The following is a 115343-nucleotide window of genomic DNA, read 5'->3' as shown; positions in this document are numbered from 1 at the left end:
CAACATCACTTTTAAAAGCCACAGCATACGCAGCAAACTCAAATTTATTTTCAGTTTTTATAACAGCCCCATAAGTTCTATCGGCTCGCTTACCATCTTCATCAAGCTGAAAAAGCTCGTTTTTATCGATAAACTCCAAAGCCTCATCAAGCGTCTTAAATCGCTGTTTAAACTCAGCATTTGTAGTATCTAAAATTTGCTCCTCCCAACGCACTTGCCAAGCATTTAACAAAAGTCCTATCTCATGCATGCCGTCTAGTAAAGCAATATAAAACTTATCTAAAATTTGCTCATCTTTTGCCATCTTTATAAGCTCTGCATGGCTTTGCTCATAAAATTTACGCACAAACTCATACATCGCTCTTTTAGTGTTTAAAATTTCAGCTTCATTTCGCCCAAGCTTTTTTAGCTCATTTTCAAGCGGATCAACCTTTAAATCAACGATACGACCAGCCAAAGCTATACGCTCTGAATTACTACCATTTAAAGCACAAATTTTTAATGCTTCTTTTATAATGTCAGAGTTTAAGTTTTTATAAATTTCATTTATCTTTGTCTTTTTTTTAGTTACAAGCTCATTAAGTCTTTTAAAATTATTCATAAAATTTCCTTTTTAAAAGTCTATATTTTATCATAAATTTATATTTTCAAAGCAAATTTATAGTAAAATATATCTATAAAAAGGAGGTTTAATGGTATTTTTGAGGCTTTTTGTAATTTTCATTACTTTTTCACTAATAAGTCTTATTGGCATACTTTGCATGTATGTAGATATGAAAATTTTTGGACTTACTTACATAACAGAAGAGTCAGTAACTGAGATAATGCAAGAGCTTATGGTTTTTATAGTTTGCATTTTATATGCCTGTAGTATAAAAAACACCAAAGAATTTTTACGGATAAATATCCTAGTTTTTGGCTTTTTTACAGCAATACTTATAAGAGAGTTTGACTTTGTCTTTGATAAAATTTCACATGGCAGCTGGGTTTGGGCGGCTGTTTTGGCTAGCATTATGGCGATAGCACTTGCTTTTAAAGAGCCAAAACGACTAGCGCGCGAACTTGATGAGTATATGCAAACAAAGGCATTTTTACTAATGCTTTTTGGGCTTTGTTTGGTTTTGGTTTTTGGACGAGTTTTTGGGACAGGGTCATTTTGGGCGGTTATTTTACCAAGTAGCGAAATTTCAGTTGTAAAAAACATAGTTCAAGAAGGTATAGAGTTCTTAGGCTATACGATGTGCCTTATCTCGGCAATAGTATTTAATACAAAAAATTTAAATTTTAAAGGAAAAAAATGAAAGATCTAAGTGGCTTTGGTGAACCGCGCATAAAAGTTGTGGCACTTCCAAAAGATACAAATAGTGCTGGCAACATCTTTGGCGGATGGATAATGAGCCAGATTGATCTTGCTGGCGCAAACGCGGCAAGAGAGTTAGCGCCTGAGCGAGTAGTAACGATCTCAATGGAGCAAATTATATTTAAACAGCCAGTTTTTATAGGGGATGTAATAAGTTGCTATGCAAAGATACTATCTGTAGGTACAACTTCGATAAAAATACAGATAGAAGTAACGGCTTTAAGGCTAAATGCTGAAGGCTTTCGCGAATGCCTACATGTTACAAGCGCTATCGCAACTTTTGTGAGCGTAACAAAAGATGGGATTAAAAAACCAATCGATCTTGAGATAAAACGCTTACACGGCTTTTAAAAACTTAAATTTGCCAGCTTTTGCTGGCAAGATAAAGTGCGCTAACTATCGTTTTCTTCCTCACTCTTTGCAGAGATAAATCCAACAAGTCCCACAAATAAAAAGCCACCGATAATATTACCAAGCGTTACTGGAACTAAGTTTTTAACCAAAAAATTTGTAATATTTAGCTCATAAAGCAAATTTGCATTTATTTTTAAAAGCTCGCTCAATGCTTCAATACTTCCAACCTTGACTAACAAATCAGCCTTTGCAAGCAATGCCTCGGTGATGATAAACATATTTGCCACGCAGTGCTCCATAGAGCATGCTACAAATGCGGCTACCATCCATAAAATAGTAAAAAATTTACCCGCTATATCCTTTTGCATATTTGCTGACCAAACTGCCATACACACAAAGATATTGCAAAATATCCCACGCAAAAAGAGTTCTACAAACGATAGCGTAACTTTATCTGTGCCAATAGTTACAAAAGTTTTTAGTATCGTTGCGTTAAATTTTTGTGGCAACCCAGAGTAATAATACATATAAGCCACCATAACGCTACCAACAAAGTTAAACACCCAAATAATAGACAAATATCTAAACACGGCTATCCAGCCTATCTTAGAGTCATAAGCACCAACACCAGATATAACAGAGCCAGTAAAAAGATGTCCGCCATAAAATACAACCATCATCAAACCGCAAGAAAACGCAAGTCCTCCGATAAAATTTGACATCCCAATGCTTAGAGTTTGTGCCATACCAACGGTTGAGTGTGCCCAAAATATATCACCCATAGCAATAGCTCCCCCAGCCATTATAGACATTATGATAACAGCTTTTAGTGGGGCTTGCGCCTTTTTTGTCATATTTAAAACAAGTGCTTTAGCATTTTCTTGTGGAGTTAGCATCTAGGCTTTCCTTTTTGTAGGAGATTTGGGTTTTATGGTAGCTAAAAAGTATTGAAATTTATATAAAAATAAAGGGGCAAAATGCCCCTTTATTAAGTTTTAACCATACATTAGGTTTGGAAGCCAGAGTGAAATTTCTGGGATATAAGTTATTAGTAAAAGTCCGATAAATAGCGTTAGAGTCCATGGTAGGCATGAGATGATGACATCTTTTAGCTTCATGCCAGTTAGGCCACTTGCGACAAATAAATTTAGCCCCACAGGTGGCGTGATCATGCCAATCTCCATATTTACAATAAGAATGATACCAAAGTGAATCGGATCAATTCCTAGCATCGTAGCTATAGGTAAAAGTAGCGGCACCATAATCATCACAACCGATGATGGCTCCATAAACTGACCCATGATGAAAAGCAAGATATTTACAAGCACCAAGAATGTGATCTTGCCGATATTTGCACTTAGCATCGCGTCTGCTATGGCTTGTGGGATCTGCTCGCTCGTTAGCAAATATGCAAAAACAACGGCATTTGTGATGATGAAAAATATCATCGCAGTTGTCATGGCTGATTCAAGGCAGATATTCCATAGATCTTTAAATTTTATATCTTTATAGACAAAAAGTGAAATCACAAGCGCATATACAGCACTTGCAGCTGCTGCTTCTGTTGGGGTAAAAATTCCGCCGTAAATTCCGCCGATAACCACAACTATGATAAGTAGCGCCCAAAATGCCTTGCCAAATTTCTTGATACGCTCACTCACGGGCTCTGGCTCGGTAGCTTTAAAGCCAAGCCTTTTTGCACCGATATAAGTTTGTGCTAGCATCATACCGCCAAGTAAAATTCCGGGCACAACACCAGCCATAAATAACTTACCAATACTAACCTCAGCTGTAACTCCATACACGATCATAACAACCGATGGTGGAATGAGAATTCCCAAAGATCCAGCAGTCGTGATGCCACCCACAGCGTAAGTCGCAGGATAGCCTGCCTCTTTGATCGCTACAAACATTATCGATCCGATCGCTACAACAGTTGCTGGCGAGCTACCTGAAACCGCAGCAAAAATTATACAAGCAAAGATCGCCGACATCGGAAGTCCACCCGGCAAATGCCCCACCATAGACTTAGCAAAGTCGATGATGCGACGAGCTGAGCCACCCTTACTTAGTAAATTTCCAGCTAAGATAAACATCGGTATCGCCATAAGCGAGAATTTGTTTATGCCGTCAAATATCAGCTGTGGGATCGCCGCAAGCTCCAAATCCGTAAAAAGAAACATCGTAAGAACAGTGCTTGCACCAAGAGAAATGGCCACTGGCACGCCGATAAGCATGAGCCCAAACAGCGATATAAATAAAAATGCTATCGTCATTTTAGCTCCTTATTTTTTATCAACTGAGTCGTGTATCGTCTCAGCTTCTGCATTGATGATGACTTTCTCCGCTGGAGTTTTTGCTACTTCAAAAATTTTCTCTCCAGCTCTATAGCTAGCACCCAAAAATGCCACTGGAAGCACCAGCATCGGTATCCACTGAGGTATGCCAAGATCCACACTCATAAAGTCAAGCTCGTGCATAACCATAAGATACTGAACGCCATAAACTACTATAAATAGCAAAAATGCCGTAGTTAAAATGTGTGAGAAAATAACATAAGCCTTTGCGATCGGAGCTGGAAATTTCTCGATCAAAATAGTAACACTTATGTGAATTCCACGCTTAAATCCATATGCTGCAGCAAAAAATGCCGACCAGATGAAAAGGTAATTTACCGCCTCTCCAGCCCAAGCAAAACCGCTGTTAAAAATATAACGCATTACGACATTGACAAAAGCAAGGAGAGTCCCCGCCGCTATGCCTACAACCGCGATCGTTTTATTAACCGAGGCGATGCCGACATCTAAAATTTCAAAAAACCTTTTCATCGTAAGTTCTTACTTGGCGTTAATAGTTTTTTCGATCAAATCTTTACCGATTACGTCATAAAATTTAGGATATACACCCTCCATGGCCTTAGACCAAGCCTCTTTTTGGGCTTCATCAAGCTTGATAATCTCTAACTTTTTGCCATCAGCGATGTATTTTTCTAGCTGAGCGATGACATGAGCGTCCTCTTTTGCTGTCTCTTCACGCTCAAAAACAGTAGCCTCTGTAAGTGCCTGAGTTACATGCTTTTTAAGCTCATCTGGCAAGCCCTTCCAAAATTTTTCACTAACAACAACCAAATAGCCCAAATATCCGTGGTTTGAAAGCGTTAAAGATGTTTGAACCTCATGAAATTTTGTGTTATAGAAGTTTGATAGTGGGTTTTCAGTCGCATCAACTACGCCTTGTTGAAGTGCGCTATAAACCTCTGAGAATGGCAATACTTGCGGATTTCCACCAACTGCTTTCATTTGCTCCTCTAGCACTTTTGAGCTTTGAATTCTAAATTTTTGCCCTTTTGCATCGTCTGGAACTACAACTGGTTTTTTGCTTGAGCTAAAGTGTTTAAAACCAGCATCCCAGTAATCAAGTGCAACAAAGCCCTTTTTTGTTACTAAGTCTTTCAAAGCTGCGCCAACTTCGCCATCTTGAACCTTATGAAGGTGTGCCTCATCTTTAAAGATAAATGGTAGGTCAAATAGTTGAAACTGTGGAACGATCGGTGTAAATTTTGAAAAGCTTGGAGCTGCCATTTGGACATTGCCTAACTTTAACGCACCAAATACACGATCATCATCAACTAGCTGAGCAGATGGGAAAACCTGCACCTTGATCTTGCCATCACTTAGCTTCTCAACGCGCTTTGCAAAAAAGTCAGCCGCTTTGCCCTTTGGCGTAGAAGCCGCAACAACATGCGCAAATTTTATAGTATGAACTTTGTCTGCTGCAAGACTTGTCAAAGCAACAACACAGCTTAATAAAGTAGCACCTAAAATTTTCATTTTATCTCCTTTGATGTTTTTGGTTTCAAGGGTTATTATAAAATTTTTTTCTGGCTATTTTTTGTATTTGATACTTTTAGTAACAAATTTTATTTGAAAGTGAGTAAAAAAGTAACATTTTTAAAAACTACTGTTAAATTTGAAAAATTTTAAGGCTGATTTTTTATTTTATTTAAATTAGATATAAATTGTAAGTATAGAAATTTTCGGTTTTTTTACAAGTTCAAGCAAATATTTATAGCCATTTTGCTAAAATCACAAAAATTTAAGGTATAAAAATGTCAAATAACTACGATATTATCGTCGTTGGCGGTGGTCATGCAGGTATAGAAGCCTGCCTAGCAAGTGCTAGAATGGGACTAAAAACGATGCTTATAACAATACTAGCCGAACAAATCGGCGCTGCTAGCTGCAACCCAGCCATCGGAGGTCTTGCCAAAGGTCATCTTGTTAAAGAGATAGATGCGCTTGGAGGGCAAATGGGGCTTACAACTGATGCAGTTGGGATACAGTTTCGCGTACTAAATGAGAGCAAAGGGCCTGCTGTGCGTGGTAGCCGTGCGCAAATTGATATGGATAGATATAGAATTTATATGCGCAATGTGCTTTTAAATACACCAAATTTAGAGATAACTCAAGAGATGGCAACTGAAATTTTAACTAAAAATGGCGAAATTTCAGGCGTAAAGACAAATCTTGGCAATGAATATGAATGCAAAAAGCTCATCATAACAACAGGAACATTTCTAAACGGCCTTATCCATGTTGGTTTTAACAAAATAGAAGCTGGGCGCGTTGGTGAGCTAAGTTCTAAAAATTTAAGCACCTCGCTTGCAAATTTAGGGCTGAAGATGGGGCGATTAAAAACTGGGACTTGCCCGCGCATAGACGCTAAAAGTATAGATTTTAGCGTGCTTGAAATTCAAGATGGCGATAAGGATGCAGTGCCTTTTAGTTTCCGTACTAAAACTTTTAACCCAACGCAACTTCCTTGCTATATCGCTTATACAAATGAATTTACACACGAAACCATACGCTCAAATTTTGACAAAGCTCCGCTATTTACGGGGCAAATAGAGGGCGTGGGGCCAAGGTATTGTCCTAGCATAGAAGATAAGATAAATCGCTTTGGCGACCGTGATCGCCACCATCTTTTTGTAGAGCCACAAACACTTGAAGCGACTGAATACTACATAAATGGCTTTTCAACAAGTCTTCCTTATGATGTTCAAATTCAGATGATACGCTCGGTGCGCGGCTTTGAAAATGCTCGCATAGTGCGCCATGGCTACGCGATAGAGTATGATTATGTAGAGCCAACGGAACTTAAGCATACTCTTGAGACAAAGCAAATTTCAGGGCTTTATCTAGCTGGTCAGATAAATGGCACGACTGGCTATGAAGAGGCTGGAGCACAAGGACTTATGGCTGGTATAAACGCAGCACTTAGTACTCAAGGTAAAGAAGCACTCATACTTCGCAGAGATGAAGCTTATATCGGTGTTTTAATCGATGATCTTGTTACAAAAGGCACAAAAGAGCCATATCGTATGTTTACAAGCCGCGCAGAGTATCGCTTGCTACTTCGCGAAGACAATGCAGTGCTAAGACTTGGCGAATACGGGCATGAGCTTGGGCTGCTTGATAGTGAAACATTTAATGAAATTTTACAAATCAAACAAAATTTAAAAGCTGGGCTTGAACTTTTAAACACAAAAGAGATAACACCATCAAAGGAAAATTTAGCCTTTTTATCAAGCCTTGATGAGGATATTATCAGCGAAAAAGCAACCTTACAAAAGATAGTAGCCAGAAAAAGCTTTACACTTGAAAAGCTACAAAAATTAGATGAATTGTTTATCGATATGGATAAAGTAAGCTTGGAACAAATTTTAGTTGAGTGCAAATATCAGCACTATATCGGCGAGCAAAAGTCTCAGATCGAGCGAATGAAAGATATGATGAGCGTGAAAATACCAGCTGGTTTTACATTTCGTGGCATAAGCGGGCTTAGTAATGAAGTGGTCGAAAAGCTTGAGAAATTTGCTCCGCCAACACTTTTTGCAGCAAGTGAAATTTCAGGCATAACGCCAGCAGCTGTGGATATTTTACATATTTATATAAAGATGTGGCACGCAAACCACAAAAGCTAAATTTGTGCCTAGTTTTAGGTACAAATTAGTGAGAAACTTTTAGCGTTATTACACCAAGTATTATTAATGCAACACCGATGTATTTACCAAGACTTGCAGTATCACCAAACAAGAAAACACCCACCAAAAATGTTCCAGCCGCACCCACGCTAGTCCAGACGGCATAGGCTGTACCCATAGGAATTTCACGCTGTGCTAAAAATAGCAAATATCCGCTTGCCGCCATAAACGCCACTGCCACTGCTGTGCCGATGATCGCCTTGCCATCTTGTTGGGCTAGCTTTAGCCCAAGTGGCCAACCGATCTCCATTATCCCAGCGACAATCAGATAAATCCAAGCCATATTTTGCCTTTTGATCATAAATTTTGAATTTGGCTAGCAAATTTATTGAAATTTGCCAAAAATAAATTAGCGTTTCGACAAATACCGAAACGCTCAAATTTGAATAAATTAAAGCTCTTTTATGCGAAGATAGCTGTTTAGCGCGCCTATATACGCCTTTGCGCTTGCCATCATCGTATCGATGTCTAGTCCGTGACCCATAACTGCATGTGAGCCCTCAAATTCGACCTTAACATCAACTTTTGCCAGAGCATCTTTGCCCTGTGAAACAGCCGTAACTTTATAATCTTTTAGCACACCGCTAATACCGCTAATGCGGTCAATAACCTTAAATATAGCGTCCGCCGTGCCATTGCCAAGCGCTGAGTCGCTTGTGATTTGGTCGTTAAATTTAATACTCATCGATGCACTAGCTAGCTTACCTCCGCTACTTTGCAATAAACCTACAATCTCGTAAGCCTGAGGTATGCGCGTTATCTCCTCTGCCACAAGCGCACGGATGTCATCATCAAAGACCTCTTTTTTATTATCTGCAAGCTCTTTAAATTTCTCAAACGCCGTGTTTAGTGCGCTATCGTCAAGGTTAAATCCAAGATGAGCTAACTTATCCTTAAAGGCGTGGCGACCGCTGTGCTTGCCAAGAACAAGCGAATTTTTCTCAAGTCCGATACTTTTGGCACTTATGATCTCGTAAGTCTCTTTATGTTTTAGCACGCCGTCTTGGTGGATACCACTCTCATGCGCAAATGCATTTTTCCCCACGATAGCTTTGTTTGGCTGTGGTTCGATACCTGTGATGTTTGCGATAAGGCGCGAGCTAGGGTAAATTTCTTTTGCTATGATATCAGTATAAAGTGGAGCAAATATATCCTTGCGAGTTTTTATAGCCATCACTATCTCTTCAAGCGCGGCATTACCAGCTCTCTCGCCAATACCATTTATCGTGCACTCAACCTGTCTTGCTCCAGCCAGTATGCAAGATAGTGAATTTGCTGTAGCAAGACCAAGATCATTGTGATTGTGAACTGAAAGTACCGCTCTGCCGTCTATAAATTTTACCATTTCAGAGACCATCAAAGCAAGCTCTGTTGGCAAGCGATATCCAACCGTATCGGGCAAATTTATAGTCTTTGCGCCAGCTTGTATCACAGCTTCACAAATTTCTTTCATAAATACTATGTCACTTCTGCCAGCATCTTCGCAACTAAACTCAACATCTTCACAAAATGTCTTGGCAAATTTTACCGCCTCAACAGCACGACGCACAACCTCATCTGGCTTCATCTTTAGCTTATACTCCATGTGAATCGGACTTGTAGCTATAAATGTATGAATTCGCTTAAATTTTGCAGGAGCAAGAGCCTCGCCAGCTGCTTTTATGTCACGCTCAACAGCACGAGCAAGTGAGCAAACACGGATGCTTGATGCTTGTTTTGCGATCTGATTTACCGCGTCAAAATCGCCCGGGCTAGCTGCTGCAAATCCAGCCTCCATCACATCCACGCCAAGCCTTTCAAGCTGAAGTGCGATCTGTAGCTTTTCAGCTGTATTCATCGACGCTCCGGGACTTTGCTCGCCATCACGAAGTGTTGTGTCAAATATTATAATTTTATTATTATCCATTTTTATTCCTTGGTATTATATTTTGTTTTGTTTTGAAATTTGATTATGAGATTAGATAGAAAATTTGCTACTTGCGTAGCAGCAGTAGAGAGTTTTTGATTTTAATTTGTGGTAAAAATTTCATTGATTTTGCAACACCAACACTCATGAACTCTCCTTTTTAAAATTTTTAAAAAACATTATAGTGGCTCTGATTATACCATAAAAAACATAAATACTCATGACGATAATTGCACTTTCTAGCGGATATAGATAAAGCATAGAAAAGGCTATAACCAAACCAACCAAAATTCTCATCACATGAGCTTGCTCTAGATTTATCTTTTTAAAGCTTGGATAACGGATATTGCTTACCATAAGCACTGCCAAAACGCACTGCATAAATATATATATCCACTCAAAACCCTTAAGATCGTAATTAACATACATACCAACATAAAGCGCACTAACTATCGCAGCAGTGGGTATAGGAAGCCCTATAAATACATTTGGTTCATATGTGCCAGTAGTTACATTAAAACGAGCCAAACGAATAGCACCAAAAACGACAAACATAGCGCTTACAAGAACTCCGAATCTGCCATAATGTTGTCCGATAGCAAGATAAAAAAGTATGGCTGGTGCGACTCCAAAAGCAACTAAATCAGCCAAACTATCAAACTCTACCCCAAATTTTGAAGTAGTTTTTGTAAGCCTAGCCACTCTACCATCAAGTCCATCCAAAATAAGAGATAATATAATCCAAATAATCGCCTTTTCATAATCACCTTTAATGCTAGCTATAACGCTAACAATGCCTAAAAATGCACTAGAAGCTGTGAAAAGATTTGGCAAAATATACATTAATTGCGGTTTTTGATTATTCATTTACTACTACCTTTTCTAAATATCCAAGCGTACTAAGGCTACGAATTTTCTCGCCTACACTAACACAAATTTTGCTCTCAAGTGGTAAAAATAACACAATCTTACCGCTTCCAAGAAAACCCAACTCATCACCTTTTACAAAACTAGGAACATTTTGAACTTCAAGACTACGAGAAAGCTCTCCAGCGACAAGTCGCATTGCAAATTTTAAACCGTTATTTTGAAAAAAGTATATTGCTTTTTCGTTTAAGGCTGATGAAATTTTCATATATGAGCACAAAAACAGACCATGTCTTTGTCTTAAAGTAACTTGCTGGGCGGAAAATGGAGCATAAACCACACCAACTCCACACAAAGACTTTAAGATGGTAAGTTTTGTATATTGCTTACCTTCAAGCTCAGCCTTTGAAATTTCTAAAATTTTTCCATCAATGGGAGCTAAAATTTGTGTTTCATCTGCTGATTTTATGCTATTTTTTCGCTCCCTAAAAAAGATAACACAAGCTATAAAAATAAATACAAAAAAACACTCATATATATCAAAATTTAAAGATACAAGCATTAGTATAAGTGTTATGATGATATACTTGTAGCCGTATTTTGATATATATTGCATTACTAGCCCTTAGTCTCCTGAGCAACTTCATCTTTTGGCTCTTTTTGGCTATTTTTATCATCATCTTCAACAAGCCTACTTTCAAGCCCATTTTCTTGCTCAAAATTTCTAATAATCTCACGCACCTTATCGCCCTCGATAGTTTCGCTCTCATAAAGTGCACTTACCATATTTTCAATAGCCCCGCTATATGTTTTTAGTGTTTCTAAAACTGCTTCGTAACGCTCTTTTAGCATCTCTTTTACCGTATCATCAACCATTTGCGCAGTTTTATCGCTATAATCTTTAATAGTTTGACCACCAAGGAAATTGCTACGCTGCTTTTCAAGCACCATAAGCCCTGCAACTTCACTCATGCCATACATACTAATCATAGACTTAAATATATCAGTCGCACGCTCAAGGTCATTGCTAGCACCGGTTGAAATTTCTTTTATAAAGACTTCTTCAGCTGCTCTTCCGCCAAGTAAAACATCAACTTCAGCGATAAGCTCATGTTTTTGCATTAAAAATTTATTCTCTTCTGGACGATTTAGCGTATATCCAAGTGCTGCTAAGCCACGTGGAACAACCGAAACCTTTGTAACTCGTTTTGCGCCTTTAGTAACCTCTGCTATAAGTGCATGTCCGCTTTCATGATAGGTAACAATGCGTTTTTCTTTTTCATTTACGCAGCGTGATTTTTTCTCAAGTCCAGCGATAGAGCGCTCCACAGCCTCTATAAGATCAGCTTGCTCGACCTCTGGTTTTGAACTTCTACCAGCCAAAAGGGCTGCTTCGTTTATGATATTTTGAAGATCTGCACCAGCTAGACCTGTTGTAAGCCTTCCAATCTCGTCAAGATCAACATTTTTTGAAATTTTTACATCTTTCATGTGGACTTTTAATATATCTATCCTGCCCTTAAAATCTGGCTTATCTACTAGAACTTGGCGGTCAAAACGACCAGGCCTTAAAAGTGCAGCATCAAGTACTTCTGGGCGGTTTGTAGCCGCTATAACGATAACTGGAAGTTTATCCGCACCAAAGCCATCCATCTCAGAAAGTAGCTGGTTAAGAGTTTGTTCACGCTCATCATTTCCACCCATAGGGCCAGAATTTCTACTCTTTCCGATAGCATCTATCTCATCTATAAAAACTATGGCTGGGCTCTCTTTTTTTGCACTTTCAAAAAGATCACGAACACGGCTTGCACCAACACCCACAAACATCTCTATAAAACTTGAAGCTGACATAGAAAAAAACGGTACATCAGCCTCGCCAGCCACAGCTCTTGCAAGCAGAGTCTTACCAGTACCAGGAGGTCCTACTAGCAAAATTCCTTTTGGAATTTTCGCACCGAGACGAAGGTATTTATCAGGATTTTTAAGATAATCAACTATCTCTACAACTTCCTCTTTTGCCTCCTCAACACCAGCAACATCATCAAATTTTACAGTTGGTTTCTCTGAGTTTATGAGCTTTTTTGCACTTCCGATACCAAGAATGCCTCCACCCATATTTTTTTGCATACGACTAGCAAGAAACATCCAAATTCCAAAAAATATAAAAACAGGCAACACCCATGAAAACATTAATTCCGCAAGCCAATTTGTATCATTGTATGCCTTATATTCAACACCTACACTATCAAGAAGTGGAATAAAGGTAGGGTCTGAATGAATACGCCTTGTTATGTATATATTCTGGTTTGTTCCTAAAGCGCGTATAGTTCCATCTGAAATTTCAACCTTTGCAATCTGCTTACTAGAAACCATTGCCTTTAGCTCTGAATATGAGACATTTTTAGTAGAATTTGAACTACTATCAATTCCCATATTACCGATACTGTCACTAGTTAAGCTTCTAAAAACTAAAACTATAACAATAGCAAAAATAGCAAAGATGAATATTGGATTTTTATTAAAAAATCCACCACCATTGCCATTGTTTTTATTTTGAGAATTCTGATTCATTGTTTTCCTTAAAATTTACTTTTTAAAGACAAAACTAACCCAATCATTCACCTGTTTTTTCTCAACAAGCTCAAGGTCAGCAAAGTCTGCAAGTATCCGCTCTTCATATTTTTGTAAGATACCTGAAAGTAGTAAGTATGCACCATTTTTTAAAATATTTTTTAAATCTTTTTTTAGCATAAAAATAACATCTGCTATGATATTTGCTACAACAATGTCATATTTTTGTTCCAAATTTGAGATAGAGCCAGTCCAAATTTTATCTAACTGTACTTTGTTTAAAAGAGCATTTTGCTGGCTACTTTGTGTCGCAAGCTCATCTGTGTCGCAAGCTTGCACGATACAGCCAAGCTTTGCCAACGCTATACTTAAAATCCCACTTCCACACCCAACATCTAGTGCAAGATCGCCACTTTTAGCATATTTTTGCAAAAAGAGCAAACAAGAGCTAGTGCTTTCATGATGTCCTGAGCCAAACGCTAAAGCTGGATCTATAACAATGTTTTCTAAATTATCATCTTGAGCTTCCCAGCTTGGACGAATATAAAATTTTCCTAAAGCAACTGGCTTTACACCACTTTTATACTCATTTATCCAGTCTTTGTTATCTTTTTGAAGTATCTGAGTTTTTAAGTCGTTTAAAGCACCAAAATGCGACGAGAGTTTTGCAACATACTCACAAACCCCCCACTCTATCTGACTTAGATCTTCCTCGTCTCGTACAAGTATTTTGCCATCTTTTTCCTCTACGCAAGTAATACCAAACGAGAACAGAAGCTCCAAAATTTCATCATAAAAATTAGAACTCTTTATACTCAGTTCGTAAAATTTATCCCTCATTAGCCAAGAACATCTTCAAGTTTTTCTTTTAAAACTTGCGGTGTAAATGGCTTAACTATATAGTTATTTACTCCAGCTTTTAAAGCCGTAATAACCTCGGCCTTACCACCCTCAGTTGTAACCATAATGATAGGCATATCTGCATATTTTGACTCTGCGCGTACTTTCTTCACAAGCTCAAGTCCGTTCATCTCTGGCATATTCCAGTCAGTTACAAGCACTTGCACATCTGGATGTTGTCCTAGCAAAGCCCAAGCCTCAACACCATGTTCAGCTTCTAAGACTTCTTCATGCCCAAGCCTTTGTAGTGTGTTTTTAATAATTCTTCTCATAGTTGAGCTATCATCTACAACCAAAATTTTCACAATCATATCCTTTGTAAGAAAAAATTACTATATTCTAGCAAATTTTATATTGATTAAAGCTTTAAAATTTATAAAAGTGATTTAAAAGCTCTTTTTAAGTCGATTTTACCTTCATAAAATGCCTTACCAACAATAACACCGCCTATCTCACTACTGTTTTTTAATTCTAAAACATCTTCAAAAGAGCTTACACCACCACTTGCTATCGTCTCAACACCACTTGCTCTTGCTATTTGAAGCGTAAAATCTAAATTTACCCCACCAAGCATCCCATCTTTGCTAATATCTGTGCAAATTATTGCCCTTACTCCAGCGTTAGCAAATTCTCTAGCAAGATCAACCGCAGGCATATCACTCACATCAGCCCAGCCCTCAGTCGCCACATAGCCGTTTTTTGCGTCAATACCAACAACTATAGGATAAGCCTTTGCCATTTCTCGCACAAAATTTGGATATTTAAGCGCCACAGAGCCCAAAATAACACGACTAACCCCCATATCAAGATATCTATTTATGCGACCTTCATCTCTTATGCCACCACCAACTTGCACCTGCAAATTTGTTGAACTTACTATCTTTTTTATAACCTCAAAATTTATAACATCTCCAGCAAATGCACCATCAAGATCAACTACATGAAGCCATTTTGCGCCCATTTGCTCAAACTCTTTTGCTAGCTCCCAAGGCCTATCTGAATATACTTTTGCAGTAGCCATATCGCCCTTACTTAGTCTTACTGCTTTACCATCTTTTAAATCTATAGCAGGGAAAATTTCCATCAAAGATCCTTAAAGTTCTCTAAAATTTTAAGTCCAGTATCGTGACTTTTTTCAGGGTGAGGCTGAAAGCCAAAAACATTATCCTTTGCAACAGCAGAGACAAAGTTGTAGCCATATTCGCTAACTCCAAGCACAACATCATCATCACAAACAGCATGAAAACTATGCACAAAGTAAAAATACTCGCTATCTTTTAAATCTTTATTTATCGCGGTTTGTTTTTTAAAATTTATCGTATTCCAACCGACATGAGGAACCTTAAGTGGAGTTATAAATTTATCATTTTGAAATTTTACAACCTTGCCACTTATTAGCCCAAGTCCAGCACTAAAGCCAAATTCATCGCTCTGATCAAAAAGTAGCTGCATACCAAGACAAATTCCCAAAAAAGGCTTTGAGCTAGCGACAAAATCCTTTATGGCTTCGTCTAAATTTGTAGTTTTTAGCCTTTGCATTGCCTCTGAAAACGCGCCAACTCCAGGCAAAATAAGTTTATCATAGCTCTTTAGTTTGTCCGCATCACTAACAAGTGTAGTTTTAGCGCCTATCTTTTCAAAAGCATTCTTAACGCTTTGTATATTGCCAGCACCATAGTCGATGATAGCTATCATTTAATAACCTGCTTTTTTACACTAAATAGATAAACGCTAAGAGCTATCATAAGCATCGAAACGCCGCCTATTAGATATATCGCATTTATTATATTTTCAGGAGCAGTGATGGCAAATTTAAAGACAAGCATAAGTGCCTCAATCGCAAGTGCAATGATGATAGAGCCAATAAATCGTACCATCGTCTTATATAGCAAGGTATCTTCATTATGACCTCGCCCTATAACCTCTTCTTCAAATATAGTCTTAACCAAGTCAAATATAGCAAGCGCTAGCGTAAGGATAATAGTCGATGCAAAAACCTCTTCAATATCTATATGATGGATACTTTTTGAAAGAAAACTCTTGACCGCATAGCCAAACAAAAAAGCACAGATTATAAAAAGTGCACTACAAAATAAAGTATATATAAATTTTAAAAATTTGCCAAAATAGTTTTCAATAACACCAGTATCAACCATCTTTAGCAAATTGACAAGCGAAATATCAATACAAGCTATATATAAAAGCTCATTTTTATCATTAAATATCGGCATACTTGCGGTAACACATAGTGTGCCATTTAAATTTGAAGGATATGGATCGCTTAAAACTGGCGTTTTTTCGCGCATTACACGGTAATAATAGGCATTGTTTATATGACTTTTTGTTTCGCACCCACTGTTTGATGGATTTACACTTATGCTATCGCCTATTTGAACTCCATTTTTATCAAGTATATAGTAAGCATCAAAGCTTGGAATTTCTTGTGTTATCTTCTCAAAACCCTCTTTAATGCTTTGAACCGAAACACCGGGCAGATGGTTTGGTAAATTTCGCTCAAAAAGGTAGAAAATGTAAGCTCTTGCTTTATATCGTATCTCACTAAAGCGTTGTATATCTTTTATGACCAAATTTTATCCTTTTTTTAGTTATTTAACGCATGGTTAAACTCAGGCACTATATTTTTAAGTGCAGCTGAAATTTGAGCATTTTCAAGAGTTAAAAGCTCTTTGATTTGGGTATTTAAAAGCTCTAAATCATATGGATCTGAGCGTGTTACAAATATGCTTTCAAACTTTGTCTTTGCGTCATCAGGATTAATAAGCAGCTCCTCATACAGCTTCTCACCTGTTCTAAGTCCTACAAATTCTATCCCAAGATGCTCTTTTTTAGAGAGTATAAGCATCTTTTTAGCAAGATCAACTATCTTTATCGGCTCACCCATATCAAGCACAAAAAGCTCACCTCCATTTGCGATAGAAGCAGCCTGCAAAACAAGCTGGCAAGCCTCACTTGTTAGCATAAAATAGCGCGTAATATCAGGATGTGTAACACTTAGTGGTTTATTTTTAGCTATCTGCTCTTTAAATTTTGGTATAACTGAACCAGATGAACCAAGTACATTTCCAAATCGAACACAAACTATCTCACATACGCCTTGCTGGTTTGAATTTAGCGCATAAAGTTCGCAAACACGCTTTGTTGTGCCCATTATGTTTGTTGGGCGAACAGCCTTATCTGAGCTTATCATCACAACTTTTTTTACACCATAGTGTTTTGATAGATCTATAACATGTTTTGTGCCCATGATATTATTTTCAACGGCTGAGCGTGGGTTTAGCTCACAAAGAGGAACATGTTTATAAGCAGCTGCATGTAAAACTATCTCTGGTTTAAACTCATCAAAAACAGCCTTTAGTTCATCAAAATTTATGATATTTACTAGCTTACTAACAGTTCTTACATCTTTTGTATCTTCTCCTATTTTATAAAGATTATACTCGCTGTGATCAACCATTATAAGCTGTTTTACACCAAACTTTAAACACTGCTTGCAAATTTCACTTCCAATACTTCCGCCTGCACCAGTTACGAGCGCGACTTTATCTTTTAAGAAATTTGCGATAATTTGAGGATCTAAATCTTTTGGTTTTCGCGCTAAAAGATCCTCGATAGATATATCTTTTATAGGCTCATTTTCAACAAGCGAAAACATCTTTACATCGCGAATTCCATAACTTGTAAGCTCATCAAAGATAACTTGCAAATCATCTTGATTTAGCGCAAGTGCTATGATAGCGGTTTTTACATTATAATCTTTAATAATGGCTGGAATTTCAGCCTTATCCTGCACCAAAAAGCCGTCGCAGTAAGTACCGATAAGATCGTGCCTGCCATCAAAAACGCCCACCGCATAAAAGTCAAGATACCCCTGTCTTAGTCCGTTTAAAACATGTATAGCCTTTGTTGTTGCGCCAAAAACGATACACGGTTCGCCCTTGTGTGGCTTGGTTGAAAAGTCAAGAAACATTCGCTTTGAAATTCTTAAAGCTCCTACCATAAGACAAGAGATCAAAAGATCTATTGAGATAACGCTTTGTGGATATGGATTTAAATAATCTTGCACTATGAAATATATCACGCTAAAAAGCACGGTCGCGCAAATGTGTGCTAGGAAAATTTTTCGCGCCTCATTTAGTCCAAAAAATCTCCAAGGCACCTTATAAATTTTAAAAATCCACATAAAAACAAGCTTAAAAACAACCAAAAGCCCCATCGTAACAAAAAGCCCATTATAAAAAATTTCGGGGATATTTCCATTAAATCTAAGCAGATATGCAAAATATATAGATGCTATAAATATCAAAATATCAGCAAGGACAAAAAACACTAAACGCTTTAGTTTAGTCGCCTTAAATACCGCCTGAAGGTCGCTCATCAAACGCTCTCTTTTACAATTTTTATAACTCGCTCTTGCGTTTTTTCATCCAAACAAGAGCCGCTCGGCAAGCAAATTCCACGCTCAAACAAATTCTCACTTGTGCCATTAATTACGCTTAAAACACCTTTAAATACAGGCTGCATATGCATCGGCTTCCACAGCGGACGGCTCTCGATATTTTGCTTTGCTAGGGCATCGATAACTTTTAGATGCATGCCTTTTTCTTTAAAAACACCAGTTGTTAGCCAGCGGTTACCGCGAGAATTTTCAAGCTCTGGCATAAACTCCAAAACATCGCCAAGCTCACGCTCATAAATTTCAAAAACGGCTCGTTTGGCTAAAACTCGGCTTTCTAAGACCTCCATTTGTGCCACGCCGACCGCGCCTAAAATGTTGCTAAGGCGGTAGTTGTAGCCATAGTCTTTATGCTCGTAGTGAAGTAGTGGCTCGCGAGCTTGGGTGCTGTAAAAACGCGCTTTTTCGACTAGCTCAGGCTCTCCGACTAGCATACCGCCACCGCTTGTTGTGATGATCTTGTTGCCGTTAAAGCTATAAACGCCAAGTCGTCCAAATGTCCCAAGTGCCTTGCCATCGTAAAATCCACCAAGTGCCTCAGCCGCATCTTCAACAAGTTCGATGTTATTTTCTTGGCAAATTTCGCAAATTTCACGCATCTTTGATGCCTGTCCGTAAAGATGTGTTAAAACCAGTGCTTTTGGCTTTTTCGGGGCTGATTTTATCGCTTTTTTAAGCAGTTCTGGGCTTAAATTCCAGCTCTCATCACAGTCGATAAAAATAGGCGTTGCCTTCTCATAAAGTATCGGATTTACCGATGCTGCAAATGTAAAACTAGACGCCAAAACCACATCACCCTGCCCCACGCCTAAAACGCGAAGTGCTAGGTGTAGTCCAGCCGTGCCAGAGCTAAGTGCCAAGGCATCAGTTGCGCTAGTGTAGTCTTTTATACTTTTTTCAAATTTATTCACATATTCGCCAAGCGGAGCAATGTAGTTGCTTTTAAAAACTTCTGCGATATACTCTTGCTCTCGCCCACTCATATTTGGCGGAGATAAAAAAACCCTATCCATATTATTTCCTTATGCAAATTTGTGTGAATTTTAGCACTTAATATTTAAAGTTAAATTATTTTTTCAAATTTTAGCGATTTGTGGTGAAAATTTAGGATTTTTTAGCGATTTCGTCTTTTATAAGATCGTCTATTTTACTTAGCTCTTCGTAGTTTGATTTGCTCTGCTGTATGGCTTCATCAAATTTAAAACCAAGCATTACGATGCGATATAAATTCGGCTTATTTTTACGCCAGTTATAAAGTGTAGCGACATCTATGTCAAGATGATACGCCATATCCCGCTTAGTTTTTTTCAAGAGCTTCCTTTTTAAAATTTCAAAGCTATTTTATAAATTTTATTCTGATAAACTAACATTTGAATTATTTTATGTTTTATTATATTTTTATTGAATATTTCAATGTTTTTTAATTTTAAGTAGCTTATAATATGTAAAAATTTATATTAAGGAGAATTTATGAAAAAGATTAGGTTTATAGTATTTGTCTGTATAGTGTTTGCTTTCTCTGGGTGCTTTTCGCAACCTATGTTTTACGCCACTGCATTACATAAGGAAGCTGTTGGTGTTACGATAGCTAGAAGCACACCTTATAACTGCACTGTTTTGGGCGAGATAGAAGGTAGAAGCGATACCGAGCTTGGTGCTATGGGTGCAAATTTACAAACTTTAAGGGATAGTGCAATAAATGATGCGAAAAATACGGCTTCGCAAGTTGTTGGTGCAAATAAGCGAATAATGCTTAGAGTGTTTAATGAGATGGCGATTTGTATGCAAGGAAATAGACCTGTGAATTGCACGGAGCGCGAGATAGGATTTATACGCTCATATAGACTTAACGCACAGGTCTTTGACTGCGGTCAAAAATAGTTAAAATTGTGTGGCATAAGCTATACAATTTTCTAGCTCTTAACCCTAGCCGGCACTCCATACGCCGTTATGCTATCTGGCAAATCTCGCACAACTACGCTACCGGCACCGATAGTGCAGTCCTTGCCGATACTTACGCCTTGAATGACGCTTGAGCCAATGCCGATGTGCGTTCTGGCTCCTACTTTTACTTTCCCAGCAAGGGCTGTGTTTGGGCTGATGTGAGCAAACTCGCCCACCACACACTCATGCTCAATTATCGCGCCCGTATTGATGATAGCACCGCGTTTTATCACGGCTTTTGCGTTTATCACGGCATTTGGCATGATAACCACACCGCGTTCCATCACGGCACTTGGGCTTAAAACCACACTTTTATGAATCAAGCTCACCACGCTAAATCCAGCACTTTCAACCTTGTTTTGCAAAATTTCACGAGTTTTGTTATCCCCAACGGCGATAAATATATCGGCTTTTGGTAGTTCTTGGCTAAATTTCATATCGCTTTTATCATCTAAAAAAACTATCTCGCTATACCCCAAAGTTTTGGCGATATCAGCCACCACAAGACCGTGTCCGCTAGCTCCGTAAATGTAAATTTTACTCATATTTTTCCTAATTAAAGCCGTTAAATTTCTCAGTCGTTGCCATGCCATCTTTGCTAACGCCATCTTTTTTGATGACCTTTTTTATGGTTAAAAGGGCGATTTTGACATCAAGTGCAAGGCTTAAATTTTTGGCATACAAAGCGTCATATTCAAATTTCTTAGCCCAACTTATCGCGTTTCTGCCATTTACCTGTGCGAGTCCAGTGATGCCCGGACGCACATCATGGCGTTTGGCTTGCTCAGTACTGTAAAGCGATAGATACTCAGGCAAAAGCGGTCTTGGGCCTATGAAGCTCATGTCGCCTTTTAACACATTAAAAAGCTGTGGAAGCTCATCAAGGCTAAGGCCGCGAAGCTTTTTGCCAAACTCGCCAAGCCTTAGCTCATCAGATAAAAGTTCGCCATTTTTATCACGCTCATCACTCATCGATTTAAACTTATAAATTTTAAAAATTTTGCCGTGTAAGCCGGGGCGAGACTGCGTAAAAATCGGATCGGTTTTAAGCTTAAGCCTTATCAAAATCCAAAGGATTATCATAATCGGCAATGTTAGACCTATCAAAAACAAAGCACCAAAAAAGTCCAAAAATCGCTTAAAAAATGCCCTATACATCGATAAATTTCCTATAAATTTCTATATATTTTTTAGCCACAACCCTCTCATCAAACTCACTCACAGCCATCTCTCGCCCATTTTCGCCAAGCCTTTTAGCCATGATCTCATCATCTAGTAAAATTTGCACTTTTTTGGCTAGATCTTGTGAGTTTTTAACCTCACACAGTAGCCCATTTATGCCGTTTTTTACCGCTTCATTGCACCCGCTTACATCACTTGCTACGACCGCTTTTGCCATACTCATAGCCTCTAAAATCGTCCTTGGAAAGCCCTCTTTATAGCTTGGCAAAACCAGCATATAACTAGCCTTTAAAAGCTCCGCCACATCATCTCTTGCGCCAAGATATCGGACATTGCCACTTGTTAGAAATTTGATATCAGCCGTGGAGCTGTTGCCATCAAAACCCTCACCAACATAGACAAACTCGCAGTCCGTGCGATCTTTTAAAATTTGTGCCGCTTCATAAAACTCACGCACACCCTTATGCCACATCGCACGAGCTATCATCAAAACTATCTTTTTTTCACCTAAATTTGCTGATGTTACCTTGTTTGGATCAAATTTTGCGGTATTTACACCCACGCTTTTTATCTTAAAAATTTTCTCTTTTTTTATCAAATTTTTGCTTTCAAAATAGCTTGGATCGCTATCATTTACAAACACGCAACCATCGCTTAAATTTAGAGCAATTTTATATAAATTTTCAATACCAAACCGCACGATTTTAGTCTTTAAATCATTATCGATGTAAAAGCTGCCAAGCCCTTCGACTAAATTTATCACGCGTTTTATGCCTGCTTTTTTGGCGGCAAATGTGCCAAAGACATTTGACTTGTGAGCTGAGGTTTGAAGCAAGTCAAGGTCTAGACTTTTTAAAATTTCAGTTAGTTTTTGGCTATTTTTTAGCACCACAAGCGGATTTAAACTCGCCCTATCAAGCTCATAAGTAACGACATTAAACTCACTTTTTAACCGCTTAATAAAATAGCCCTGCGGACAGATCGCAAAAACCTCGTGTCCAAGCCTTTTAAGCTCAAGCATAATCGGACTTCTAAAAAAATAAATGCTCATATCAGCGTGAGATAAAAATCCAATCCTAGCCATGCTTTAAAAACTTTCTTTGAAATTTCGCTGATATTCGCCCAAGGTGGTTCGCCAAGACGAAACGATAATTTGTATCGTTTCTTTGTTGGCTCATATCAGCGTGAGATAAAAATCCAATCCTAGCCATATTTTACCTTTTTAACCTAAAAATTTTCGCCTCTTTTTCCAAAATAACTGGCTCAAAAAGGCTCTCATCAAAACGCTCAAGCACAAAAAGCTGGATAAAAGCACTATTAAACATCTCCTCATCAAGTACCAAAAAACGACCATAATCACGCATAAATATCAGATAAATTTTTGAGCTTTCATCGATAAAAAATGAATTTACCTCAAGCTCATTTTTGTCATTATATTTGGTTTCAAAAAAAGTATTTATGTTAATCTTTGAACTACCAATCTTTATACTTTTCATATCATTTGCCACACTTACACCGCTTGCAAGCATTATGCCATCGCTATTTTGTTGAAAATAATTAGTTGCAAAAAATAAGGGCTCAGCCCATCTTTGACCAGTTTTTAAATCAAGCCTACTAAACTGCAAGATAGTAGGAAAGATACTCATCATTCGATCAGGTAAATAATAATAAATTTCTCTACTTTTTGCTGGCAAAGCAAGAGATTTATCGCTCAAACTAGCTATAAATGTATCAACATCGCTTGTATTTGCATCTTTCATCATCTGGCTTAAATTTTCACTAAATTTTTCTCTAAAACCTCGCTCAGTGTACTCAACCTCCATGCGAGCCATATTTGCCGAAGACACAAGTGGGCTAGCCAAAGCAAAACTGACAGCATAATTATCCCTACCAAGGTGCTTGCCACCATCAATAAGCGTCTTTACATCACTATAATATCGTATCGGATAGCCATAGTCCCACCAAGCAAGCACATAGTCTTGGCGATCGGCTTTTTGCTTTAGCTGTTCTAAAATTTTAACCTCTTTTTGGTAAAAAACTGGAGAAATTTTGTAGCTATAAATATGCAAGCAAACTGGATAAAGTGCAAGCAAATTTATCAAAACAAAAGCACTATTGTAAAATTTTGAGCTAAGCTTTAGCCTGTCAAGAACAAAAACTAAAGCGTACCCAAAGCCAAGAGCCATCACTGGCACTGCATAAATAGTAAATCTAAGCCCACCTTTAAGCGCTAAAAATCCAAGTAAAAGCATTCCAAAAGATAGTACAAACGAGCGAAATTTAAAGCTTAAAAGCACTATGCCTATCAGCGAGATGATAAAAACAGGCACGCTACCGCTTATGCGTTCGCAAAATAGCACAATATCAACGATGCCAGACTCTTGGATAGTTTGATTGACATTAAAAAATTTAAAGCTAAGCCCACCAAGCTCACTAACATCTCTAAAAATGTAAAATTTTAGTTGAAAGATAATTGGATTTAGTCCGCCACCAACTGCAAAAATCACAAAAGCAGCAGCCAAAACGGCAAGAGAAATTTTAAGATTTAAAAGTGCTGGTTTTAGCAAAAAAAGCAAATAAATAGCCAAAATAAGAGCAAATTTTAGCTCCAAAGCTATGTTGCTAATAGCAATTAACATAAGCGATATAAGTGCGTAGTTTAGGGGTTTTTTACGCTCAAAAATAAGCGTGTAAAGCACCAAAAGACCTATCGTTACACTAAGGAGTGAAAATGCACTGGCATACCACCACATATAAACAAACGCAGCTACAGGAGCTATGATAAGGCTTAAAACATGTCCTTTTTGAACAACTCTTATCACTCCCCACACCACAAAAACAGCAAGAGTAATGATAAGCATATCTGTATCATAATATCCCGCCATCGTGCGGTTATAGTAGCTATTTGCTACACCTGCAAGCAGTGCCGCAGCAAATCCAGCCTTTGGCAAAGAGTATTGTGCTGCTATAAGCACGACAGGGATAACAACAAGTGAAGAGAAAAAGACACTCATATAAAGCATAGCACTCTCTATGCTAACGCCAAGAAATTTTATAACCCAAGTAGTAAGTGTGGAAAGCGGCATACCATAGTAGCTAAGGTCATTTTCTTGATGAAAGCCAGCTAGCATATCACGCGCACCCTCGGCAAACGCGTAGCCATCGTTTGTACTTATCATTAGCTCGCCATTATGCAAAAACTGCTCTATCCCGCTCGCCCAGCTAATCCAATAAAGCCTTACCACAACACTAAAAATAAAGGCGATAAGGATAAATGCGCCCGTCTGTTTATCTATAAATTTTTCACTTTTCATTAATTCTCCAAATATCTCATAAGCTCATCTGCTATTTTTTTGCCGTCAAAATCCTTAGCTCTCTCATAAGCTATGCTTTCATATTTTTGCCGTATTTCTGGGCTTTGTAAGACTTTTATCATCGCTTCTCGCATGGCATTTTCATCGTCCACTGGAACTAAAATTCCATACCGATCATCGCCCAAAAGCTCCCTTGCTCCAGTTTGATGATCGGTTGATATTAGAGTTTTTTTGCATGCCAAAGCTTCGATTAGTACATTTGAAAAGCCTTCAAACCTTGACGCACAGACAAAAGCACTGGAGTTTGCAATGTGTCGAAATGGGTTTTTATCCGTTTTAAGTAGTTTAACACGCTCGCTAACTCCAAGCTCTTTTATCAGGTTTTCAAGCTCGTTTTGCAAAGGTCCTTTTCCTAAAATTCCAAGTGTTGCGCGAGTATCGTTTATCTTTGCTATGGCACGGATTAACATGGCTTGATTTTTACCGCTGTCAAGACGACCAATATTTATAAAAAATGGTCTAAACTCGCCATCTAAAGGCTCATTTTTAAGCTTATTTATAGCCTCTAAATTTAAGGCGTTATAAAGCACTTTTGTTTTATCTTTTGGAGTGGCAAAATTTTGCGTTAGATCATCAGCGTTACCCTGTGCGTTAGCTAAGATAAAATCTGCCTTTGGATAGAGCCAGCGCGTTAAAATGCGATTAACAAAACCACTTACTCCATACTTATAGATCCTGCTAGGACAGCTTCCTTCTTGGATAACAAAGTTGCCTTTTAGTCCTAAAATTCTAGCCATTAACGCGATATAACAAGGACGATTCATCACAACAAAGTGTGTATCTATGCCAAGTTGTTCGGATAGTTTTTTATACTTTAATGTTAGTAGCGGCAAAGCAAAAAGTAAGCGTAAATTTTTACTCATGCTACTTTCATAAGGATCGCTATTTTCGATAAAATGCACCTTAACTTCGCTTGGCAAATCATACGCTATAACCTCACTCATTAACACCAAATGCACCTGGTAGTTTTGGACCAAAAATGGCAATAAATTTGAGATCACACGCTCTGCACCACCAGGACCCATCGAATACAAAAATACACTTAATTTTTTCATTTTTTCATAACCCTATCTATAAATTTATCCCATTTTGCCATTATTTTTTCTTGCGAAAATTCGCTAGCATCACGCTTTGCCTGCTCACCTATCTTACTTTGCAAAGCACTATCTTGTAAAATTTCAGTAAGCATACTAGCCAGCTCATCATCATTTCCATTTTCAAAAAGTACACCATTTATACCATTTTTTATAAGCTCAAGCCCACCAACAGTATCGCTTGAAACTCTCACACATCCAAAATTCCCCGCTTCAATTAATACATTTGAAAGCCCTTCACTTCTTGAGCTTATAACAAAAATTTTTGCTCTTTGATAAAGCGGTGCAATATCGCTAACATGCCCTAAAAACTGCACATCAAGCCCTAAGTCTTTAGTCATATCCTTTAACTCTTTAGCCAAGCTTCCATCGCCAGCTATTTGCACTTTCCAGCCTAAAAGCAAACCTTTATCAATCTTTGCAAGTGCTTTAAAATAAATATCATATCCCTTTACTGCCTCAAGCCTACCTACGCTTAAAATGATATTTTCTTTTTCTAAATTTTGCCCTGATTTTAGAGCAAATGGATTATGTAAAATTTCACGATTTTTTACAAAACTATAATACTCAAAGTCGCTTTTACTAAGAACACTAAGTCCACTCACACGGCGATAAGCCATATCGCGGATAAGACGAAATTTAGGGCTTACAAGATACTCATTTGCATGATGTTCGGTAGCTATATGTTTAAAATTTAGTCCTAAATTTGCCGCCACACATACGACATTTGTCCAGTCTATAAAGCTTATTATCAAATCAGGCTTTAGCTCTTTAAACAGCGCTCGTATCTTAGCCACTTTTTTAATCTTAGATAAAATTTTACCGCCATCATATGTGCTTAGATGATGAAAATTTATACTTTTATCAAATTCATAAAAGCCCATATCACGCTCTAAAACAGCTATATGAATCTCATTTTTAAGCCCAAGATGAGAGCTAAGTGAAGCCAAAACCCGCTCCGCTCCGCCATTTGCAAGGTTTGCTATAACAAACAAAACTCTCACACCACATCCTTTTTGACGCCAGTCACAGCCAAAAGCTCAAGCCAGTCAGCATAAATTTTATCCATCTCAAACTCACCAAGTCTTAGTCTTGCATTTTTACAAATTTGCTCGCATTTTTGCTCATCTTTTATAAGCTGTAAAAGCTCTGCACTCATTTGCTTTACATCATCAATCTCACACAAAATCCCGTCAAACTCATGCTTTATAAGCTCGCACGCACCGCTTGTTTTTGTAGAAATTCGCACACAATCATAAAATATAGCCTCTATAAGCGTGTTGCCAAGACCCTCTATTTTTGATGTAGAAAGCAAAAATTTTGCCCTTGCATAAAGCTCGCCAATATTAGAAACATTACCCAAAAACTCTACATCTGCGCCAAGCTCTTGTGATAGATTTTGTAACTCTTGCAAACACTTTCCATCTCCCGCAACAACGAATTTATAGCCACTTTGGCTCAAATTTGAAGCTATTTTTACAAACATCGCGCAGTTTTTAAGCTCTATTAAGCGACCAACAAAAAGCACTAAATTCTCTTTTTTTATCTCTAAATTTTGAGGCTTTTGGCTAAAAAATGGGTTGTAAATCACCTTTATATTTTTGCAAAATTTTTTGTAGTGATTAAGGTCTGCTTTTGTAAGAACACTAAGTGCGCTTGATAGGGGATACATAAGGCGTTTAAGCCAGTCAAAAATGGCAGCTTTTGGCATCATGTAACTTGTGTGCTCGCTAATTATCACGGGCGTTTTTAGCCCTATACTTGCACCAAGAACGAGCAAATTTGTACTATCTAAAAAGGAGATAATAGCGTCAAATTTAGCATCTTTTATGATTTTTCTTAGCTCTAAAATTTTACCAACTCTTTTTTTAAAATTTCCCACCATCCCAAGCTCGTTTGCACCGTGATTTAAACACTTTAGCTTTACCTTATCATCTAGTTTATAAAATGGTTCTTCATTATCGAATTTTACCAAACAAACATCATGATCTTGGCTAAATTTTGAAGCTAAAAGCGCACAAACTCGCTCCGCTCCACCCATTCTAAGCGTAGATATGACAAATAAAACTTTCATATCCCAAACCTTTGCTTTATCTTTACTCTAAAGCCAGAAAGCCATGATAATGCGCTATTTGGAAGCATAAAAAGAGCTAGTAAAACAAGTGCCTCTTTATTAAATTTCATCCTTAGGCTTTTTATCAAGCAGCTAAACGAAAGAGCGTAATCTCCGCCCATTTTTGCATAATACGCAGCCATTTTATACTGCAACGCCAAAAACTCAGGTGCATGAACGCTTGCTATCTCTTTTGTCAAATTTACCGTCTTTAAATAAGCATGAGCAACCTTAAGTGCGTGTTTTGTAGCATTTTTAGTAGCACTATCAGCGCGCTCTATCCTATAAAGATAGAGTGGTTTTTTAAGATAATACACTCTTCCCTCAAAAAAGCGAATATAAAGCTCGTTTTCGCCACCAAAACTACGCTCATCAAAACGAAAATCCTCAATAAATTTTCGTGAAAAAAGCTTAAAAAACTCGCCAGTTATACGCCCACAGTGATAATCAACCTTACTCATCGTGCCATCTTTTTTATATGGGCTTTGTCCTGAAATTTGCTGCGTACAAATACCATTTATCTCTACTAAACAATCAGCAAAAACGCACTCATAGCCTTGCTTTAAAATTTGCATACACTCACTTATAGCACTATTAGAAAAAAACTCATCATCATCATCAAGCAAGCATATAAACTCGCCTTTAGCATTATCAAAGCCGTTATTTTTATTGCCATTTGGGCTTTTTGCGTGTATAGTATTTTTTACAAATGTTACCCTTGCGTCATTAAAATCAGAGCAAATTTTAGCTGCAACATCGCCATCTCCATCATCAGTAACTATGATCTGTAAATTTTCATAATCTTGTAAAATAGCTGAGTTTAGAGCTTTTTTTAGCAGTTGGGGGCGGTTAAAAGTAGCTATAACTATACTTACAAGTGGCTTCATACTTTTGCCTTAAAAACTCGCTCATAACCCCTAAAATAGCAGTCAAAACGAGAATAAAAAAGAAATTTTAAACTATCTATACGAGCTTTTAAGCTTGGTTTATATGCACTTACGCTTCGTTCAGATTCGATATTTGAGTCAGTTGGACCTATTTTAGGATGTGAAAAAATATCACAAAAATACATCTTTAAACCATTCTCTCCAAGCAAAAAGTCCCAGTGATCACTTACGCAAAGTGTGTGTTTTTGGGTGCTTAGTAAAGACTCTGCACTCTGTCTTGTTACAACATAAGCAGCAGTGCTCCAAATGGCTGTTCGTGAGTAGGCAGGTATGCAAAATAGGCTTGTGTCTTTATCTTGTAGTAAAATTTTATCGCTAGCTAAAATTTTCTTTGCAAAAAGGCTAAAACGACCCTCAAACCAGTCCTGACAGCCGCAGTGAAGTATCGCATTTTCAGGCATTTTACTTGCCATTTCAAAAGCTAGCTTCACACACTCATCATTACCTATAATATCATCTTCAATGATAAGCCCAAGCTTTGCCCCACTTTTTAAAAATTCCTCGTAAGCCTTCATGTGTGAAAGTGTGCAGCCAACCTCGCCAGGGCTAAGCAACTTGCCATGTTTTTGCAAAGACGGTCTTGCTAGTGAAAAATACTCTTTTACAAGCATGCTTCGTCCATCAACAGCATTTATTAGGTTAAATTTATCATAGCTAGCAAAACGCTCTTTTAGTGTTTGTCTACGCAACTCATCGCTTGCGAGCGAGATCAAAAAAACTGGGTAGTCCATCAAATTTTCCTTTTTATCTTAGCAAGCATTTTTTTAACCACAATACCTTGTTCAAAGCGGTTAAATATCAAAAAAAGATTTAAAACATAACCAAGAGCCAAAAGCCCCATACAAACTAGCAAAAACTCAGTCCAACTAGTTATACTAATAAAATTTCTTAACATCAAAAACAATGCGCAAATAATAACAAAAAGGGCTAAATTTTTAAAATAAACCCCATAAAATGTCGTAAGTTTTACCTCCAAATTTAGTGCTGCATTTATAAGGTCAAAACCCAAAATTCTCATACTATAAAGTACTGCACCAGACACAACCATACCATAAATCCCATAATCTGTAAATTTTAATACCAAAATTTGCACCAAAACCGTGCTAAAGCCAAGTATAGTGTGCGCAATAGCTGGACGAGAAAGCTTATTTGTCGTGCCATCAAGGTTAAAAAGTGCATACACATAACTTATAAATATAACTGGCACAAGAGAGATCATGCTAAGGTTGTAAATAAGCGCGATCTCATCAGCGCTCTTAAATGGTAACCAAAGTGTATAAAACTCACGCCCAAATGCCACGAAAACCGCAGCTGGTGCACTCATAACATAAGCCACAACCTTCATCGCAAATTTTGCCTCAGCAACAAGCGCAGTAATGTTACCTTTTGAATAAAGCTCAACAAATTTTGGTGCAAAGATACTACTAAGCTGGACACAAAAGCTCTCTAAAATGATAGGCGCGGCTTTAGCGACAGACAAAACACCTGTTAAATTTGCACCAAGAAAGATATTGCATATAAACAGATCCATGCCTGTTAGAAGTATGTTATTTAAAGCATTTAAACTGTTCCAAATACCTGAACTTAAAAGCTCTTTTATCATCTTAAATTTGAAATTTTTTAGTGAAAATTTAAGTTCTGGAGTAATGCGAGAGCTCATATATATCGTGCTAAAAAGTACAAAAAAGCTAGATATAAGGGCTGCGATGGCAATGTATGCTATCATGGGTTTAAAAAAGTAAAACAAAAACACTATGATAGTAGCAAGTAACGCGCTTGAGATGGCATTGCGTATACTTAGCAAGTAAAGCTTGTTTCGCACAAAAGCACAAACTGTGATAACGCCGTTAAAAAGTCCTACACAAAAATTTATAAAATAAAATATAAAGGTAAGCGCAACATCGTATTTTAAGTGCTCTGACACATTTAAAAAAAAGTCCAAATTTAAAATAAAAATAGCACTTAAAACAACAATAAGTATTGAAAAAAAGATATTTACAACAAGAACTGATGAGTAGTATGCGTTGGCTTTTGGCTTATCGTCTTTATGCCATTCAAGCGCTACAAATCTCCCACTAACAGAGTTTATCGCAACTGTAATGACCGCAGCATATGTCACGATAGCGTTGCTAAGTCCGACAAAGCCGTAAGCTTCGTTGCCAAGCGATTTTAAGATAAATGGCGTAAGGACAAAATTTATACCCATCGAGACTATAAAAACCACGATAGAGCTTATTAAATTTATAATCAATCAAAGCCTCGCATCAGCATTTGGATATATATTTTTTATATCATAAACAAGTGTATTTTTAAACTCAAGCAACCTAAACTCATCATGCGCAACAGCTATAACAACACAAGCATATTCACTAGGCTCATAGCTTTTTAAAAGCTTTATGCCATATTCATGTAAAACCTCGATCTCATCAGCCAAAGGATCACTTACATCAACAACACAGCCAAACTCCAAAAGCTCATTTACAGCGTCTATCACACGGGAGTTGCGTATATCTGGGCAGTTTTCTTTAAATGTTATCCCAAGCACAAGCACCTTTGCTCCACTTACTTGCACATCACGCTTTATCATCAGTTTTACAACCTCAGAAGCTACATGCCGCCCCATGTTTTCATTAATACGACGGCTAGCTAGTATCATCTCAGGGTAGTGCCCTACCTCTTGCGCCTTGTGGATAAGATAGTAAGGATCTACACCTATACAATGGCCACCAACAAGTCCAGGCTTAAATTTTAAAAAATTCCACTTTGTTCCAGCCGCAGCCAAAACTTCGTTTGTGTCTATATTTAGCCTTGCAAATATCATCGCAAGCTCGTTTATAAAGGCTATATTTATATCGCGCTGAGTGTTTTCTATCACCTTTGCAGCCTCTGCGACCTTTATAGAGCTTGCCTTGTAAGTTCCAGCTGTAATGATAGAGCCATAAATTTTATCCACGATGTTAGCAGTTTTTGGTGTTGAGCCGCTTGTGATTTTTTTGATTTTAGTTACAGTATGCTCTTTATCACCTGGATTTATACGCTCTGGAGAGTAGCCGCAGAAAAAATCCTCATTAAATTTTAGCCCATTTTCTTCCAAAACAGGCACACAAATTTCCTCTGTCACACCCGGATAAACAGTGCTTTCATAAACCACTATATCGCCCTTTTTAAGCACTTTTGATACACTCATGCTTGCATTTATGAGTGGGTGTAAATTTGGGCGTTTACTTTTATCTATGGGTGTTGGAACGGTAATGACAAAAAAATTTGCATCTTTGATATCATCAAGACTCGTGCTAAAGTTTATCCCATTTTTAATAGCCTCAATAACTTGCTCCTTCTCAAGCTCTAAAGTGCGATCTATTCCGTTTTTAAGCTCACTAACTCGCTGTTTGTTTATATCAAAACCTACAACTTTATACTTTTTGCTAAAAGCTATAGCAAGAGGAAGTCCAACATAGCCAAGACCTACAACTGCGATATTTGTGTTTTTCACTTAAATTTTTCTCTCCCACTCAAGTGCGGTTTTAACAATCAAATCAAGATCGTCAAATTTTGGTGTCCAGTCAGTTAAATTTCGTAATTTTGTTGAATTTGCGATAAGTATCGCTGGATCCCCATCTCTTCTTGGCTGATTTTCTACATTAAAGTTTACTCCACTAACACGCTTTGCAACATCAATAACCTCTTTAACAGAAAAACCCCTGCCATATCCTACATTAAAAATTTCACTTTTATTTTCACAAATGTAGTTTAGTGCTGAAATATGAGCATTTGCAAGGTCGCACACATGGATATAGTCACGCACACAAGTGCCATCTTTAGTAGCGTAATCATCTCCATAAATTCCCATTTTCTCACGCTTTTTAAGCGCTGTTTGAACGGCTACTTTTATAAGATGTGTCGCATTTGGATAGTTTTGCCCAATAGTTCCATCAATGCTTGCTCCAGCGACATTAAAGTAACGAAGTATGGCAAATCTAAAATTTTCATTTGCCGTGGCATAATCACGAATGATTTGCTCACTCATGAGCTTTGAGTGTCCGTATGGATTTATCGGAGCGGTTTTGCTGTTTTCATCGACGCTTGGCACATCTGGCTCACCATAGACCGCAGCAGTTGAGCTAAAGATAAATTTATTTACTCCATATTTATAACAAAAACCAAGTACTCTAGCAACATTTGCGGTATTATTTAGATAGTATTTTATAGGATTTTGCGTACTTTCAAAAACCTCTATAAATGCTGCAAAATGGATAATCGCATCAAATTTTCCACTTCTAAAAACCTCGCTTAAATCATCCTCAAGGCTTATATTTATAAAATTAAACTTACCAAAATTTTTAAGTGTATCAAGCGCTTTTTGGCTCCCTTTGCTAAAGTTATCAATAACAGTGATATTATGCTCTCCGCTTTCTAAAAGCGATTTTACCACATGACTACCGATATATCCAGCGCCCCCTGTTACTAAAATATTCATCTTTGCCTTCCTTTAAAATTTTTGTAATTTTAGCAGATATTTTATAAATTAATGTATAGTTTGCAAAAATTAAAAATTATTTTTTAATCTAAAAAAATTATTTTTCTAGCCAAAGCCCTACTATATCGCAAGAATTTTTAAAAATAAATTTTTTCTTTGTTTAGTGTTGATTTACATCAATTAAAATTCAGTTAAATTATACTATCATTGACGCAAAATTTATAAAGGAGGTATTTTGAAAATCGTAGACGAAGCTAAAAAGCAACCTGGTTTCTTAGCCATTTTAATACTTATCATAAGTGTTGGCGTTGTTTTGGGTCACGGTATTTATACATTCGTATATGCAAAAGGTTTTTCATATATGAGCGATGATCCCGCAGCCTGTAAAAACTGCCATGTTATGAACCAAGTCTATGAGAGCTGGGAACGAGGCGGACACCAACATGTTGCGACCTGTAACGACTGTCATGTCCCGCATGATTTCATAGGCAAGTGGCTTATGAAGGCTGAAAGTGGTTTTGGTCACAGTTACGCCTTTACAGCAAAGGACAACCCCGTTGCATTTACTGCAAATGCTAAAAGTAAACGAGTTATTCAAAACAATTGTATAGAGTGCCACGGTGATTACGCAGCGCCGTCAGTACACGCTAAGCAAGCAGGTGGCTCGGATGCCCAAAATGAATCCCTAAGTTGTGTCTCTTGCCATAGACAAGTGGGACACGCACATAACTACTAATAACAAAAAGGAGTAATCATGAAAAACAAACTATTGTATAGTATCGTTTTTATCTTAGCAGTCGTTGCGGGTGCAGGTTTATTTGCACTTTTTACAGATATTAGCGATAAGAAACATCAGGAGCGCCACTACCCGTTAATGCTCGCCAAAAACGATGAGTTAAAGCCAGACATCCGTGAGTGGGGTAAAAATTTCCCAAGTCAATACGACGCAACAGTTGCTATGAAAGACATCACTTTTGAAACACCATTTGCTGGTTCACTACCATACTCAAAACTTATCAGATGGCCAGCTGCTACAGTTTTCTGGCAAGGCTATGCGTTTGCAGTTGATTATAACAGACCGCGCCTTCACTTTTATACACAAATTGATCAGATTGAAACAAAAAGAAATGATAAAGAGTACTTAAATGCTCATGGTTTGCCAAATTTCAAGGGTCAACCAGGCTTTTGTGTAAACTGTCACACAGGTCATCTAACAGCTATCATGAACGATCCTGACTATACTCAACTACACGATAAAAGCACTCGCACTAAGTCATTTGACCTAGAGATGGGTTTCTTTGCGGCTGACAAAGAAAAAGGAGAATTTAAAAAAGAAGCATGGACTAAGATGAACTCTATCCCATACTTTGATGTTATGAAAATGGTTGAAGCAAAACATGGCAAAGACGATTTTGGTGGCTCACACCTTGGTTCAGCATGTGCTGACTGTCACCACCCAGAAGATATGAGTCTTCGTGTTACACGCCCTGGCTTTGTTAATGCAATGGTTAAGCGTGGATATGAGGCTGATGTAAAACAAGGTATCAAAGCTACACGCGCTCAAATGAGAGATTATGTATGTATGCAATGCCATGTTGAGTACTATCCTGGCTTAGATGCTGACCTTGTTTTCCCATGGACAAAATGGACAAAAGATGAGCCATTTAAGATAGAGATGTTTGATGAGTACTATGATGAAGTTCATGATAATGGAAAATTTGCAGCTGACTATCGCCATAAGCAAACTGATGCTAAGATGATTAAAATGCAACACCCAGAAGCTGAGCTACACTCAACAAGTGTTCACGCTAGAAGTGGTGTAACTTGTGTTGATTGTCACATGCCATATAAGCGCGAAGGTGCTACTAAAGTTACAAATCACACTATCCAAACACCATATGCTGATATCACAGCAGCTTGTAAAACTTGCCATATGCAAAGCGAAGATGAGCTAAAAGATAGAATTTCATTTATCCAAAATCGCCACGCTTATGAGCTTAGAAACTGCGAAAACAACCTACTTGCACTTATCCAAGATATCAATGTAGCTCGCGCTGAACTCGCAAAACATGAGAAATTTGCTAGCATAACTGATGAAAAAGCAAGAAAAGAAGCCATCAGTGAAGCTCTAAAAGAGCCGCTATATGCACACAGAAAAGCTCACATTAGATGGGACTTTGCATTTAGTGAAAACAGCTACGGCTTCCATGGACCACAGGAAGCAGCTCGTATCACAGGTCAGTGCCAGACTGTTGCAAGAGAGGGTCAAAACTCACTTGTAAATGCGCTTGCACCTTATGGTATAACTATCGCTCTAACAAAAGAAGCTAAGATGCCACCTGCTCCAGAGCAGATCACAAGTCACCACGCTCCAGTAGCAACTCCTCCATCAGATAGACTTAAAAAGATCGATGAGGATGTTAAAAACCTTAACTTCAAATAATCTTGAAGCCAACAAGGGCTAGGAAACTAGCCCTTAAATTTACTCTTAATTATACATTTTTATCTATAATAGCCTAAATTTTATATAGGCGAATAAATGAAACTATCTATCTTAAACTTAGCCCCCTTACGAAAAGGTCAAAATCAAAAAGATGCTATAGATGCACTGGTTCGCTTGGCTCAACATGCTGAAAACATTGGCATAAAACGCTACTGGATAGCAGAACACCATAATATGTCAAACCTAGCAAGCTCAGCAACTCAACTTCTCATAGCACATGTTTTATCGCAAACTAGTAAAATTTGTGTCGGCTCTGGTGGCGTAATGCTTCCAAATCATAGTCCTTACTCTATCGCTGAACAATATGGCACACTTCAGACACTTTATCCTGACAGAGTTGAGCTGGGACTTGGAAGAGCGCCGGGCACAGATTCTCAAACAGCAAAAGCGATAAGGCGTGGCGGTGATATATTTGGCATATATGACTTTGAGGCAGAAATTTCAGAACTTCGTGGCTATTTTGATGGCACAAACGCAGTTAAAGCTTATCCAGCAAATGGGCTTAGTGTGCCATTTTATATACTAGGCTCAAGCACTGAAAGTGCATATCTTGCTGCAAAACTTGGACTGCCATACGCCTTTGCATCGCACTTTGCACCTAGACAACTAGCTCTAGCGGTAAGTATCTACAAGCAAAATTTTAACCCTTCAAAATACCTTGAAAAACCTTACACAATCGTTGGCGCAAATGTCATTATCGCAGACACTAACGAGCAGGCAACAAGCCTTGCTACTACACAAACTCGCTTTTTCTTAAATGTCGTAACAAACAGCAGAGATCCGCTTTGTCCGCCTGCTAGAGGCGATGATGAAATTTTTAACTCGTCTAAAAAAGCTAAAAATACACCTCACTTTGGACCTATCAGATTTCAGCAAGATGCGTTAAAAGAGCGTGAGCGTGCAGTGGTAGAGCAGATGACGGCGTGCTCTTTTATTGGATCAGCAAAAAGCGTTCGCGATGAGCTTGTAGAATTTCATACCAAGCTTGGCTTTGATGAAATAATGGCTGTTAGCTATATTTTTGATGAAAATTTGCAATTTGCCTCATACTCAGCACTAAAACAAATCATTGATGAGATAAAAGACTAGTTTTGGTACTTAACAAAAATCGCAAGAACTAATCTTTACGAATTCGTAAAAACACAGGAAATCTTGGCAAGCCATTTTTGGTTAAATTTTGATATTTGTATGTGATTATCTCGCCAATTTTTGGCGGGTTTTTGCGCATTTCATCGCTAAAGCCTGAGCCGATTTTAAAATTTTTCTTGCTTTTTAAATCCTTGCAAACCAAGCTTCCCATTATATTTTTATACTTGCCTTTACCCTGATTTATAGCCACCACCTCACACTCTGTATCAAAAAATGGCTTTAGTTTTAGCGCATTTTGGCTGCGTTTTCGCTCATAAGGTGCATTTGCTTCGCGCAGTACTGCACCCTCGCCGCCATTTTTTATGATTTGTGAGATAAAAATTTTAAGCCACGCGTTATCAGGGATTAAAATTTGTTCTATGATTTTTATATTTTCATTTGGCTGTTTTTGTAGAAATTTTTGTAAAACATCAAGTCTAGATAAAAGTCCACCACTTGCATCTGGCACATCAAAAACATAAAATTTCACATCTTTCCATGCCAAAATATCTGGCTTTTTATCCATCACAACAGACTGAACTAGCTCAAATTTTTCTCTGCTTATAAACAGCTCGCCATCTAAAGCAAATGGCGGAAAATCAGCCACAAACTCGCTTGGCGTAGCAAATTTCACACCATTTTTGCTAAGTAAATTTTGTCCATCCCAGTAGGCCCTTATACCATCAAGCTTTTCACTAGCAAGCCAGCCACTTACATTTTGATCCTTAAACTCACCAAGCCTTAAAAGCTCTATACCAAAGGCAAAATTTAGCAAAAATACAAATAAAAATATAAATTTTCTCACAAATTACTCATCATTTAGATTTATCTCTGGTAACTTTTCTTCAAATAAATTTCCGCTCTTTTGCTTTGTTTTTAAGCTCGTGTCAGCCCCTTTTTTTAGTAGTCCATCTAGTCCATTTTTAGTAAGATGAGATCCTAGCTCGCTTTTATCTATCTTTTGAAAATACTCATCAGTGTCATCACTAAATTTATCCTTGAAATTATCATTATTACTAACTTCTAGCTCATACTCTCTTTTACCTTCAAGCCTTTCAAGTTCATTAGCAACAGCAGCGCAAAAAACATCTGTATAGCCCATGAGTTCCTTTTTCTCGCGTAAAAACCTACTCATGACACTTAGCGAATTTGCATAGTCATCTTTGTTTATACGCCCACGCAAAAGCTCGTATTTTAAAAACAGCCAGTAGGTATTTAGCACATCAGACTCGCAGTATTCGTTGATCTTTTCTATATCGCCACCATGATAAAGCTCAAAAACTTGATCCCCATGCACATCGTATTTACCCGGCAAATTCAAGCTAGCGCAAAGCAGGTCTAGCTTTAGTCCACGCACCGCACCAAAGTCACTTATATGATCAAGCAAATCAAGATGAAAGCGGTCTGAGTTGCGGTACCTATAGTTATCCCACTTGCTCTTATTTAGCTCACGATTCTCCACTTCAAAATATGCCCAAGCACTTAGGTTATATCGCATTGCGCGTGCCATAATGGTCGGCAAGTCAAAGCCTCTGCCATTAAAACTCACAAGACGAGGGTTAAACTCATTTATAAAATTTATAAATTTCGTAAGAATTTCTTGCTCACTGTCGCCCTCCATAGTGCTAACTTTTATAAACTTACCGTACTCATCAGCGATCACGGCCGATATAGCTACTATCTGATGAAATACAATAGGCAAAAAACTGCTACCACTTTGCTCTTTTTGCATTTCAAAAGCCTGCAAACCAACTTGCTCATCATCTCCACTAAAGCCATAAATTTTTCTTATCAGTATAGCATCTGGTATGCTTTCACAGTCAAAAACACAGATATAATTTTTTGCCATTTTTACCCTTTTTAAGCCACTTTTTTATAAAATGATAGCAAAATTTATATTTAAAGTTGATAATGAAAAAAAATTTTAATCACAGCCTTTAGACCACTTAAAAAAGAAGAGCTAATCTACCTACTTGAGCTTTTAAACACAAATTTTAGCTCATTGCAAATTGGCATTGCGACCATAGAGCAAAATGAGCAAATTTGCATACAGATCGTCCCAAATGCCACACTTCATATCGCATGGGATGAGAATAGTTCGCAAAAATTTCATAAAAGAGTATTTAACGAAGTTAAGACTATATTTCGCATAAAAAAGCAAAAATACGACATAGCAGTGCAGCTTTGTGGCTCAAAGCGCGGCATTATCATACCAAAATATGCCAAGATAAAAACCATAGTCGGATTTGAAACAAAAGATAAAAAGATAAACAAGCTCATCACCCACAAAATAACTGCTAGCGTAAGCCCAGAGCAAATCCTAAAAACCTTAGTAAATGCATAAAAATTTTTATATGGATAGCGCTGATGAGCGTGAATTTTTTGACTTTATTAGCGAGATAGGTGGAGAGTTTTTGTTTATGAAAAATTTGCAAATTTTTAGCTTACAAAGTGCTTATGCGTTTGATCAAGTCGCTCGCTATATATATTCAAAAAAATTTGGAGAGCTAAAAATTTATAACGAAACACGGATAAAAAACGAGCATATCGGTGCTTTTAGTCAGATTGATTCGCCTGTTATAACCTATACTCAAACACAGATTATAACCAATGAAAAGCTTGTTAAAGCTGGTAAAATTTCAGCAAAGATGAGCTATATGCAAGATGGTAAAATGGTTAAAAAGTCAGACGAGCTTGAGAAATTTTATCATAAACTAACTCTGTGGATTGAGACTCATGTAAGCAAAAGCCCATTTTCATGGGCTTTTATGAAGCAAAGGTAAATATGAGTAAAAGTATAGCTACTATGTTTGAAGATGGCATTCTTCACAAATTTAGCTAATATACTCTTCTAAAAAATATGCCTCTTTTAGCATAAACTCAAGCTGCGCAACAGCTAGCATTGCGTGTTTTTTAAGCTTTTCACCCTTTAGCTCTTTGTTATCTTTTGAAACTATTTTTACATCATTTTTCTTAATAAATTTAAGATACTCATCAACTATCTGCGCAAGAGTATTAACGCCATCAAATTTCAATGCCAAATAACAATCAGCCTTTGAAAATTGCATATTTTTATTAAGACAATTCGCAAATGATATAAGGTTATCGCTACTATGCAAAAAATACTTGATATACTTTGCATACTCTGGTTTTAGACGAGTTTTTCCAACTTCATACGAGATACTCTCAAACTCTCTAACAGTAAAATTTGTATCTCCTAAACTAACAATATCTATCAAAGCTGCGTATGCACTAAGTTTTTTCTCAGGCTCTAAAAGTTCTAAAATCTGCGGCAAGCTTGCGCTTTGTGGATAAATTCTGCTAAAAACATCACTAAGCCATGCCGTGCTATCTTTTACCGCTATATGATCTTTTGAAACCCACTTACCATCATAAAGCTTAAAATCTGCGACAATATTTAGCTTTGCAAAGTCATTTGGACCTATTTCACGACCATGTACACTGTCATAAGCCTCTTTGTGTACAATAAGGCTAGTACGAAATGTCTTATTTGAGAAAAAGTCCATAAATTGCTCTTGATCATAGCGGTGTGACATATTTTCTTGCATAAAACTCATCGCACCTTCATTATCAAGACCTGGCGCAAATATATCATCAAGATTACTTTCACAAAGATAACTTAACTGCCTTTTTTCAAGCATATCAGCAAATTCTCTAAAGTAAAAAGGCTGATTTATGGGATCTAAAAACTCATGAGCTATATAGCTTTCGCTATTTAGTAATGTGTTATTTATAAAGTGGATAAGCTGATCGGCTGGGATAGTTTCGTTTTTGCATTCAATAAGAAATTTTTTATAAACCTCAAGTGCCTCTTTTGCCTTTTTTACTTTCTCGATCTGATTATTAGCACCACTTGCTGCTTGAAGCATTATTTGTCGCAATATATCTTTTATCTTCCAGCCAGGATAGACATTATACGAAATATAGGCAATACCGTGGGGGGGGGTAAGAAGCTCTTTAATGATGTTAAGTATCGCATCACGCACATTTGCTGGAACCCAGCTAAAAACGCCGTGTGCGATGATGTAATCAAATTTCCCATATCCTTTTACATCGTCTGGACTTAGGCTTGTGATATCCTTTCTTACAAGCTCTAAATTTTTTATACCCATATCAGCGACAATAGCTTTACCTTTTTGAATATGCTCGCTACTAAGGTCTATACCAAGCACCTTTGCCTCTGGATTTGCAATCGCAAAAGGGATGAGATTCCCACCATAAGAGCAACCTATCTCAAGTACCCTTGCCTTTTTCGTATCAGCTGGGCTAAGTCCTAAAAGCGTTGCACACGCCTCAAGTCTTAACGGAGATGAGAATCTAAATGCCGCTGATGGGTAAGTAAGTTCGTCATAAGCGTGTTCTAGTTTATTTGTTATAGCGTCACTCATAAAAATCCTTTTTTATAGTTTTAGCTCGTATTATACCCTAAATTTTAACTTTTTGATTAAAAATATACAATAAAAATAAAGTAACAAAACTAAGTCCTAACATCATAAGCGCATAAGTTTGTGCTAAATCATAATCAAGCATCTCCACGGCCTCATAAATGGCAATACTCACAACCTTAGTCTCGCCGCCCACACTTCCGCCTATCATCAAAACTACGCCAAACTCACCCATAGTGTGGGCAAATGTAACTACAATAGCACTTAATAAATTTGGCTTTATATTTGGCAAAGCCACGCGAAAAAGTGTACTAAGCGGACTTTTCCCAAGAGAATAGCTTGCTTCAAAAAGACTTGGCTTTAAGCTTTCAAAGCCTGATTTTAAAGGTGCAAACATAAAAGGAAGCGAGTATATGCAGCTAGCTATCACAAGACCTGTAAAGTTAAAAACAAGCCTTATGTCAAAAGTCTCTTCGATAAATTTACCAAAAGCATTATAAGGCGATAAAAATAGCAAAAGATAAAAGCCCATGACACTTGGAGGAAGCACTAATGGAAGAGAAAAAGCCGCCTCAAAAACTGCTTTACCACGAAAATTTTTACGAGCAAACAAAAACGCAAGTGGCAACATAAAAGCAAAAAGAACAAGTGTTGTAATGAGCGCAAGTTTTAACGAAAGATAAAATGGTGTTAAATCTATCATCCTCTATCCTATCTTTGTTAAATTTGCACCAAATGCTTTAACGCTAAGCAGCGCATCATCGCCTTGGGATAAATTTCTAGCTTCGTTTTCGCTAAGCACCACCCTACAAAGCTGGTTTTGAACGAGCACAAGGGCTATCCACGCAGCGTCACGGTGTAAAATTTCAAGCACCTTTGCATTAAAAGCTAGTTTTTTTGAGCCAGACTGTTTTAAAAATATCTCTTTTGGAGTCGCTATGTCCGTTATAGTGCCATTTTCAAGCACAAAAACTTTTGAACAAAGCTTATAAATTTCGCTCACATCATGACTTACTAAGATGATACTCATTTTAAACTTTTCATGTAGCGCAAGTAAAAAGCCCTGTAAATGCTCTCGCATAGCATTATCAAGAGCCGAAAGTGGTTCATCAAGCAGTAAAATTTCTGGACGGCGCATTATCGCACGAGCTAATGCCACACGCTGCTTTTGACCACCTGAAAGCTCTGCTATCCTAGCGTTTTTAAGAGCAGATATTTGCATCATTTCAAGTAGCTCGTCGGCAAATTTTTTATCATTTTTTGCAAAAAGTAAATTTTTATAAACATTCATATTTTCAAAAAGTGCGTAATCTTGAAACAAAAAGCCTACATTTCGGCTTTGTGGAGTTAAATTTATATGCTTTTGAGTGTCAAAAAAACTCTTGTTAAAAGCTAAAATTTTACCGCTTTCTGGCGTCTCAAAACCAGCCAAAATGCGCAAAAGCGTTGTCTTTCCGCTGCCACTTTTTCCATAAATGCAAACAAACTCACCCTTTAAAATTTGCATCTTTACATCTAAGATAAACTCGCCATTTGCGCCATTTAGTCGCTTTTTTATATCAATATCTATCATCAAAGCTGCTTATAAAAAGTGAGGTTGATTTAACATAGGCATAAACTTCATCGCCAACACTTAAATTTAAACGAGAAAACGACTCTTTTGAAATAATGCTCTCAAACTCAAAATCATCCGCATTTAAGTGTAAGCAAGCGATTATCTCGCCGATATTTGCATGAGCTATCTTTGCCTTTATGGCATTATTTACCGAGCAAGCAAAAAGTGGGGCTTTGGAGATGATAACATCTGAGCTCTTAAAGCCAAGCCTCACACTCTGTCCCACTTTTAGTCCTAAATTTTCAAGACTTAGCATACTAAACAAAAGCTCATCGTGTAAAAATTTTACTACGCTTATGCCATCATTTTCATGAATTTCTAGGACTTTTGCTGGTATCATTTTGGTAGATTATATCCGTAGCGTTTAAAAATTTCTCTACCTTTTTCGCCAAGCATAAAATCATAAAATGACTTTACTTCTGCGTTATTTTCACCCTTTTTGGTTATAACTATGCCTTGATCAATTGGCTCATAAAGACTTTGATCTAAAAATATATAATTTACATTTTCTTTATACTTGCTCATTTTTTCATCATAAAGCGAGCTAGCCGCGATAAATCCAAGATCTGCTGCACTTAATGCCTGCGAAAGAGTTTCAGAAATTTTGCCAGCATAAACTATATTTTTCTCGACTTTTTCAAACAACCCAGCATTTTTAAGTGCTTGTATGCTAGCTTTGCCGTAAGGTGCGGTCTCTGGATTTGCTATTGAGATTGATTTTAGTTCTGTAACAACATTTAAGCCTTTCTTAAAGTCAATATCACGGATACTAAACAGAGCAACCGCACCTTGTGCGTATACAACTGGCTTGGTAGCTGCGAAACCTGTATCAAAAAGCTTTTGAGCAAAAGGCATATCTGCCGCCATGAAAATATCGGCTGGCGCGCCGTTTTGTATCTGAGTAACAAGCCCACCACTAGCGCCAAGGACTACATTTATCTTTGTGTTTGGGTTTTCTGCATTAAACCCCTTCACAATGTCCTTAAAAGCATAAGTCGTATTTGCAGCTGCAAAAACAACAACTTCACCACAAAATGCAAATGTAACGCTTGCTAAAAGCGCCAAAAATGTTTTTTTCATATCATACTCCTATAATGATGTCACTTGATTTAACTATCGCTTTAAGCTTATCGCCAACGCCTATTTTTAGCTCCATTGCGCTCTCTTTTGAGATGATAGCACTTAGCGTTTGTGAGTCACTTAACTGCATTACGACCTCAGCCGTAACAGCGCCTATTTTTACCGAGACAACCTCACCATTTAGCTGGTTTCTAGCACTTAAATTTAAGGTGTCAAATTCTTTTGCAAGCATTACAGCTGGTGCCTTAAATATAAAAACCACGCGCTTTCCCACAGCTAAATTTAGGTCATTTTCGCTTTGTACTGTGATATTAGCTCCAAGCTCTTCGCCACTACTTAATCTGGCCAAAATTTGACTATTGAGTGCACCTGTTTTTATACTTGTTATCTCACAATTTAACTGGTTTCTAGCACTTAGCGTTATGCCAAGTCGTGAAAAACTGTTAAGATCAGCACTTTGTATATTTGACTTTGCGCAAATTTTTGCTAAAAAATCCTGCTGCGCAAGCAAAAGAGCATCATAAATTTCTATCATCTTTTTACCGTGCTCACTTAGCTCTGAACCACTATTTTTCTTAAGACCCTGAGCTCTAACTATGAGCGGCTTATCACTTTTGTTGTTTATAATATCAAGGCTATCCCAGGCATTTTTATATGAAATTCCAACCTCCTCGGCAGCCTTTGTTATAGAGCCAGTTTTTTGTATAGCTTTTAGTAAATTTATATGCTTTTTTAAGACGCTTGAACCATCATCAAATAAAAATTCCAAACTTACATCAGCTCTCATATTACTCCTATAAAATCAAAGTTATATAAAAATATAATTTTGAAAGTATAATAAAAGATATATATAAAATAGCTTAAATTTTTTATATATTTAAAAGCTACAAAAGAGTAAAATCTCAATTTATTTTAAAAAAAGGAAAATTTTGAAATATCTCTTAACTTTTTTTCTTAGCATAACGCTTGCTTTTTCTCAAAGCAGTGATGAGTTTGATGCAGAATTTAACGATAAAAACACATTTGATCCACTAAGTGGCTATAATAGAATGATGACAAGCGTTAATGATAAAATTTACACATATATCTTTGATCCAGTTGTAGATGGCTATAGATATGTTGTGCCAGCAAAAGGTCGAGAAGTTATAGCAAATGTATTTGATAACCTACTATTTCCACTTCGTTTTGTAAATAACATTTTGCAATTTAAATTTCAAAATGCAGCAGATGAAACACTTAGGTTTATAGCAAATACAATAGTTGGCTTTGGCGGCATAAGCGATGTTGCCACCACTTACTACAAAATTCCACGCCACGATGAGGACTTTGGTCAGACACTTGGACACTGGGGTGTTGGAAGTGGCTTTCACATCGTCTGGCCAATATTTGGACCTTCAAATTTAAGAGATACCTTTGGGCTAGTTGGCGACTTTTTTGCAAAACCTATAAACTATGTCGATCCAAACGAATTATCTCTTGGGCTAAATGTAGGCAGCAAAACAAATGAGATGGCTCAAAATCCAGATATGTATAAGAACTTAAAAAAAGATGCTGTTGATTTATATCCATTTTTACGCGATGCTTATGAGCAAAGACGCGACTATTTAATAAAGGAATGATAATATGAAACTTAAACTTTTTTGTGTAGCATTGCTAAGCGCAACGATGTTATTTGCTCTACCAAAAGATGAGATAAAGCCACAAGTTGAGATAAAAACAACACAAGCTATAGAGGTTTTAACAAATGCAAGCCTTTCAAATGAGCAAAAGATGGATGAGCTGTTTAAAATTTTTGATCCGTTATTTGACTATAAACAAATGGCAAAGATAAGCCTTGGAAAACGCTTTAATACCCTAAATGACTCACAAAAAGCAGAATTTAGCAAAGCCTTTGAGCAAAAACTAAAAAGCTCTTATGCTGATAAACTTTTAGGATACACAAACCAAGAGATAAAAGTAAAAGAGCTGACCGAGCCACAAAAAAACAGAGTCTTTTTGCACTCTGAGCTTTTAAGTGAGGGCAAGAGTTATGATTTTATATATAAATTTTATAATGACAACGATAACTGGCTAATTTATGACATGGAGATTATAGGTGTTAGTCTACTTCAAACCTACCGCAGTCAGTTTGCTGATATGCTTGACAATGCCGACTTTGAAACACTTATAAAAAAGCTAAATGAGACATCAGCTATAAAAGTTGATAATTGAAAAAAATCTTTAAATTTATACTAACAAACTCAAAGCTCGTTTTATGCATAATGCTTGCATTAACGGGCTTTTTTGGCTATTTTTCAAAAAATCTTGAAGTTGACGCATCGTCTGAAACACTACTTCTTGAACACGATAAAGACCTTGAAATTTGGCGAGACATAAATAAACGCTATACATCACAAAATTTTCTTGTCGTAACCTACACTCCAGCAGATGATATGTTTTTGCCAAAAAATCTTAAATTTATTGAAGATATAAGCAAAGAATTTGCAAAAAATGATCTAATCTCTAGTGTTACAAATATCACAAATATCCCGCTTTTAAAGAGTGTTACTGGTTCAATAACCAATATCCTTAACCACACGCCAACTCTTAAAGATGCCGACATAAACATCACTTTAGCCAAAAATGAGTTTAAAAATAGTCCAATTTATAGTGCAAATTTGATCAGCAAAGACCTAAAAACAACAGCAATAGTGCTAAATCTAAAAGATGATAAGCGCTATTTTGAGCTTTTAAATAAAAGAAATGAGCTTCTTGCATTAGAGCAAGATGGAACGATAAATAGCACTCAAAAAATAGACCTAACAAATGTGCAGGCTGAATTTAAGGCATATAGGGATATTTTACGAGCAAAAGAGCACGCTGGACTTGAGGATATAAAAAGTACGATTAAAAAATTTAAAAATAGTGAAAATCAGCTATTTTTAGGTGGCGCAAATATGATCGCTGATGATATGATAAGTTTTGTAAAAAATGACCTTGCGACTTACGGTATCAGTGTTGCTTTGCTGCTTGCAATTTGCTTATGGCTATTTTTTAGACAAATTCGCTGGGTGGTTTTGCCACTTTTTATATGTGTTATAAGCGCTATTATATCAAGCGGGCTTTTTGGACTTTTTGGCTGGGAGATAACAGTCATTAGCTCAAACTATATCGCCCTAGTTCTGATCATCACCATCTCAGTTGTGATACATCTTATAGTAACTTACCGCGAATTTTATCAAAAACACTCACATTTTAGCCAAAAAGCATTGATATATCTAACACTTCGCGACAAAGCAAAGCCTAGCTTTTGGGCAATCTTTACAACGATAGTTGGCTTTGCTTCACTTATGAGCGCAGATATAAAACCTGTCATAATGCTTGGCGTGATGATGAGTACTGGCATAGCGGTTACGCTATTTGTAGCATTTGTCATATTTGCAACAGTGCTTGTAAATTTAAAAAAGATACCGCCAATTAATAGCTTTGAAAAAAGCTTCAGTTTTACAAAAATTTGCGCGAATTTTGCACTACAAAAGCGCGGTTTAGTCTATACATTTTCACTAATCGCGCTATGTTTTGGAGTGTATGGTATCACTCAACTTAAAGTTGAAAATAGCTTTATTGGCTACTTTAAAAAAGATACGCAGATTAGGCAAGGTATGCAAGTTATAGATGAAAACTTAGGCGGAACGATACCGCTTGATATTATCATCGAATTTGAACAAAACCAAAAGAATGAGCCTAAAAAAGATGAATTTGATGAGTTTGAACAAGAATTTATCAAACAAGCGTCTCAAACAAAATACTGGTTTGATAGCTATAAAACAAGGGTTGCCGAAAAGACACATAAGTTTTTAAAAGAGCAAGATTATGTAGGCTCTGTAAGCTCTTTGGCAACACTAACAGCAGTTATTAGAGAGTTAAATAGCGGTGAAGTAGATGACTTTTTACTTTCAGCTATGTATGAAAAACTTCCAGATGAGTATAAGAATATACTACTTAATCCTTATGTAAATATCGATAAAAACGAGCTTCGCTTTGTACTTCGCATAACTGATAGTGATGAAAATTTAAGGCGTGATAAATTTATAAAAGAGCTAAATGAAAATCTACATGAGCTTTTAAAAGACGATGGGGTTAAGATAACGGTAGCTGGCATGATGGTACTTTACAATAACATGCTTTTAAATCTAGTAAGCTCTCAAACTGACACTCTAGCCATAAGTATTGGACTGCTTTTTGTACTATTTTGCTTTATTTTTAAAAGTATAAAATTTGCACTAATCGCAATCATCACAAATCTCATACCACTTTGTGTTCTTTTTGGCATTATGGGAATTTTTGGAATTGCGCTTGATATGATGAGTATAACGATTGCAGCCATAAGCATAGGTATAGGAGTAGATGACATTATACACTACATGCACAGGTTTAGACTAGAGCTACTTTCAAAAAGCATCACTCAGGCTATCAAAGCTTCGCATGCTAGCATAGGCTATGCTATGTATTACACATCATTTACTATATTTTTAGGTTTTAGCGTTATGATGAGTAGCAACTTTATACCGACTATATATTTTGGGCTTTTAACAGACCTTGTAATGGCACTAATGCTTATCTGCGCACTAGTTTTACAGCCTACACTGCTTGCTAGCTTTTGTAAAAAAAATTAGCGAAGCACTCTTAAAAATGAATACACATCAGCAACGCCATCTATATGTTTTGCATACCAAATGGCGTGCTTTTCGTACTCATGTGTTGCCACGATGCCACTAAACACAACATCACAGCCAACAACTCCTATGCGGACATTTGTTGATTTAACAGAGCTATCGCTAAATAAATTTGCTTTCAAATTTGCTAAAATTTTAGTACTTGAACAAGGATAATTTGCCTGCTTTATCCTGATATATTCATGCACTTTTCTAACACCAGCAGTATCTTTTGCCAGCTGCAAAAGTGCATTTTTAAATCCATCGCTTTGAACTAAACCAAGCAGATAAACTTCGCCGTAAAAAACCTCAACTTCTATATCAAAACTACTTAAACCTTTTGTAAAAAGAATTTTTGAGCGAATTTTACTTTGTATGTATTTGTCGTTTGTTATAGAGCCTATATCGCGCTCATCGCGTGAAACAGAGTATATATCATACACATTTATCGCATTTGAAGCTGGCATTAAAACACTAAGGCAACCAGTAAAAAATAGTGATAAAAATGATAAAAATACCCTAAAAATATCTACACCTTTTTAAAATTTTAAAGATTTTAATAAAACTAGACTAAAATTTATATAAAATTTGGTAAAATAGGCAAACATGCGGAGGATAAAGTAATCTGGTGGTGCTCACGGACTTCAAATCCGATGGCGGGGCGGTTGACCGTTTCGCGGGGAGTTCGATTCTCTCATCCTCTCGCCATCTATTTGCTTTTAGACTTCAACTTTTTTAACTATAAAGCCTATCCTTGTTGCCTGCGATAAATTAGCAGTAAGTATACTAATTTGGATCAAACCTAAGCTCTCGTGCCTTTTGTATAAAAATTCTTAGTGCTTTTTGCTCTTTTTTACCCATTTTATAGCTAATAAATTTCAGATACCATCTGATGTTTTCAGGAGAAATTTGTCTGGCTTTTGCATACCTTTCAAGTATATAGCGAGGTATTTTTATATTTTTTGATAAAAAGCTATTAACCAGCTTCTCATAAGTTGAGCCATTTTTTATATAACAAAAACGACCAAAAACAAATGGCAAACCCTGCTTTTCGTGCCAGATTTCACCCATATCATAAAAATTTTCGCTACCTTCATTAATATATGCTCTCAAAGCTCTATCGCCAATTAGCACTTCGCCTTTTAGTCCTAAAATTTTAGAAAGCATATTTGAGCTAGCGCTTGCGCTATCAAGCTTACTTGGGCTATTTTTACGAACCAAAACACTTTTTACACTCTTTTTTGCGACAATACCAAAATTTAGTTTTTTATATTTTACACGGCGACTCTCTATGCTTGAGATGATGGCTGCATCGATTTGACAGCGACAGAGTGCACCATTTAGCTTACTTGGCACACCCTTTTTGTGTTCTATGGCTTTTTTAACATAACTTTGAAGTGGCGAACGCTTTAAAAAAACATGAAATGGTAATAAATTTAGATAGTCTATCTTACCAAATTTCAATCCAAAGCTTCCTTCCAATCCTCATTTTTCAAAAGCTTTTTATATATTTCACAACACTCATTAAGGCGCTCATCACTGATATTTGATGAATCATCTACTACAAAAGGCTCACCAAAATCCATACCACAATAATTCATCGAAGCTTCAAAAGGAACTAAAATTTCGCTCATATCATGCTTTGCTCTACCAAATTTTGAATAATCAGCTATCGTTCCGCCAACGCTAACTGCAACTTGAACATCTTTTCCAGTTAGCACACCAGTACTTCCATATGCCCAGCCATAAGTAAAAACCTCATCCAAATATGCCTTTAAAATAGCTGGCGTTGCATAAAAATATAGTGGAAACTGAAAAATTATACGATCTGCGCTTTCTAAAAATTTCTGCTCTTTTGCTATATCAAAACTTTTGGTCTTTTCCCCATAAATTTCATCTAAAAACCTTACATTTTCAGAGCCTAAAGTATCTTTTGCAACTTTTAAGAGTGCCTTATTTACCTTTGAACGCTCAAAATACGGATGTGAAAATACAACAACTGTTTTCATCTTTTGCTCCTTTAAAATTTTAATAAATTATATCAAAAAATTTACATTTTATTTATTTTTTACAGGCAAAATTCCGCGCCTTTTCATCTCTTTTATAAGATTTTTACTTGCACTTGTAGTAGTTTCTATATCAGCATTTAAGCCACCAGCAGCTGAAAATAGCCAATATTTATGCATTTCAAGCCACTGAATAAGCTTATCTACTTTTTGCTCTTTTGTATCGCTTGGCGCAACTGAAATTTTAGCCAACTCAAGTTCTTGAAAATTTACTGAGATCGCTAGTATATTTTCAATAATCTTGACATTTTTTCTTGACATAATAAAGTCTTTTACTTTATCTATCTTGTCTGAAATTTTAACAAGCTCGTCAAAATGTTCCGCACCAAGCTTGCCTTCATTTTTAATAGCAAGAAATTTATCTATCTTTGGCACAATGCTCAAAAAAACCTTTTCTATACGCTCTTTAACCTTAGTTTGCACGGCAACCTTTTTTTGAATAACATCGTAAATCTGCAACATACTTTTACTAGCATCCTCAAAGCTTACTTTTTGTATCTGTGGTAAATTTTTAGTCTTTTTACTAGCTAAAATTTCATCTACAATCTCAGAAAATGGTCGTTCAATTGTACCAGATATATGTGCTCCACCCTCTGTACAGTTGTAAGTTTTTATATCTTCTTTGCTTGCTTCTTCGATATCTTTTTCATATTGATTTTTAAAGATATTCCAAATATGCGTTGTTCGGACTTCGCCCTCACCGCCATAAGCAGTAGTAAAAAGATCATACTCACCGCTTTCAGTAAATGTATGACCTATAGCATGTGACGAACCATCCTTACCAAAAGCTAAATCTTGTCCGATAAGAACGATCTGCTTGTGTTTTAATACATACGCTAGTTGATAAGCTTGATTTGCGGTCGAATGACCGATACCTAGATAGCCATGTCTTTTTAGCTTATAGCCCATCTCATCAGAACCAGGACGCATCGTCAAAACCAGCTTTCTATCTTTTAAATTTCTAATTGTATCTGCATGTGTTAATGTTGCTACCACAAAGTAAATATTCTTATCTATTTTCTTATCTTTATTTAAGAAAAATGTCGATGTCGCAGGAACTCGTTCAATTGAGGTAACATAATCAGGTGCAATACCGTGCTTTAAAAGTATCGGATATGACGCATCGACACTTATTACACTTACATAAGGCGCAACCTTTTTCAAAAGCGGTAGCTGCTTAGTAAGTGATGGTCCAGTAGCTACGATTATGGCGGTTTGTACTTTTTTAAGACGAGCTTTTACAAGGTCGTAATATGGATAGTTTGTGACAGCATGAACGATATTTTCTAAATTTTGCCTAATGCCTTGGAGGTTATCATCTATACTGTTACCACAAGCTGATGCATACTGCAAAAATGCACGAGTAAAATATTTATTAATGCGATCAACATCATCACTAAATTTATCATAAAACGGCGAATGTACATGCATATCATAAAGCTTCATATATGATGAGATCGTAGAATTTGCGATAGTGAAATATACCTGCGTAAAGGTCATAAATTTTGAGTAAAAAAGCACTAAACGCTCATTTGCAAGCTCCTCTGAAAGATCGATAAGATGCAAAATAGAATATATAATTTCAATCTCAGGTTCAACCACCAAAATTCGCTTATGAGTTTTGTTTGCAAGTAGAGCCTTATAAAGTATGCCGTTACCAAGTCCGTAAAAATACATAAAAGGATAACGCTTATACTGTTTTTCAAGTATTTCAAGCTGGCTATGTACATTAGCAACTGGCTTTTCATAGACATATTCTAAACTCTGCCTATCAATAAGGTTTATATCTATCGGATCTTTACCTATAAAAATTTCATACTTTTCTTGTTTTTCTATACCAAAAAGATGTGCCGCTAAAAGCTCATCTTTTTGAAAAAGTGCTTGTAAATTTTTACGAAATATTGGATTTTCAACCTTGGCTTTAATGTCTATATCTTTACTTGATTTTTGATTTTGTTTTCTTGACCTTATAATTTCATCTTTTTTCATAGCTTACTCCTTTTATAAATCATTTTTTGTTATTTTTTCACCAAATTTTATCTCTCGTTTTGCAACTTTACCAAGTAAATTTGGCAAAGATTTCGGATGTAGTCCGTATCCAGGGCGCACACTTTTTACATTTTTTTCGCTAAAAATTTCACCCATTTTTATATCACAACTCGCATAAAGAGACCTTGAAAACCGCCTATTTGCAAAACTTTTTTCATCTAGCTCATAACTTACTTTACCAAGTAGCGCCTCAGTATCACGCACAGCCCTTACCATATCACCAAACTCACGCTCATCAAGACTAAACGCCTCATCGACACTTCGCACGCTCTTATCCAAGATAAAGTGCTTCTCAACGATCCTAGCCCCAAGCGAAACTGCAACAACTGGCGCAACTATGCCAAGAGTATGATCTGAAAAGCCCACTTGAGTGCCAAATTTCGCCCCCATATCAGCGATCGTAGCTAGATTCATCTGTGAAAACTCCGCTGGATAGCTAGAAGTGCATTTTAAAAGTGCAATCTGATCGTTTCTGGCCGCTTTACAGATCGCAACAATATCTGAAATTTCTTGCTCAGTTGCAATACCAGTTGAGATGATGATAGGTTTTTTAAGAGCTGCTACATATCGCACAAACTGATAATCGGTAATCTCAAAACTCGCGATCTTATACGCTGGTGGGTTAAACTGCTTTAAAAAATCTACATCATCTTTGCAAAATGGACTTGAAAAACACATAAGCCCTTGCTCTTTGGCTACTTTGAAAATTTCAGCATGCCACTCACGCGGAGTCAAGGCCTCGGCGTAAAGATCGTATAAATTTCGTCCATCCCACAAGCCGCCTTTTATCATAAAGTCACTCTGTGTCGAGTTTAGCGTAAGGCTATCTGGTGTGTAAGTTTGTATCTTTATCGCGTCTGCACCAGCTCTTTTTGCTGCTTTTATCGTATCTAGTGCAGTTTGCAAACTTCCACTATGATTTGCCGAAAGCTCAGCAATCACAAAGACCTTTTCATTGGTATCAAAATCGCCTATTTTCATAATCTATCCCAAATTTTTATTTACCATCATCAGTTTGTTAAATTTAGCAAATTTTAATATAGTAAATCACTCGTCTTAGCTAGATAAGCTTAAACTTCACACTGCATTATCGACACCAAAATCCAAAGCCTATTTTACCCAACTAACCACAAAACTTTTAGTAGTTTTGCTAAGTTTTAGGTAGAGATTAGCCACCTACACTTAAAACTGCTACTTGGCGGCTTTTTACGCTTCACTTGCCTCATATCAACAAACGCCACTGGCGATGAAAAAGAAACTTATCTATAAATTTTACAAACTACCACTATATCGGCAAAATTTCAATTTTTTTATGAAATTTACCCACATTATAGCCAATTTATTTTTAAGCCACTATTTTGATCTCAAAACTATTAGATAGACTTTGGATTTTTTGCATAAATTTTGTCATTTTATGCTCTTGCCAGTGATGTAAATCTTGCCTTAAATAGCTAAATTTCTCATCTTTTTTAACCTCGGCAAACCCAAAACTTCTATCAAATTTCAGCGCATTTTCATTCTCATTTTTTACAAGTGCGTTTAGCGTTTTGCTCTTTGTAAAGGCAAACTCCAAAAAGCTAAACACGCACGCACAGACTACAAATCCACTTGTATTTGGCTTAAAAAACAGCCCCCAGCTATACTCACCACCACTTAAAACCAAATTTATACCACCGCAAATTTTGCCATCTTCAAGCACAGCTAAGTAAGTATTGCCCCCCTGCGAGTCTTGTAGCCACTTTTTATACTCTTCAAAGCTAATGACTTTATCATTTAGGCTCATATTTCGCACACTTTCAAGGTTTCTAATGGATAAAATTTCCCTATTTTCATCATCGCTTAAAAGCTGATAGTTTTTCATCACGATCTGCATCATTTCTCCTTCATTTTTTATCTGAAAAAAGCTATATTTCTCATCTTTTTTAACCATTTCAAAGCCAAAATCAGCATAAAGCCGTGTCGCTCTTTCGTTCTCATTAAGCGCATAAGCGTTGATCTGGCTGACATTTAATACCAAAAAGCCATATCCTAAAATCGTGTGTAAAAGAGTTTTGCCTTGCGCTTTTAGGCTTGGGTTTGCATAGACACCAAACTCACAGCTACCGCTGCAAATATCTACAAAATCAATCACACCGATAAATTTTTCACTATCTTTAAGCAAAAAATACAGCTTGTTTTTAGCATTTTTCAAGTTTTCAATGAAATTTAAATGCTCCGCCAAACTCATACTTTTATTTTGCATAAATTTCGCCACTCGTTCATCATTTCGCCACTCCAAAATCATCAACTTTTGCTCGTGTGAAAGCTTGGTGAAATTTATTAGCTCAATATTTTGCATATTTGCTCACTTACATAGGCTTTAAAGCCATTAGTTTTGAGCCATTTGTAAAGCTCATTTTGATTATCCGCTGTTTTTACGGCTGTGAAATTTGCCCCCAAAACTAGGGCTTCATTGACAAAGCCGCTTGCTTGGATTATTAAATTTTGGCTTTCGTTCATAAGTTTTGCGATTTGATCTGAGTTTATAAAAAGGCTTAAATTTTCATTTTCATCTGATAAATTTTTAAGCTCAGTCAAATTTGTATTCGCACTTGTTGTGATTAGGGCGATTTTGGCGGATTTTGCTAGTAAAATTTCAGCGATTTTGCAACTTAGATTTAAAATATCCGTTCCACCAAAACCGATAAAAAAATCATAAATTTTCTCTCGTTTCACACTTTGCTCTTGATAAAACTCATCTCGCACGAGCATATACTCACGCCCACACCAAACCTCACACCAATAAGGCACCAAAGTAGCATATTTTAGGCGCTCAGCAAACAAATTTACATTTAGCAAAATGTCGCAGTAATGTTTGCCATAACAATCATCAAAGCATAAAATTTTAGCATCAGTTTGCTCACAAATAGCACGCTCATTATCAAAATCTATACCATAATGATCAATCACCACAAGCTCAAATTTTTCCATATTTATAAGCTCTATAAACTCTGAAATTTCAGATGTTTTAAGCTCAAATTTTGGATAATTTATCTCATTAAAAATATCGCCATTTAACCTAACACAAGCGAACGAAACATCGCTAAATTTTGCCGCCATCACAAGATTGCGCCTAATGTGTCCGTGTCCGATCTGGTCGCTGCTATCGGCTCGGATCAGGGTTTTTAGATGAGAAATTTTTTTAAACATTATTTATCTTATAAAGCCTTTTTGTAAACTCAAAATCCTCTGGCGTATCAATATCGCAGACTAAATTTCTAGGCAAAACAAACGCCTGTGAATGTGGTGCAAAAACGGACTTTTTATCCAGCCAAGCAGACCTTGTGCCAAAATAAAACTGCCCTGCATCGTGGTAGGCTCTTTGTAAATCCTGTGAGCGGGTGCGTTCAAACTGCGGATAAAACATACTTACAGCGTTATTTTCATCAAGTTTTATGGCTCGCTGTATAGGAAAGCCAAACTCAGTAGCAGAAAACAAAAACTCACATTCAATACTATCAAATTTAATCGCTGCTTCACGCAAAATCTCACTCGTTAAAAGCGGAGCAGTAGCGTAAAGACAGCAAATTTGGCTGAAATTTTCGCCACATCTTATAATCGCATCACGCACGACATCGCTACTTGTTGTATAATCATCACTCAAATCAGCTTCACGCACGAAAGGAACTTTTGCTCCGTATTTTAGGGCTACTTCAGCGATTTGTGCGTCATCAGTCGAAACTATCACCTCATCAAAAACGCCCGATTGTAACGCTGTTTGGATACTATAAGCAATCAGTGGTTTGCCAAAGAAGTCTTTAATATTTTTCTGCGGTATGCGTTTGCTTCCGCCCCTAGCTGGTATCACGCAAAGGTTTTTTTTATAGATCATTTTAACCCTTGTTAGGCAAAATTTTGTAAAATTTGAACTAAATTTTTAGCTACAAACTCTGCATCACTTACACTCATATTTTGATGACACGGAATGCTAAGCTCGGATTTGTAAAAATTCTCTGTATTTGGTAGCGAAATTTCGCCCTGTTTTTCTCGGTAAAAGCCAAACTGGTAAGTCGGCTTATAATGCACCTGAACACCTATGTTTAAGGCATGAAGCGCATCAAAAATCTCACCCTTTTTACTCCAAAATTTCTCATCTAACAAAATCGCATAAAGATGTCGTGAGCTAGTCGTACCGCTTGGGATTTTGATCGTTTGAAAGTATGGGTTATTGGCAAATTTTTCATCGTAAATTTTAGCGATCTCGTTTCGCTTTGTGATCATCTCATCAAGGCGTTTTAGCTGACTTAGTCCCAATGCACAAGCCACATCTGGCAGACGATAGTTGTATCCAAGCAGGCTCATATCGCTATCCCAGCGAGTGGTTTTTGTGATGCCGTGCGAGCGGTAAAGTCGTGCTAGACGCGCGATCTCATCGTCGTTTGTGGCAAGCGCACCGCCTTCAAATGTCGTAAGCGGCTTAACTGGATGAAAGCTAAATATGCTAATGTCGGCTTTTGCTCCCACTTTTACGCCGTTTTGACTGCTTCCAAGCGCGTGAGAAGCATCATCTATTACCCTTATGCCGTTTGCTTTTGCGGTGGCTAAAATTTTATCTATTTCAACTGGATTTCCGCCAAAATCCACGGCGGTTATGACCTTTGTTTTAGAAGTTATAAGTTTTGAAATTTCGCTTTCATCGATGTTTCCATCAGTTTTTACATCACAAAATTTAACATCTGCTTGACACATCAAAGCAGCATTTGCCGTCGCCGCAAATGTGATTGGTGTCGTGATGATCTCATCGCCACAAGCAACACCAAGTGCAAGATATGCTGCGTGAAGTGCCGAAGTGGCCGAATTCATCACTATGACATGCTTTACGCCGACATATTTTGCGATAGCGTTTTCAAATTCACTAACCTTTGCTCCACCTGTTAAAATTTCATCTTTAAGTGCCAAAACCACGGCATCTATGTCATCTTGCGTGATCTGCTGACGAGAGTATGGCAAAAAGCTCATTTAGTGTCTCCTATCATCTCTAAAAGCCCCTTGCGATCAAGCCAAATAGTGTTTTTATCCGAGCTGTATTCAAAATTTTCTTTGACCAAATGCCCCTTTTCGCCGAGCGCATTAGCACTAAAGTCCTGAATATCCGCCAGTTGAATAGACGGCGAAATCACATAATGATCGTCAAATTCATAAGTCAGGTGCGCATCATCCTTACCCACCATAACTTCGTGCATCTTCTCGCCTGGGCGTATGCCGATAACTTTGATACCAAGCTCTGGTGCAAGGGCTTTTGCAAGGGCTGGCATCGTCATAGACGGGATCTTAGGGATGAAAATTTCCCCACCCTTCATTCGCTCGAAATTTTTAAGAACGAAATTAACCCCCTGCTCCAATGTAATCCAAAATCGTGTCATATCTGCGTGCGTGATCGGTAGCTCCTTTGCGCCCTCGGCGATTAGGCGTTTAAAAAGTGGCACAACCGAGCCACGAGAGCCTACGACATTACCATATCGCACAACTGCAAAGCGCGTTTTTTTAGAGCCTGCAATGTTGTTCGCCGCCACAAAAAGCTTATCGCTGGCAAGCTTGGTTGCTCCGTATAAATTCACAGGGTTACACGCCTTATCAGTTGAGAGAGCAATCACTTTATTCACACCAGTGGCAAAGGCTGCGTTGATGACATTTTGTGCGCCGTTGATGTTGGTTTTGATGCACTCCATTGGGTTATATTCAGCGATTGGCACATGCTTTAAAGCAGCCGCATGAATGACAAAATCCACACCGTCCATCGCCGTTTTAAGTCGGCTCTCATCACGCACATCGCCGATGAAATATCGCATACACTTATCGTTAAAAATTTGTGCCATTTCGTATTGTTTTAGCTCGTCGCGAGAGTAGATTACAATGCGTTTTGGCTTAAATTTTTTGAGTAAAATTTCAGTGTATTTTTTACCAAAACTACCCGTTCCACCAGTAATTAAGATACTTTTCGTATTAAACATTTTTACTCCTTGTAAGGCACTATAACTGTAAATCTACAAGCAATTTCTATACCATTTTATTTTGCTTTAAAATATCTAAAAATTCTGCTATATTTGTATTCCAACCATTTACTAAAAACGGCATAAATTTATCTTTATCTGAGCTTTTATGATAGGAACCTATTACCCCCCCCCTCGTCTGTTGAGGTATGGAAACTATAGTTTTATTCTTTATTGCAAACCAATTTCGTTTAAAAAGCTTTTGAATTTCTCTTTGAAGTATATTGTAACTACTGGCGAATGTATGCATTCTTGCATCAAATACAATAATCTCTTGAGCTATAATATCTCCTTTATCCAATCCTTCATTCATATAGTGAATACTGACACCATTTGGGGTCCCATCAACAAATGACCAAAAATTCGGATCACTTCCTCTGTTAAATGGCAAGAAAGATGTATGTAAATTTATAGCAGACTTAATAAAATGTCGTAATATCTGAGCTGGTAAAATATATCTATATCTATAACTTATTAAAAAGTCAAATTTCTCTTTTATAATAAAATTTTCATCAATTTTATTATTATTTTGATAAATAATATTTTTATCATCTTTTAAAAATTCAACTAACTCAGAATATGGCCCAAGGTATAGAATTTTCACTTAAGTATCCTAGGCAAAGTTATACCCTCTTGTGCTTGATACTTGCCCTTTTTATCAGCATATGTGACCTCACACGGCTCATCTCCTTGCAAAAATAGCACCTGTGCGATGCCCTCGTTTGCGTAAATTTTAGCTGGAAGTGGCGTCGTGTTTGAAATCTCAATCGTAATATGCCCCCTAAACCCCGGCTCAAACGGCGTTACATTTACGATTATACCGCATCTTGCGTAAGTGCTTTTACCAAGACAGATCGCCAAAACATCATCTGGCATATTAAAATACTCAACCGTTCTAGCCAGTGCAAACGAATTTGGCGGCACTATACAGACATCGCCCTTAAAATCAACCACATTTTTCTCATCAAAATTCTTAGGATCAACGACTGTGCCACCGATATTTGTAAAAATTTTAAACTCATCAGCCACGCGTATGTCATAGCCATAGCTACTAACACCGTAGCTTACCACGCCGCTACCGACTTGATCCTCACAAAAAGGTACGATCATATCGCACTCTTTGCTCATTTTTCGTATCCACTTATCACTTTTTAATCCCATTGTTTTTCCTTGTGTAAAATTGATTTAATTTTAGCAAAAAATGGCTAAATTTTAATTTTAGCCAAATAAAAAGCTGCCATACTTACAAAGCATTAAAAAAATTTTAATCAAATGTAAAAAATTAAAAATTTGTAGGATTAGGCAAAAATTTGGAGTATTATTCTAACTACTTAACTAACAAATTTGTTATAATATGAGAACTTAAATCAAAGGATACAACGATGAAAATTAAAAATTTAACACTTAGTTTTATACTAACTACAGCTTATTGGGAGGAAATTTAATGGCTTTAAATAATGTCGTGCCAAGCTCTATGGCGCAAATCACAACTGCTGCGCAAATTACTCAAATTTGGGATAAAACATTTACAAAATCAGACAAAGTAGAACATAAAAAAGTAACATTTAAAAATCACTACGGTATTAGCTTAGTAGGCGATCTTTATACGCCTAAAAATTTACAAGACAAAGCACCAGCTATAATTGTAAGCGGTCCGTTTGGAGCGGTCAAAGAGCAAAGTAGTGGTCTTCATGCTCATGAGCTTGCCAAAAGAGGATTTATCACGCTAGCTTTTGATCCAAGCTTTACTGGAGAGAGTAGTGGCGAGCCTCGCGGTATGGCAAGTCCTGATATAAACAGCGAAGATGTAAGTGCAGCTGTTGATTTTGTAGGATTATTACCAAATGTTGATAGAGAAAAGATCGGTGTGCTAGGGATTTGCGGATTTTCTGGTATGTCGCTTACCGCTGCTACCTCTGATACCCGTATAAAAGCTGTTGCAACCACTGCAATGTATGATATGTCAAGCTCTATTGGGCGTGGAATGGGTGATGGATACACTAAAAAAGAGCGCGAGGCTGTGCTTGAATATATAAATCTCCAGCGTTGGGAGGATGCAAAATCTGGCACTTATGCACGAAATTATCACGAAGTGCCAGTGCTAGATGGTAAACCACTTCTTGGTGATAAAATTCTGCCTGAAACTTTGGGCGAGGATCCACACCCTGTTTTGGCTGTATTTTTTGATTATTACCGCACAAAAAGAGGTTATCACGCTCGCTCGCTAAACTCAAACTCAGCATGGCTAGCACAGATGCCAACGGCGTTTTTTCAGTTTAAACTATATGATAATATAAAAGATATGAATAAACCCGTGCTTTTTGTAAATGGTGAAAACTCGCACTCATTGCACTTTTCAAAGAGAGCTTATGAGATAGTAAATGAGCCAAAAGAGCTTGTTATCGTACCAAATGCACATCATGTTGATCTTTATGATAATTATGAAAAAATTCCATTTGACAAATTTGAGCAGTTTTTTAGGGAAAATTTAAAGTGAAAATTTTAGCCATTTTCTTTTTAGCTTTAAGTTTAAATGCAGGAGAAAATATGAAAATTATATTAAAAAATATAAATGGCGAATTTAATGCTATGCTTGATGATACGCCTGCAGCAAGGGAGTTTGCAAAGCTCTTGCCACTAAGGCTAGACCTAAAAGACTATGCTAAAAAGGAAAAATATGACAAACTCCCACAAAAGCTTGATATAAAATATGAGCCAAAAGGAACAGATGGAAAAATCGGAGAACTTAGCTACTTTGCACCGTGGGGAAATTTTGTGATTTATTATGGCTATCAAGGATATTATGAGGGTATAGTAAGACTTGGCAAGATCCTAAATATCGCTGAAATAGATCTAATCGCGGTTGATGGCGAAATAATTATAGATAGACCAAATAAATAAAAATTTTTACATTATATTTTGTTTTAAACTATTGCGAAAAATTTTGGCGGTTAGTCACCTCTAAAGTCACAATGCTTTTTAACTCAAATTCTTTTCATAATGCAGGTAGAGTAGTTATAAATTTTCCAAAGGTGTTCGCACAGCATACACATCTAGCAGGGAAAATTTGATCGTAACAAAAGGTAAAATGATATAACAGCCGTGGCTGACGATGTCATGCTTTGTCCACCAAATGGCGTGAGGCAAGACTTTTTAAAAGCAGTAAATAGATTACGGTGAGCTTTAAAAAGGATGGCAAAAATGTAGTTATGAAACATTTATAAAAATAGCTGATGAGTGCTATGTAAAATAAATTTTGATTTTTATATTTTTAAACCATATATTAAAAGTGAAATTTAGCACACAAAAACGCTTATATAAAAATTTTAATAAATTTTTGCTACAATATGAGCTTAACTCAAACTAGGAGAAGTTTATGAAAAAAGAAGACATCAAAGAGCTTATCGAATTTTTCAATCAAATGGATATGAATAAGATAAAGATCAAAGATGGTGAATTTGAAGTAGAACTTGAAAAATTTTCAGATTGTTGTGAGTTACCAAAGCCAGTTCTACAGCCAGTAGCTCCTGCACCACAGCCACTAAATATCCAAGTTGTTAATGAAAAACCAGCAGTCGTTCAAACACATAAAAATACGCTAAACTCGCCTATGGTAGGCACATTTTATGCTGCCCCAAGCCCAGGCGCTGCGCCATTTGCCAAAGTTGGTCAAAAGGTAAGAAAAGGCGACACTATCGGCATAGTTGAAGCAATGAAAATAATGAACGAGATAGAAGCTGAGTTTGACTGTCAGATAACTGAAATTCTCGTAGCTGACGGACAGCCTGTTGAGTTTGGTATGCCACTATTTGGCGTGGAGAAAATTTAATGCAAATTAAAAAAGTACTCATCGCAAACCGCGGAGAGATCGCGTTACGTGCTTTGCGAACTATCAAAGAGATGGGGAAAGAGGCAATAGTTGTATATTCAACAGCGGATAAAGATGCACTTTATGTAAAATATGCTGACGCTGCCATTTGCATAGGAAACCCTCGCTCAAGCGATAGCTATCTAAATATCCCAGCCATCATCTCAGCCGCTGAGATAAGCGGTGCAGACGCGATATTTCCAGGATATGGCTTTTTGAGTGAAAATCAAAATTTTGTCGAAATTTGCGCAAAACACAACCTAAAATTTATAGGTCCAAGCGTAGAAGCCATGGCGTTAATGAGCGATAAAAGCAAAGCAAAGCAGGTTATGCAGCGTGCTGGTGTGCCAGTCATACCTGGCTCAGATGGTGCGATAAGCGATATAAAAGTGGCAAAAGAGCTAGCTAAAAAGATAGGCTATCCAGTCATCTTAAAAGCAGCAGCTGGCGGTGGTGGTCGCGGCATGAGAATGGTCGAGCGCGAAGAGGATTTAGAAAAGGCGTTTTGGTCAGCTGAAAGTGAGGCTATGACAGCATTTGGCGATGGCACTATGTATATGGAAAAATACATTCTAAATCCGCGCCACATCGAGGTTCAGGTTATTGGTGATAGCAAAGGTAATGTTATACATGTAGGCGAGCGCGACTGTTCTATGCAGCGTCGCCATCAAAAACTCATAGAAGAAAGTCCTGCTATTTTACTAGATGATGAAACACGCAAAAGACTACACGAAACAGCCATCCGTGCAACTAAGGCTATCGGATATGAAGGAGCTGGAACATTTGAATTTTTGGTAGATAAAAATTTAGACTTTTACTTTATAGAGATGAACACTAGGCTTCAAGTCGAGCACTGCGTAAGTGAAATGGTAAGCGGACTTGATATAATCGAATGGATGATACGCGTAGCAGAGGGTGAGAGCCTTCCATCACAAGAGAGCATAAAACTAAACGGTCATGCTATCGAATGCAGAATAACCGCCGAAGATCCAAAGAGCTTTACACCAAGTCCTGGCGAGATAACAAAATATGTAGCTCCAGCAGGTAGAAATGTCCGAATGGAAAGCCATGTTTATCAAGGATATAGCGTGCCCCCATACTATGATAGCATGATAGGAAAACTGGTGGTTTGGGATGAAGATCGTAATAAGGCTATACAAAAAATGCATGTTGCTCTTGAGCAACTGGTAGTAAGTGGCATAAAAACGACACGCGATTTTCATATAAATATGATGAAGAATAAAGACTTTTTGACAAACAACTACGATACAAACTATCTATCAAAGCACTAAAATTTGGGGCTTTAAGCCCCTTTTACTCATTTTGCTTAGCTTTTTCTTGTGTATCTCCACGCAAATTTCCCTCAATGTCTATAGTAATCCAAACATTATCACCTATAAACTCGATAGGATAATCTTTCCCAACATTAAACTCTCGCCTTTTTAGCATAGTTTTTAAAGTAAAGCTGTGCGCTAAGCTACCATTTATATTTTTGGCTGAGCCATTATAGGTATAGTCAAAAACAACATTTTTACTAACATCCTTTATCTTTAAGATGCCGTAAATTCGATTATCGTCACTATCAGTCATCTTAAAAGTCATGCTTTTAAATTTTTGTGTATCAAAAAATATTTCGCTAGTTAGGTTTTGGTCTCTGGTTCTATTTTTTGTGTATATCGAATCAACTTTAACGATAGCCTCAAGCGAATTTATCCTTTTTTTAGCAGCATCAAAATCTATCGCCGCTTCGTAGTCATCAAAATGGCCATTTATATTTGATATGCTTAGGTGTTTTATCACAAATTTTATATCTGAGTGAGTTTTATCTATCTCTAGCCACTGCGAAAACGCAACGCTAGCCATAAAAAATAGTGCCAAAATTTTTTTCATAAAAACCTCCTATTACAATAAAAATTATTTTAAAATAGCAAAGCCAAGACCGATTTTATTCATATGCCTATCATAGTCCATCAAATTCTCACCGTATCCATTAAAGTACTGCAAATATCCATAAAGTCCGCTACTAAATAGCGGGAAAAACCAGCCAAACTCAGCAGCCCCACGGTTTGTGCTGTCAAGCCTGAAGTTATTTCTAAGCATTAAATTTAGATGATGACCACCGATAGTATATTTTACTTTTAGATCAGCAATACCAACATTTTTTCTTATATTTTCATTGTCACTAATATCACCAACAGTCATCCAAGCTCTAGGTGTCACGCTAAGCCGCCCAGCCACAAAGTCAGCACTCATATACGCCCTATTCCAACTTCTTGAACGCTCACTTCCCTGTCCGTTTGACTCATGCAAAAGACCAACCCTCACACCCCTAAATATCCCAAAATTCTCAAACGGAATACTAGCATAAAGCTCTGGGCGGTAGTTACTCTCTCGAAATGGCGTTGAGTCACGCGATGTTTGCCACCACGATGTTTGCGAATACGCGATCCCGACACTCTCTTTAAAACCGAACAAATCATAAAGCACTGGCTTTTGCAAGCTTATGTGAAATTTTGTTTCAAATTTGCTGCGATTATCTGGTATTTTTGAAGTATAAGTAGCTGGTAACAAGTAGTTTGGCTCCGCAAGGGTGATATTTAAATAGCCTGTCTCGCCTTGCTTTTTTGGCTCAGCAACACTATTAAAAACATGTTTTGCAACATCATCATCAGAGCCTGACTCACTATCTTGCTGAACAAATTCTTGGCTACTTTTAGTAAAACTATCCGACAGATCGCCATTTGCCCTAGCTTCATACGCCATCTTATAAAATCTCATAGCCTGCGATATATCGCCAGCTCTTTCATAACTTAAGGCCTCATCATAAAGCTCACTCGCACTCTTGGCAAATAATGCACAAAAACAAAAAAATATCAAACTATAACGCATTTAAGGCCCTTTCATATTCATCTGGGTTATTAACATTTGCAAACTGGCTACTATCATCAAAATACACCTCTTTTAAGCTGTTTGCACTAAGTAAAAGCCCTATTTTATGCTCACCTTTTTCATACAGCTCTCTTGCTTGATTGGCGATTTTTGGGTTAAAAAATCCACAAAGACTATGCCTATGTTTAGCATCTCTTGCCACAACCACATCAAACTCATCTTTAAATTTTGCCAACTCATTTACACATTCAATGCTAACAAATGGCATATCCGCAGGCATGATAAAAACACTGTCATCAAATTTTTCTAATATACAAGCAAGTGCCAGCATAGGTGAAAAATCATCACTATCATCAGTCAAAATTCCAAGTGGAGGGTTAAATTTTTGAGACTTTGAACTTATATAAATTTCTTTAAAAATCTGCTCCATCTTTTTAGCCAAAAAATGCGTCATACTAGGCTCTCTGCCAAATGGCAAAAGTGTTTTATCTTGCCCCATTCGCGAGCTTTTACCGCCTGCTAAAATGACGCATACATTAAACTTTTGCATATTTTACTAAATTTCCCTTGGATCAGCTATCTTACCAGCTATGGCTGAAGCTGCTGCGACGGCTGAGTTTGCTAGATAAATTTCACTTGTTCTTGCACCCATTCTGCCTACAAAATTTCTATTTGTAGTAGCTACGCATCTTTCGCCATCAGCCAAAATTCCCATATATCCGCCAAGACACGCACCGCAAGTTGGGTTGCTAACGACTGCACCAGCCTCAGCAAATATATCCATTAGCCCCTCTTTTTGAGCTGCAAGTGCTATTTTTTGTGTGGCTGGAGTAATGATAAGGCGTGTTTTTTTAGAAACTCTTTTGCCTTTTAAAATTTCAGCTGCTATACGAAGATCGCTAAGTCTGCCATTTGTGCAAGAGCCTATAAATACTTGATCTATGCTTAAGTTATCTTTAACTGCCTCGCGCACACTTTTGCCGTTGCTTGGTAAAAATGGATATGCCACAACCGGATCAAGCTTGCTAACATCTATCTCGATTATACGCTCGTATTTTGCACCTTCGTCTGAGTAGTGAATGACTGGTTTTGAGCGTAAATTTTTATCACTTAAAAATTCTTTCGTTATCTCATCGTAAGCCACTATGCCGTTTTTTGCACCAGCTTCGATAGCCATATTACACAAACTAAAACGACTATCCATATCAAGCTGTGCTATCGTATCTCCAGTAAATTCTAACGCTTTATACAACGCACCATCAACGCCGATTTGGCGGATTATCTCTAGTATTAAGTCCTTGCCATATAGATGCTGTGACATTTTGCCACTAAATACGACTTTTATACTCTCAGGCACTTTAAACCAGTTTTTGCCAGTTATCATCGCATAAGCTAAGTCGGTTGAACCCATGCCGGTTGCAAATGCCCCAAGAGCGCCGTGAGTACAGGTGTGACTATCTGCTCCGATGGTAACATCACCAGGCACCACAAGCCCTTTTTCTGGAAGCAGGGCGTGTTCTATACCCATATCTTTTTCGTCAAAAAAGTGCTTTAAATCATGCTTATAAGCAAAATCGCGTGAAATTTTAGCCTGATTTGCACTTGCGATATCTTTTGCTGGGATATAGTGATCCATCACAATAGCAAAACCATCTGGATTAGCAAGTGATTTTGCTCCGCTTCTTTCAAACTGCTTTATAGAAATTGGCGTAGTTATGTCATTGCCAATTACCATATCAATAGGGCTTTGCACGATTTGCCCCGCAAATGCCGCTTCACCTGCGTGAGCTGAGAAAATTTTTTCAGTTATGGTTTGTTTCATTTTTTGCCTTTTATTTTTCATTTAATTTTATCAAAAAAATCTGAATTTTTATAAGGATAAAGATTTTTTGTATAATAACGCAAAAAATAAGGGTAAAAATGAAATACGCACACCTAAGACAGATTGCTGATTTTCTTGCAAATTTCAAAAAAATAAATGATATAAAAAGAAGTGCTAATATGCAAATTCTTATAAATTTTGATGGCAAAAATATATTTTTTGATCTTTCAAAATCAGACTCTTCAATCTATATAAATGATGACTTTAGCACTATAAAAAACTATAATGCTCCATTTGATAATGCACTAAAAAAACGCTTAAAAGGGGCTAAAATCACCTGCATAAAATGCCCAGAAAATAATAGAATTTTACAAATTTCAACCTCGCTTGATGGCTCATACAAAAGTACAAAAAGTGAGTTTTATCTAGAATTTACTGGACGATTTACAAATGCCATCATAACAGACGAAAACGGCATTATTATCGATGCGATTAGGCATATAGAAAATGACTTTAGAACGATAAAACCAAACAAGCCTTTAAAGATGCTTGAGCCTATCCAGATAAAAGAGAGACAAACTGCCACCATAACAGACTTTCACACTTTTTTAAAATCTGAGTTTGATAGGCTAAATAGCGGCTTTTTAGCAAATTTAAAAGCTATAAAACTAGGACAGATTGATAAAAAAATAGAAGCTCTAAAGGCAAATTTAAATAACCTTGAAAACGAACACGAACTAAGCCAACAAAGTGAAATTTTACGCCTCCAAGGAACAGTTTTACTAGCAAATTTAGCCAACCTAAGAGACCATCAAAGAAGCTTTAAGCTAAAAGATTTTAATGGCAAAGAAATTTCATTTAACCTTGATAGCACGCCAAAAATATCTGCAAATACATACTTTAATAGAGCAAAACGCCTTGCACAAAAGGCAAGTGGCGTAGTTTTAGAGCGTGAAAATTTAAGTGAAAAGTTACGCTTTTATACAAATTTAGAGCAGATGTTACAAAACGCAACATCAGTTTCTGAGCTTGAAATTTTATATCCAAAAAGATCAAATTTATCAAAAAATCAAAATAACTATAGCGAAAATATCCAAAATTTTTATATAAATGAGTATAAAATTTCGATAGGAAAAAATGAAAAAGGCAATATAGAGCTTCTTAAAAATAGCCGAAAAAACGATGTCTGGATGCACATGAAAGATATTGCAAGCGCACATGTTATCATAAAAACAAACAAACTAAATCCAAGTGATGAGATTTTAAATTTTGCTGCAAAAATTTGTGTAAATTTTAGCGTGAATGGAGCTGGAAGGTATGAAGTTGATTATACAAAGCGACAAAATGTGAAAATTTTACACGGCGCAAATGTAAATTATATCGATTTTCAGACGATAATAGTCATAAAATAAAAGGGGATAATATGTCAGTAACACCCATAGGCAATGCAAATTTTATAAACCAAAATGCTCCCGTCGTCTCATCTGTAAATGCAAACCAGCAAGCCAGATTTGACATGCAAAATGCCCTTGCCATGCAAGTAGCAGCTGATGACAATAACGAAATAACAGAGGTTAGACCAACAGAAGAAGCTTACAAGATCGACCCAGAAAATGAACACGAAAAATCAAAAAGCGATCAAGAGCAAGCTGCTATGCAAAACGAAAACGAAGCCAATAATAATAGCCCAGAAGCCAAAAGCGAACAAATTCAAGAAATTTTTTATGATGAGGATGGCGAACCAACTCATATCGATATAAAAATATAAGCAAATTTTTGATAAAATCACTAAAAATTAAGGAAAATGTTATGAAAACTCGTCTGATAACTGGTCTTACGATGCTTGCTGTAATACTAGCGATCTTTTATATAAATAGCTATTTTTTAAATTTTATAATCCTTGGCATAGTCCTTGCTGTGGCATTTCTTGAAGCTTTAAAGCTTTATAATATTGATCAAAAAAGCCTTGTTTTTATTGTGATCGCTTTTTATACACTAACTTTACTTACAAACCCTATATATATCGCTCTTTTAGCTGTTATAATCGTAGTTTCAGTACTTGCACACATAAAAAGTGATAATATAAAAGCCGTGCTACCATTTTTATACCCAGCCACGCCTATTTTTCTTATTTGGATGCTTTATTCAGAGTACGGCATTGAGTACCTTGCATGGCTTATATTATCGGTCGTGGCTTGCGATAGTGGAGCGTATTTTGTAGGTAAATTTTTTGGCAAACATCCATTTAGCCCAAGCTCACCAAACAAGACTTTAGAAGGTGTTTTAGGCGGACTTGGAATAGGAACGATAGTTGGAACTATATGTGGAAATTTTGTAATGGACGCCACTGTGCATGTCGTTTTTGCAAGCTTTTTAATCTGCATTTTTAGCGTATGGGGAGACTTGTTTGAAAGCTATCTAAAACGCTTAGTAGGGGCAAAAGACAGCGGATCACTCTTTCCGGGTCACGGCGGTATGCTAGATAGGATCGATGGGTATTTATTTGGCGTTGTTGCGCTTCTTTGGTCGCTTTCGTGGTAGTTCTTGGCTCTACTGGTAGTATAGGCACAAACACTCTTGTGCTTTGCAAGCAACATAATATAGCGATAGAGGCTCTTAGTTGCGGAACAAATGTAGGGTTATTAAACGAACAAATAGTAGAATTTAAGCCAAAATTTGTATGCATAAAAGACGGCTCTTTACGCTCACAAGTAAAGCATGATAAAGTCTTTGTTGGAAATGAAATTTTAGATATGCTAGAACTTTGCAAAAGCCAAAAAGTGGTAAATGCCATAGTTGGTTTTGCAGGACTTCGCGCAAGTATAGCAACGCAAAAACTTGGAAAAATTCTCGCGCTCGCAAATAAAGAAAGCCTTGTTGTTGGTGGCAAATTTCTAAAAACAGATGAAATTTTGCCAATCGACAGTGAGCATTTTGGATTGAAATTTTTGCTTCAAAACAAAACGAAAGTATCAAAACTTATAATAACTGCTAGTGGCGGGGCATTTTACAAAACGCCACTAAAATTTCTAAAAACAGCCACAGCAAATGATGCATTAAAACATCCAAACTGGGATATGGGCGCAAAGATCACCATAGACAGTGCAAGTATGGCAAACAAACTTTTTGAAGTCATGGAGGCTTACTGGCTTTATAATACAAAAAATATACAAGCATATATAGAACCAACATCTATGGTACATGCGATTGTTGAGTTTGTTGATGGCTCAAGCGTTACGCATATCTCAAAAGCCGATATGAAGCTTGCTATAGCCCATGCAATACTTGAAAATATAGATAATAATATCATACAAAATACAAATTTACTAACATTAAAGCCCATAAAATTTAAAGAGATAAATCTTAAAAAATATCCTATCTTTTCACTAAAAGATGAGCTTTTAAAGGCTCCAGATATGGGTGTTGTAGTAAATGCCGCAAACGAGTTTATGGTGTATAAATTTTTAAAAAATGAGTGTGAGTTTTTAGATATTTCAAAGGCTGTTTTAAAGGCATTTGAGAAATTTAATGGCATAAAAATACAAAACCAAAACGATATTTATGAACTTGATGATGAAGTTAGAGCTTATACTAGGGGGTTATATGCAGCAGTATGATGGTTATAAATTTAGGTTAAAAGATAGCCTTGTTGGAGTGCAGTTTTTGTTCGTGGCGTTTGGTGCATTAGTGCTTGTGCCTATGCTTACTGGACTAAATGCAAATGTTGCGCTTTTTACAGCTGGAGTTGGGACTTTAGCATTTCAGCTAATAAACCACGAGCAGGTGCCACCTATATTTCTAGCAAGCTCTTTTGCTTTTATCTCGCCTATAACTTTTAGTATCTCTCAATGGGGGCTTAGCGCAACTATGGGCGGTATCATAGCAGCTGGACTTTTGTATGTTGTACTAAGTTTTTTAATAAGATTTCGTGGGGAAAATTTTATCCATAAACTACTTCCGCCAGTTGTTGTTGGTCCTGTTATCATGACTATAGGTCTTATACTCTCTCCAGCGGCTGTAAAGATGACAATGGGTGTTGGAGCTACAGCCTACACACCTACTCAAGCTATGTTCATAGCATTTTTATCGCTTATGGCGACCATTTTTTTAATGCTTTTTGGTAAGGGAATTTTTAGGCTGATACCTATACTTTTTGGCATATTAATAGGCTATATCGCATCGCTTTTTATGGGTATAGTAGATTTTTCGCCTATTGCTAATGCTGCGTGGTTTTCAGTGCCAGATTTTACCGCGCCAAGTTTTGAACTTGGAGCTATTTTATTTATGATACCTATAGCCATAGCCCCAGCGGTAGAACATATCGGAGATATGCTAACTATATCAAATGTTACAAAAGAAAATTTCTTAAAAAAACCAGGACTTAAAAATACCTTACTTGGTGATGGCGTAGCAACGAGTATAGCCGGACTTTTTGGTGGTCCACCAAACACAACATACTCAGAGGTTACTGGCGCGGTTAGCATTACAAAAGCTTATAATCCAGCTATTATGACTTGGGCAGCCATAGCGGCCATACTTCTGGCTTTTGTTGGCAAGCTTGGAGCATTTTTATCAACTATACCTCAACCTGTTATAGGTGGTATTATGTTACTACTTTTTGGAGTTATAGCAAGCGTTGGCATGCAAATGCTTATAAGAAGTCAGGCTGATTTAAATGAGCCACGAAATATGATAATCGTAGCGCTAATATTTGTCTTTGCCATAGGTGGCATGGTTATAGACCTTGAGATAGTTAGCTTTTCAGGCATTGGGCTTGGTGCGATTATAGGAATTTTGCTTAATCTCATACTACCACAAAGCAAGGAAAATGCTTGAAAGCGATTAAAATTTTAACGATTTTTATTTTTGTATCCTTAAATGCATCTCAGTTTGACTACACGCTTTATAAAAAGGGCATACAAGATGACAATACTATGCTTTTAATAGGCGGCATACAAGGTGATGAGCCAGGAGGATTTTTAGCAGCATCGATAGTCGCAACTGATTATAACATAACAAAAGGAAGCCTTTGGGTTGTACCGAATTTAAATTTTAAAAGCATTATAGAAAGAAGTCGTGGTACAAAAGGCGATATGAATCGAAAATTTGCACATATTGATAAGAGCGATCCTGACTATAAAGCAATAACTCAGATAAAATCTTTAATCACAGACAAAAATGTCTCCTTGATACTAAACCTACACGATGGAAGCGGTTTTTATTCGCCAACTTTTATAAACAAAGATCGCAATCCAAACAAATGGGGCAACACTGTTATCATTGATCAATCTGAGCTTATAGGCGCTAGTTACCCTGAGCTTGGCGGAGTTGCAGAGCAAACAAAAAATGGGATAAATACAAAAAAACTAACCAAAGAACACGCATACAATGTTAAAAACACACAAACCGCAAAAGGTGATGTTGAGATGTTAAAGTCTCTTACTTACTTTGCAATCACTCAAGGCAAGTCAGCCTTTGCAAATGAAGCTAGTAAAAATTTAAACGCAGAACAAAGAACTTACTACCATCTTTTAGCAATAGAAGAGTATTTTAAGCTTGTTGGTATCGAGTTTTCAAGACCATTTGAGCTAAATGTAAAAGCTGTTAAAGATGCCATTGAAAAAGATATACATCTAAGCCTTTTTGATGATTATTTTGTCTTAAATTTAAAAGGTTTGCGACCGAGTCTAAACTATATACCGCTTCCAAAAGATGAGCTAAAATACACAAGCAACAATCCACTAGTAGCTGTTATAAAGACTAAAAATGGATATGAAGTTCGCTATGGGAACCGCCTAATGACAAGACTAATCCCACAAAATTTTAGCTATGTAAAAAAGCTTGATGGTATCAAAATTTTAGCAGACAAACAAAGCTTCATCCTAAAAAGTGGGGAAACGATAAAGGTAAAAAACGCATTTGAAGTTGAAAAAATACCAAACATAAGAACAAATATAATCGGCTATAGTGCAAAATTTAGCGATGAAGCTGGCGAAAAAATAGATAAAAAGATGATTGACAAAAGCTTTAGCGTAGATAAGGCTGGCAAAATTTATCGTATCGAGTTTTATGACACATCAAGCATACCAGACCGTTATGCAGGCATGATACTAGTGGAGTTTGAATGATACTGGGCATAGAAAGTAGTTGCGATGATAGCTCTGTGGCACTCATTAACAGTAAAAACCTAGAGCTTATATATCATAAAAAAATTTCACAAGAGCTTGAGCACTCGGTATATGGTGGCGTAGTCCCAGAACTTGCAGCTAGACTTCACACACAAGCGCTCCCTGCTCTTTTAAATGATATAAAGCCATACTTTAAACAGATAAAAGCTATCGCCGTTACAAATGAACCTGGACTTAGTGTTAGTCTAATTAGCGGTGTAAGCATGGCAAAATCTTTAAGCATAGCTCTAGATGTACCGCTTATCGCTGTTAATCACCTAGTTGGTCATATATACTCGCTATTTTTAAATAGCGAAATTTCGCTTCCGCTTGGCATTTTGCTAGTTAGTGGCGGACACACTTTAGTGCTAAATATCGACAAAAATGGCTGTATTGAAATTTTGGCTCAAACAAGCGATGATAGCTTTGGTGAAAGCTTTGATAAAGTGGCTAAAATGATGGGGCTTGGATATCCAGGTGGGGCGATCATAAGCCATCTAGCACAAAGTGCAAACGATAAAGAGAAATTTAAATTTAGCATCCCTCTTCGTGGCGATAAAAGATTAGAATACAGCTTTTCAGGGCTTAAAAATGCAGTTAGGTTAGCCATAGAAACGCAAGGTGAAAATTTGCAAGCTAATAAGGCAAACATAGCCTATGCTTTTGAGCAAACCGCCTGCGCTCATATAATGGATAAACTAAAACTCATCTTTAAAGAGCAAAATTTCAAACATTTTGGTGTAGTTGGAGGAGCTAGCGCTAATCCTATTTTACGCCACAATATCAGCGAACTTTGCAAAGATTTTGACTGCAAACTTACTCTTGCTCCACTTGAGTTTTGTTCAGATAATGCGCTAATGATAGCTAGAGCAGGACGAGAGAAATTTCTACGCAAAGAAACGCTAAACTACAAAGAGCTAGACATAAGTCCAAAAAGTAGAAACTTAAAGCTGTAAAGTTTTAACATCGCTTGACTTAAGCTATGATGTTGTATCAAATTTGCAAATTTTATCTATCCTAAGCGACGCCGATAAAAAGATTAAAAACTTCTTGCCTTTAAAACTTAAAACCAAAAACTACCTTTTTCACTAAGCTGATTTAATCTATCTTTGCAACTAAGTTGCATAAAAGGAAAATTTCGCTAGTATTTTGATTTAAATTTTCAAAATAGGAGCAAAAATGAAAATAAATAAAACACTTTGCCTGCTTTTAGCTGGCTCTATCGTCTCAGTTGCAAACGCACACGATTTTTGGCTAGTCACAAATAATGACAAAGATTTAAATGTTAAAATAGGTTACGGACATGAATTTCCAGGCTTTGAAGAGATCTCAGAAAAACGCATAAAACTTTTTGAACAGCCGTTTATACTTGATCAAAAAACTGGTAAAAAGATCGAACTCAAACAAGTTGGTAAAAATTACAACTTTGAAGGCAAAGCGCTTACAAAAGGTTCATATATGGCAGTTGGTGAGTATAAGCCTACATTTTGGAGCGAAAAAAATGATGGCAAATGGGATATGCACACTGACCGCACAAATGGCAAAGATATTAAGTACTGCGAGCTAGCAAAAATGAGTGCAAAACGCGTTATAAATGCTGGCGGCGTTGTCGATGAGATAGTTACAAAACCAATCGGTCAAACCCTTGAGATAGTCCCACTAACCAACCCTGCAAATTTTGCTGTAGATGAGTTTTTTGGTATGCAAGTTTTGTTTAAAGGTGAGCCTCTTGCTGGAGCTGATGTGGGTGTAATAAGTCCTTATCTTGAAAATACTCACGACAACGAGCAGCGCGCCTTCTGGGGTAAAACAAACGATAAAGGTCGTATAAACATAAAACTTTTTAAAGCTGGCACATACGCTATCAGCGTACTTCACAAAACTCCTCATGCCGATTTAAAAAAGTGCGATGAAGATGTTTATGAAAGTACATTTACATTTGATATAAAATAATTTTGAATTAAAAAAGCAAATTTGCGTTATAATTTTACAAATTTTTGTAAAATGAGCGCAAGATGTTACTACTCAAAAATGCAAATCTCTACACTCCAAAACATATCGGTAAGTCCGATGTTTTGGTGGGTGGAGGTAAAATTTAGGCATTTTGCATACAACCGACCAATAAGCCATAATCCAGAAAATTTTTAATTTAATCCTGACAATTAAATACAGAATATCACAAGAGGCTTATTAAGAAAATTTTATATTTTAAATGCAAATTTATAAATTTTTAATTATACTTAGTACAAAGTTATAAAAAGGATCAAAATGGCATATCAGGAGAAAATTTGGCAGGATTTTTACGAAAAAGCATGGGTTTATAGGGCTAAATTTATGCGAGAATGCTTAAGGGGGGGGGGGCAAACACATATCAGGCTATAAATGAGCTAGCCAAAAAAGAGCGCTCATACTATCTTGTAAAAAACGATGACGGTCAAGTAGGGTGGGAAAAGCGCGAAATCGAAAACGGTAATTCACTCTCTTTTGCTGATGTTGCGATATTAAAATACAGCTCAGCAAACGGCAAATACATAGTCATTCCATACCATGCCTACTATCTTTATACGGATTTTTTAATCGATGTACTTGAACAAAGTGGCAGATACGACTGTATTGTAGAGCTTGGTTGCGGATACGGTAAAAATTTATTTTCAATCTTTTACTCTGGTGGACCACGAGATGTACCATACTTTGGTGGAGAATTTACAAAAAGCGGTGTAGAAATAGCAACAGAGCTTGCAAAAGCTACACCAAATATGAACGCAACTTTTTTTCATTTTAATCACCTAACACCTGACATCAGTATCATCAAAAAATATAAATTTAAACGAGCCTTTGTCTTTACCGCCCATACCATAGAGCAAGTTAAGCAAATACCAAGTAACTGGTTTAAAGAAGTCTCAAATATAGCTGAAAATGTGCGTTGTGTTCATCTAGAACCTTATGGTTTTCAAACAAAAATTTTAGGCGAAACCAGTAAACAACATAAAGAATTTATGATACAGCAGGGCTGGAATTTAAATTTCATACAAGAACTTTTAGATGCTCAAAATAGAGGCGAAATAGTTATTGACGATACTGTTTTAGAGATAGGTTGTCCTTCTGATCCTACTAACCCTGGTTCGATTGCTATTTGGCATAGTCTAAAAAACCCAGCTTGAAAATGAAAAATTTGCCAAAATAAAAACAACAAATGACAAAGTAAGCGTCGTAAATAAAACGCTATTTTTCCGACTTATTTAAATTTTCAAGCTTTTCATAGCTTTGTTTTAATGCTAATTTTGCTTCGTCTATCGCCAGTCCTTGCATTATCACTCTGTATAAATTTGGTCTAGTTTTTTGCCAGTTTCTAAGAGTTTGCACATCAACGCCTAAATATCCAGCTATGTCTCGCTTTGTCATTTTTTCTCGTTTTTATTTTATCCTAATTCACATGAAGGCAAATCTGTTGCCATTAGATGGCTGATAACCAAAGATGGAAAATATAGTAAAGAAGGTTATCCAAAGTGTAAATATGTTCGAATTTACAATAAGTTTGTTTTAGCATTTTTAAACGAACTCTTAAATCACGATAACACTGACAAAGTGGCGGTAAAAAATGCACTTGGTTACTTTGAAAATTTATTTAAAGGCAAAAAATGAAAAGATTATTAACTATTTTAACTATTGTAGCGTGTTTGATTGGTTGTGGTGATGGTATTGATAGATATGAGAAGGTAAAATTTGGAAATGTCACAGAAGTTATACCTTATAATGACAAAAATCAAATTCACGGCACAGTAAAGAGTTATAATGCTAATAATGTACTTATGTCAGAACAAACTTTTGTAAATGGAATTGCTAATGGTTGGCATAAGACATATATTTATAAGGTTACAGATTATGAAGTTTTTTACAAAGATGGTAAATAAAGAAGGAGAAGAAAGACATTTTAACAGTGATGGAAGCAAATACAAAGTAGTTAATTATATAAATGGAAAACAAGATGGATTAGTAATAGAGTGGAATCGAAATGGAAAAATAGTGCAAGAGTGCAACTATAAAAATGGAGAAAGAGATGGTATGTGCAAAAGAATTAGTGGAAACATCGTATACGAAACTGAATATGCAAACGGAAAACAACATGGTATATACAAAGAAACAGGAGAAGATTATTACATAGAAGGCATATATGAACATGGTTAACTTGTATCGGAAGTAGCTAAAAACAATAATCGCTTGGTTCGCTTAAGTGGTGGCATTAGGTATAAAAATCAATATCATAGGTATGATAAATATTTTCATGACAATGGAATACTTAACAAAATATATATAGGCTTATGTGGACTTGAAATATACGAAGGAGATAGTTTTGAAAATAGCTGTAATGGTATCGATGATGAGTTGATAAATATGGTAATTCAAGCTAAATAGATATATTTGCAAAATTTTAGCTTGAATTTAGTAAAATTTAAGTATAATCCAACCCTTATTTCACACACACCAATCCTAAATTTGGTTGCGTTTTTGAAATTTTATTAAAATTTCAAGCGTTAAGGGGTGTGGAGGTAAAACTAAATTTCGCGCACATTGCGCACAAGGAGAACCATAATGGTAACAATGAGAGATTTGCTAGAGTGCGGCGTTCACTTCGGACACCAAACACGCAGATGGAACCCAAAGATGAAAAAATACATCTTTGGCGAGAGAAAAGGTATCTATATCATAGATCTACAAAAGACAATCCGCTACTTCCGTTATACTTACAACATCGTTCGTGATGCGGCAGCTGAGGGCAAAACTATCCTTTTTGTTGGTACTAAAAAACAAGCTATCGAAGCGATTAAAGAATACGCTGAAAAATGCGGTATGCCATATGTAAATCACCGCTGGTTGGGTGGCATGATGACAAACTTTGGAACTATCCGCCAAAGTATCCGCAAACTCGAAGTTATCGAAACTATGGAAGAAGATGGCTCTATAAATTTACTAACTAAAAAAGAAGCTTTAATGCTTCGCCGCAAAAAAGAGAAGTTGCTTGCAACTCTTGGCGGTATTAGAAATATGAAAAACTTGCCTGATATGGTATTTGTTATCGATACTGTTAAAGAAAAAATCGCAGTTGCTGAAGCAAATCGCCTAAGAATACCAGTTGTAGCACCTATCGATACAAACTGCGATCCAGATGTAGTTGATTTCCCAATTCCTGGCAACGACGACGCGATCCGCTCAGTTCAGCTTTTCTGCCAAGAGATGGCTGAGGCTATAAATGAGGGCAAATCACTTCTTGAGCAAGATGCTGATGAAAACGCTAAAGAAGAAGTTAGTCAAGATGAAAAAGATGCTGTTGTGGCTGAGGCTATGAGCGAGGAAGACTTTGATGCGGAGGATGAAGAATAATGGAAATCACGGCACAGATGGTAAAAGAGCTCCGCGAAAGCACTGGAGCTGGTATGATGGATTGTAAAAAGGCACTTGCTGAAGCAAATGGCGACATGCAAAAAGCCGTTGATTTGCTTCGCGAAAAGGGCTTGGGTCAGGCTGCTAAAAAAGCTGACCGCCTTGCTAGCGAGGGTCTTGTGGCTGTTGAAGTTTGTGAAAAATGCAAACAAGCTACGATTACTGAGATCAACTCAGAAACAGACTTCGTCGCTAAAAATGATAAATTTCAAGCTCTTACAAAAGATACGACCGCACATATCCAAGCAAACGGCATAAAAAGCGTTGAAGAGCTAACAGCAAGCACGATAAATGGCGTAAAATTTGAAGAGTATCTAAAAAGCCAGATTGCAACTATCGGTGAAAATTTGGTTGTTCGCCGCTTTGAGACGATCACAGCTGACGCAAAGGGCGTTGTAAATGGCTATGTGCATTCAAATGGTCGTGTTGGCGTTCTAATCGGCGCAGCTTGCGAGAGCGAAGAGATAGCCGATAAAGCTCAAGACTTCATCCGTAACCTATGTATGCATGCAGCAGCGATGAAACCAGATGTTATAAGCTATAAAGATCTTGATAAAGAGTTCGTTGAGAAAGAATTTATCGCGCTTCGCGCTGAGCTTGAAAAAGAAAACGAAGAATTTAAACGCCTTGGTAAGCCACTTCATCACATCCCAGAATACGCAAGTCGCTGCCAGATCGGCGATACAGAGCTTGCAAAGGCTACAAAAGCTATCGAGGACGAGCTAAGAGCTGAGGGTAAGCCTGAGAAAATTTGGGACAAAATCATCCCTGGCAAAATTGAGCGTTTTTATGCAGACAACACTGTGCTAGATCAGCGCCTAACGCTTCTTGGTCAGTTTTATGTAATGGACGATAAAAAGACGATCGAGCAAGTTATAGCTGAGAAGTCAAAAGAGCTTGGCGGAAAAATAGAGATAGTAAAATATATCCGCTTTGAACTTGGCGAAGGACTTGAGAAAAAAGTAGATGATTTTGCAGCTGAAGTAGCAGCACAAATCGGCTAAAAATGGAAATTTTAAAGGGCGTAGATCTTAGTTTTGCGTATGATTATACGCTCTTTGAAAATGTCAATTTAACCCTAAATGCTGGCGAAAGCACGGCGATTTTAGGCGTGAGTGGGTGTGGCAAAAGCACCCTGCTTCACATACTTTCAACACTCCTTAAGCCAAATTCAGGCGAAGTTATCTACAATACAAAGTCGCTTTACTCGCTTTCGCAAAATGAGCTTATAAAAACTCGGCGCTATGATTTTGGCATTATCTTCCAAGCACACTACCTTTTTAAGGGCTTTAACGCACTTGAAAATATCGAACTAGCAAGCATTTTAGCCAACAAACCAATAGAGCAAAAATACCTTGATGCGCTTAAAATTTCTCATGTTTTAAATAATAAAGTTGGCGAACTAAGCGGAGGGCAACAACAGCGAGTTAGTATCGCAAGAGTGCTTAGCAAAAAACCACGAATCATCTTTGCTGATGAACCGACTGGAAATTTAGACAAAGAAACAGCAAGTGATGTTATGAGTGTTCTTTTTGAATACATCCTAGAAAACAACGCTGCACTTGCTATCGTTACTCACGATAATGATTTAGCAAAACAGTGCAGTTGTGCATATAAACTTCAAGACAAACAACTTTTACAAATATAACCAAACCCACTTTCTAAAAATATAAAAACAACAAATATCAAATAAAAATCAAAAATATATCTTAATTTTATTTGATTTTAATTATCATTAAGTTAAAATAGAACTTTACATTTTCAAATTAGGAGTAAAAATGAAAAAAACTTTAATTTGTCTAGCTGTTGCTGGATTAGTTGGAACCTCTATGGCTCACGATTTTTGGGTGGATGGCAAGAATGAGGATAAATTCAATGCGCATATAGGCTATGGACATGACTTTCCAGCCCCAGAAAAAATCTCAGAAAAAAGAGTTAAACTTTTTGATCCGCTTTATATTGTAAAACAAGACGGCTCAAAAGTTAAACTGAACCAATCAGGAGAAAACTACGAATTTTCTACTGAAAAACTAACTGATGCTAGTTATATTTTAGCAGGAGACTATAAGCCTACATTTTGGTCGCAAGATAGCGACGGTAAGTGGCACATGGATAAAACTAGAAAAGATGTGAAAAATGTTGAATTTTGTGAGGTTGCCACTATGGCAGCTAAAAGAGTAATATCAATTGGCGATAAAAAGCATGACTTTATACACAGCCCGATAGGACAAAGTATTGAGATAGTTCCACTTAGTGATCCTTTTGAATTAAAAGTCGATAAACCGTTTAAAGTTCAAGTATTTCTTGATGGTAAGCCGTTAAAAACAGCAAAAGTTACTGGAACTTTTGATGGATTTTTAAAAGATAAGCACGCTTTTTCTGGTACAACAGACCTAAAAGGTGTTATAGAAATTTTAGCGCTAAAGCCTGGAAAATGGCTACTAGAAGTTACTCATGAGCGCCCTTATAAAGACAAAGAAGTGTGTGATGTGGAGATGATTTTAGCAACTTTAGTTGTTGATATAAAGTAAAACAAGGGGCTTTGTCTCCTTTTGCTTATAAAAACACTTGTAAATTTTAATCAAAACACGCTAAAATCATAAAAAACAAAAATAAGGTAAAAATGGAGTTAGTGGAGTTTTTTGGTGCAGACCAAGTGATAAAATTTATGCTACTTTTCGCTAGACTTAGCGGACTTGTCGTATTTTTTCCATTTTTTTCGCACAACCAAATTCCGCTAAGTGTAAAAACGCTACTCGTTATGGCACTTAGTATCGTTCTTTTCCCCCTTGCAAAAGTTCATGAAAACCCTATAAATTTCTTAGTTTTTGATATATTAAGTGAAGTCATGCTCGGACTTTGCGCTGGCTTGCTTTTAAATATCATCTTTGGGGCTCTTTCAATGGCTGGGGAGCAAATTTCCATGGTTATGGGCTTTTCGATGGCAACAGTTCTTGATCCGCAAACTGGCACAAACTCACCAGTCATCGCAAATATCATAAATTTCATGGCTCTACTTACTTTTTTGATTTTTGATGGACATCATTTACTTATACAGTTTTACGCAAACTCGCTCGCACACATACCTCTTGGCGACTTTTATCCGCGTTCAGGAGTTGCTATGTATGCCTCAAAAGCGATGTTAAACCTATTTATGTTTGGTTTTATGTTAGCTTTTCCGATCATAGCCTTATCACTTTTAGCTGATCTTATCTTTGGTATGCTTATGAAAACGATGCCACAATTTAACCTTTTAGTTATCGGCTATCCTATAAAAATAACCATAGGTTTTGCTGTTTTGGTGGCTATTTTAGCAGGTATTATGAAAATTTTTACAGACCTTACACTACGCATAATAAACGACTATCCGTCATTATTTTTCTAAAATTAAGTAAAGCAAAATGAAAAATATCATAAAATTAGGAATTTATTAAGGAGAGCCCATGAAAGTTGCATTAATCAATAAAAATCCAGCTGTTTCTCGCCTCATAACTCTTAGCTTAAACAAGATAGGCGCTGAGTATATCGAGCTTGAGGATGCGAGTTTGCTTGAAGAAAAAGTTGATTTTGCTATTGTTGATAGCGATGTAGATGCCAGTAACGAAACACTTAGCGCGTGGGCTAGCAAAGTGATGCACTTAGTGCCTCGTGGCAGTGAAAAAGTCGGTGAAATTTGCCTTGAAAAGCCATTTTTGCCAACAGAATTTTTAACACTTTTTGAGCAAAACAAACCACAAGAGCAACCAAGTACAAAGACAGAATCTCAAAATGTATTTGTAGATGAAGATACAAATTTAGAAGCAGAGTTTGATAGCTTTGAACTACCAGAAATTTCAGACATAGAACCTTTACAAGAGCCAGAAGAACTTGACATATCAAGCGCTTTTGATATAGGCGAAGAGCTTGATATAGGCAACGAACTTGATATTGCGATGAACTTAAATTTAAGCGAACCAGAAGATGAAAAAGCACAAGACAAAGATATGGACAACACGCTTGATGAGATGGCGCTTAGCATAGATGATGATGCCAAGATAAAGGGCGATGGAGATGAATTTAACCTTGATGACCTTGTGTTAGATGAAGCACAAAAAGATAGCGATAAAATTTCCAAGACAAGCGACGACGAGATCAAGTTTGATGATAGTGATCTAAATTTTGAAGAAGAGCAGGCAAATGAGCTTAGTGATGACGCAAATTCTGTTCTTGATGAGATAGAGCACATGTCAGACGAGATTATAGAGCAACCAAGCGAACCTACAAACAAAGAGGCATTTGATGTAAGCAACCTTGTAGATGAACTTAGCGATATAAGCGAAGATGATGAGATAAAAAATATACAAAACGCCCTAAATGAAATAGATGAAAGCGAGCCTGAAATTTTAGATGAGCTTGAAAATGAAGCCTTAGATAAAGCTACAGATGATGAGCTTAGTTTAGATGAAGCAGAGCTAAAAAGCCAGATTGAACTTGATGATGAGACAAAAACTTCTGAAAAAAGTCAAATAAACCTTGATGACGAGATTGACGAGAGCGTGCTTGAAAATGAGATAAAACATCAAGAAATTCCATCCCTTGTTGATGAGAGTGAGCTTGAAAATGAAGATATGCTTGATGAGCTTGACATCAATACTTTAGCACTAGATAGTGATCAAAAAACAGATTTAACAGATGATAAAATTTTAATGGAGCAAGAAAAGCTTGATGCAGCTGAAGATTTGACCGAGATAAAAGAAACACAAATGTACGAAAGTCTAGATGACATGCAAGAAGAAAAGATAGAACAAGATATTTTTGATGAGGCTTTAAAAGAAGAGCAAACAGCCAATAAAGCCAACAAACAAGACGATTTAGTAAATGAATTTAAAGATGAGTTAAATGATGAAATTTTAAGTTCAAACATTGATACTAGCGCTATGCAAGATATAGATGACATCTCTGAAAATGCTATGCTTTTGGCATTTGGTATGCCAGCAAACGAACCTGAGATCCTAATAGCTAATGAAGTAAAAGAGACAAAAGCACAAGAGATTGCTGAGTCAAATGAAGTTGTTTCTCAAATAAAAGAGCAAATTTCACAGCAAATTTCCGCCTCAATTAGCGCAAGCTCGATAAGAGAAGCGCTGAAGGGTATGAATATTAAGATAAATATAAGCTTTGAGGAAAACGAGTGAAGGGGCAAATTTTACTTGTCTCAGGACCTAGCGGAAGTGGAAAAAGTACACTTTTAAAACGCCTTTTTTCTGAAGAAAAAGGACTTTACTTCTCTATATCAAGCACGACTAGGGCTATTAGAGATGGTGAGATAAACGGAGTACATTATAATTTTATCAGCAAAGAGGAATTTGAAGAAGGGATAAAAAACGATGAGTTTTTGGAGTGGGCTCAAGTACATAAAAACTACTACGGCACCAGTCTAAAACCAGTCAAAGAGCAACTTGAACTTGGTAATATAGTTGTTTTTGACATCGATGTACAGGGCTTTGCAATAGCAAGAGAAAAATTTAAAAGTCTTATCACATCAGTTTTTATAACCACAACAAACAAAAAAGAGCTTAAAAAAAGGCTTGAAAGCCGTGGAACTGATAATGCTGAAACTATCGAAAACCGCCTAATGAACGCAGTTGGAGAGATGGAGCATATATTAGAATACGACTATTTTTTAATAAATGATGATATACAAAAAAGCTACAAAGGACTAAGATCTATCGTGCGTGCAATGCGCCTAAAAAGCACAAATATCAACCTTAGACAAACAGTAGAAAATTGGATAGATTGCTAAATTTTAAAAATTTTATGATAAAATCAAAGTTTTAATTTTAAGGAGTGAAAAATGGGTATCAGTGTTCAGCAGTTATTAATAATACTTGCGATCATCGTTTTATTGTTTGGAGCAAAGAAAATTCCAGAACTTGCAAAAGGTCTTGGCAAGGGCATAAAGAGTTTTAAAGCCGAAATGGAAGATGAAAAGCCAGTAGAAAAAGTCGAGGAAAAAACTTCTGATGTGAAGACAACTGAAACAAAAGTAGAAGAAAAAATACAGGCATAAGCTTTGAAAGATATTGTAAAAGCTGAAATTTTCAAGGTTTTACAGCGTGAATTTGTGCTTGAAAAACCAAAAGATAAAAACCTAGCGCACTACGCAACTCCGATAGCCTTTAGTTTGGCAAAGGAGCTTAAACGCTCACCAATGCTCATAGCCCAAGAGCTTGTGAGCAAATTTGCAGATAGTGAAATTTTTGAAGCTAGTGCAGTAAATGGCTACCTAAATTTCAAGTTAAAAGGAGCTTTTTTAAACGACTGTGCCACAAAAGCACTAAATAGTGGCGAAAGTTTTGCTAGCTCAGAACCTAAACAAAAAAGCCTATTGATCGAATACATAAGCGCAAATCCCACTGGTCCGCTACATATAGGGCATGTGCGCGGTGCAGTTTATGGTGATACACTAGCACGCATAGGTAAGCATATTGGTTATGATATAGCCACAGAGTACTACATCAATGATGCAGGCAATCAAATAGACCTGCTTGGCACATCCATTAGTCTTTGGGCCAAAGAGAATTTACTCGGCGAAAATGTTACATATCCAGAGAAATTTTACCGAGGTGACTATATCGCAGATATTGCAAATGCAGCATTTACTAAATTTGGTAAAGAAATTTTTACAGATGAAACCAGAAACCTTGAATTAGCAGAATTTGGCAAAGACATAGTCCTTGACATCATCAAAAAAGATCTAGCAGAGGCAAATATCTTTATAGAAAGCTGGGCTAGTGAAAAAAGCTATTATGATAAACTTAATGCGACTATCACTAAGCTTGAGCGTTCAGGACAGATGTATAAAAAAGATGGTGCAACCTACATCGCATCAACCAAACTAAATGACGATAGTGACCGTGTTGTCGTGCGTGATGATGGTAGACCAACCTACCTAGCTGGCGACATAGTCTATCATAATGACAAATTTGAGCGTGGATATGATGAGTATTTAAACATTTGGGGAGCCGACCATCACGGATATATAACGCGCTTAAAGGCAGCTATAAATTTCTTAGGGTATGATGAAAACAGACTTGAAATTTTACTAATGCAAATGGTAAGCCTACTAAAAGATGGTAAGCCTTACAAAATGAGTAAGCGAGCTGGCAATGCTATACTTATGAGCGATATTACCGCTGAAATAGGTGCCGATGCTTTACGCTTTATCTTTATAAGTAAAGCAAATACAAGCAGTCTTGAGTTTGATGTAGATGAGCTTAAAAAAGAGGATAGCTCAAATCCAATTTATTATATAAATTACGCTCATGCAAGGATAAACCAAGTCTTTACAAAAGCTGGAAAATCAACCTCTAGCATAGCTAACGCAAACCTTAGCAAGCTTGATGAAAACGGGAAAAATTTGTTGTTTGAAGCACTTACTTTAAGTGAAGTTTTAGAAGATGCATTTTTACAAAAAGCGCTTCAAAAACTACCAGAATATCTAAAGTCTCTTTGCGCGAGCTTTCATAAATTTTATAACGAAAACAGAGTTATTGGTAGCCAAAATGAAGATGTACTACTAAAGCTCTTTGCGCTTGTTGCACTTAGTATAAAAACCTCACTTGCACTCATGGGCATTGTAGCAAAAGAGCGCATGTAAGAGATGATAGGGCAAAGCTTAAAGCATTTTTTTACATATAAATTTGCTTGGTTTTGCCTTATCTTTCTTGTGTCTTTTTCACTTTTACTATCTCTTTTTCCACCATTTTCAACACTTTACATTAGTCCATTAATAATCTCAGTTATACTTGGGATGATGATTGCAAATTTATTACCGCGCCAAGCACACTTGCTAAAAGAAAGCGGGATTTTGACTATCTCAACAAAGCAAATTTTAAGACTTGGCATTATTTTATTTGGTTTTCGTATAAATTTTCAAAACATCACAGAGCTTGGCTCAAACACCATGATACTAGCGTTTTTAGTAGTTTTTAGCACTTTTTTTATAGCACTTTTTATAGGTAAATTTCTTGGACTTAGTAAGAGTTTAAGTGCCCTTATTGGCTCTGGAAGCGGTATATGTGGGGCTGCTGCTGTAATGGCAAGCTCTAGCACTATAAAATCAAACGAACAAGAAACCGCCACAGCTATTTGCACAGTTGTTCTTTTTGGAACAACTTTTATGTTTGTTTATCCTATTATTTTTAGACTAAATTTGTTGGATTTTAATGATACTTTTATGGGTGTTTTTACTGGCGCTTCACTTCACGAAGTGGCACATGTTATCGCCGCTGGAGCTGCTATTAGCGATGAAGCAAAACAAAGTGCGGTTATAGTTAAGATGCTTAGAGTTTTGATGCTAGTGCCTTTTTTGATACTGCTGTCTGGAATTTTTAAACAAACCTCGGGCGAAAAAAAGAGTGTATTTCCATTTTTTGCACTCTATTTTTTTATCGTAGCTTGCATAAATTCACTACTAAACTTACCAGAAATTTTTCTAACTGTTCTAAACTGGCTTTGTGTATTTTTACTCTGTATGGCTATGTGTGCACTTGGTTTTACTCTAAATAAAAATGCCTTTAAAAATATGGGCTTAAAGCCGTTTATCCTAGCAAGTATCTTATTTATCTGGATATTTTGCCTTTGTTTTTTGTATGTTAAATTTATATTTTAAGGACTAAGATGAGTTTGATTAAAGCGATAAAAAATTTTAAAAACACACCAGATGCACAAGCTGAGATGAAACTGATAGCAGAGCTTAAAAAGGCTCAGTTTTTAGCACCGATCATACTTGTTGCGCCACTGGCAAATCCTGATGGAAGCGCAGTTTTTGAAGAAGAAGGCTCAAATATAAAATTTGCCCTACTCCAAGATGATGAGAGCGGTGAGCGATTTTTCCCAGCATTTAGCAGCAAAGATGAGATGATGAAGTGGCGAAATGATAGCGAGCAAGAGGTGATAAATTTACAGCTTAAAGACTACGCCAATATGCTTTTAGAAAACATGGATAAATACTCCGGTGTTGTTATTGATGCTTATTCGCACTCACTAACACTAAATTTAGATTTTTTTAAGGCTTTGTTTAAAAAATAGTTTCTTTAAAGCTGTCTTATAACCAAAGCAACAATAATTTTATTATAAATTTTTAATACTTTTTCGTTATAATTCAAGTAAATCTTAAAATTCACGAAAGGAATAGTATGTCCGTAGAACAACAAAGACGCAGTTTTATCGGTCTTGCATTCGGCGCAGTAGCCGCAGCAGGTGGCGCTATATCGCTTGTAGCCGTTAAAAAAACATGGGATCCGCTTCCTAGCGTCAAAGCGGCTGGTTTTACGACTGTTGATTTATCTCCAATGAAAGATGGAGAGATGAGACAAGTAGAGTGGCGTAAAAAGCCTATTTTTATACTTAAAAAAGATGCGAGCATGGCTCCAAATGATGCGCGTGATGTTGTTGTAGGAGATGCAAGATATACCGTAGTTATCGGTCTTTGTACTCATCTTGGCTGTATCCCTGAGTATAAAATTTCAAAGCAAACTTTTATATGCGCCTGTCATGCTGGGGAATTTAACACTGATGGCATAAACACATTTGGACCGCCACCACGCCCGCTTGAGATACCTCCATTTAAGATAGATGGCACAAAGCTAGTTCTTGGCGAGACAAGTCCAGAGTATGAAAAACTATCTGGTAAAGCATAAGGGGTAAAATATGGCACAAATTCATAAATCAACTGGCGTTATTGACTGGCTTGATCAACGCTTGGCAGTTACAAAACTGATGAAAGTCTTAGTCAGCGAGTACTGGATACCAAAAAATATTAACTTCCTTTGGGCGATGGGTGTTATTCTTACAACACTTTTTATGCTGCTTGTTATAACTGGATTTTTACTACTTATGTATTATAAACCAGATGTAAATTTAGCCTTTGACAGCGTTAATAAAACTATCATGCAAGAGGTTGAATACGGCTGGTTGTGGCGTCATATACACGCAGTTTCAGCATCTGTCATCTTTCTTATAATGTATATCCACCTGCTTACTGGTCTTTACTATGGCTCATACAAAAAGGGTCGCGAAATCATTTGGATAAGCGGCATGGTGCTATTTATCTGCTTCTCAGCAGAGGCATTTAGTGGATATATGCTACCTTGGGGTCAGATGAGCTACTGGGCAGCAACTGTTATAACTCAGCTTTTTGGAGCTATACCTGTTATAGGGCCTGACTTGGTTGAGTGGATAAGGGGCGATTATGCAGTTGGCGATGCAACACTTACACGCTTTTTTATGCTTCATGTTTGCTTGTTGCCGCTTGTTACAATAGCTGTTTTAGTGATACACTTTTACTCACTCAGAATTCCTCATGTCAATAACGAAACTAGTGAAGAGATTGACTTTGAAGTTGAGGCAGAAATTTATCTAAAAGGTGATAAGGCCAAGTCAAAAGTTATACCTTTTTGGCCTGGATTTTTAGCAAAAGACTTTATGTATGTTGGGTTTTTCATGATATTTTTCATGTATCTTGTCTGCTTTAACTATGGTTTTGCAATGGATCCTATAAACTTTGAGCCTGCAAACCCACTAAAAACTCCACCGCATATCTACCCTGAGTGGTATTTCTTATGGCAGTATGAAATTTTAAGAGGCTTTTTCTTTGATATATTTGGCATAACAGCTTCAAATATAGGTCTAATTTCATTTGCATTTGCTGGAGCGGCATTTATGATCATACCACTACTTGATCAAAGTCCAGTCGTCGCGCCAGCACACAAAAGACCGCTATTTTTTATATGGTTTTGGTTACTTGTGATCGACCTTATAGCGCTTTCTATACTTGGTAAAGTTCCAACTGGTGGCATTATGGATTGGTTAGGATTTGGTTTTTCAGTGCTATTTTTATTCTTATTTATTGTCATGCTTCCAGCTATTAGTATAATCGAAAAGAGAAGGGGATAATTATGAAAGAGCTTAAAATTTTTGCCATAGTTGTTTTTCTCTCTGGCGTTTTATACTGGGGTATTGAGCCTTATGCTCACTCAAAGCTTCATGTTCATACATCTGAAGCTAACTTTGACTACTCAAAAGCTGATGAAGCACAGGCAAATCATGTGATCCAAGCCAAAAAAGCTGCCCTTGCAGCCATTGAAGCAACTGGTGATAAAACTAAAATCGAAGCCGCAAAAGCAGATATAGCAAAAGCAGAAGCTTCATTAAATGAGTATGTTACATTTTGGAATGAGATAAAGGCTATCGACTTTACAAAAGGTGATGCAAAAAGAGGAGCTGAGACATTTTTAGCCGCTGGTTGTACAGGCTGTCACGGCATAGAAGCTGCTGGCATGCCAGCTACAATGGATGCCGCTACTGCCAGCGCTAGTTTTGGCATTGTTCCACCTGATCTTAGTACTTCAGGCTCAATTTATGATGAGAAATTCTTGGCAGCTGTCATAAAAAACCCTACACTAGCAGTTAAACTTTCTCATAAATTTAATGACGAGAAGCCTTTTCCGATGTTGCCATTTTTTGGTACTGGTGGGGATATAAATGTTGAGCTTGCAGATATTGTTGCATACCTAAAATCTGTTGGTGAGCAGTATAAAAAAGACAATAACGGCATAAGTGATGCAAAACTTTTTGAAGATGCTTGTCAACGCTGCCACGACAATAAGTATGATAACAAATACACTCTTACAAACCGTGTAGATCTAGCAGCATATATGGGCTCAAATCCACCTGATCTGTCTATGATGATAAGAGCTAAAAACTCAGATAACTATCTTGAAAAGCTTATCAATGACCCTCAAAAAGTACTAGCTGGCACATCAATGCCTCGTGTTGGACTTAACAAAGAGAGTTCTGATCAGCTAATTAACTATCTAGAAAAAACTGGCGATAGCAAAAAAGCACAAAGAGAGAGCGTAGGCTATGGCTCGATGATATACTTCCTTATCTTTGGAATTTTTGCATGGTTATGGAAGCGCAAAGTCTGGAGTGAACTCCACTAATTTTAGGGGCTCATGCCCCTTTAATCTTTTAAATATTTAATCGCTTGATTTTTTACTTCTTCTAAATTTCCAATAAATTTTCTCTTAAACTGCGATCTATTAAATGTGCGTTGCCTCTTTGCAAGTTGTGCGGTATGAACACTTATAAGCTCACAAAGTTTATCTTCATTTTCAATAAGCCCATTTAAAAATTCTCCGCACTCCTTTAATCCTATTGACTTTAAAGGTTTGCACTCTGATGAAAATTTATCAAAAAGCATTCTAGCTTCATCTAGCAAGCCATGCTCTAACATTAGCTTTGTGCGTAACTTTATGCGCTCTCTAAGCTCTTGTACATCCCACAAAATTTCATAAATTTCTAGCTCTGATATGAGCGGTGGTTTAGTATTTTGTTCTAGCCAAAGACTAGGTACTGTTTTAGAAAAAGTATAAATTTGATACCATTTTTCAAGACGGTAACTATCATTTTGACTTATCTTCTGTAAAAATTTTGGATCTATCTTGCTTGCAAGTTCATAAATTTCAGCATTACTTGGAGTTTTACATTTTGCAACATCTGGGGTAAGCCCACTAAGCATAGCTTTTAGATAAAAGCCACTTCCGCCAGTTATAATAAGAGCAACATCTGCTTGTTTTGCGTATGCAAGGGATTTTTTATAAATTTCAAAAAACATACCAGCGCTAAAATTTTCATCAACACTAATCTCATCTATCCCAAAGTGTCGCACACTTGCTAACTCATCTAAGGTTGGTTTTGCACTTGCGATATTTATCTGCTTATACAAACAAAGCGAGTCAAGACTTAAGATAACACTTTGAGTTTTTTTTGCAAGCTCAATAGCAAGAGTACTCTTGCCACTTGCAGTTGTCCCAATGATCGCAAGCTGTTTAAACATTTAACCTCCAAAATTTTCAAACATTTTAACAAAATCGGTTAAAAATAGGCTAAAACTGGGCGTACTATTTTACTTTAAAGCAAAAGATTGTAAAATCATATAAAAAATATATGGAAAGATATGCAAAAATTTTTAAAAACTTTAAGTGATATAGGTGAGTTAATAGTATTTAAACACTCCATTTTTGCCCTGCCTTTTATCTTTACAGCAATGATAGTATCAAGCAACGAGACAAATGCCTCGCCTTGGTTTGGCTTTAAGTTGCTATTTTTAGGTCTTATCTGCGCTGTTTCAGCTAGAAATTTTGCCATGGCTTTTAACCGTTATAAAGACGAAGACATCGATAAACTTAACCCAAGAACAGCTACTCGTCCAAGTGTAGATGGTCGCATAGGTCGCAAAAATTTGCAAATTTTTATCATAGTAAATGCAGCCATCTTTATAATCGTTGCAGCCTGCATAAATTCGCTTGCTTTTTGGCTTAGTTTTCCGATACTTTTTGTGCTTGGCGGATACTCAATTTTTAAACGCTTTAGCCCACTAGCTCACCTTGTACTTGGGCTTTGTCTAGGTCTTTCACCGATCGCTGGCGTGGTAGCGGTGGCAAATGAGATTACTCTTTGGAGTGTTTTACTTTGTCTTGGCATAGTGTTTTGGACGGCTGGCTTTGACCTGCTCTACTCGCTACAAGACATTGAATTTGACAAAAACAACGGACTTTTTAGTATCCCATCAATATATGGAGCAAATGCCACCATGTTTATCTCTGCTATCTTCCACACACTTGCAACTATTTTTTGGTTGCTTTTTGCATGGGCGGCAGGGCTTGGTGCGATGGCTTACATAGGAGTGCTTATAAGTGGGATCATACTTTATAAAGAGCATCAGATAGTAAGAGCAGACTTTACAAAGATTGACCGAGCATTTTTTACACTAAATGGCTATATTAGCATATTATTTTTTATATTTGTTTTAGTGAGTTTGTTATGAGTAAAATTCGGCTAATACCAGCTAGCTTAGAGCTAGAATTTGATATAGAAAGCAACGATAAAGATGGTTTTTTGCGTGAGTTTAGCAATATCACACAAAACGAAGAAGATCCTCTTGGAGCATGGCTAAAAAGGGCAAAAGCAAGAGGCGAGACTAAAGAGAGCGATCAAGTTTTACTAACGCTTCTTATAGAACTTCATAGAAAATTTGATGACCTAAACGAGCGATTAAGCGGCGCTAAAAAGCCTCGCATAAATCTACTAGGAAAAGCACAGATAACACACATTGGCTTTGAATACATTAAAGTTAGCGAGCCAGCTTTTGTAAAAGATGAGTGTTATTATGCGAGAATTTTACTACCTATGTTTCCAGTTCGAACGCTGGCACTATTTTTAAAAGCCATGAATGATAAAACTTGTAAGATAACAAGGCTTCATGAGGATGATGAGGGTGACTGGGGCGCCTATGTGGCGGCAAGAGAGCGCGTGATGATAAGGCAAATTCGCGCAAATTCGTAAGGGGATAAGATGCAAACCATTTTAGTAGTTGGTGTTTTGGTAGTTTTGGCTATATTTTTTCTATTTTTACTGATAAAAGAGGGTGAAAATAATCGCCGTTTTTCCCGTTATGAAAAGGCACTAGAAGGTCTTATGCAAGAAAATTTTACTTTAAAAAAACATATAGAAGCGCTTGAATTTCCAATCAGCGAAAATATCTCAGAAGAAGATATAGAAAACAGACTAAAAATAAAGCTTGAACAAACACTAGATGATAAGCTAGCTCCGATAATAGGCGCCTTAAACAACATGGGTAGCGTCATGGATGAGTTTGCTAGTGATCAACAAAGCAGACTTTACCATCTTGAAGAGCGCACAAGAGAGATTAATAAATTTTCTCCAAGCTCAGAAAATGATGAAGGGCAGATAATGCGTCTTTATAATGAGGGTAAAAGTGTCGAGACTATCGCAAGAGATATGCGAATTGGTGTAGGCAGAGTTGAGTTTGTTTTAAAACTAAACAACCTAATCTAACTCCAAAACCTCACAGCTATCGTGATATAGCTCAGTACTAGCGACTATCTCATATTTACCAGCAAGCACACACTCAAGCACGATTATGGGATTTAAGCTCATAGCACCTGATATTTTTGCTCTAAGCGCTAGCTCAAAGTCTAGGCCAAACTCGCTTTTACAAATCTCGCCAACGCTTTTAAAGCTAGTTTTCATAAGCTCATTTAGCTTAGTAAGACTTAGCAAAATTACACCATCGCGTAAATTTGTAGCGATTTGCTCGCTAATTTTTAGCGAAATTTTGACACTTTTTCGCTTAAAATTTGAGTAAAAAACAAAATAGCTAGACACAGCCTTACCATCAAATTTCACAAGCCCTCTAAGTAAGCGGTAGTTTAAAAACTGCCGTCTAAAAAGCTCAAATTTCAAGCCTTTGCTCTCGCACTCTCGTACCTTAGCATAAAGAGCTAGCCGTTCTTCGATGCTTCCAGGAAGTATTCGCGCATGAATGTCACTCATCAGCTCAGCCAAAGGTAAGCCCTGCTGATCGCGCTGCTTGCTAAGCCCAAAGACACAACCGCAGTAGTTTTGATGATAGAGTTTATCTTTTTTGGCTAGTTCAAACTGCTCGTTTGTGCCACCACCCGCTCTAAAATCAACAGCAAAAATTTCAAGCCCAGTACCAGCTACAGCGCGCTTGAGCGCATTAGTAAGCTGGATAAAATCCTTTTTTGGGCTCATTAAAAGCGTCGTCGTAATGCTTTTATGCCCTAGCTCAACCGCTTTTTTTGCCGAATTTCCCACACGAAAGTCAAAGCAGTAGGAACATCGCTTGCCCTTTTCTGGCTCGTTTTCAAACCCTTTTGTGCCAGCTAGCCAGTTTTCGTACTCATACTCGCCCATGATAAGCTCAATGCCAAGCTTATCGCACGAGCGTTTGACATCCTCATAGCGTAGTAAAAATTCACTGTATGGGTGGATATTTGGGTCATAAAAGTAACCAACAAGTGGCTCATCAGGCATCTCCTTACGCAAGCGCTGCAAGAAATAATGACTATCAACCGAACAACAGATATGAACTAACATGGTTTTCTCTGATTGCGATTTATCTTGGTAAATTTTAATAAAATTTCTTGTTTTAAAAATCGGTTTTTCATAAGTATCATTGAAGAAATTTAGCCCAAAAATGGGCTAAATTTTAATGCAAGCTTTCAATATAGCTAAGTGCGCTAAGTGCGGCTACTGCGCCATCTCCTGCTGCTACTACAACTTGCTTTGGAGCGTCTTTGCGTATATCGCCCGCTGCAAAAAGACCAGCTATGCTTGTCTGCATTTTTAGATCTACTTTGACCTGTCCGCCATCTACCATTTCACAGATAAATTTTTCGCCGTCAAGCAAAATGCCATTATTTACATTTAGTCCAACAAATGTAAAAACCCCTGGTACTTTTAGATTTCGCTCGCCATCTTTTGTATTTAGGATAAGACCACCAAGCCCCATTTTATCGCCGTAAGCCTCTTTGATCGTTGCGCCTGTTATAAACTCAATCTTTTCATTTTTACGAGCTTTTTCAAGAGTTACAGGAGCACAGCGAAACTCATCGCGGCGGTGTATAACATAGACTTTTGAGCAGATGTTTGCCAGGTAGATCGCCTCTTCAATCGCCGTGTCGCCACCACCAAGCACTGCTACTTCTTTATTTTTGTAAAAAAAGCCGTCGCAGGTAGCGCAAGTACTAACACCTTTACCAAAAAACTCATCCTCTCCAGCAAAGCCAGCCCTGCGCGGAGTTGAGCCAGTCGCAATGATAACCGCTTTTGCCTGCTCTTCTTTACCACCTTCAAGCAAAATTTTAAAGCTCTTGTCGGCATTTTGGCGCACACCAATGACATTTGCCCAAGTGTGTGTAAGACCGAAGTGACTACACTGCGCCCACCATGTACTCATAAAGTCAAATCCACTCTCACCTGGGTTTTTCTGACCTGGGTAGTTTTCGATCTCAGAGCTTGATGTGATCTGACCACCTGGCTCACCCTTTTCAAACATCACGACATTTTTAAGTCCGCCACGAGTTGCGTAAAGTCCTGCACTAAGACCAGCTGGACCACCACCGATAATCGCTAAATCTAACATAGTTTTTCCTTTAAAATTTATTTATTGCTGAGTCTTGCTTATAAATTTTCTCACTATTTTGCACTAGCTCAACCGAGCTTGGAAGCTGAGTGATATTTAGTGTATTCATAAGCTTTAAGATCGTATTTATATCAGAACTAACAAAGCTCACGCTTGCATTGCTTTCGGCTCGTTTTTGCATTATATCCACCGCAATGACTGGCAAATTTGTATCAAGTTGTGCCAAAAGCTCGCTAGGCGAATTTTGGTTTGAGCTATAAAGCAAAAGCATGTATTTAGATGCTTCAGGATCGAAAATATCACTCTTTTGATACAAAATAACCTTGGAAAAATCGACAAATTTATATCTTGAAAAACGATAATTGCTATATGCAAACACTACAGCGATCATAGCCGCACCAATAAACGAACCAAAGATATAGGTTAGAGGAAGCAAGCTTCCTCTATGTTTTTGTCTCATTAAAGAAGTGAGTTTAGCTTGTCTTTTAGAGCTTGCTTTGACTGAGCACCGACCATTTGATCGACTACTTCGCCGTTTTTGAAAAATAGTATAGTTGGGATAGAGCGGATACCAAACTCAACTGCAAGGTCTTGAACCTCGTCAGTATTTACTTTGCAAATTTTTGCTTTGCCGTCAAACTCCTCTGCAAGTTCATCAATCACAGGGGCTAGCATACGGCATGGTCCACACCATGGCGCCCAAAAATCAACAAGAGCTACACCCTCTTTTGCAACATCAAAATTTGCTGATGTTAGTTCGATATATTTTCCCATATTTTCTCCTTAATTTTAAAATTGCGGTTATTATACATTAAAAATTTTAAATTTAATATAAATAATAATTTTTACAAACTAATATTTTCTATCCAGCTAATCTTATGTTTTTCTATCGTTATTAAATCAATCTGAAAATCAAACTCAACGCCGTTTTTAAGAAGATAAAAATCTATCGCTTTTAAAATTTTAGTGTATTTTTGCGGTGTTAGGCGGTAGATCGCTTCGTAATCTTTGCTTGTTGCCTTAACTTCAATAAAGTGCAAAATTCCGTCACGCCTTGCTATGATATCAATCTCTCCATATCGTGAGCTAAAATTTCGCTCCACAATCTCACAGCCATTTTGGACTAAAAACTCACAAGCCCTACTCTCACTATCAAAGCCAAAAAGATACTCTTTTAGCCCCACTACTCCTCTATCCTCATCATAAATGGCTCATCTTTAACGAACTCTTGCTCTCTTAAAATTTTAAGCATCCTTTGCACATCGGCTTCACGGCTTGTATGAGTAGTGAAAAATAGCGTCGTCATATCACCGTCATCAAAATTTGGCTTTTGCAAAAAGCTATCAATTGATATGTTATTTTGGCTCATTAAATTTGTAATGGCTGCCAAAACACCAAGCTTATCTTGCACTTTTAGTCTGATGTAATAGTGAGTTAAAATTTCATCTTTATCCAAAATTTTAAGCTCGTTTAGTGTGTTTTGGTTTTTATATCCTAGCATCGGAGAGCTTTGTTCGCGTGCAATATCGATAAGATCGCTGATAACCGCACTTGCCGTAGCCGCTCCACCAGCCCCAGCACCATAATACATAGTCTCACCCACCGCATCGCCAACCACACTTATGGCGTTCATTACGCCATCAACCTTGGCTAGCATTTTATACTTTGGAACGAGCGTTGGATGAACTCTTAGCTCGATACCACGAGCTGTTTTCTTGGCTATGCCAAGCAGTTTTATCGTGTAGTCAAAATCATTTACAAAATAGATGTCAGCCGTATTTATACGCTCAATACCCTCGATCAAAATGTCCTCTGGACGAGCATTTATGCCGTAAGCAATACTAGCAAGTATGAGTAGTTTATGCGCTGCGTCAAATCCACCGATATCAAATGTAGGATCGGCCTCTGCGTAGCCTAGCTCTTGTGCCATTTTTAGGGCATCGTTAAATTTGGCTCCATCTTTCATCATCGAGGTTAAAATGTAGTTGCAAGTGCCATTCATTATACCTTTGATGCTTTGTATGTCATTTGCACTTAGTCCCTCTCTAAGGGTTTTGATGATAGGTATACCTCCAGCCACGCTTGCTTCAAAGCCAAACGGCGTATCGCCTGCGATGCTTTCAAGCTCATATCGATGATATGCTAGAAGAGCTTTGTTTGCGGTTACGACGGATTTTTTGCGTTTTAAAATTTCCTTTACCAAGCGATAAGGCTCATCGACCCCACCCATAAGCTCGATAAAAACATCGATGTCATCACGAGCCAAAACCGCGTCAAGATCGGTCGTAAGCTCAAAACCCACATCGCGTTTTTTATCTAAATTTCTCACCACGCCCACGACTGGAACGATATTTTTACCGCTTCTGGCTGATATTAGCTCGGCATTTTGTGACAAAATTTTAGCAACCTGCTCACCAACCGTTCCAACACCTAAAATAGCAACTCTCATTGTGCCTCTTTTAAAAATTTCTTTACATTTCTTGCTGCTTGGCGTATGCGATTTTCATTTTCTATAAGGGCAAATCTCACATAGTAATTTCCGCCTTCGCCAAAGCCGATACCAGGGCTAACTGCCACTTGCGCCTTTGTTAAAAGCTGTTTTGAAAACTCCAAGCTTCCCATGTGTGAGAAATTTGCAGGAAGTTTCGCCCAGATAAACATACTTGAGCTTGGCTTATTCATCTTCCAGCCAGCATTTTCAAATGCTTCAAGCATCACATCGCGGCGTTTTTCGTAAATTTTACAGATCTCATCAACGCAACTTTGATCACCATCAAGCGCTATCGTAGCTGAAACTTGAATCGGCGTAAACATACCATAATCAACCCATGATTTTATCTTTTTAAGTGCGGCACAAAGGCGTTTGTTTCCGCACATAAAGCCCACACGCCAGCCAGCCATATTATAGCTTTTTGATAGCGTATAGCACTCCACAGCGACATCTTTTGCGCCCTCGACCTCAAAAATGCTTGGCGTTTTATAGCCATCAAATGTAAGATCAGCGTAAGCTATGTCAGAAATGATGTAGAAACGCTCCTGTTTTGACATCGCTACAAGTCGCTCGTAAAAGCTCTTTTGCACGGTTACGGTCGTTGGGTTATGTGGGAAATTTACCACGACATATTTTGGGCGTGGTGAGCTTGAATGGATCGTATGCTCTAAGTCTTCAAAAAATTTATTCTCATCTATCTCAAATTTTTCGTTATATTTTAGTGGCATCTTTGCCACGCTTCCGCCAGCAAACAAAAATGCTTGTGTGTGGATCGGATATGCTGGATCTGGCACGACTGCTACATCGCCTGGATTTACCACGGCTTGGGCAAGATGCACAAAGCCCTCTTTGCTTCCCATGACGGCGACTGCTTCGGTTTCAGGATCTAAATTTACGCCGTATTTTCGCTTATACCAGTTGCAAATCGCAAGGCGCAGCTTGTAAATTCCAGCGCTTGCGGAGTAGCCATGAGTTTTATCTTTTTGTGCGCTTTCGCAGAGTTTATCAACAATGTGTTGTGGCGTTCTGCCTTCTGGGTTTCCCATAGAAAAGTCGATGATGTCCTCTCCTACACGGCGCGCAGCCATCTTTATGGCATTGACCTCGGCAAATACATAGTTTGGCAACCTCTCAATCGTATTAAAACGAATTTCATCAAACATTTTTGAGCCTTTAAATTTTTAAAAGTCGCTTACCACGACTTTCCTTTGTTTAGTTTTACAAACTCATCATAATTAACTGACCTTATCTCTCCACCAGTCACTAAAAACCTAGCCGCACGACCCGGATCAAATTTTTTAGTTCCATTTTTTGTCCGAAGTTCTATATTTCCATTTCCAAAGACTATTAAAAGCTCTGAATGCATATCAATATCAAGAGGCTCATCAGATGTTCTTGAAAATTTCTTTCCATTTGCTAGCTCGATAACTCCATACCAAATTTTTGCCTTTGGAACAAAGACTGCACTATCGGTTTTTAATATAGTAATCCCAACATCAGAACCAACTGTACTAGTGACATTATTCTCACTCTTTTTTACAGCTTGCTGCTCGATAATCTCAGTTATTTCGGTCTTATTTTCATCTTTTTTTTGCGCAATAACTGGCACTATGGTTGTATTTTTTTCACTGCTAGTAGTTGTATTTTTTTCGCTTAAATTTTGATTAAGAGAGATTTTCATACTAGTGTTTTCATCTTTTGGAATTATAACAGTTGTTGTGTTTTCTTCAATGATATTCATATTTTTCTTAACTTCTTGCACAACTGTTGCGCTTGTATAGCTCGCACTTTCGTTTTTATCCTCTAACATTTGTGGTAATTTCTCTATATATTTATGTGCGTCAAAATAGTATGCGACACCCAAAAACAGTGCTAAAATAAAAAGCCACAATATCCAACCCAAAGAGCCTCCACTCACACTTTTTGTCGGAACACCAGTAGCTGTATAGGCAGGAATTTTTGGGCTTACTTTTGGTTTTTTATTGTCTATATTGTGCTGCTTTTTGTACTCATCAAACTCAGCAAGCCACTCATCAAGACTAATGCCATACTCGCGCTGTAAAATTTTGATATAGCCAGCAACATTTAGCCTTGAAAGCTTTTGAAAGTCCTTTTCTATGATAGCCTGCAAAAAATCAGGCTCAATATGCGTCTTTCTCGCAACCTCTTTTAGTCCAACATCTTTTAAAATTCCAAGTTCATTCATTAATCATCCTATCACAAATTATCGCAAATGCAGCACTTACATTTAGCGAATCCCAACCATTTTTAAGGCTTATACCAATGCATTCATCACATTTTGCGACTGCTTTCTTTGGTATCCCCTCGCCTTCACTACCCATTATTAAGGCGGTACGATTTTTAAATTTTATCTCGCTAACATTTTTCCCACCGCTAGCTGTTGCATAAGTACAAAAACCGGCTTGCTTTAGCTCATTTATAAGCGTTAGTCCATCCTCAAAAAGCACTATCGGAAGCTCGTACGCAGCCCCACTACTGGCGCGAAGTACGCCCTCTATATTTATATTTTTAGCAACCACAACAACACCCTCAACACCAAGCGCGTAAGCCGAGCGTACCATAGCTCCGATATTTCCAACATCACTAATACCGTAAAATACAGCAATACGATCAAGTTTTTTTACCTGCGAAAATGTGGCAAACTCATACTCTGCAACCTTGGCTAAAAAACCTTGATGGTTGCCACCATGCGCCATAGATTGCGCTTTTTGGTTATCAACTCGCTTTATTATCGCACCTGTACCGCAAATCTTACCAAAGAGCTTTTTGTCGCACTCTTTTGCCAGATAGACCTCTTTGATCTTGTCGGCATGGTTGTTTAAAATGTGTAAAAATAGCTGTTTTCCATATATTATCATGCGTGAGATGATAGCTAAAATCAAGTAAAAATTTACTTATTTTTTATAAAAATTTTATATTATGTGTAGTTTTAGAATTTTTGTGAGATTAAATTTTCATAGATTTTTTTGGCGTTTTCACCGCTAATCTTTGCAAGTAGTTTTGCTTTGATTTTTGGGGCGATATCAAGCTCTTTTATATCGTTAATGCCAATGGTTTCAGTTGATACATTTTTGCTTTTATCAACCACTACACACCACTCGCCATTTAAATTTGCGCAAGATAAAATTTCAACCATTTTTTTAGCACTTGCTCTAAATTTTGTTTCAAATTTTTTTGTTGCCTCTTTTATTAAAAAGATCTCTCTATTTTCATCAAGTTTTTTAATACTTTCAACAAGGGCTAAAATTCGCTTTGGACTCTCATAAATTATAGCTGGATATGCCAAGTTTAAAGCATTTTGGATAGCTTGAGCACGCTCTTTACCAGTGTTTGGTAAAAATCCCAAAAATATAAACTCCTTATTAACCAATCCACTTGCAACCAGTGCAAGAAGCGAGGCAGATGAGCCAGAAAGAACTTCATATTTTATATCATTTTGCTGAGCATAACGAACAAGAGAAATACCGGGATCGCTAATGCCTGGCATACCAGCATCACTAACAAAAGCAACATCTTTATCAAAAATTTTAATATCTAAATTTTCAAAAAAATCCTGCTCATTATGAGTGTGTAAAGAGTAGAAATTTTGGATATTAATGCCCGCATCAAATCGGTCATTTAGCAGATTTATAAGCGATTTTGAAAGTCTAGTATCTTCGCAAATGATACTCTCGCAACCACGCAAAACATCAAGTGCGTGGAGCGAAATATCTTTTAAATTTCCTATCGGAGTAGGAACAAAATAGATCAAGGCTTATTTTAGAGCGTATTTTTTCTTAAATTTCTCTACGCGACCAGCACTATCAACTATCTTCTCGCTACCTGTAAAAAATGGATGGCATTCAGAGCAGATGTCAATTCTAATCTCGCTTTTGTTTGACTTTGTCTTAAAAGTATTGCCACAAGCACAAGTCACAGTAGCTTCAACATAGCTAGGATGGATCTCTTTTTTCATAATTTTCCCTTTAAAAATCTTTAAATTTTGTAATCTTTAAGTTTAAGTAAGCCGTGATTATACAAAAAGTTGTTTGAATTTAAGCTTAGAAAACTAGCTTAGCAGCCGTTGCGATTATAGCTGTTTGCGAGCGCAATATATCCTTGCTCATTGGAGCGTAAGAAGAGCTAAATTTTGCTACCTCATCGGCACTAAAGCCACCTTCTGGACCAATAAAAAGAAGTTCATTTTTATAGCTTTCAAAGCTTTTTCCGCCAAAATTTACAAGTGCAACATCCTTATAGACTGCCAAAAAATCATCCAAAGTTTTAAAAATCTCAAACTCTATCAAGCTCTCTCTGCCAGACTGCTCACAAGAAAGCGCACAGATACGCTCAAAACGCTCCATATCAATCTTAAAATTTGCCTGAGAAAATTTTGTATAAACAAATATAATCTTACCGACCCCAAGCTCACTTAGAAATGGCAAAGTTTTTTCGATGATTTTTGGATCAACCACCGCCCAAGCAAGTGCCAATGGATAAGTTTTTGTTTCATTTATTGAGCTAAAAACAAGCTCTAAAGTAGCGCTCCTACGCCCAAAAGAGATAATCTCATACAAATACGCCTTTTTATCTTTTAAATTTCTTAACTCAAGCCTTTGTCCAATCTGCAAGCGTCTAGCCTTAAGGTGCAAAAATGGCTCATTCACAAGCTCTAGAAGCTCCTTGCCAGCGTCTGGCTCAAATAAAAATTTCATACAAATCCTACCACCAAAACAAGCAAAATGCTAATAACTATGCTTTTTAAGGCAAATTTACGATAATCTGTAAAATTTTGGCTAGGTATACAACGCTTTAGGCGTTTAAAAGAGACAGCACTTAGTCCAATAAGAGCAACTGAGCACAAAATCATACTCACAACATGTAAACTAGGTACAAAGCTAAAGACTGAAAGTAGTAAAAACCCAGTAAAAATAATCGCCGCTAAAAAGCTATGATATATCGGTAAAAAGTATCGTATACGCAACGCATAAGCCTTATTTTGCGCCCCAAAAAAGGTGAGCCCAAGCCAAACTAACAAAAGTAACAAAATGCCATGCATAAAGCCTTTGTGATATGGCAAAGTATATGTAAAAAGTGATACTAATGACTCGTTCACGGTGCCTCCACTACCGGCTCTGGCGGTAAATTTTCATCTATTGTAATATTTGTTTCGCTTTGTGAGATATTAACATCGGCTGGAATTTCTTCGGTTTGTTTTTGCACTTCTTGAACATTTGTATCATCATTAGAACAGCCCCAAAATAGTATGAATGCACAAAATAAGGCTAAAATTTTACCCATTTTAAACATCCTTTTCATTTATAATAGCTTGTTTTTTCTTTATTTTTTCAAAAAGCTCTTTATCTTCCCACTCATCGATAATCGCTTGCGAAAAGATAATCTCGTCTAGCTTTATCTCACCCATTTGTTTATTATAAGCGTCTTCTTGAAAGCACTGAGCATATCCAGTGTCTGTTTCATGTACGATAACACTATGGATTTTGACATCTTTTTCGCCATTTTGCATAATAGAAATTTTTAAAAGCTCATCGATGATGACAAAAAATATCCGACAAAACTGCTCTGCGGATGGATTTTGCGGCACTTCTATCCAACGCTGAGAGTGGCGTTTTAGATCGTTTTTGTATCCCTCGTCATCACCCGAAAATATCGTGGTAGCATGATCAAAACTATCGATGATCGTTTTGATATTTTTTTTCATTAAACCAAAGTCATAAACCATACCAGCGTTATCTAAAAAATTTGAGCTAAGCAAAACCTCAGCCCTATAACTGTGCCCATGTATGCTTGTTCTGCAGCGTTTTGAACTACAAAACCGCACTATATGAGCATTTTCAAATTTAAACATTTTTCTGATTATCATACGCCCTCTTTTTTATCCCAAATCCTAACATGGATGCGCTCTGAGTAGTTAAAGCCCTGTTTTACGGCAAAATCTACAACATTGCTAGCATTTTTTTCCAGCTCTTGTTTGCTTGAGCCCATTGGCATACACCAAACTTCATTATCACAAATGGCTAAAATTTCATCTATCTGCGCCTTTTCGCTCTCGTCACCTAAAAGTACAAATTTATAAAAGCTATCTTTTGCGTGCATTTTTATAGCTTTTAAAGCATCTTCATTTATGCGTTTTTGCCTGCTTTCACCGCTATTGTCGAGCTTTACACTAATGGCAAAATGGCACTTTTTATAAATCGGAAATTTTGCAAAATCAACCAAGATTGTCCCATTTGTTTCAAAATGCACCTCATTTGATAGCAAAATTTGTTCCAAAAATTCCAAAAATATCGGCTCTTTATGGTGCAAAAGTGGCTCTCCGCCAGTTATGACAACGATGGGTTTTTGGGCTAAATTTGCACTCAATTTTTGCACCAACGCCACAAGCTCGCTAGCGCTTTTTACTTTTGGAGTATCAAAGTGGCTAAAAACCGCACGAATCGTATCGCAACCAGTTAAAATTTCGCCAGTTTTTGGTGAAATTGCACTAACGCCAAAGCCACTACAACGCAGATTGCACCCAAAAAATCGCAAAAAAATAGCAAGCCTGCCTTGATATTTGCCCTCGCCCTGAATGCTTAAAAAGCTCTCAACTAGCCTAAGCGCCATCAACCGCCTGTCTGATAAAACGCACGAGTTGAGATCTCACTTTGCTCGCCGATCTCCCACTTGTTTTTCTCTGGTTTATTTGCCAAAACTTTACGTAAAATTTCACTCGCAGCTACGATGTCGCCACGCTGAACAGCCTCTTTGATACTCATGGCATCTTCAAAGTAAAGACAAGGTATCAAAAAACCCTCAGCGGTTAGGCGTATGCGATTGCAACTTTCGCAAAAGTCGTGTTTGTGCGGATCGATGATGCCAAATGTGTAGCCATCATCGAGCTTAAACAGCGATGCTGGAGCACTTGGTAACTTCTCAGCCTGAGTGATATTGTATTTTTCGCCGATGATCTTTAAAATTTCAGGTGCTTTTAGCCCCTTTAGATCGTCCTTGGCGTGCGTGTTTTCCATATATTCGATATAGCGAATTTGGCTTTTATTTGCGCGCGCAAACTCAAGCAAGCTTACTATCTCATCGTCATTTACTCCCTTAAGCGCAACCGTGTTTAGCTTTACTTTTAGCCCTGCCTCAAGCGCCGCGTCAAAACCAGCTAAAACTTCGTGTAAAACGCCTTTTTGAGCGATAAATTCAGCCTTTTTACTATCAAGCGTATCAAGCGACATATTTATACGCTTTAGTCCAGCCTCTTTTAGCCGTTTTGCAAAGTGGCGCAGCATAAAGCCATTTGTCGTGATCGCAAGGTCAATGTCGGGCTTATACTCGCTTATCATGCCGATAAATTTATCAAGATCTTTACGCACTAGTGGCTCTCCACCGGTAATGCGAATCTTTTTTACACCCTCATCGATGGCGACTTTGATAAACAAAAATAGCTCTTCAAAGCTTAGCAAATTCTCCTTTGGAGTCCAGTTAAACGGCGTTGTTGGCATGCAGTAACGACAGCGAAAATTGCACCGCTGTGTAACTGAAATCCGCAAATAATCAACAACCCTGCCGTATCCGTCTATTAGCATCATTTTCCCCTATTTTGCACTTTTGCGCAAAAATTATAGCAACATTATATGTTAAATTTTTTAAATTTAAATAAAACTACCCATATTAAATTTTATATTTTAAATATGATTTTTTACTATTGGCATTTTTGGTTTTTGTTAAGTGTATTATAAATTTACTTCCAGCTTAGCATAAATGTAGTATCTTAGTTTGGCGAGCTTTTACACTGTATGTTTATGTTGTTGTTTTTACAACACTCTTTTACGACACTTAGCCCTATGCCAAATCCGCCTTGATTTGCGTTAAATCTCGTGTGCCTATCAAAAATTTTAGATATTTGCTCCTTGCTCATGCCTTCGCCCGAGTTTGTAGTTTTATCTTTATATCTCCGCCTTTGTTTGTATATTTTATGGCGCTTATTAGTAGGTTATATACTATGCGTATAAGCTCTGGTTCACTAGCTTTTATTGTAGCATTTTGTAAATTTTTACTCACATTTAAAGCTCTTTTTTCGAAAAAATTCCAAAATACTCTATATGCTCATTAAGTAGCGTTTTAAAGTCTATCATTATGCTTTTTCGCATGCTTGGCTTAAAATCTTAGATAAAGCAGGTCTTCACAGATATTATGCAGGCTTTTTGCGGCTAAATTTATATTGTTTACACGGTTTAGGTTGCACTTATTTAGACTTGATTTATCCATCGTTTCGGTACTCATAAGCACTATGCTAAGCGGGGTATTTATCTCATGTGTTGCATCTTTTATGAAGTTATTTAGTGCTTTTATCTTTTCATAAAGTGGCTTTAAAGCAAGCCTTGTCAGCACAAACGCAACTGCAAGCATAGCTAATAAAATGGCTAAAATTTCACCGAAAATTTTAGCTTTTAACGCAAAAAGTTCGCTTTTTATATCTTTGCCAAGGATTATGATCCTAGCCTTAGCAAGCTCGCTAGTTTCACCTTGCATATTTTGTATATTTTCATAAATTCCTACCCTATCATTACTTAAAAATATACTCTCTTTTGGTAGATCACAAGTTCCATTTTGATAAAGTGCTTGGTTATTTTCAGAGATTATGCAAAGATTTACGCCTTTTTGCGATGCATAAATTTCAACATCTTCAAAGCTATTAACGGTGGCTTTCATATACACGCCCATTTTTATCTCTTTTAAATTTTTAACCTCTTCGCTGATAATCATCTGCTTTTTATTTGAGTACTCATCATTAAAAAAATAAGCCAAAAACAAAAATATGCTAACAAAATAAACCGATAAAATTTTAAATATTACAGCATTTTTTCAGATATATAAATAGCCGTCTCCTCGCTTGTTTATGATACTTTCTTTGCCTAAAATTTTGCGTAAATTTTTTATATATACGCGCAAACTAAGCTCACTAGGCTCTTCGTCATAGTCATATATGTGGTTTAAAATTTCATTTTTGCTTAGAAGCTTGTTTTTATTTTGTAAAAAATATAGTAAAAGCTTGGTCTCTTTGTTGCAGATATTTACATTTTCATCATCTTTTTTAAGGGTTTTGCTTTGCGGATAAAACTTATACCCGTTGCCTATGTCTATAAACTCATCATTTGTATGCAAAAAAGTGCGTTTTGTTAATGTTTTTATATGAAGCAAAAGCTCTTTTAGCTCGTATGGTTTTTTAGATAATCATCACAATCGCTCTCATATCCGCACTCAACATCATCAAGAGTGTTTAGCGAGGTTGTAAAGATAGCCAGCGTACTGACACCGGCTGTTCTTAGGGTTTTTAGTAAAGAAAACCCATCGCCTTTTGGTAGTTTTACATCTATGATAAAAAGGTCAAATTTTTGCTCATATGCTAGATCTAAGGCACTATTTACATCGGTTGCAGTGCTTATGTCATAGCCATTTTCGCTAAGATACTCTTGCGTAAGTTCCAGCAGTATCTCATCATCTTCTATGAGTAAAATTTTCACTACATAGCCTTTTTCATTTCGCCTTTCATCTCGTCTTTTTTCATTTCCTCTTTTTTCATGCCCATATCGTTTTGTATCATATCCATCTTCTCTTTCATCTGGGTTTTCATCTCGCCCTTAGACATATCAGCAAAAGCAACTCCACTCATAACCAAAGCACCAAGTGCTACTAAAACGATCTTTTTCATTTTTTCTCCTTTAAAAAGTTTTGTAGCATTATAGCAACGAAGTATAAAATTGGTGTGAAAATTTTAGTAAAATTTATGTTTGGCTTGATTAATCACCAATGTTTAACATATATCCAGCATCTTGTATATTTTTGATGCTTATACCAAGCTCATTTTTAAGCCTTGATATGCTTTTTTGTATGGTGCTTTTACTGACTGGTTCATTTTCATAAACGAACTCTTCAATCATCCCATATGTTATGATATTTGAAGCATTGTACACAAACAACCAGAAAAGTTTATTTTGCAAAAAAGTTAGATATATCTCATTTGTGCCTTTAAAAATTTTCTCTTTTTTTAGGTCTGCGTATATGTTATTGCCTAAATTTATAAAATTTTCCTCATTTTTGTATGTTAAAACTATGAGTGCTTGGCGCAACTGATTTATGTCAATAGGCTTTTTAAAAAAGAGTGTAGCCCCAGCCTTGACACTTTTTAAAAGATTATTGTCAGTATCATAACTTGTAAAGACGATAAATTTTTGATGGGGCTTTATCTTATGAATATCTTTCATCATATCAAAGCCATTCATAAGTGGCATGTGTATATCTGTTAGGATGATATCTGGGTTTATTTTATTAAACTTTTCAACGCCATCTACTCCATCATTTGCAAGACAAACTTGCTTACAATAAGGCTCGAGTCCATCATATATGGCTTGTCTTGCCATATCATCATCTTCAACGACTAAAACAGAAATTTCACAGAGTAGCTTTAAGCTCACACTTATCATCTTTTGCCCCTAAATTACTATCAAATTCCAAACAAAAACAGGTTGGATTTTTATCATTTTTTAGAAAAATATCTCCGTTTATCTTTTGCCTTGCAAGTTTTTTGCCAAAGTAAAGCCCTATACCGTTACCAAGCTTTTTAGTGGTTTTTGGCGTATCAAAAATTTTATCTAGTACATGCTTGCTTAGTCCATTGCCATTATCAATAACATAAATTTGACATTTATTTTCTTTAAATTTTACATCTATATCGATAATCCTAAGCTTTTTATCATCTTTAAATTTTTCTAACAATGCATCTTTTGCATTATGAAGCAGTATGAGTAAAATTTGCTGAATTATATTTTGTATCTGCATAATCTCTTTATCATCAAAATCTTTTAAATTTACCCTAATGCTTGCAGCACTAAGCTCTGTGTGCATAAGTGCCAGTAGGTTTTTAATGCACTGTTTTATGCTAAATTTTTCTATATTTTCACTTGTTTTATAAAAATTTCTAAAAATTTCAATCGTATCACTTAGAAGCGATATAGATCTATTTTGGTTTTCAAGCATTGCTTGCAGTTTTTCATAACTTAGCTTGTTGTCATTTTTAAGCGAAATCAAGGTTGAGTTTATAAGTCTTAGCGAATTTACAGGCTGGATAAACTGATGATTTATCCCGCTTATAAGCTCGCCTATCTCACTCATACGAGCTTTGTGTGCCAAGATAAGCTCATACTCTTCTTTTCGCTTGTTTATTTTTTTATATGCGATGTTATGAAGTAAATTTATAAAAAGAGTAAGAAGTAAAAATCCGCCAAGTAGCGAAAATGCACTCTTTGCCATATCGCCAAGCAAGGCATTTGCCTCTTGTTTATTGTCAGTTCCTGCACCGATAAACCAACTAAGATATTCTATCTCAGAAATCGCTATAAAATTTGAACCGATATTAAGTTCATTTTTTACACTATCTTTTAAAAACATATCATTTAATTTTGTTTGAATCCGCGTTTTTAGCTTTTCATTGCTAAAAGGAGTTAAAATTTTGCCATCATTTTTGGCGATAAAGATATACGAATTTGATGGGATTTTAAAATTTTTCATCTTTTCAAAAATGGCATTTATCTTAACTATGCCACACAAAACGGCTTTAAATTCTCCATTATAAAAATTTGGCACACAAAAATTTAGCGTTTCTTGACCTAAAACATAATGTTTTGGCATAAAATTTACAGTTGGTTTTTTAAGCATTTTTGTTTCTGCATACCAAAGCAGTCCCTCTCTGATTGTAGTAGAGTTACCGCGTGGAATTTTATGTCCGCCAGCCCAAATATCCTCATTTTCAGACTGAAGCTGAATAAGGTCAAATTCTGGCGAGTTAGCCGCAAATACATTTAAAAAGTTATTTATATTTTCCTCATTTTCAAGCATATTTGAATACTCTATATACTTTGAAGCTCGCTCAAGCATGCTTATACGCTCACCAAACCATGCATGAAATGCACCCAAAATGTTTTGACTCATGATAACTTTTGTCTTATTTGAAAGTGCATTTATACGCTCTTTTGAATCCTCATAAACACTAATGCCAAGTAAAATAACAAAAATTGTTGCTAAAAATATAAGAATATAGTTTTTTGTATTTGTATTTATATTTTTAAAAATTTTAAAGCCTTTTTCTTAAGATAATGAGTATTATATATAAGTTAAGCTTTTTTTAATTTTAATGTCAATATTTAGTCAAAAAATTTCTTATGATTACACAAATTAAAATTTTTCTTAGGAGGAAAAACCATGAATAAATTTCTAAGTTCAGCACTTGTTGCTGGTTTGCTTATCTCTGGTAGTGTCTCTTACTCCCTAGCTGCTGGTGGCGCTAGTGGACCAAAGACATTTAACGCTGTTGGCAAAATAGGTGCTGTTGTCATGAATCCTTATGGCGTTGCTCCATTAACTGCTATCATAAACAATGGTGGTTATGGCCTAGGCGATATAAAAGTTACCGTAAAAGGCAAGGGCGAAAAGGGTGTTGATATAATCTATGAGGTATCAGATCAAAAAGCTATGCAGCACGGTGGGATACCGGTTTTTGGTATGTATCCTGATTATGTAAATAAAGTTGAAGTTAGTTATACAAAATTTGCACCAGGCGGCAGAGATAAGTCTGAAAAGATAACCGAAACATACTCTATCTATGCACCACCTATAACAACTTATGGCTCGGGCACAAATCAGAAGAATTTTCTCCCAAAAGCTGAAGTTATAGTGCCTGCAAGTAAAAAAGTAAAAAACAACCTTTACCTTATGAATCACCTAAGCTCAACCATGCCAAACGCAGCACAAGCTGTTTGGAATTTCCCAGCTGGCGGTGCGCTTGAGTGGGATTATGAGAGCGAAATTTGGATGATAGATACAAATGGGGACATTAGGTGGCAGCTTGATGTTAGTAAATTTAGAGATACTTGGGATCTTCGCAAAAAAGGCAATCTTATGGGCTTTGATCAAAGCAAAGATGGCGACATAATATGGGGTCAAGGTCAAACCTATAAAAAATATGACCTTATGGGACGCAAGGTATTTGACAGAATGCTTCCTCGTGGCTATATCGACTTTTCTCATCACCTTGAAGAGACACCAAAAGGAACATATTTGCTTCGCGTAGCAAGCGCTGACACAAAAAGAAAGGACGGTAAAAATGTTCGCACCGTTCGTGATGTCATCGTAGAGCTTGACCGAGATGGTAATGTCATAGATGAGTGGAGACTTTATGAAATTTTAGACCCATATAGAGATGTAAATATACTTGCTATGGATCAAGGTGCGGTATGCTTAAATGTCGATGCAAATAAGGCAGGACAAACAGTATCAAAAGAGGAGCTTGAGGGCGATCGTATGCCTTGGGGTGATGTTACTGGTGTTGGAACAGGACGAAACTGGGCTCATGTAAATAGTGTAAATTATGATCCTTACGATGATAGTATCATCATTAGCTCACGCCATCAAAGTGCGGTCATAAAAATTACACGAAATAAAAAGATAAAATGGATACTTGGTAGTGCTGAAGGTTGGAGCGATGAGTTTAAAAAGTATCTTTTAAAACCAGTCGATAAAGATGGCAAAGAGATAGTTTGTGAGGCTAGCGGATCAAAATGTCCTGGATATCTTGATGCTAAAGGTGGGTTTGATTGGTCTTGGACTCAGCATACCGCCTATGTTATCCCAGAAAAATCAAAAGGTGCGATACGCCATGTAAGCACATTTGACAATGGCGATAGCCGCGGGATGGAACAGCCTGCATTAGTTAGCCAAAAGTATAGCCGTGCGGTTGAATACGAAGTAGATGAGAAAAATATGACTGTTAAACAAGTTTGGGAATTTGGCAAACAAAGAGGTCTTGAGTGGTATAGTCCTATAACCTCTGTGACTGAGTATATGCCAAAAACTGATACTATGATGGTTTATAGCGCAACAGCTGGCATGGGTGATTTGGTAGCATTTAGAAAAGGTCAAGCGCAACTTACCCCGTATCTGTATGAATTTACATATGGAACAGATAAGCCTGAGCTTGAGATAAAAATGGTCGGTGGAAATATCATAGGTTATAGAGCTTTAGTAATAGACCTTGCGCAGTCTTTTAAATAGCTAAATTTAGTCCAGAGCTTCTCTCCTTGCTCTGGACTAGCTCACTCTACCGAAGTTAACATATACCCCGCCTCTGAGATATTTTTTATCTTTATGCCAAGCTCTTTTTTAAGTCGCAAGATAACATTTTGTATAGCACTTTTACTAACGGGTTCATTTTCATAGACATATTCACTTATCATCTCATAACTTACGAGCTTGTTTAGGTTGTAAGCAAATAACCAAAAAAGTTTGTTTTGTAAAAAAGTTAGATAAACTTCATTTCCATTTTTAAAAATTCTCTCTTTTTGCAAATTTATACTTAAATTTTCATCGATTTTAATTAACTTTTCCTCGCTTTTTGCACTAAGGGTTAGTAGCATGGAGCGAAGCACTTGCATATCGATAGGCTTTTTAAGAAACATTGCAGCTCCTGCTTGTATGCTTTTTAGTAAGTTGTTGTCAGTGTCAAAACTTGTAAAGACGATAAATTTTTGATGAGGCTTTATGGCTAGGATATTTTTCATCATCTCAAAGCCATTCATCATAGGCATGTGAATATCTGTGAGTATAACATCTGGGGTATTTTTTGAAAAACTATCCACGCCCTCATATCCATCGCCTGCGACAAAAACAGCCTTGCAGTAAGGCTTTAGCGCATTTTGTATCAAAGTGCGCGCCATAGTATCATCTTCAACGATTAGCACACTTGTATTTGAGAGCAATTTTAGCGTATCAGCTTGCATTTTTATCCTTTAACTTATATCAAATTTTCTAAATTTCTTTGAAAGCTTAGCTCAAAGATAGTTGGGTTTGCCATTTGTTTTAAGGCTATGTCGCCGTTTATTTTTTCATTTGCCAGCTTTTTACCAAAGTAAAGACCTATGCCATTACCCGTTTTTTTCGTAGTTTTTGGTGCGTTAAAGATTTTATCAACCATATCTTTACTAACGCCTATGCCGCCTTCAATGACGCAAATTCTACACTGCATTTCATCGATCTTTGCATTTAAGATGATTTGCCTTTTTGTGATGTCATCAGCATATCTTTCAACAACAGCATCTTTTGCATTATGAATGAGTATAAGCAAAATTTGCTGGATTATATTCTCCTTTTGTCTAAGAAGCACATCATCAAACTCTGTTACGACAACACTTACATTTGCTCGGCTAAGCTCAGTATGCATAAGCATGAGTAGGTTTTTTATGCTTTGCTTTAGGCTAAAGCTATCGATATTTTCGCTAGTTTTATAAAAATTTCTAAATATCTCTATCGTGTCCTTAAGCATTTTTACAGAGCCTTCGCCACTTCGTAAAATTTCACGCAACATTGTTTTGTCCAAATTCCCCTCTTGTTCTAGCATTAAAAGCGATGAGATCATGATATTTAGTGAATTTACAGGCTGAATAAACTGATGATTTATACCTGCTATTAGCTCACCTGTTTCTGCCATTTTAGCTTTATGTTTTAATAAAATTTCATACTCTTCGTTTTTATCTCTAAGCCTTTTATGCATGTAGTTGTGTAAAAAATTTGCAAATAAAATGAGCAAGATAAAAGCACTAAGCAAAGTTAGTGAGTTTTTCTGGGCAAAGGCTAAAATTTCACTCATCTGTCTTGACTCAGACGCACCAACACCGATGTACCAGTTAAGGTCTGGTATCTCAGAAAGCGAGATAAAACTACTATCTATCGTAAAGCCACTTACATCGCTTTGGTTTAAAAACATCTCTTTTGTGCGATATTCTATCTTATTTTTAGTATCTTCATTATCCATTTTGGTTAAAATTTCGCCGTTGTGCGTTAGTAAAAAAGCATAGACATTTTGTGCTAGCTCGAAATTTTTAATGTTTGTAAAAATATCTTCAAGCTTTACAACTCCACAAAGCACAGCCACGACATCTGAGTTTTTATGGTTTGGTACGCAGATATTGATCGTTGGGACTTTTAAGATGGTGTGATTTGGCATATAGTTTATAGTGGAAGCATTTGTTTGAATGGTTTGTATATACCAAAGAAGGTTTGTTCGCTCTGATTTTGGAACGACAGACTCATCTTTATATCGTTCGCCATTTACATAAATTTCGCCATCATTTTTTAAAATCTGAACCATATCAAAATTTTTAGAAACCACGAGCATGGTTTTTAAAATGGAATTTAACTCATTTTCATCGTCTAATAAATACGAGTTTTCTATAATTTTAGAAATTACACTTAGTGCATTTGTACGCTCATTTATCCATGCGTCAAAAGACTTTACGATGTTTTGTGCTGTTGTGATTTTATTAACATCGGATAAATTTACAAGTTGAGTTTTAACTTCATGATAAAATTTCACACCAAACACTAAAAACAACAAGCTAGCTAGGATAATAACAAC

General features: G+C 36.9%; 127 protein-coding genes, 1 tRNA gene and 1 pseudogene (1 of these 129 running past the window's edge). 46 read left to right on the top strand and 83 right to left on the bottom strand.

Annotation, left to right across the window (positions count from 1 at the left end; genetic code table 11):
- Positions 1-601, bottom strand: the 5' end (the start) of a protein-coding gene (ciaB, locus tag U5B17_RS07735) for an invasion protein CiaB (RefSeq protein WP_430804774.1). 1232 nt of this gene lie to the left of the window's left edge; the window shows 601 of its 1833 coding nt (coding positions 1-601); the start codon lies at positions 599-601; the stop codon falls past the left edge of the window.
- Positions 602-692: 91 nt separating this feature from the next.
- On the opposite strand from ciaB, the gene U5B17_RS07730 reads away from it, so the two are divergent.
- On the top strand, positions 693-1301 hold the full coding sequence (locus U5B17_RS07730) for a hypothetical protein (protein ID WP_430804773.1): 609 nt from the start codon (positions 693-695) through the stop codon (positions 1299-1301).
- On the top strand, positions 1298-1711 hold the full coding sequence (locus U5B17_RS07725; protein WP_430804772.1) for an acyl-CoA thioesterase: 414 nt from the start codon (positions 1298-1300) through the stop codon (positions 1709-1711). Before U5B17_RS07730 ends, U5B17_RS07725 begins: the two co-directional genes overlap by 4 nt.
- A gap of 41 nt (positions 1712-1752) precedes the next feature.
- Here U5B17_RS07725 and U5B17_RS07720 read toward each other — a convergent pair whose 3' ends face one another.
- The 4 genes from U5B17_RS07720 to U5B17_RS07705 form a co-directional block, all read right to left on the bottom strand.
- Complete coding sequence (locus U5B17_RS07720) at positions 1753-2610, bottom strand: formate/nitrite transporter family protein (RefSeq protein WP_430804771.1); 858 nt, start codon at positions 2608-2610, stop codon at positions 1753-1755.
- Between the two features lie 99 nt (positions 2611-2709).
- On the bottom strand, positions 2710-3990 hold the full coding sequence (locus U5B17_RS07715; RefSeq protein WP_430804770.1) for a TRAP transporter large permease: 1281 nt from the start codon (positions 3988-3990) through the stop codon (positions 2710-2712).
- A 9-nt stretch (positions 3991-3999) separates the two neighbouring features.
- The gene (locus U5B17_RS07710) at positions 4000-4542 is read right to left on the bottom strand and encodes a TRAP transporter small permease (protein ID WP_430804769.1); all 543 of its coding nucleotides are present in this window, start codon (positions 4540-4542) and stop codon (positions 4000-4002) included.
- Between the two features lie 9 nt (positions 4543-4551).
- Positions 4552-5544, bottom strand: coding sequence for a DctP family TRAP transporter solute-binding subunit (locus tag U5B17_RS07705; protein WP_430804768.1), 993 nt, complete (start codon positions 5542-5544; stop codon positions 4552-4554).
- Between the two features lie 278 nt (positions 5545-5822).
- Between U5B17_RS07705 and mnmG the strand changes: the two genes are divergently transcribed.
- A complete protein-coding gene (gene mnmG, locus U5B17_RS07700) occupies positions 5823-7697 on the top strand; it encodes a tRNA uridine-5-carboxymethylaminomethyl(34) synthesis enzyme MnmG (RefSeq protein ID WP_430804767.1) in 1875 nt (624 codons plus the stop codon).
- A 25-nt stretch (positions 7698-7722) separates the two neighbouring features.
- Here the strand turns inward: mnmG and U5B17_RS07695 are convergent, their stop codons facing one another.
- The 13 genes from U5B17_RS07695 to U5B17_RS07635 form a co-directional block, all read right to left on the bottom strand.
- Positions 7723-8040: a DMT family transporter gene (locus tag U5B17_RS07695; protein ID WP_430804766.1), complete on the bottom strand. Its 318-nt coding sequence runs from the start codon at positions 8038-8040 to the stop codon at positions 7723-7725.
- Positions 8041-8148: 108 nt separating this feature from the next.
- Complete coding sequence (locus U5B17_RS07690) at positions 8149-9663, bottom strand: 2-isopropylmalate synthase (RefSeq protein WP_430804765.1); 1515 nt, start codon at positions 9661-9663, stop codon at positions 8149-8151.
- Between the two features lie 144 nt (positions 9664-9807).
- On the bottom strand, positions 9808-10530 hold the full coding sequence (gene pssA / locus U5B17_RS07685; RefSeq protein ID WP_430804764.1) for a CDP-diacylglycerol--serine O-phosphatidyltransferase: 723 nt from the start codon (positions 10528-10530) through the stop codon (positions 9808-9810).
- Entirely contained in the window at positions 10523-11146 is a 624-nt protein-coding gene (locus U5B17_RS07680; protein ID WP_430804763.1) for a phosphatidylserine decarboxylase, read from the bottom strand. The genes pssA and U5B17_RS07680 overlap by 8 nt, the downstream gene beginning before the upstream one ends.
- Before the next feature lie 2 nt (positions 11147-11148).
- A complete protein-coding gene (gene ftsH, locus U5B17_RS07675) occupies positions 11149-13101 on the bottom strand; it encodes an ATP-dependent zinc metalloprotease FtsH (protein ID WP_430804762.1) in 1953 nt (650 codons plus the stop codon).
- A gap of 15 nt (positions 13102-13116) precedes the next feature.
- Entirely contained in the window at positions 13117-13941 is an 825-nt protein-coding gene (locus tag U5B17_RS07670) for a 50S ribosomal protein L11 methyltransferase (protein ID WP_430804761.1), read from the bottom strand.
- Positions 13941-14306 carry a chemotaxis response regulator CheY gene (locus U5B17_RS07665; protein ID WP_230057271.1) on the bottom strand — a complete coding sequence of 122 codons (366 nt, stop codon included), beginning with the start codon at positions 14304-14306 and terminating at the stop codon, positions 13941-13943. Before U5B17_RS07665 ends, U5B17_RS07670 begins: the two co-directional genes overlap by 1 nt.
- 68 nt (positions 14307-14374) lie before the next feature.
- A complete protein-coding gene (hisA, locus tag U5B17_RS07660) occupies positions 14375-15085 on the bottom strand; it encodes a 1-(5-phosphoribosyl)-5-[(5-phosphoribosylamino)methylideneamino]imidazole-4-carboxamide isomerase (protein WP_430804760.1) in 711 nt (236 codons plus the stop codon).
- The gene (gene hisH, locus U5B17_RS07655; RefSeq protein WP_430804759.1) at positions 15085-15696 is read right to left on the bottom strand and encodes an imidazole glycerol phosphate synthase subunit HisH; all 612 of its coding nucleotides are present in this window, start codon (positions 15694-15696) and stop codon (positions 15085-15087) included. Before hisH ends, hisA begins: the two co-directional genes overlap by 1 nt.
- Entirely contained in the window at positions 15693-16589 is an 897-nt protein-coding gene (locus U5B17_RS07650) for a PDC sensor domain-containing protein (RefSeq protein ID WP_430804758.1), read from the bottom strand. Before U5B17_RS07650 ends, hisH begins: the two co-directional genes overlap by 4 nt.
- Positions 16590-16603: 14 nt before the next feature.
- Positions 16604-18397 (bottom strand): UDP-N-acetylglucosamine 4,6-dehydratase (configuration-retaining), encoded by a 1794-nt coding sequence (pglF, locus tag U5B17_RS07645; protein ID WP_430804757.1) that lies wholly within the window; start codon positions 18395-18397, stop codon positions 16604-16606.
- Entirely contained in the window at positions 18397-19488 is a 1092-nt protein-coding gene (pglE, locus tag U5B17_RS07640) for a UDP-N-acetylbacillosamine transaminase (protein WP_430804756.1), read from the bottom strand. Before pglE ends, pglF begins: the two co-directional genes overlap by 1 nt.
- A 91-nt stretch (positions 19489-19579) precedes the next feature.
- Complete coding sequence (locus U5B17_RS07635; protein ID WP_430804804.1) at positions 19580-19765, bottom strand: transcriptional regulator; 186 nt, start codon at positions 19763-19765, stop codon at positions 19580-19582.
- 180 nt (positions 19766-19945) lie between these two features.
- On the opposite strand from U5B17_RS07635, the gene U5B17_RS07630 reads away from it, so the two are divergent.
- Positions 19946-20356, top strand: coding sequence for a hypothetical protein (locus U5B17_RS07630; RefSeq protein WP_430804755.1), 411 nt, complete (start codon positions 19946-19948; stop codon positions 20354-20356).
- 32 nt (positions 20357-20388) lie between these two features.
- Here the strand turns inward: U5B17_RS07630 and U5B17_RS07625 are convergent, their stop codons facing one another.
- From U5B17_RS07625 to galE, 13 genes are read right to left on the bottom strand one after another with little or no spacing between them, the layout of a single operon-like run.
- Positions 20389-20964, bottom strand: coding sequence for an acetyltransferase (locus U5B17_RS07625; RefSeq protein ID WP_430804754.1), 576 nt, complete (start codon positions 20962-20964; stop codon positions 20389-20391).
- A 7-nt stretch (positions 20965-20971) separates the two neighbouring features.
- On the bottom strand, positions 20972-21577 hold the full coding sequence (locus U5B17_RS07620) for a sugar transferase (protein WP_430804753.1): 606 nt from the start codon (positions 21575-21577) through the stop codon (positions 20972-20974).
- Positions 21570-22685 carry a glycosyltransferase family 4 protein gene (locus U5B17_RS07615; protein WP_430804752.1) on the bottom strand — a complete coding sequence of 372 codons (1116 nt, stop codon included), beginning with the start codon at positions 22683-22685 and terminating at the stop codon, positions 21570-21572. The genes U5B17_RS07620 and U5B17_RS07615 overlap by 8 nt, the downstream gene beginning before the upstream one ends.
- Positions 22678-22812: a hypothetical protein gene (locus U5B17_RS07610; RefSeq protein ID WP_430804751.1), complete on the bottom strand. Its 135-nt coding sequence runs from the start codon at positions 22810-22812 to the stop codon at positions 22678-22680. Before U5B17_RS07610 ends, U5B17_RS07615 begins: the two co-directional genes overlap by 8 nt.
- A gap of 3 nt (positions 22813-22815) precedes the next feature.
- Positions 22816-24915: an STT3 domain-containing protein gene (locus U5B17_RS07605; protein ID WP_430804750.1), complete on the bottom strand. Its 2100-nt coding sequence runs from the start codon at positions 24913-24915 to the stop codon at positions 22816-22818.
- On the bottom strand, positions 24915-26030 hold the full coding sequence (pglJ, locus tag U5B17_RS07600) for an N-acetylgalactosamine-N,N'-diacetylbacillosaminyl-diphospho-undecaprenol 4-alpha-N-acetylgalactosaminyltransferase (RefSeq protein WP_430804749.1): 1116 nt from the start codon (positions 26028-26030) through the stop codon (positions 24915-24917). The genes U5B17_RS07605 and pglJ overlap by 1 nt, the downstream gene beginning before the upstream one ends.
- Entirely contained in the window at positions 26027-27073 is a 1047-nt protein-coding gene (locus tag U5B17_RS07595) for a glycosyltransferase (RefSeq protein WP_430804748.1), read from the bottom strand. Before U5B17_RS07595 ends, pglJ begins: the two co-directional genes overlap by 4 nt.
- Positions 27070-28143, bottom strand: coding sequence for a glycosyltransferase (locus U5B17_RS07590; protein ID WP_430804747.1), 1074 nt, complete (start codon positions 28141-28143; stop codon positions 27070-27072). The genes U5B17_RS07595 and U5B17_RS07590 overlap by 4 nt, the downstream gene beginning before the upstream one ends.
- Entirely contained in the window at positions 28140-29069 is a 930-nt protein-coding gene (locus U5B17_RS07585) for a glycosyltransferase family 2 protein (RefSeq protein WP_430804746.1), read from the bottom strand. The genes U5B17_RS07590 and U5B17_RS07585 overlap by 4 nt, the downstream gene beginning before the upstream one ends.
- Positions 29066-29860 (bottom strand): glycosyltransferase family 25 protein, encoded by a 795-nt coding sequence (locus U5B17_RS07580; RefSeq protein WP_430804745.1) that lies wholly within the window; start codon positions 29858-29860, stop codon positions 29066-29068. The genes U5B17_RS07585 and U5B17_RS07580 overlap by 4 nt, the downstream gene beginning before the upstream one ends.
- Complete coding sequence (locus U5B17_RS07575) at positions 29860-31380, bottom strand: MATE family efflux transporter (RefSeq protein ID WP_430804744.1); 1521 nt, start codon at positions 31378-31380, stop codon at positions 29860-29862. The genes U5B17_RS07580 and U5B17_RS07575 overlap by 1 nt, the downstream gene beginning before the upstream one ends.
- Positions 31381-32622 (bottom strand): nucleotide sugar dehydrogenase, encoded by a 1242-nt coding sequence (locus U5B17_RS07570; protein ID WP_430804743.1) that lies wholly within the window; start codon positions 32620-32622, stop codon positions 31381-31383.
- Complete coding sequence (gene galE, locus U5B17_RS07565) at positions 32623-33606, bottom strand: UDP-glucose 4-epimerase GalE (RefSeq protein WP_430804741.1); 984 nt, start codon at positions 33604-33606, stop codon at positions 32623-32625.
- 235 nt (positions 33607-33841) lie between these two features.
- Here galE and nrfH point away from each other — a divergent pair, with 235 nt between their 5' ends.
- The 3 genes from nrfH to U5B17_RS07550 all read left to right on the top strand — a co-directional run bounded on the left by nrfH (position 33842) and on the right by U5B17_RS07550 (position 37198).
- A complete protein-coding gene (gene nrfH / locus U5B17_RS07560) occupies positions 33842-34342 on the top strand; it encodes a cytochrome c nitrite reductase small subunit (protein WP_430804740.1) in 501 nt (166 codons plus the stop codon).
- 18 nt (positions 34343-34360) lie between these two features.
- Positions 34361-36049, top strand: coding sequence for an ammonia-forming cytochrome c nitrite reductase subunit c552 (locus U5B17_RS07555; RefSeq protein ID WP_430804739.1), 1689 nt, complete (start codon positions 34361-34363; stop codon positions 36047-36049).
- Positions 36050-36145: 96 nt separating this feature from the next.
- Positions 36146-37198 (top strand): LLM class flavin-dependent oxidoreductase, encoded by a 1053-nt coding sequence (locus U5B17_RS07550; protein WP_430804738.1) that lies wholly within the window; start codon positions 36146-36148, stop codon positions 37196-37198.
- A 28-nt stretch (positions 37199-37226) separates the two neighbouring features.
- Here the strand turns inward: U5B17_RS07550 and U5B17_RS07545 are convergent, their stop codons facing one another.
- Together U5B17_RS07545 and U5B17_RS07540 are read right to left on the bottom strand one after the other, a co-directional pair.
- Complete coding sequence (locus tag U5B17_RS07545; protein ID WP_430804737.1) at positions 37227-38042, bottom strand: DNA ligase; 816 nt, start codon at positions 38040-38042, stop codon at positions 37227-37229.
- 3 nt (positions 38043-38045) lie between these two features.
- Positions 38046-39086: a 3'-5' exonuclease gene (locus U5B17_RS07540; protein WP_430804736.1), complete on the bottom strand. Its 1041-nt coding sequence runs from the start codon at positions 39084-39086 to the stop codon at positions 38046-38048.
- A 153-nt stretch (positions 39087-39239) separates the two neighbouring features.
- Here U5B17_RS07540 and U5B17_RS07535 point away from each other — a divergent pair, with 153 nt between their 5' ends.
- Together U5B17_RS07535 and U5B17_RS07530 are read left to right on the top strand one after the other, a co-directional pair.
- Entirely contained in the window at positions 39240-39581 is a 342-nt protein-coding gene (locus U5B17_RS07535) for a hypothetical protein (RefSeq protein WP_430804735.1), read from the top strand.
- The gene (locus U5B17_RS07530) at positions 39574-40020 is read left to right on the top strand and encodes a hypothetical protein (RefSeq protein WP_430804734.1); all 447 of its coding nucleotides are present in this window, start codon (positions 39574-39576) and stop codon (positions 40018-40020) included. The genes U5B17_RS07535 and U5B17_RS07530 overlap by 8 nt, the downstream gene beginning before the upstream one ends.
- Positions 40021-40071: 51 nt before the next feature.
- On the opposite strand, the gene U5B17_RS07525 is transcribed toward U5B17_RS07530, so the two are convergent.
- Genes U5B17_RS07525 through U5B17_RS07500 form a run of 6 tightly spaced genes read right to left on the bottom strand, consistent with a single transcriptional unit; the run spans position 40072 to position 45125 of the window.
- Positions 40072-41646, bottom strand: coding sequence for a methyltransferase regulatory domain-containing protein (locus U5B17_RS07525; protein WP_430804733.1), 1575 nt, complete (start codon positions 41644-41646; stop codon positions 40072-40074).
- A 37-nt stretch (positions 41647-41683) separates the two neighbouring features.
- Positions 41684-42346 carry a molybdate ABC transporter permease subunit gene (gene modB, locus U5B17_RS07520; RefSeq protein WP_430804732.1) on the bottom strand — a complete coding sequence of 221 codons (663 nt, stop codon included), beginning with the start codon at positions 42344-42346 and terminating at the stop codon, positions 41684-41686.
- A gap of 3 nt (positions 42347-42349) precedes the next feature.
- Entirely contained in the window at positions 42350-43216 is an 867-nt protein-coding gene (locus U5B17_RS07515) for an ABC transporter ATP-binding protein (protein WP_430804731.1), read from the bottom strand.
- Positions 43203-43598 carry a TOBE domain-containing protein gene (locus tag U5B17_RS07510; RefSeq protein ID WP_430804730.1) on the bottom strand — a complete coding sequence of 132 codons (396 nt, stop codon included), beginning with the start codon at positions 43596-43598 and terminating at the stop codon, positions 43203-43205. The genes U5B17_RS07515 and U5B17_RS07510 overlap by 14 nt, the downstream gene beginning before the upstream one ends.
- A complete protein-coding gene (modA, locus tag U5B17_RS07505) occupies positions 43595-44338 on the bottom strand; it encodes a molybdate ABC transporter substrate-binding protein (protein WP_430804729.1) in 744 nt (247 codons plus the stop codon). The genes U5B17_RS07510 and modA overlap by 4 nt, the downstream gene beginning before the upstream one ends.
- A gap of 1 nt (position 44339) precedes the next feature.
- On the bottom strand, positions 44340-45125 hold the full coding sequence (locus U5B17_RS07500; RefSeq protein WP_430804728.1) for a TOBE domain-containing protein: 786 nt from the start codon (positions 45123-45125) through the stop codon (positions 44340-44342).
- Between the two features lie 142 nt (positions 45126-45267).
- Here U5B17_RS07500 and U5B17_RS07495 point away from each other — a divergent pair, with 142 nt between their 5' ends.
- From U5B17_RS07495 to U5B17_RS07485, 3 genes are read left to right on the top strand one after another with little or no spacing between them, the layout of a single operon-like run.
- A complete protein-coding gene (locus U5B17_RS07495; RefSeq protein WP_430804727.1) occupies positions 45268-45957 on the top strand; it encodes an MlaA family lipoprotein in 690 nt (229 codons plus the stop codon).
- Positions 45958-45961: 4 nt separating this feature from the next.
- The gene (locus tag U5B17_RS07490) at positions 45962-46549 is read left to right on the top strand and encodes a Tgt2/MlaC family protein (RefSeq protein WP_430804726.1); all 588 of its coding nucleotides are present in this window, start codon (positions 45962-45964) and stop codon (positions 46547-46549) included.
- Entirely contained in the window at positions 46546-48993 is a 2448-nt protein-coding gene (locus U5B17_RS07485; RefSeq protein WP_430804725.1) for an efflux RND transporter permease subunit, read from the top strand. Before U5B17_RS07490 ends, U5B17_RS07485 begins: the two co-directional genes overlap by 4 nt.
- On the opposite strand, the gene U5B17_RS07480 is transcribed toward U5B17_RS07485, so the two are convergent.
- On the bottom strand, positions 48990-49499 hold the full coding sequence (locus U5B17_RS07480) for a BON domain-containing protein (protein WP_430804724.1): 510 nt from the start codon (positions 49497-49499) through the stop codon (positions 48990-48992). The genes U5B17_RS07485 and U5B17_RS07480 overlap by 4 nt on opposite strands.
- Before the next feature lie 143 nt (positions 49500-49642).
- Here U5B17_RS07480 and U5B17_RS07475 point away from each other — a divergent pair.
- Positions 49643-49740: transfer RNA gene (locus tag U5B17_RS07475), tRNA-Sec, on the top strand.
- A 78-nt stretch (positions 49741-49818) separates the two neighbouring features.
- Here U5B17_RS07475 and U5B17_RS07470 read toward each other — a convergent pair.
- The 11 genes from U5B17_RS07470 to dcd form a co-directional block, all read right to left on the bottom strand.
- Positions 49819-50496 (bottom strand): MqnA/MqnD/SBP family protein, encoded by a 678-nt coding sequence (locus U5B17_RS07470; protein WP_430804723.1) that lies wholly within the window; start codon positions 50494-50496, stop codon positions 49819-49821.
- The gene (locus U5B17_RS07465; RefSeq protein ID WP_430804722.1) at positions 50493-51041 is read right to left on the bottom strand and encodes an NAD(P)H-dependent oxidoreductase; all 549 of its coding nucleotides are present in this window, start codon (positions 51039-51041) and stop codon (positions 50493-50495) included. Before U5B17_RS07465 ends, U5B17_RS07470 begins: the two co-directional genes overlap by 4 nt.
- A 48-nt stretch (positions 51042-51089) precedes the next feature.
- Positions 51090-53087 carry a motility associated factor glycosyltransferase family protein gene (locus U5B17_RS07460; protein ID WP_430804721.1) on the bottom strand — a complete coding sequence of 666 codons (1998 nt, stop codon included), beginning with the start codon at positions 53085-53087 and terminating at the stop codon, positions 51090-51092.
- A gap of 12 nt (positions 53088-53099) precedes the next feature.
- Positions 53100-54128, bottom strand: a complete 1029-nt coding sequence (gene pseI / locus U5B17_RS07455) for a pseudaminic acid synthase (protein ID WP_430804720.1) — start codon at positions 54126-54128, stop codon at positions 53100-53102.
- Between the two features lie 364 nt (positions 54129-54492).
- The gene (pseH, locus tag U5B17_RS07450) at positions 54493-55485 is read right to left on the bottom strand and encodes a UDP-4-amino-4,6-dideoxy-N-acetyl-beta-L-altrosamine N-acetyltransferase (RefSeq protein WP_430804719.1); all 993 of its coding nucleotides are present in this window, start codon (positions 55483-55485) and stop codon (positions 54493-54495) included.
- Positions 55467-56336 (bottom strand): UDP-2,4-diacetamido-2,4,6-trideoxy-beta-L-altropyranose hydrolase, encoded by an 870-nt coding sequence (gene pseG, locus U5B17_RS07445; RefSeq protein ID WP_430804718.1) that lies wholly within the window; start codon positions 56334-56336, stop codon positions 55467-55469. Before pseG ends, pseH begins: the two co-directional genes overlap by 19 nt.
- Positions 56329-57018: a pseudaminic acid cytidylyltransferase gene (pseF, locus tag U5B17_RS07440; RefSeq protein WP_430804717.1), complete on the bottom strand. Its 690-nt coding sequence runs from the start codon at positions 57016-57018 to the stop codon at positions 56329-56331. Before pseF ends, pseG begins: the two co-directional genes overlap by 8 nt.
- 11 nt (positions 57019-57029) lie before the next feature.
- A complete protein-coding gene (gene pseC / locus U5B17_RS07435) occupies positions 57030-58145 on the bottom strand; it encodes a UDP-4-amino-4,6-dideoxy-N-acetyl-beta-L-altrosamine transaminase (protein WP_430804716.1) in 1116 nt (371 codons plus the stop codon).
- The gene (pseB, locus tag U5B17_RS07430) at positions 58142-59137 is read right to left on the bottom strand and encodes a UDP-N-acetylglucosamine 4,6-dehydratase (inverting) (protein WP_430804715.1); all 996 of its coding nucleotides are present in this window, start codon (positions 59135-59137) and stop codon (positions 58142-58144) included. The genes pseC and pseB overlap by 4 nt, the downstream gene beginning before the upstream one ends.
- A gap of 46 nt (positions 59138-59183) precedes the next feature.
- A complete protein-coding gene (locus U5B17_RS07425; protein ID WP_430804714.1) occupies positions 59184-59780 on the bottom strand; it encodes a formyltransferase family protein in 597 nt (198 codons plus the stop codon).
- On the bottom strand, positions 59777-60337 hold the full coding sequence (gene dcd, locus U5B17_RS07420; RefSeq protein WP_430804713.1) for a dCTP deaminase: 561 nt from the start codon (positions 60335-60337) through the stop codon (positions 59777-59779). The genes U5B17_RS07425 and dcd overlap by 4 nt, the downstream gene beginning before the upstream one ends.
- A 283-nt stretch (positions 60338-60620) precedes the next feature.
- Between dcd and U5B17_RS07415 the strand changes: the two genes are divergently transcribed.
- The 4 genes from U5B17_RS07415 to U5B17_RS07400 all read left to right on the top strand — a co-directional run bounded on the left by U5B17_RS07415 (position 60621) and on the right by U5B17_RS07400 (position 64336).
- On the top strand, positions 60621-61673 hold the full coding sequence (locus U5B17_RS07415; RefSeq protein ID WP_430804712.1) for an alpha/beta hydrolase: 1053 nt from the start codon (positions 60621-60623) through the stop codon (positions 61671-61673).
- A gap of 50 nt (positions 61674-61723) precedes the next feature.
- Positions 61724-62077 carry a cyclophilin-like fold protein gene (locus tag U5B17_RS07410; protein WP_430804711.1) on the top strand — a complete coding sequence of 118 codons (354 nt, stop codon included), beginning with the start codon at positions 61724-61726 and terminating at the stop codon, positions 62075-62077.
- Positions 62078-62552: 475 nt separating this feature from the next.
- Complete coding sequence (accB, locus tag U5B17_RS07405; protein ID WP_430804710.1) at positions 62553-63005, top strand: acetyl-CoA carboxylase biotin carboxyl carrier protein; 453 nt, start codon at positions 62553-62555, stop codon at positions 63003-63005.
- The gene (locus U5B17_RS07400; protein WP_430804709.1) at positions 63005-64336 is read left to right on the top strand and encodes an acetyl-CoA carboxylase biotin carboxylase subunit; all 1332 of its coding nucleotides are present in this window, start codon (positions 63005-63007) and stop codon (positions 64334-64336) included. The genes accB and U5B17_RS07400 overlap by 1 nt, the downstream gene beginning before the upstream one ends.
- A gap of 22 nt (positions 64337-64358) precedes the next feature.
- Here the strand turns inward: U5B17_RS07400 and U5B17_RS07395 are convergent, their stop codons facing one another.
- From U5B17_RS07395 to leuC, 4 genes are read right to left on the bottom strand one after another with little or no spacing between them, the layout of a single operon-like run.
- Positions 64359-64934 carry a YceI family protein gene (locus tag U5B17_RS07395; protein WP_430804708.1) on the bottom strand — a complete coding sequence of 192 codons (576 nt, stop codon included), beginning with the start codon at positions 64932-64934 and terminating at the stop codon, positions 64359-64361.
- 24 nt (positions 64935-64958) lie between these two features.
- Positions 64959-65933, bottom strand: coding sequence for a phospholipase A (locus U5B17_RS07390; protein WP_430804707.1), 975 nt, complete (start codon positions 65931-65933; stop codon positions 64959-64961).
- Positions 65923-66483, bottom strand: a complete 561-nt coding sequence (gene mobA / locus U5B17_RS07385; RefSeq protein WP_430804706.1) for a molybdenum cofactor guanylyltransferase — start codon at positions 66481-66483, stop codon at positions 65923-65925. Before mobA ends, U5B17_RS07390 begins: the two co-directional genes overlap by 11 nt.
- A 6-nt stretch (positions 66484-66489) precedes the next feature.
- A complete protein-coding gene (leuC, locus tag U5B17_RS07380) occupies positions 66490-67755 on the bottom strand; it encodes a 3-isopropylmalate dehydratase large subunit (RefSeq protein ID WP_430804705.1) in 1266 nt (421 codons plus the stop codon).
- Between the two features lie 98 nt (positions 67756-67853).
- Here leuC and U5B17_RS07375 point away from each other — a divergent pair, with 98 nt between their 5' ends.
- From U5B17_RS07375 to U5B17_RS07335, 9 genes are all read left to right on the top strand, one after another.
- The gene (locus U5B17_RS07375; protein ID WP_430804704.1) at positions 67854-69167 is read left to right on the top strand and encodes an NFACT RNA binding domain-containing protein; all 1314 of its coding nucleotides are present in this window, start codon (positions 67854-67856) and stop codon (positions 69165-69167) included.
- 11 nt (positions 69168-69178) lie between these two features.
- Positions 69179-69523 carry a hypothetical protein gene (locus U5B17_RS07370; protein WP_430804703.1) on the top strand — a complete coding sequence of 115 codons (345 nt, stop codon included), beginning with the start codon at positions 69179-69181 and terminating at the stop codon, positions 69521-69523.
- 41 nt (positions 69524-69564) lie between these two features.
- Positions 69565-70296 carry a phosphatidate cytidylyltransferase gene (locus tag U5B17_RS07365; protein WP_430804702.1) on the top strand — a complete coding sequence of 244 codons (732 nt, stop codon included), beginning with the start codon at positions 69565-69567 and terminating at the stop codon, positions 70294-70296.
- Positions 70278-71372, top strand: coding sequence for a 1-deoxy-D-xylulose-5-phosphate reductoisomerase (gene dxr / locus U5B17_RS07360; protein ID WP_430804701.1), 1095 nt, complete (start codon positions 70278-70280; stop codon positions 71370-71372). The genes U5B17_RS07365 and dxr overlap by 19 nt, the downstream gene beginning before the upstream one ends.
- Positions 71359-72591: a uracil-xanthine permease family protein gene (locus U5B17_RS07355; RefSeq protein WP_430804700.1), complete on the top strand. Its 1233-nt coding sequence runs from the start codon at positions 71359-71361 to the stop codon at positions 72589-72591. The genes dxr and U5B17_RS07355 overlap by 14 nt, the downstream gene beginning before the upstream one ends.
- The gene (locus tag U5B17_RS07350; protein ID WP_430804699.1) at positions 72588-73883 is read left to right on the top strand and encodes a M99 family carboxypeptidase catalytic domain-containing protein; all 1296 of its coding nucleotides are present in this window, start codon (positions 72588-72590) and stop codon (positions 73881-73883) included. The genes U5B17_RS07355 and U5B17_RS07350 overlap by 4 nt, the downstream gene beginning before the upstream one ends.
- A complete protein-coding gene (gene tsaD, locus U5B17_RS07345; RefSeq protein ID WP_430804698.1) occupies positions 73880-74878 on the top strand; it encodes a tRNA (adenosine(37)-N6)-threonylcarbamoyltransferase complex transferase subunit TsaD in 999 nt (332 codons plus the stop codon). Before U5B17_RS07350 ends, tsaD begins: the two co-directional genes overlap by 4 nt.
- Positions 74879-75101: 223 nt before the next feature.
- On the top strand, positions 75102-75875 hold the full coding sequence (locus U5B17_RS07340) for a DUF4198 domain-containing protein (RefSeq protein WP_430804697.1): 774 nt from the start codon (positions 75102-75104) through the stop codon (positions 75873-75875).
- A gap of 389 nt (positions 75876-76264) precedes the next feature.
- Entirely contained in the window at positions 76265-77083 is an 819-nt protein-coding gene (locus U5B17_RS07335) for a hypothetical protein (RefSeq protein WP_430804696.1), read from the top strand.
- Between the two features lie 61 nt (positions 77084-77144).
- Here the strand turns inward: U5B17_RS07335 and U5B17_RS07330 are convergent, their stop codons facing one another.
- Complete coding sequence (locus U5B17_RS07330) at positions 77145-77324, bottom strand: hypothetical protein (protein ID WP_430804695.1); 180 nt, start codon at positions 77322-77324, stop codon at positions 77145-77147.
- A 236-nt stretch (positions 77325-77560) separates the two neighbouring features.
- Here U5B17_RS07330 and U5B17_RS07325 point away from each other — a divergent pair, with 236 nt between their 5' ends.
- The 16 genes from U5B17_RS07325 to U5B17_RS07250 all read left to right on the top strand — a co-directional run bounded on the left by U5B17_RS07325 (position 77561) and on the right by U5B17_RS07250 (position 91348).
- The gene (locus U5B17_RS07325; RefSeq protein ID WP_430804694.1) at positions 77561-77833 is read left to right on the top strand and encodes a toxin-antitoxin system YwqK family antitoxin; all 273 of its coding nucleotides are present in this window, start codon (positions 77561-77563) and stop codon (positions 77831-77833) included.
- Positions 77805-78107 carry a toxin-antitoxin system YwqK family antitoxin gene (locus U5B17_RS07320; RefSeq protein WP_430804693.1) on the top strand — a complete coding sequence of 101 codons (303 nt, stop codon included), beginning with the start codon at positions 77805-77807 and terminating at the stop codon, positions 78105-78107. Before U5B17_RS07325 ends, U5B17_RS07320 begins: the two co-directional genes overlap by 29 nt.
- 405 nt (positions 78108-78512) lie before the next feature.
- A complete protein-coding gene (gene rpsB, locus U5B17_RS07315) occupies positions 78513-79301 on the top strand; it encodes a 30S ribosomal protein S2 (protein ID WP_229933472.1) in 789 nt (262 codons plus the stop codon).
- Positions 79301-80365: a translation elongation factor Ts gene (gene tsf / locus U5B17_RS07310; protein ID WP_430804692.1), complete on the top strand. Its 1065-nt coding sequence runs from the start codon at positions 79301-79303 to the stop codon at positions 80363-80365. Before rpsB ends, tsf begins: the two co-directional genes overlap by 1 nt.
- Before the next feature lie 2 nt (positions 80366-80367).
- The gene (locus U5B17_RS07305) at positions 80368-81009 is read left to right on the top strand and encodes an ABC transporter ATP-binding protein (protein WP_430804691.1); all 642 of its coding nucleotides are present in this window, start codon (positions 80368-80370) and stop codon (positions 81007-81009) included.
- A 130-nt stretch (positions 81010-81139) separates the two neighbouring features.
- A complete protein-coding gene (locus U5B17_RS07300) occupies positions 81140-81892 on the top strand; it encodes a DUF4198 domain-containing protein (RefSeq protein WP_430804690.1) in 753 nt (250 codons plus the stop codon).
- Between the two features lie 92 nt (positions 81893-81984).
- A complete protein-coding gene (fliR, locus tag U5B17_RS07295) occupies positions 81985-82746 on the top strand; it encodes a flagellar biosynthetic protein FliR (protein ID WP_430804689.1) in 762 nt (253 codons plus the stop codon).
- A 58-nt stretch (positions 82747-82804) separates the two neighbouring features.
- Positions 82805-84535 carry a hypothetical protein gene (locus U5B17_RS07290; RefSeq protein ID WP_430804688.1) on the top strand — a complete coding sequence of 577 codons (1731 nt, stop codon included), beginning with the start codon at positions 82805-82807 and terminating at the stop codon, positions 84533-84535.
- Positions 84532-85143 carry a guanylate kinase gene (gene gmk / locus U5B17_RS07285; protein ID WP_430804687.1) on the top strand — a complete coding sequence of 204 codons (612 nt, stop codon included), beginning with the start codon at positions 84532-84534 and terminating at the stop codon, positions 85141-85143. Before U5B17_RS07290 ends, gmk begins: the two co-directional genes overlap by 4 nt.
- Positions 85144-85194: 51 nt before the next feature.
- Positions 85195-85410: a Sec-independent protein translocase subunit TatA/TatB gene (locus U5B17_RS07280; RefSeq protein ID WP_430804686.1), complete on the top strand. Its 216-nt coding sequence runs from the start codon at positions 85195-85197 to the stop codon at positions 85408-85410.
- A 3-nt stretch (positions 85411-85413) separates the two neighbouring features.
- Entirely contained in the window at positions 85414-87000 is a 1587-nt protein-coding gene (argS, locus tag U5B17_RS07275; RefSeq protein WP_430804685.1) for an arginine--tRNA ligase, read from the top strand.
- Between the two features lie 3 nt (positions 87001-87003).
- Positions 87004-88014, top strand: a complete 1011-nt coding sequence (locus U5B17_RS07270) for a YeiH family protein (protein WP_430804684.1) — start codon at positions 87004-87006, stop codon at positions 88012-88014.
- 8 nt (positions 88015-88022) lie between these two features.
- A complete protein-coding gene (locus U5B17_RS07265; RefSeq protein ID WP_430804683.1) occupies positions 88023-88433 on the top strand; it encodes an SseB family protein in 411 nt (136 codons plus the stop codon).
- Positions 88434-88540: 107 nt separating this feature from the next.
- On the top strand, positions 88541-89044 hold the full coding sequence (petA, locus tag U5B17_RS07260; RefSeq protein WP_430804682.1) for a ubiquinol-cytochrome c reductase iron-sulfur subunit: 504 nt from the start codon (positions 88541-88543) through the stop codon (positions 89042-89044).
- A gap of 10 nt (positions 89045-89054) precedes the next feature.
- Positions 89055-90299 carry a cytochrome b gene (locus U5B17_RS07255; protein WP_230057186.1) on the top strand — a complete coding sequence of 415 codons (1245 nt, stop codon included), beginning with the start codon at positions 89055-89057 and terminating at the stop codon, positions 90297-90299.
- Positions 90300-90301: 2 nt separating this feature from the next.
- Positions 90302-91348, top strand: a complete 1047-nt coding sequence (locus U5B17_RS07250) for a c-type cytochrome (RefSeq protein WP_430804681.1) — start codon at positions 90302-90304, stop codon at positions 91346-91348.
- A 20-nt stretch (positions 91349-91368) separates the two neighbouring features.
- Here U5B17_RS07250 and miaA read toward each other — a convergent pair whose 3' ends face one another.
- Positions 91369-92244 carry a tRNA (adenosine(37)-N6)-dimethylallyltransferase MiaA gene (miaA, locus tag U5B17_RS07245; protein WP_430804680.1) on the bottom strand — a complete coding sequence of 292 codons (876 nt, stop codon included), beginning with the start codon at positions 92242-92244 and terminating at the stop codon, positions 91369-91371.
- Between the two features lie 120 nt (positions 92245-92364).
- Here miaA and mqnP point away from each other — a divergent pair, with 120 nt between their 5' ends.
- The 3 genes from mqnP to U5B17_RS07230 are packed head-to-tail and all read left to right on the top strand — an operon-like array spanning position 92365 to position 94265.
- Positions 92365-93234, top strand: a complete 870-nt coding sequence (gene mqnP / locus U5B17_RS07240) for a menaquinone biosynthesis prenyltransferase MqnP (RefSeq protein ID WP_430804679.1) — start codon at positions 92365-92367, stop codon at positions 93232-93234.
- On the top strand, positions 93231-93752 hold the full coding sequence (locus U5B17_RS07235; protein ID WP_430804678.1) for a hypothetical protein: 522 nt from the start codon (positions 93231-93233) through the stop codon (positions 93750-93752). The genes mqnP and U5B17_RS07235 overlap by 4 nt, the downstream gene beginning before the upstream one ends.
- A 9-nt stretch (positions 93753-93761) precedes the next feature.
- The gene (locus tag U5B17_RS07230) at positions 93762-94265 is read left to right on the top strand and encodes a DUF6115 domain-containing protein (RefSeq protein WP_430804677.1); all 504 of its coding nucleotides are present in this window, start codon (positions 93762-93764) and stop codon (positions 94263-94265) included.
- Here the strand turns inward: U5B17_RS07230 and U5B17_RS07225 are convergent.
- From U5B17_RS07225 to U5B17_RS07110, 24 genes and pseudogenes are all read right to left on the bottom strand, one after another.
- A complete protein-coding gene (locus tag U5B17_RS07225) occupies positions 94257-95330 on the bottom strand; it encodes an epoxyqueuosine reductase QueH (RefSeq protein WP_430804676.1) in 1074 nt (357 codons plus the stop codon). The genes U5B17_RS07230 and U5B17_RS07225 overlap by 9 nt on opposite strands.
- 112 nt (positions 95331-95442) lie before the next feature.
- A complete protein-coding gene (locus U5B17_RS07220) occupies positions 95443-96378 on the bottom strand; it encodes an NAD(P)/FAD-dependent oxidoreductase (protein ID WP_430804675.1) in 936 nt (311 codons plus the stop codon).
- A 10-nt stretch (positions 96379-96388) separates the two neighbouring features.
- A complete protein-coding gene (locus U5B17_RS07215; protein ID WP_430804674.1) occupies positions 96389-96838 on the bottom strand; it encodes a hypothetical protein in 450 nt (149 codons plus the stop codon).
- Positions 96838-97152 carry a thioredoxin gene (gene trxA, locus U5B17_RS07210; RefSeq protein WP_430804673.1) on the bottom strand — a complete coding sequence of 105 codons (315 nt, stop codon included), beginning with the start codon at positions 97150-97152 and terminating at the stop codon, positions 96838-96840. The genes U5B17_RS07215 and trxA overlap by 1 nt, the downstream gene beginning before the upstream one ends.
- A 71-nt stretch (positions 97153-97223) precedes the next feature.
- Positions 97224-97562, bottom strand: coding sequence for a YraN family protein (locus U5B17_RS07205; RefSeq protein ID WP_430804672.1), 339 nt, complete (start codon positions 97560-97562; stop codon positions 97224-97226).
- Entirely contained in the window at positions 97562-98827 is a 1266-nt protein-coding gene (locus U5B17_RS07200; protein WP_430804671.1) for a homoserine dehydrogenase, read from the bottom strand. The genes U5B17_RS07205 and U5B17_RS07200 overlap by 1 nt, the downstream gene beginning before the upstream one ends.
- Positions 98824-100032, bottom strand: a complete 1209-nt coding sequence (locus U5B17_RS07195) for an LL-diaminopimelate aminotransferase (protein ID WP_430804670.1) — start codon at positions 100030-100032, stop codon at positions 98824-98826. Before U5B17_RS07195 ends, U5B17_RS07200 begins: the two co-directional genes overlap by 4 nt.
- 29 nt (positions 100033-100061) lie before the next feature.
- On the bottom strand, positions 100062-101075 hold the full coding sequence (locus U5B17_RS07190; RefSeq protein ID WP_430804669.1) for a helix-turn-helix domain-containing protein: 1014 nt from the start codon (positions 101073-101075) through the stop codon (positions 100062-100064).
- Positions 101068-101748, bottom strand: a complete 681-nt coding sequence (gene rlmB / locus U5B17_RS07185) for a 23S rRNA (guanosine(2251)-2'-O)-methyltransferase RlmB (RefSeq protein ID WP_430804803.1) — start codon at positions 101746-101748, stop codon at positions 101068-101070. The genes U5B17_RS07190 and rlmB overlap by 8 nt, the downstream gene beginning before the upstream one ends.
- Positions 101749-101819: 71 nt before the next feature.
- A complete protein-coding gene (gene rsmI, locus U5B17_RS07180; protein ID WP_430804668.1) occupies positions 101820-102641 on the bottom strand; it encodes a 16S rRNA (cytidine(1402)-2'-O)-methyltransferase in 822 nt (273 codons plus the stop codon).
- 3 nt (positions 102642-102644) lie between these two features.
- On the bottom strand, positions 102645-102845 hold the full coding sequence (gene rpmE, locus U5B17_RS07175) for a 50S ribosomal protein L31 (protein WP_430804667.1): 201 nt from the start codon (positions 102843-102845) through the stop codon (positions 102645-102647).
- 85 nt (positions 102846-102930) lie between these two features.
- Entirely contained in the window at positions 102931-103584 is a 654-nt protein-coding gene (locus U5B17_RS07170) for a 16S rRNA (uracil(1498)-N(3))-methyltransferase (RefSeq protein WP_430804666.1), read from the bottom strand.
- Entirely contained in the window at positions 103581-103985 is a 405-nt protein-coding gene (locus tag U5B17_RS07165) for a hypothetical protein (protein WP_430804665.1), read from the bottom strand. The genes U5B17_RS07170 and U5B17_RS07165 overlap by 4 nt, the downstream gene beginning before the upstream one ends.
- Positions 103982-104170: a hypothetical protein gene (locus U5B17_RS07160; protein WP_430804664.1), complete on the bottom strand. Its 189-nt coding sequence runs from the start codon at positions 104168-104170 to the stop codon at positions 103982-103984. The genes U5B17_RS07165 and U5B17_RS07160 overlap by 4 nt, the downstream gene beginning before the upstream one ends.
- A 1-nt stretch (position 104171) precedes the next feature.
- Positions 104172-104753 carry a 6-pyruvoyl trahydropterin synthase family protein gene (locus U5B17_RS07155; protein WP_430804663.1) on the bottom strand — a complete coding sequence of 194 codons (582 nt, stop codon included), beginning with the start codon at positions 104751-104753 and terminating at the stop codon, positions 104172-104174.
- Entirely contained in the window at positions 104750-105496 is a 747-nt protein-coding gene (locus tag U5B17_RS07150; RefSeq protein WP_430804662.1) for a 7-carboxy-7-deazaguanine synthase QueE, read from the bottom strand. The genes U5B17_RS07155 and U5B17_RS07150 overlap by 4 nt, the downstream gene beginning before the upstream one ends.
- Positions 105496-106464 carry a GTP 3',8-cyclase MoaA gene (gene moaA / locus U5B17_RS07145; protein ID WP_430804661.1) on the bottom strand — a complete coding sequence of 323 codons (969 nt, stop codon included), beginning with the start codon at positions 106462-106464 and terminating at the stop codon, positions 105496-105498. The genes U5B17_RS07150 and moaA overlap by 1 nt, the downstream gene beginning before the upstream one ends.
- A gap of 185 nt (positions 106465-106649) precedes the next feature.
- Positions 106650-106796, bottom strand: a complete 147-nt coding sequence (locus tag U5B17_RS07140; RefSeq protein ID WP_430804660.1) for a hypothetical protein — start codon at positions 106794-106796, stop codon at positions 106650-106652.
- Complete coding sequence (locus U5B17_RS07135; protein WP_430804659.1) at positions 106793-106939, bottom strand: hypothetical protein; 147 nt, start codon at positions 106937-106939, stop codon at positions 106793-106795. Before U5B17_RS07135 ends, U5B17_RS07140 begins: the two co-directional genes overlap by 4 nt.
- Positions 106940-107035: 96 nt before the next feature.
- Complete coding sequence (locus tag U5B17_RS07130) at positions 107036-107686, bottom strand: histidine kinase dimerization/phospho-acceptor domain-containing protein (protein ID WP_430804658.1); 651 nt, start codon at positions 107684-107686, stop codon at positions 107036-107038.
- A gap of 57 nt (positions 107687-107743) precedes the next feature.
- Positions 107744-108402 (bottom strand): annotated as a pseudogene (locus U5B17_RS07125) (response regulator transcription factor).
- The gene (locus tag U5B17_RS07120; RefSeq protein WP_430804657.1) at positions 108402-108590 is read right to left on the bottom strand and encodes a hypothetical protein; all 189 of its coding nucleotides are present in this window, start codon (positions 108588-108590) and stop codon (positions 108402-108404) included. Before U5B17_RS07120 ends, U5B17_RS07125 begins: the two are co-directional and overlap by 1 nt.
- An 88-nt stretch (positions 108591-108678) precedes the next feature.
- A complete protein-coding gene (locus U5B17_RS07115) occupies positions 108679-109362 on the bottom strand; it encodes a response regulator transcription factor (protein ID WP_430804656.1) in 684 nt (227 codons plus the stop codon).
- Entirely contained in the window at positions 109331-110866 is a 1536-nt protein-coding gene (locus tag U5B17_RS07110; RefSeq protein ID WP_430804655.1) for a sensor histidine kinase, read from the bottom strand. The genes U5B17_RS07115 and U5B17_RS07110 overlap by 32 nt, the downstream gene beginning before the upstream one ends.
- A 270-nt stretch (positions 110867-111136) precedes the next feature.
- On the opposite strand from U5B17_RS07110, the gene U5B17_RS07105 reads away from it, so the two are divergent.
- Positions 111137-112984, top strand: coding sequence for an aryl-sulfate sulfotransferase (locus U5B17_RS07105; protein WP_430804654.1), 1848 nt, complete (start codon positions 111137-111139; stop codon positions 112982-112984).
- Positions 112985-113025: 41 nt separating this feature from the next.
- On the opposite strand, the gene U5B17_RS07100 is transcribed toward U5B17_RS07105, so the two are convergent.
- Together U5B17_RS07100 and U5B17_RS07095 are read right to left on the bottom strand one after the other, a co-directional pair.
- Positions 113026-113709: a response regulator transcription factor gene (locus U5B17_RS07100; RefSeq protein WP_430804653.1), complete on the bottom strand. Its 684-nt coding sequence runs from the start codon at positions 113707-113709 to the stop codon at positions 113026-113028.
- Between the two features lie 14 nt (positions 113710-113723).
- The coding region (locus U5B17_RS07095) for a sensor histidine kinase (RefSeq protein ID WP_430804652.1) at positions 113724-115343 on the bottom strand (1620 nt) is incomplete at its 5' end.

Source organism: Campylobacter australis, assembly GCF_050586305.1.
Lineage (GTDB): Bacteria > Campylobacterota > Campylobacteria > Campylobacterales > Campylobacteraceae > Campylobacter_A.
Note: the sequence above shows the minus strand (reverse complement) of the source record. Positions and strands in the feature narration are given on the sequence as shown.

Excerpts from the sequence above, each read along its gene's own strand:
- U5B17_RS07730 (WP_430804773.1), top strand. The coding sequence starts at position 693 with ATGGTATTTTTGAGGCTTTTTGTAATTTTCATTACTTTTTCACTAATA.
- U5B17_RS07725 (WP_430804772.1), top strand. The coding sequence starts at position 1,298 with ATGAAAGATCTAAGTGGCTTTGGTGAACCGCGCATAAAAGTTGTGGCA.
- U5B17_RS07720 (WP_430804771.1), bottom strand. The coding sequence starts at position 2,610 with ATGCTAACTCCACAAGAAAATGCTAAAGCACTTGTTTTAAATATGACA.
- U5B17_RS07715 (WP_430804770.1), bottom strand. The coding sequence starts at position 3,990 with ATGACGATAGCATTTTTATTTATATCGCTGTTTGGGCTCATGCTTATC.
- U5B17_RS07710 (WP_430804769.1), bottom strand. The coding sequence starts at position 4,542 with ATGAAAAGGTTTTTTGAAATTTTAGATGTCGGCATCGCCTCGGTTAAT.
- U5B17_RS07705 (WP_430804768.1), bottom strand. The coding sequence starts at position 5,544 with ATGAAAATTTTAGGTGCTACTTTATTAAGCTGTGTTGTTGCTTTGACA.
- mnmG (WP_430804767.1), top strand. The coding sequence starts at position 5,823 with ATGTCAAATAACTACGATATTATCGTCGTTGGCGGTGGTCATGCAGGT.
- U5B17_RS07695 (WP_430804766.1), bottom strand. The coding sequence starts at position 8,040 with ATGGCTTGGATTTATCTGATTGTCGCTGGGATAATGGAGATCGGTTGG.
- U5B17_RS07690 (WP_430804765.1), bottom strand. The coding sequence starts at position 9,663 with ATGGATAATAATAAAATTATAATATTTGACACAACACTTCGTGATGGC.
- pssA (WP_430804764.1), bottom strand. The coding sequence starts at position 10,530 with ATGAATAATCAAAAACCGCAATTAATGTATATTTTGCCAAATCTTTTC.
- U5B17_RS07680 (WP_430804763.1), bottom strand. The coding sequence starts at position 11,146 with ATGCAATATATATCAAAATACGGCTACAAGTATATCATCATAACACTT.
- ftsH (WP_430804762.1), bottom strand. The coding sequence starts at position 13,101 with ATGAATCAGAATTCTCAAAATAAAAACAATGGCAATGGTGGTGGATTT.
- U5B17_RS07670 (WP_430804761.1), bottom strand. The coding sequence starts at position 13,941 with ATGAGGGATAAATTTTACGAACTGAGTATAAAGAGTTCTAATTTTTAT.
- hisA (WP_430804760.1), bottom strand. The coding sequence starts at position 15,085 with ATGGAAATTTTCCCTGCTATAGATTTAAAAGATGGTAAAGCAGTAAGA.
- hisH (WP_430804759.1), bottom strand. The coding sequence starts at position 15,696 with ATGATAGCTATCATCGACTATGGTGCTGGCAATATACAAAGCGTTAAG.
- pglF (WP_430804757.1), bottom strand. The coding sequence starts at position 18,397 with ATGAGCGACCTTCAGGCGGTATTTAAGGCGACTAAACTAAAGCGTTTA.
- pglE (WP_430804756.1), bottom strand. The coding sequence starts at position 19,488 with ATGGATAGGGTTTTTTTATCTCCGCCAAATATGAGTGGGCGAGAGCAA.
- U5B17_RS07635 (WP_430804804.1), bottom strand. The coding sequence starts at position 19,765 with ATGGCGTATCATCTTGACATAGATGTCGCTACACTTTATAACTGGCGT.
- U5B17_RS07630 (WP_430804755.1), top strand. The coding sequence starts at position 19,946 with ATGAAAAAGATTAGGTTTATAGTATTTGTCTGTATAGTGTTTGCTTTC.
- U5B17_RS07625 (WP_430804754.1), bottom strand. The coding sequence starts at position 20,964 with ATGAGTAAAATTTACATTTACGGAGCTAGCGGACACGGTCTTGTGGTG.
- U5B17_RS07620 (WP_430804753.1), bottom strand. The coding sequence starts at position 21,577 with ATGTATAGGGCATTTTTTAAGCGATTTTTGGACTTTTTTGGTGCTTTG.
- U5B17_RS07615 (WP_430804752.1), bottom strand. The coding sequence starts at position 22,685 with ATGGCTAGGATTGGATTTTTATCTCACGCTGATATGAGCATTTATTTT.
- U5B17_RS07610 (WP_430804751.1), bottom strand. The coding sequence starts at position 22,812 with ATGGCTAGGATTGGATTTTTATCTCACGCTGATATGAGCCAACAAAGA.
- U5B17_RS07605 (WP_430804750.1), bottom strand. The coding sequence starts at position 24,915 with ATGAAAAGTGAAAAATTTATAGATAAACAGACGGGCGCATTTATCCTT.
- pglJ (WP_430804749.1), bottom strand. The coding sequence starts at position 26,030 with ATGAAAAAATTAAGTGTATTTTTGTATTCGATGGGTCCTGGTGGTGCA.
- U5B17_RS07590 (WP_430804747.1), bottom strand. The coding sequence starts at position 28,143 with ATGAAAGTTTTATTTGTCATATCTACGCTTAGAATGGGTGGAGCGGAG.
- U5B17_RS07585 (WP_430804746.1), bottom strand. The coding sequence starts at position 29,069 with ATGAAGCCACTTGTAAGTATAGTTATAGCTACTTTTAACCGCCCCCAA.
- U5B17_RS07580 (WP_430804745.1), bottom strand. The coding sequence starts at position 29,860 with ATGGACTACCCAGTTTTTTTGATCTCGCTCGCAAGCGATGAGTTGCGT.
- galE (WP_430804741.1), bottom strand. The coding sequence starts at position 33,606 with ATGAATATTTTAGTAACAGGGGGCGCTGGATATATCGGTAGTCATGTG.
- U5B17_RS07555 (WP_430804739.1), top strand. The coding sequence starts at position 34,361 with ATGAAAAACAAACTATTGTATAGTATCGTTTTTATCTTAGCAGTCGTT.
- U5B17_RS07550 (WP_430804738.1), top strand. The coding sequence starts at position 36,146 with ATGAAACTATCTATCTTAAACTTAGCCCCCTTACGAAAAGGTCAAAAT.
- U5B17_RS07540 (WP_430804736.1), bottom strand. The coding sequence starts at position 39,086 with ATGGCAAAAAATTATATCTGTGTTTTTGACTGTGAAAGCATACCAGAT.
- U5B17_RS07530 (WP_430804734.1), top strand. The coding sequence starts at position 39,574 with ATGCATAAAAATTTTTATATGGATAGCGCTGATGAGCGTGAATTTTTT.
- U5B17_RS07525 (WP_430804733.1), bottom strand. The coding sequence starts at position 41,646 with ATGAGTGACGCTATAACAAATAAACTAGAACACGCTTATGACGAACTT.
- modB (WP_430804732.1), bottom strand. The coding sequence starts at position 42,346 with ATGATAGATTTAACACCATTTTATCTTTCGTTAAAACTTGCGCTCATT.
- U5B17_RS07515 (WP_430804731.1), bottom strand. The coding sequence starts at position 43,216 with ATGATAGATATTGATATAAAAAAGCGACTAAATGGCGCAAATGGCGAG.
- U5B17_RS07510 (WP_430804730.1), bottom strand. The coding sequence starts at position 43,598 with ATGATACCAGCAAAAGTCCTAGAAATTCATGAAAATGATGGCATAAGC.
- modA (WP_430804729.1), bottom strand. The coding sequence starts at position 44,338 with ATGAAAAAAACATTTTTGGCGCTTTTAGCAAGCGTTACATTTGCATTT.
- U5B17_RS07500 (WP_430804728.1), bottom strand. The coding sequence starts at position 45,125 with ATGAGAGCTGATGTAAGTTTGGAATTTTTATTTGATGATGGTTCAAGC.
- U5B17_RS07490 (WP_430804726.1), top strand. The coding sequence starts at position 45,962 with ATGAAACTTAAACTTTTTTGTGTAGCATTGCTAAGCGCAACGATGTTA.
- U5B17_RS07480 (WP_430804724.1), bottom strand. The coding sequence starts at position 49,499 with ATGCCAGCTTCAAATGCGATAAATGTGTATGATATATACTCTGTTTCA.
- U5B17_RS07465 (WP_430804722.1), bottom strand. The coding sequence starts at position 51,041 with ATGAAAACAGTTGTTGTATTTTCACATCCGTATTTTGAGCGTTCAAAG.
- U5B17_RS07460 (WP_430804721.1), bottom strand. The coding sequence starts at position 53,087 with ATGAAAAAAGATGAAATTATAAGGTCAAGAAAACAAAATCAAAAATCA.
- pseI (WP_430804720.1), bottom strand. The coding sequence starts at position 54,128 with ATGAAAATAGGCGATTTTGATACCAATGAAAAGGTCTTTGTGATTGCT.
- pseH (WP_430804719.1), bottom strand. The coding sequence starts at position 55,485 with ATGCAAAATATTGAGCTAATAAATTTCACCAAGCTTTCACACGAGCAA.
- pseG (WP_430804718.1), bottom strand. The coding sequence starts at position 56,336 with ATGTTTAAAAAAATTTCTCATCTAAAAACCCTGATCCGAGCCGATAGC.
- pseF (WP_430804717.1), bottom strand. The coding sequence starts at position 57,018 with ATGATCTATAAAAAAAACCTTTGCGTGATACCAGCTAGGGGCGGAAGC.
- pseC (WP_430804716.1), bottom strand. The coding sequence starts at position 58,145 with ATGAGCTTTTTGCCATACTCTCGTCAGCAGATCACGCAAGATGACATA.
- pseB (WP_430804715.1), bottom strand. The coding sequence starts at position 59,137 with ATGTTTAATACGAAAAGTATCTTAATTACTGGTGGAACGGGTAGTTTT.
- dcd (WP_430804713.1), bottom strand. The coding sequence starts at position 60,337 with ATGGGATTAAAAAGTGATAAGTGGATACGAAAAATGAGCAAAGAGTGC.
- U5B17_RS07415 (WP_430804712.1), top strand. The coding sequence starts at position 60,621 with ATGGCTTTAAATAATGTCGTGCCAAGCTCTATGGCGCAAATCACAACT.
- U5B17_RS07410 (WP_430804711.1), top strand. The coding sequence starts at position 61,724 with ATGAAAATTATATTAAAAAATATAAATGGCGAATTTAATGCTATGCTT.
- accB (WP_430804710.1), top strand. The coding sequence starts at position 62,553 with ATGAAAAAAGAAGACATCAAAGAGCTTATCGAATTTTTCAATCAAATG.
- U5B17_RS07400 (WP_430804709.1), top strand. The coding sequence starts at position 63,005 with ATGCAAATTAAAAAAGTACTCATCGCAAACCGCGGAGAGATCGCGTTA.
- U5B17_RS07395 (WP_430804708.1), bottom strand. The coding sequence starts at position 64,934 with ATGAAAAAAATTTTGGCACTATTTTTTATGGCTAGCGTTGCGTTTTCG.
- U5B17_RS07390 (WP_430804707.1), bottom strand. The coding sequence starts at position 65,933 with ATGCGTTATAGTTTGATATTTTTTTGTTTTTGTGCATTATTTGCCAAG.
- mobA (WP_430804706.1), bottom strand. The coding sequence starts at position 66,483 with ATGCAAAAGTTTAATGTATGCGTCATTTTAGCAGGCGGTAAAAGCTCG.
- leuC (WP_430804705.1), bottom strand. The coding sequence starts at position 67,755 with ATGAAACAAACCATAACTGAAAAAATTTTCTCAGCTCACGCAGGTGAA.
- U5B17_RS07375 (WP_430804704.1), top strand. The coding sequence starts at position 67,854 with ATGAAATACGCACACCTAAGACAGATTGCTGATTTTCTTGCAAATTTC.
- U5B17_RS07370 (WP_430804703.1), top strand. The coding sequence starts at position 69,179 with ATGTCAGTAACACCCATAGGCAATGCAAATTTTATAAACCAAAATGCT.
- U5B17_RS07365 (WP_430804702.1), top strand. The coding sequence starts at position 69,565 with ATGAAAACTCGTCTGATAACTGGTCTTACGATGCTTGCTGTAATACTA.
- U5B17_RS07355 (WP_430804700.1), top strand. The coding sequence starts at position 71,359 with ATGCAGCAGTATGATGGTTATAAATTTAGGTTAAAAGATAGCCTTGTT.
- tsaD (WP_430804698.1), top strand. The coding sequence starts at position 73,880 with ATGATACTGGGCATAGAAAGTAGTTGCGATGATAGCTCTGTGGCACTC.
- U5B17_RS07340 (WP_430804697.1), top strand. The coding sequence starts at position 75,102 with ATGAAAATAAATAAAACACTTTGCCTGCTTTTAGCTGGCTCTATCGTC.
- U5B17_RS07335 (WP_430804696.1), top strand. The coding sequence starts at position 76,265 with ATGCTTAAGGGGGGGGGGGCAAACACATATCAGGCTATAAATGAGCTA.
- U5B17_RS07330 (WP_430804695.1), bottom strand. The coding sequence starts at position 77,324 with ATGACAAAGCGAGACATAGCTGGATATTTAGGCGTTGATGTGCAAACT.
- U5B17_RS07325 (WP_430804694.1), top strand. The coding sequence starts at position 77,561 with ATGAAAAGATTATTAACTATTTTAACTATTGTAGCGTGTTTGATTGGT.
- U5B17_RS07320 (WP_430804693.1), top strand. The coding sequence starts at position 77,805 with ATGAAGTTTTTTACAAAGATGGTAAATAAAGAAGGAGAAGAAAGACAT.
- rpsB (WP_229933472.1), top strand. The coding sequence starts at position 78,513 with ATGGTAACAATGAGAGATTTGCTAGAGTGCGGCGTTCACTTCGGACAC.
- tsf (WP_430804692.1), top strand. The coding sequence starts at position 79,301 with ATGGAAATCACGGCACAGATGGTAAAAGAGCTCCGCGAAAGCACTGGA.
- U5B17_RS07305 (WP_430804691.1), top strand. The coding sequence starts at position 80,368 with ATGGAAATTTTAAAGGGCGTAGATCTTAGTTTTGCGTATGATTATACG.
- U5B17_RS07300 (WP_430804690.1), top strand. The coding sequence starts at position 81,140 with ATGAAAAAAACTTTAATTTGTCTAGCTGTTGCTGGATTAGTTGGAACC.
- fliR (WP_430804689.1), top strand. The coding sequence starts at position 81,985 with ATGGAGTTAGTGGAGTTTTTTGGTGCAGACCAAGTGATAAAATTTATG.
- U5B17_RS07290 (WP_430804688.1), top strand. The coding sequence starts at position 82,805 with ATGAAAGTTGCATTAATCAATAAAAATCCAGCTGTTTCTCGCCTCATA.
- U5B17_RS07280 (WP_430804686.1), top strand. The coding sequence starts at position 85,195 with ATGGGTATCAGTGTTCAGCAGTTATTAATAATACTTGCGATCATCGTT.
- U5B17_RS07270 (WP_430804684.1), top strand. The coding sequence starts at position 87,004 with ATGATAGGGCAAAGCTTAAAGCATTTTTTTACATATAAATTTGCTTGG.
- U5B17_RS07265 (WP_430804683.1), top strand. The coding sequence starts at position 88,023 with ATGAGTTTGATTAAAGCGATAAAAAATTTTAAAAACACACCAGATGCA.
- petA (WP_430804682.1), top strand. The coding sequence starts at position 88,541 with ATGTCCGTAGAACAACAAAGACGCAGTTTTATCGGTCTTGCATTCGGC.
- U5B17_RS07255 (WP_230057186.1), top strand. The coding sequence starts at position 89,055 with ATGGCACAAATTCATAAATCAACTGGCGTTATTGACTGGCTTGATCAA.
- U5B17_RS07250 (WP_430804681.1), top strand. The coding sequence starts at position 90,302 with ATGAAAGAGCTTAAAATTTTTGCCATAGTTGTTTTTCTCTCTGGCGTT.
- miaA (WP_430804680.1), bottom strand. The coding sequence starts at position 92,244 with ATGTTTAAACAGCTTGCGATCATTGGGACAACTGCAAGTGGCAAGAGT.
- mqnP (WP_430804679.1), top strand. The coding sequence starts at position 92,365 with ATGCAAAAATTTTTAAAAACTTTAAGTGATATAGGTGAGTTAATAGTA.
- U5B17_RS07235 (WP_430804678.1), top strand. The coding sequence starts at position 93,231 with ATGAGTAAAATTCGGCTAATACCAGCTAGCTTAGAGCTAGAATTTGAT.
- U5B17_RS07230 (WP_430804677.1), top strand. The coding sequence starts at position 93,762 with ATGCAAACCATTTTAGTAGTTGGTGTTTTGGTAGTTTTGGCTATATTT.
- U5B17_RS07225 (WP_430804676.1), bottom strand. The coding sequence starts at position 95,330 with ATGTTAGTTCATATCTGTTGTTCGGTTGATAGTCATTATTTCTTGCAG.
- U5B17_RS07220 (WP_430804675.1), bottom strand. The coding sequence starts at position 96,378 with ATGTTAGATTTAGCGATTATCGGTGGTGGTCCAGCTGGTCTTAGTGCA.
- U5B17_RS07215 (WP_430804674.1), bottom strand. The coding sequence starts at position 96,838 with ATGAGACAAAAACATAGAGGAAGCTTGCTTCCTCTAACCTATATCTTT.
- trxA (WP_430804673.1), bottom strand. The coding sequence starts at position 97,152 with ATGGGAAAATATATCGAACTAACATCAGCAAATTTTGATGTTGCAAAA.
- U5B17_RS07200 (WP_430804671.1), bottom strand. The coding sequence starts at position 98,827 with ATGAGAGTTGCTATTTTAGGTGTTGGAACGGTTGGTGAGCAGGTTGCT.
- U5B17_RS07195 (WP_430804670.1), bottom strand. The coding sequence starts at position 100,032 with ATGTTTGATGAAATTCGTTTTAATACGATTGAGAGGTTGCCAAACTAT.
- U5B17_RS07190 (WP_430804669.1), bottom strand. The coding sequence starts at position 101,075 with ATGAATGAACTTGGAATTTTAAAAGATGTTGGACTAAAAGAGGTTGCG.
- rlmB (WP_430804803.1), bottom strand. The coding sequence starts at position 101,748 with ATGATAATATATGGAAAACAGCTATTTTTACACATTTTAAACAACCAT.
- rpmE (WP_430804667.1), bottom strand. The coding sequence starts at position 102,845 with ATGAAAAAAGAGATCCATCCTAGCTATGTTGAAGCTACTGTGACTTGT.
- U5B17_RS07170 (WP_430804666.1), bottom strand. The coding sequence starts at position 103,584 with ATGAAATTTTTATTTGAGCCAGACGCTGGCAAGGAGCTTCTAGAGCTT.
- U5B17_RS07160 (WP_430804664.1), bottom strand. The coding sequence starts at position 104,170 with ATGGGTAAAATTTTAGCCTTATTTTGTGCATTCATACTATTTTGGGGC.
- U5B17_RS07155 (WP_430804663.1), bottom strand. The coding sequence starts at position 104,753 with ATGATAATCAGAAAAATGTTTAAATTTGAAAATGCTCATATAGTGCGG.
- U5B17_RS07150 (WP_430804662.1), bottom strand. The coding sequence starts at position 105,496 with ATGGCGCTTAGGCTAGTTGAGAGCTTTTTAAGCATTCAGGGCGAGGGC.
- moaA (WP_430804661.1), bottom strand. The coding sequence starts at position 106,464 with ATGCTAATAGACGGATACGGCAGGGTTGTTGATTATTTGCGGATTTCA.
- U5B17_RS07140 (WP_430804660.1), bottom strand. The coding sequence starts at position 106,796 with ATGAGCAAGGAGCAAATATCTAAAATTTTTGATAGGCACACGAGATTT.
- U5B17_RS07120 (WP_430804657.1), bottom strand. The coding sequence starts at position 108,590 with ATGAAAAAGATCGTTTTAGTAGCACTTGGTGCTTTGGTTATGAGTGGA.
- U5B17_RS07115 (WP_430804656.1), bottom strand. The coding sequence starts at position 109,362 with ATGATAAGTGTGAGCTTAAAGCTACTCTGTGAAATTTCTGTTTTAGTC.
- U5B17_RS07110 (WP_430804655.1), bottom strand. The coding sequence starts at position 110,866 with ATGAGTCAAAACATTTTGGGTGCATTTCATGCATGGTTTGGTGAGCGT.
- U5B17_RS07105 (WP_430804654.1), top strand. The coding sequence starts at position 111,137 with ATGAATAAATTTCTAAGTTCAGCACTTGTTGCTGGTTTGCTTATCTCT.
- U5B17_RS07100 (WP_430804653.1), bottom strand. The coding sequence starts at position 113,709 with ATGCAAGCTGATACGCTAAAATTGCTCTCAAATACAAGTGTGCTAATC.